We start from the raw sequence: 108,630 nt of genomic DNA, 5'->3' as shown, positions 1-108,630 counted from the left end.
GCGCGGCGGGCGGCTTCGATCTGACGGGCGGTGACGCGCTCAGGCTCCATCGCCTTCAGGCCGAACTGGCCGAACGCCAACGTCGCGCCAGAGGTCGCAACGCCGTGGATACGGCCCTTATGCGCCTTCCGGAACTTCGTTTTCTTAGGTTGCATCATGGCTTTAAGCCCTCAAATTCCTGCTTTGCCTCAAGCGGCGTCGCGGCGCGAACGCGGCGTGTTGTCGCCTTCGGCCATCTTCTTGTCCTGGGCCATCGGATCGTGCTCGAGGATCTCGCCCTTGAAGATCCAGACCTTGACGCCGCAGGTGCCGAAGGTCGTGAACGCGGTGGCAACGCCGTAGTCGACGTCGGCGCGCAGGGTGTGCAGCGGCACGCGACCTTCGCGATACCACTCCATGCGCGCGATTTCGGCGCCGCCGAGACGGCCCGAGCAGTTGATGCGGATGCCCTCGGCGCCGAGACGCATCGCCGACTGCACGGCACGCTTCATGGCGCGGCGGAACGCAACGCGGCGCTCGAGCTGCTGGGCGATCGATTCGGCGACCAGGGTCGCGTCGAGCTCCGGCTTGCGGATCTCGACGATGTTGATCACGACGTCCGACGAGGTGATGTCGGCAACCTTCTTGCGCAGCTTGTCGATGTCGGCGCCCTTCTTGCCGATCACGACGCCCGGACGGGCCGAGTGGATCGTCACGCGGCACTTCTTGTGCGGACGCTCGATCACGATGCGGGCGACAGCCGCCTGCTTGAGCTCCTTGTGCAGGATCTCGCGGATCTTGACGTCCTCGTGCAGGAGCTTGCCGTATTCCTGCTTGCCGGCGAACCAACGGGAGTCCCAGGTCCGGTTGATGCCGAGACGCAGCCCGATTGGATTGATCTTTTGACCCATCGTCTTCTCCTGCGCCCTTCTTAGGCGCTTGCCTCGGCCTCGACCTGACGAACCACGATGGTCAGGTGCGAGAACGGTTTGAACACACGGCCCGAACGGCCACGGCCGCGCGGAGCAAAACGCTTCATCACGATGCCGTTGCCGACATGCGCCTCGGCAACGACGAGATCGTCGACATCGAGGTCATGGTTGTTCTCGGCGTTGGCGATCGCCGATTCCAGGCACTTCTTGACGTCGACCGCGATCCGCTTGCGCGAGAACTGCAGGTCGGCGAGCGCAGCGGACGCCTTGCGGCCGCGGATCAGCTGCGCCACCAGGTTCAGCTTCTGCGGGCTGACGCGCAGCATGCGGGCGACGGCCTTGGCCTCATTGTCCGCGAGGCTACGTTCGCGCTTTGGTTTGCTCATCGTCTATTCCTCAAGCCTTCTTGGCTTTCTTGTCGCCCGAGTGGCCGTGGAAGGTCCGGGTCGGCGAGAACTCGCCGAACTTGTGACCCACCATTTCCTCGTTGATCGCCACCGGCACATGCTTCTGGCCGTTGTAGACACCGAAGGTCAGGCCGACGAACTGCGGCAGGATGGTGGAGCGGCGGCTCCAGATCTTGATGACGTCGTGACGGCCGGACGCGCGGGCGGCATCTGCCTTCTTGAGCAGAGAACCCTCGACGAACGGGCCTTTCCAGACTGAACGAACCATGTCCGGCGTTCCTTACTTCTTCCGCTTGTGGCGGCTGAGGAGAATGAATTTGTTGGTCGACTTGTTGGTGCGGGTCTTCTTGCCCTTGGTCGGCTTGCCCCACGGAGTAACCGGGTGACGACCGCCCGAGGTACGACCTTCACCACCGCCGTGCGGATGGTCGATCGGGTTCATGACGACGCCGCGGTTGTGCGGACGCCAGCCGAGCCAGCGGGTACGACCGGCCTTGCCGATCGAGATGTTCATGTGGTCCGGGTTCGAGACCGCGCCGATCGTGCCGCGGCAACGGCCGTGCACCAGACGCTGCTCGCCCGAGTTCAGGCGGACGATGACGTAGTCCTGGTCGCGGCCGACGATCTGGGCGTAGGTGCCGGCGGAACGCGCCAGCTGACCGCCCTTGCCGATCTTCAGCTCGATGTTGTGCACGATGGTGCCGACCGGCATGTTGCCGAGCGGCATGACGTTGCCCGGCTTGACGTCGACATAGTTGCCGGCGACGACGGTGTCGCCCGCCGCCAGACGCTGCGGCGCCAGGATGTAGGCCAGCTCGCCGTCCTGATACTTGATCAGCGCGATGAACGCGGTGCGGTTCGGATCGTATTCGAGCCGCTCCACGACCGCCGGCACGTCCACCTTGTCGCGGCGGAAGTCGACGGTGCGGTAGGCCTTCTTGTGGCCGCCGCCGCGGAAACGCACGGTGATGCGACCGGTGTTGTTGCGACCGCCATTACCGAGCTTGCCCTCGGTCAGGGTCTTCACCGGCTTGCCCTTGTAGAGCGCCGAACGATCGACCATGACCAGCTGGCGCTGGCCCGGCGTCGTGGGATTGTAGGTTTTCAATGCCATCGTCGTTGCGCCTTATAGTCCGGTAGTCACGTCGATGCGGTGGCCCTCTTCCAGGGTCACGATCGCGCGCTTGGTGTCCGACTGCGAGCCGAGATTGCCGCGGAACACCTTGGTCTTGCCCTTGCGAACGAGGGTGTTGACGCTCTTCACCTTGACGTCGAACAGCTTCTCGACCGCTTCCTTGATCTGCGGCTTGGTCGCCTTGCTGGCGACCTTGAACAGCACCTTGTTGTGCTCGGAGGCGAGCGTCGCCTTTTCGGTCACGACAGGAGCGACGATCACGTCGTAATGGCGCGGGTCGATGTTCTTCATTTGAAGCGCGCCTCCAGCGCATCAACCGCAGCCTTGGTCAGCACCAGCTTGTGGCGGCGGAGAATGTCGTAGACGTTGATGCCCTGGATCGGCAGCACGTCGATGTTCGGGATGTTGCGGGCCGCGGTCGCGAAACCGGCGTTGAGCTCGGCGCCGTCGATGATCAGCGCGTTGGTGAGCCCGAGGCCGGAGAAGTGACCGAGCAGCGCCTTGGTCTTGGCGGCCTCGAGCGCGGCGTTGTCGATCACGATCAACCCGCCGTCCTTGGCCTTGGCCGACAGCGCATGCTTGAGCGCCAGCGCGCGCACCTTCTTCGGCAGGTCGGTCGCATGGGAGCGAACCACCGGACCGAACGCACGGCCACCGCCGCGGAACTGCGGCACGCGGGCCGAGCCGTGACGGGCGCCGCCGGTGCCCTTCTGCTTGTACATCTTCTTGCCGGTGCGCCAGACGTCGGCGCGGCCCTGGGCCTTGTGGGTGCCGGCCTGACGCTTGTTCAGCTGCCACTGCACGCAGCGCTGGATGAGGTCGGCGCGCGGCTCCAGGCCGAAGATCGCGTCAGAGAGCTGAACGGATCCGGCGTCCTTGCCTTCAAGGGTCGTGACTTTCAGTTCCATCTCACGCGCCCTCCTTCTCGGCCGCAGCCTCGACAGCCTCGCCGCCGGCAACCTTGAACTTGCCGGGCTTCGGGGCTTCCTTCGGCAGCGGCTTCTTGACGGCGTCGCGCACCGAGATCCAGCCGCCCTTGGAGCCGGGAACGGCGCCTTCGACGAGGATCAGGCCGCGCTCGACGTCGGTCTGCACCACGCGCAGATTGAGCGTGGTGATGCGGTCGACGCCCATGTGGCCGGGCATCTTCTTGTTCTTCCAGGTCTTGCCGGGGTCCTGACGGCCACCGGTCGAACCGATCGAACGGTGCGAGATCGACACACCGTGGGTGGCGCGCAGACCGCCGAAATTCCAGCGCTTCATGCCGCCGGCGAAGCCCTTACCGATCGAGGTGCCGGTCACGTCGACGAACTGGCCGACCACGAAATGGTCCGCCTGGATTTCCGCGCCGACCGGGATCAGCGCGTCCTCGGACACGCGGAACTCGGCGACCTTGCGCTTCGGCTCGACCTTGGCGACCGCGAACTGGCCGCGTTCGGCCTTGGGCATGTACACGGTCTTGCGGGCGCCCGAGCCGAGCTGAAGCGCGACATAGCCGTTCTTCTCGGTCGTGCGGTGGCCCAGCACCTGGCAGTTGCCCAACTTCAGCACGGTCACAGGGATATGTTCGCCGGTCTCCGTAAAGACCCGCGTCATCCCGACCTTTTGTGCGATCACTCCGGAGCGCATCGGCGTGCTTCCTGTCTTTCTGTCCGCAAGCGGCGGACGTAAAAATCCAAAACCTTAGAGCTTGATCTCGACGTCGACACCGGCGGCCAGGTCGAGCTTCATCAGCGCATCGACGGTCTGCGGGGTCGGGTCGACAATGTCGAGGAGGCGCTTGTGGGTGCGCATCTCGAATTGCTCGCGGCTCTTCTTGTCAACGTGCGGCGAACGGTTGACGGTGAACTTCTCGATGCGGGTCGGCAGCGGAATCGGTCCGCGAACCTGCGCACCGGTGCGCTTCGCCGTGTTCACGATCTCGCGGGTCGACGTATCGAGGATTCGATGGTCGAACGCCTTGAGACGGATGCGAATATTTTGGCCGTTCATTGCCGTATTCTTTCTTTAGTGAGTGGCGAGTAGCGAATAGCGAATGGTGACCCACCCGCTACTCGCCATTCCCTATTCGCGTAGTTACTCGATGATCGCGGCGACGACGCCGGCGCCGACGGTGCGGCCGCCTTCGCGGATCGCGAAGCGCAGCTTCTCTTCCATCGCGATCGGCACGATCAGGTGCACTTCCATCGCGATGTTGTCGCCCGGCATCACCATCTCGGTGCCTTCCGGCAGATGCACGACACCGGTCACGTCGGTGGTGCGGAAGTAGAACTGCGGACGGTAGTTGGTGAAGAACGGGGTGTGACGACCGCCCTCTTCCTTGGTGAGGATGTAGGCCTCAGCCTTGAACTTGGTGTGCGGCTTGACCGAACCGGGCTTGCACAGCACCTGGCCACGCTCGACTTCCTCGCGCTTGGTGCCGCGGAGCAGCGCACCGATGTTGTCGCCGGCCTGGCCCTGATCGAGCAGCTTGCGGAACATTTCGACGCCGGTGACGATGGTCTTCTGGGTGTCGCGGATACCGACGATTTCGATTTCCTCGCCGACCTTGATCACGCCGCGCTCGACACGGCCGGTGACGACGGTGCCGCGGCCCGAGATCGAGAACACGTCTTCAACCGGCATCAGGAACGGCTGGTCGATCGGACGCTCCGGTTGCGGGATGTACTCGTCGACATTGCGCATCAGCTCGAGGATGGCGTCGTGGCCGAGCTTCTTGTCCTTGTCTTCGAGGGCGGCGAGCGCCGAGCCCTTGATGATCGGAATGTCGTCGCCCGGAAATTCGTACTTCGAGAGCAGCTCGCGGACTTCCATCTCGACGAGCTCGAGCAGCTCCGGATCGTCGACCATGTCGCACTTGTTGAGGAACACGACCAGCGCGGGCACGCCGACCTGGCGGGCGAGCAGGATGTGCTCGCGGGTCTGCGGCATCGGGCCGTCAGCAGCCGACACGACCAGGATCGCGCCGTCCATCTGGGCAGCGCCGGTGATCATGTTCTTCACGTAGTCGGCGTGGCCGGGGCAATCGACGTGAGCGTAGTGGCGGTTCTGCGTCTCGTACTCGACGTGAGCGGTCGAGATCGTGATGCCGCGCGCCTTCTCTTCCGGCGCCTTGTCGATCTGGTCGTAGGCGGTGAACGTCGCGCCGCCGGTTTCTGCGAGCACCTTGGTGATCGCTGCGGTCAGCGAGGTCTTGCCATGGTCGACGTGACCGATGGTGCCGATGTTGCAGTGGGGCTTGTTACGCTCGAATTTAGCTTTGGCCATTTGACTCTCCGTTCAATCGTTGACTGCCATCAACGACAATCAGGCAAACTTCTTCTGGACTTCAGCCGACACGTTCGCCGGAGCTTCGGCGTAGTGATCGAACTGCATGGTGAAGGTCGCGCGCCCCTGGCTCATCGAGCGCAGGTTGTTCACGTAACCGAACATGTTCATGAGCGGCACCATCGCATTGATGACGTTGGCGTTGCCGCGCATGTCTTGGCCCTGGATCTGGCCGCGCCGGGAATTCAGGTCGCCGATGACCGAACCGGTGTAGTCTTCCGGGGTCACGACCTCGACCTTCATGATCGGCTCGAGCAGAACGGACTTGCCCTTCGTCAGCGCCTCGCGGAACGCAGCCCGCGACGCGATTTCGAACGCCAGCGCCGAGGAGTCGACGTCGTGGTACTTGCCGTCGACCAGCTGCACCTTGACGTCCACCACCGGGAAGCCGGCGACCACGCCGGAGCCCATCACGCTGTTGAGGCCCTTTTCGACGCCGGGGATGTATTCCTTCGGCACCGCACCGCCGACGATCTTCGATTCGAACTCATAGCCCTTGCCGGGCTCGTTCGGCTCGACGACGATCGACACTTCGGCGAACTGACCGGTACCGCCGGTCTGCTTCTTGTGCGTGTACTTGACTTCGGCCTTCTTGGTGACGCGCTCACGGAACGCCACCTGCGGCGCGCCGATGTTGGCGTCGACCTTGTAGGTACGCTTGAGGATGTCGACCTTGATGTCGAGATGCAGTTCGCCCATGCCCTTGAGGATGGTCTGGCCGGACTCGGTGTCGGTCGACACGCGGAACGACGGATCCTCCGCCGCGAGCTTGGCCAGCGCCACGCCGAGCTTTTCCTGGTCGGCCTTCGACTTCGGCTCGATCGCGATCTCGATCACCGGCTCCGGGAATTCCATTTTCTCGAGGATGACCGGCTTGTCGGGATCGCACAGCGTGTCGCCGGTGCGCGCTTCCTTCAGGCCCGCCAGCGCGACGATGTCGCCGGCATAGGCTTCCTTGATGTCTTCGCGGTTGTTCGCATGCATCAGCAGCATGCGGCCGATACGTTCCTTCTTCTCGCGGGTCGAGTTCACCACGCCGGTGCCCGACTGCAGAACGCCGGAATAGATGCGGCAGAACGTGATGGTGCCGACGAACGGGTCGTCCATGATCTTGAACGCGAGCAGCGCCAGCGGCTCCTTGTCGTCCGCCTTGCGTACGACTTCGTTACCGTCCTCATCGGTGCCCTTGATCGCGGGCACGTCGATCGGCGACGGCAGATAGTCGACGACGGCGTCGAGCAGCGGCTGCACGCCCTTGTTCTTGAACGCGGAGCCGCACAGCACCGGGTAGAACGCGCCGGTCAGCACGGCCTTGCGGATCAGGCGCTTCAGGGTCGCCTCGTCCGGCTCCTTGCCGTCGAGATAGGCGGCCATGGCGTCGTCGTCGAGCTCGACGGCGGCTTCCACCATCTTCTCGCGGTATTCCTTGGCCTGCTCGACCAGATCTTCCGGAATGTCGACATAGTCGAACTTGGCGCCGAGCGATTCATCGTTCCAGATGACGCCCTTCATCTTCACGAGGTCGACGAGACCCTTGAAGTTGCTCTCGGCGCCGATCGGAAGCTGGATCGCGATCGGCTTGGCGCCGAGGCGGTCGACGATGTCGGACAGGCATTTGAAAAAGTCGGCGCCGGTCTTGTCCATCTTGTTGGCGAAGACGATGCGCGGAACCTTGTACTTGTCGCCCTGGCGCCAGACGGTCTCGGTCTGCGGCTCGACGCCCTGGTTGGAGTCGAGAACGCAAACGGCGCCGTCGAGCACGCGCAGCGAACGCTCGACTTCAATGGTGAAGTCGACGTGGCCGGGGGTGTCGATGATGTTCAGGCGCTTGCCGTTCCAGAACGCGGTGGTCGCAGCCGAGGTGATCGTGATGCCACGCTCCTGCTCCTGCTCCATCCAGTCCATCGTCGCGGCACCTTCGTGCACTTCGCCGATCTTGTGGCTCTTGCCGGTGTAATACAGGATGCGTTCGGTGGTCGTGGTCTTGCCGGCGTCGATATGCGCCATGATACCGAAGTTGCGGTAGTCCTCGATGGCATGTTGGCGGGGCATGAGACTGTTCCTTAAATTCCGTTATTCGCCTTACCAGCGATAGTGCGAGAACGCGCGGTTGGCTTCCGCCATCCGGTGCACGTCTTCGCGCTTCTTGACGGCGTTGCCGCGATTGTTCGAGGCGTCGAGCAGCTCCGCCGAGAGACGCTCCGTCATGGTCTTCTCGTTGCGCTCGCGGGCGGCCGAGATCAGCCAGCGGATGCCGAGCGCCTGACGGCGCACCGAACGCACTTCGACCGGAACCTGGTAGGTCGCGCCGCCGACGCGGCGGGAACGGACCTCGATGGTCGGCATGACGTTCTCGAGCGCCTGCTCGAACACGCCGAGCGGCGGCTGCTTGGTCTTGGCTTCGATCATGCCGAGCGCACCGTAGACGATGTTTTCGGCGACCGACTTCTTCCCGGCGTACATCACCGAGTTCATGAACTTCGTAATGATGACGTTCCCGAACTTCGGATCCGGAAGAACTTCACGCTTCTCAGCAGAGTGGCGACGCGACATCTGATCGTTTCCCGCTTACTTCGGACGCTTTGCGCCGTACTTCGAACGGCGCTGCTTACGGTTCTTGACGCCCTGGGTATCCAGCACGCCGCGGAGGATGTGGTAGCGCACGCCGGGCAAGTCCTTGACGCGACCGCCGCGGATCATGACCACCGAGTGCTCCTGCAGGTTATGGCCTTCACCCGGGATGTAGCCGATCACCTCGAAGCCGTTGGTCAGGCGCACCTTGGCGACCTTGCGAAGCGCCGAGTTCGGCTTCTTCGGGGTCGTGGTGTAGACGCGCGTGCACACGCCGCGCTTCTGCGGCGACTGCTGCAGCGCCGGCACCTTCTTACGCGACTTCTGCACTTCACGCGGTTTTGCGATCAGCTGGTTGATCGTCGGCATGTAGCCTTCACCCTTTAGTTCGCGAAGCCTTGAATGGCTGCGCCAATTCTTCTCGGGAAAAGCCGTCCCGTACGGCCCGCTCGACGCGAATCAAATACCCGCGCAAAGCGAAATCGCGCCAACCACTCATCGCTGAGCGGAAAGCGCTTCGACGCCACAGAGGACCGCGATCCCGAACCGATCAGCGTTCGCTGTTCAGTCCGCCACCGAGGTCATGCATCCGAAATCAATCTCAAGAGGACGAGCTCAAGAGAACCAATATCGTCCTGGCATTGCCTAGCTATCATCGACAGCGTTTGAGCGGCATTCGTCGAGGTTGGTGCCCGTCCGGCTCCTGAAAAAGGGCCTTCGGGGTGTTCCGTTCCGACGCTGGCGAGCTCACCGCCTGTCGTTAAGTGGGCGCCTTGTATAATCGAGAGATAGTGAAGTCAAGCAAAACGACAAGCAAAGAAATGCCTCTGGCACTTGCGGATTTCGCATTTCTCCGACGCTCGGGGCAAGGCGAAATGTGGCAGCCGCCACGCCTCCCCTCGCTCCAATCCGAATCTCCGGCCTATCAGCGGAATCATATTTCATCCGGGTAAAATAAGAATAGAAACAACTCTCCCCAACTTAGTCCCGAAGGCAAACTTCGAAACTAAGCCTTTATTTGCCATTCGCAGCGCAAAAATCGCGGTCACGGCCACGGAAAGCTCTCATGCGGTACACCGACATCGCGATCATCGGCGGAGGTCTTGCGGGCTCGACCGCAGCCGCCATGCTCGGCCGTGCCGGGATACCGAGCCTCCTGATCGACCCTCACCAGGTCTATCCATTCGATTTCCGCGTCGAAAAGATCGGCGGCGACCTCCAGCTTGCGCGGTTCGCCAGGACCGGGCTGGCCGAATCCGTGCTCCGTTCGGCGACGCTGGACGGCGAGAACTGGATCGCGCGATTCGGCCACCTGCTCGATCGGCAGCCGAGCCGGCAATACGGCATCATGTACGACGACCTGATCGCGGCGATCCGGGCCGAAATCGCGGGGTCGGCGGAATTCGTCTGCGACAAGGTGGTCGAGGTCGCGACCAGCTCCGAGCGGCAGAAGATCGTGCTCGCTGGTGGCGAGGAGATCTCGGCGCGCCTCATCGTGCTCGCCAACGGCCTGAATGTCGGGCTGCGCCGGATGCTCGGCATCGAACGGCTGGTCACCAGCCACTGCCACTCGATCTCGCTCGGGTTCGATTTCGTCCCCGTCGGCCGCCCCGCCTTCCCGTTCGCGGCCATGACCTATTTTTCGGAGCGGCCAAGCGACCTCATCCCGTACATCACGCTGTTTCCGGTCGGAAACCGGATGCGCGCCAACCTCTTCACCTACCGCCCGGCCGACGATCCCTGGCTGCGGGCGATGCGGCGCAATCCGGTCGAGACGCTGAACGCCGCGCTGCCGCGGCTGCGCCGATTGACCGGCGAATTCGGCATTGCCGGCGACATCAAGATCAGGCCCGCCGACGTCTATGTCAGCACCGGCTATCGGCAGGCCGGCGTCGTGCTGGTCGGCGACGCCTTCGCCAGCACCTGCCCGGTCACCGGCACCGGGACCGACAAGGTGTTCACCGACGTGGCCCAGCTCTGCAACGTCCACATCCCGACCTGGCTCGCCACCGACGGCATGGGCGAGGAGAAGATCACCGCGTTCTACGACGATTCGGTCAAGACCGAATGCGACGCCTGGTCGAATGCCAAGGCGTTCGATTTCCGGCAGGTGTCGATCGGCACCACGCCGTACTGGCAGGCCCAGCGCTGGGCGCGTTTCCTCGGCTATCTCGGCCGGGGCTGGTTGCGCCGGCTGCACGGCCCGCCGGCGCCGGCAGCGACCCGACCGGCCAATCAATTCCGGCAACGTCCGCACGCCGCGGACCGGGCGTAAGACGAGATCATCAGGCGCTGCGCATCCGCACCGCGGGCGTCACGCCTCCTCGTCTTCGTCCTCGTCTTCTTCATCATCATCGTCATCATCCGCGTCGGCGTCATCCTCGTCGTCCGCGTCATGATGCGAGAGGCCCTGGTCGTCCCACAGCTTGCGGTAGACGCCGTTGCGGGCCAGCAGTTCCTGGTGCGAGCCGCGCTCGATCGCCCGGCCGCCGGATATCACGATGATCTCGTCCATCTCGACCACCGAGGTCAGGCGGTGCGTCGACCAGATCATGGTGCGGCCTTCGGCGACCTTGAGCAGCGTGCGGTTGATCGCGGCTTCGGTGGTCTGGTCGAGCGCCGAGGTGGCCTCGTCGAGCAGCAGCACCGACGGGTTGCGGATGATCGCGCGCGCGATCGCGATGCGCTGCCGCTGCCCGCCCGACAGCGTATCGCCGCGCTCGCCGACCGGCGTGTCGTAGCGTTGCGGCAGGCTCATGATGTAGCGATGGATCTCGGCCTTCTTCGCGGCGTCCTCGACTTCCGCGTCGGTGGCGCCTTCCTTGCCGAGCCGGATGTTCTCGCGGATCGACATGTTGAACAGCATGTTCTCCTGGAACACCACCGCCATGTTGGCCCGCAGCGACTCGCGCGTCACCCGGCGGATGTCGACGCCGTCGATGGCGACGCGGCCTTCGTCCGGCACGTAGAGCCGCAGGATCAGGTTGATCAGCGTGCTCTTGCCGGAGCCGCTGGGGCCGACGATCGCAATGCTCTTGCCGGCCTTGAGCTTGAGGCTGAGATTGTCGAGCACCGGCGTCTGCGCTCCCTCATACTGGAAGGTGACGCGGTCGAACGAGATGTCGTTGGTGATCCGCGGCAAGTCCGGCGCCCCGGGACGGTCGGCGCCGCGGGTCGGCTCGTCGAGCAGTTCCTGGATGTGCCGCACCGCCGCCGCCGACGAGATCGACACCGGGATGAAGTGCATGAGATGGGCGATGTTATACGACACCTCCCAGAATGCGCTCTCGAAGGTCACGAAGGTGCCGACCGTGATCTGGCCCTTGGTGGCGAGATAGGCGCCGATCGCCAGCACCACGAGGTGCAGCAGCAGCACCGCGATGGTGACGGTGCGCTCCACCATGGTCGACAGGAACATCGCCGAGGCGGCCTTGGCGCGGACGTCGCGGTTGCGCAGCGTGAACCAGCCGAGCGCCCGGCGTTGCAGGTTGAACGCCTTCACCACCGCTTGCGCGGCGACGTTCTCCTGCACGGTGCCGAGCAGCGCGGCTTCGTTCAGCTTCTGCTCGTAATTGGCCTGCACCGCCTTCGGCGTCAGGATCCGCGGCCCGATCAGCGTGATCGGAAACACCAGCAGCGCGACCGCGGCGAGCTGCCAGTTCAGGAACAGCATCAGGATGATGCCGGCGATCAGTTCGAGGCCCGGCAGCGCCGCGCTGTTGGCGAAGGTCTTGACCGAGCCCTCGAAGGCAGAAAGGTCGATCGAGAAGCGCGACAGGATCTCGCCGCGCTTGGTGCGCGCGAAATAGGCCGACGGCAGGTTCTGGACGTGCTCGAAGATCCGGGTCCGGACGTCGGCGATGATGCCGGCGGCAAGCCGCGCATCCCAGCGCTCGTACCAGACCGCGATGATCGAGGTGACGATGCCGGCCACCGCAAGCACGCCGAGGATCTTGTAGAGGGCCCCGAAATCCTCCTCGCCGAGCGCATCGTCGATCAGGAATTTCAGGCTGAGCGGCATGATGACGTTGAACAACGTCTCGACCAGCACGCCGAAGGCGACGAAAGCGAACGGCTTCCGGTAATTCGCCAGGATCGGCCTGATGAAGCCGAAGATCGTGGAGAGCGCGCCGGCGGCTTCCTTGGCGGTGTAGACGACGAGATCCTCGTCGTCATCATCGTCATCGAGCTCGAACTCGTCGTCCTCGTCCTCGTCATCTTCGTCGTCGTCAGCCGGAGCCGCGGCCGGCTTCGCGGAGGCCGCCGCCGCGGGCGGACCGGCCACGGCTACGGGCTTCTTCTTCAGCTCGGGATCGTCAGCCGGTCGATTCGGATCGTCCGATGCAGGAGGCCTTGATGCAGGAGGTCTTGGCGCCATGAAACCAACCGATGCTCCACGGCCGGCATGACCGCAAATCGAAACCGCAGGCGGCGAGCGCCGCGGCGCGATCCTATGCGATCAGGATGAATTCGGCAAAGCGTTTGGAACGGCCGCACCGCCCCACGATCGCGAGGACGCGCTGTCGCAGCCTTACAGTTGGTTGACGCAAGGTCGATCGCTTGCGTCAGAGCCGTCGATCGTTGCCGCTAGTCGTCGAGGTCGGACTCGACCTTGTCGAAGAACGAATAGCGCAGGCTGTCGGAGTCGGCGTACCACTGCCCCGGCCCCTTGTTGGCGGCCAGCGTCAGCGTCCACAACGCGTCGGTGCAGTCGCGGCGGTGCATCGACAGGTCGAAGCCGTTGCCGAAGAACAGTTCCGACCACTCCCACCAGGTGCCGAGCTTCTTCACCCCGCGCAACAGGTCGTAGCGATCGATCACCGCCGGCGCCATGTCCGAGGTCACTGACGCGAACACGACGCCGGTCTTGACCACGCGGTTGAGCTCGCGGACGCCGCGCACCACCTGCTTCTCGCCGAGATGGCACAGCGAGGTCTCGAACACGAAGTCGAACTCGTTGTCCTTGAATGGCATGTCGGCGATCGAACCGAGCTTGTTGTACTTCCTCAGCGCCTTCGGCGTCTTGCCGTGGATGTAGCGGTTGTTCTCGATGCCCCAGGCATCGATGCCGCGCTCGCGCAGCGCGCCGATCAGCTCGCCGCTGGCCGAGCCGGCGATCAGCAGCTTGTAGCCCTTCGCCCTGCCCCACACGGTCTTGATCAGGTCGGTCAGATAGGCCGGGTCGGTGAAGTCGCGCCAGACTTCGCTGTAGGGGCCGGCGCCGCGATAGTTCTCGAAATAGCTGCGGTCGATCTTGTCGGACCGCGCGCCCTCGTCCTGCGCGCGGGCGCGGCGCAGCCGCATCATCTCGGTGACGACGATGTCGGTCGCGGCATCGGAAGAATCCAGCAGCCCGTTCAGCGTCGAATCGAACAGATAGTCGCCGACGACCACGATGCCGGGATGCTGTTTCGGCTCGGGGCGATGGTTGGTCATGACGTCGCGCACCGGCAGGCCGCCCGGCAGCGCGTTGACCGAGGACAGCCAGCGATGGATCTTGCCCTCGAGGAAGTGCTCGCGGGCATCGCCGAGCGAGGCCGGCAGCGACTTCAACGCGGCGTCGATCAGCTCCTGGTCGGAGAGATTTGCGAAGGCCAGCGCATCGGAGCCCGCGATCAGCCAGTTCAGCACGCCGTGCCTGCCGACGTCGTGGCGCGCGCCCTCGTTGTAGACGCAGCAGCCGCCGAACGCTTCCGACATGAACCAGGCGCCCGGGATCTTCTCGCCCCAGAACGGCTCGTCGAACAGGATCGAGACGCGCAGATAATGCGCCGGCCGGTCGAAATAGGCGACGTGCTTGACCATCGACTTGCGCAGCTCTTCGCCGTCCCAGCGCATGGTCGCGAGCCAGGAGTGCGGCAGGCACACCAGCACGAGGTCGAAGTCGCGCGTCTCCGGCCCCTTGCCGTTCATCATGTTGAGCTGGTAGCGGCCCTGCTCGGTCTTGCCGACCTTGAGCACGCGATGGTTGAGCTGGATGTCGGCATTGACTTCGGAGCGCAGGCAATCGATCAGCTGCTCGTTGCCGTTCTGGATCGAATACAGGCCGATATAACCGTCGACGTCCATCACGTAGTTCTTCAGCGCGTTGAGGCCGTTGGTGTTGTGGCTCTCGGTCGCGAGATCGGAGCGCGCCATCACCTTGAAGAACCGCTTGGCGGTCGCGTCCTCGACCTCCTCGTCGAGGACCTGCTCGGCGGTCTTGTAGGCCCACGGATGCTCGTTGTCGTGGGATCCGACGCCTTCGTAATATTCGATCGGCGACACCAGCTCGGTGCAGCGCTTGCGGAACGCCTCGATCGCGGCCGCGGTCTTCGCCCCGTATTTGCGGCGCATGCCGGGAACGTCGGCCAGCAGCTCGCCGTCGAGCTGCACCTGCTCGGCATCCATCGGGATCGTCTGCAGCCCGAAATGCTGGATCAGCTCGCGCAGCGGGTCCGGACCCGTCATCGAGTAGTCATAGATCTCGGCAACGCCGGCCTCATACATCGCAGGCGCGCTGTCGAATTTGCGCGTGACGATCTTGCCGCCGAGGCGGTTCGACGCCTCGAAGATGGTGATGCGGCAGAGGTCGCCGAGTTTGCGCTTCAAATACCAGGCGCTCATCAGCCCCCCGGGGCCGCCGCCTACAATAGCCAAGTCGAGCATATCGATTCCGTCGTCTCCGGCGCGAGCCAAACGGCCGGTCTAAGTCACCCTAGCAAAGGCACTTTTTTGCCTGAAGGAAAGATGAACAAACTGCGTCCCTGCACCGCAGCAGGGAAAGAAAGCAGCAAAAAGGCCGGCTAAGCGCCGGCCTTCTCGCCATATCCGTAGTCTTGCGGATGCCTATTCCGCGGGCGGCAGCGCCAGCGGCTCGGCTTCCGGAGCCGTCGGCACGATCGCCGCCTGCTGCTTCTCGCGCTCGTCGAGGATCAGCTTGTCGCGCTTGACCGCGACTTCGCGGATCCGCGCCATCGAGGCGCCGGTGCCGGCCGGGATCAGGCGGCCGACAATGACGTTCTCCTTGAGGCCTTCGAGCGGGTCGATCTTGCCGTTGACGGCAGCCTCGGTGAGCACGCGCGTGGTCTCCTGGAACGACGCCGCCGAGAAGAACGAGCGGGTCTGCAAGCTCGCCTTAGTGATGCCGAGCAGAACCGGCGTACCCGTGGCGGGCTTCTTGCCCTCCTCCTTGGCCTTGGTGTTGAGCGCGTCGAACTCGATCTTGTCGACCTGCTCGCCCGAGATCATGTCGGTGTCGCCCTGGTCGGTGACCTCGACCTTCTGCAGCATCTGACGGACAATCACCTCGATGTGCTTGTCGTTGATGAGCACGCCCTGCAACCGGTAGACCTCCTGGATTTCGTTGACCAGATAGGCAGCGAGCTCCTCGATGCCCTTGATCGCCAGGATGTCGTGCGGCGCCGGATTGCCTTCGACGATGAAATCGCCCTTTTCGACGATGTCGCCGTCCTGAAGGTGGATGTGCTTGCCCTTCGGGATCAGGTACTCGCGCGGCTCCTCGGTCTTGTCCATCGGCTCGATCGAGATGCGGCGCTTGTTCTTGTAGTCGCGGCCGAAGCGGATCGTTCCCGCGGTCTCCGCGATGATCGCCGCATCCTTCGGCTTGCGAGCCTCGAACAGTTCCGCCACCCGCGGCAGACCGCCGGTGATGTCACGCGTCTTGGCGCTCTCGGTCGAGATACGCGCCAGGATGTCGCCGGGCATCACCTTGCCGCCGATGTCGACCGACAGAATGGCGTCGACCGACAGCATGTAGCGGGCATCGCCGCCACGCGCGAGCTTCATCACCTTGCCGTCCTTGCCCTTGACCACGATGGCCGGGCGCAGGTCCGAACCGCCGCGCGTCGTGCGCCAGTCGATGACCACGCGCTTGGCGATACCGGTCGATTCGTCGAGCGTTTCCGAGATCGACTGGCCTTCCACCAGATCCTCGAAACCGATCGTACCCTCGACTTCGCTCAGCACCGGGCGGGTATAGGGATCCCACTCGGCGATGCGCTGGCCACGCTTGACCATGTCGCCTTCGTCGACATGCATCTTCGAACCGTACTGGATACGGTGGGTTGCACGCTCGGTGCCGTCGGCATCGACGATCGCAACGACCATGTTGCGGACCATCGCGACCAGGCTGCCTTCGCTGTTGCGGGCGATGGCCTTGTTCTTGATCACGATCTTGCCGTCGAAGTTCGATTCGACGAACGACTGCTCGTTGAGCTGGGCGGCGCCGCCGATGTGGAACGTGCGCATCGTCAGCTGCGTGCCGGGCTCACCGATCGACTGCGCCGCGATGACGCCGACGGCCTCACCGTGGTTGACCGGGGTGCCGCGGGCCAGGTCGCGGCCGTAGCACTTGGCGCAGATGCCGTTGATCAGCTCGCACGTCAGTGCCGAACGGATCTTCACTTCCTGGATGCCGGCCTGCTGGATCGCGTCGACGTGGCTCTCCTCCATCAACGTGTCGCGCTTGACGACGACCTCGTTGGTGGCGGGATCGCGCACGTCATCGCAGGCCACGCGGCCCAGGATGCGCGAGCCGAGCGAGGCGACCACGGTGCCGGCGTCGACGATGGCGCGCATCTTGATGCCGAGCGTGGTGCCGCAATCGGTCTGCGTGATGATGCAGTCCTGCGCGACGTCGACCAGACGGCGGGTCAGGTAGCCCGAGTTCGCGGTCTTCAACGCGGTGTCCGCGAGGCCCTTGCGGGCGCCGTGGGTCGAGTTGAAGTACTCGAGCACCGACAGACCTTCCTTGAAGTTGGAAATGATCGGCGTCTCGATGATCTCGCCCGACGGCTTGGCCATCAGGCCGCGCATGCCGGCGAGCTGGCGCATCTGGGCCGGCGAACCACGCGCACCGGAGTGCGCCATCATGTAGATCGAGTTGATGTCGGCATCCGCGCCCGCCGCCGTCTTCTTGGTGGACGAGATCTCCTTCATCATCGCCTTGGCGACTTCTTCACCGGCCTTCGACCAGGCGTCGACGACCTTGTTGTACTTCTCGCCATGGGTGATCAGGCCGTCATTGTACTGCTGCTCGAAATCCTTCGCCAGCGTACGGGTCTGGTCCACGATCTTCCACTTCGACGCCGGCACGACCATGTCGTCCTTGCCGAACGAGATGCCCGCCTTGAAGGCGTTGTAGAAGCCGAGCGCCATGATGCGGTCGCAGAAGATCACAGTCTCCTTCTGACCGCAGTGACGGTAGACCTGGTCGATCACGCCGGAGATCTCGCGCTTGGTCATCAGCTTGTTGATGATGTCGTACGAGATCTTGGTGCTCTTCGGCAGCAGATTGCCGAGCATGACGCGGCCGGCGGTGGTTTCGATCCACCGCTTCGACATCTTGCCTTCCTCGTCCATGCCTTCCCACCGGTACTTGATCTTGGTGTGGAGGTGGATGACCTTCGAATGCAGGGCGTGCTCGAGCTCGGCCATGTCGCCGAAGATCTTGCCTTCGCCGGGCAGGCCTTCGCGCATGATCGAGACGTAGTAGAGGCCGAGCACGATGTCCTGCGACGGCACGATGATCGGCTGGCCGTTCGCCGGATGCAGGATGTTGTTGGTCGACATCATCAGGACGCGCGCTTCCAGCTGCGCTTCGAGCGACAGCGGAACGTGCACGGCCATCTGGTCGCCGTCGAAGTCGGCGTTGAAGGCGGCGCAGACCAGCGGATGCAACTGGATCGCCTTGCCTTCGATCAGCACCGGCTCGAACGCCTGGATGCCCAGGCGATGCAGCGTCGGCGCGCGGTTGAGCAGCACCGGATGCTCGCGGATCACCTCGTCGAGGATATCCCAGACCTCCGGACGCTCCTTCTCGACCAGCTTCTTGGCCTGCTTCACCGTGGTGGACAGGCCCTTGGCGTCGAGCCGCGAGTAGATGAACGGCTTGAACAGCTCGAGCGCCATCTTCTTCGGCAGGCCGCACTGATGCAGGCGCAGCTCGGGACCGACCACGATCACCGAACGGCCCGAATAGTCGACGCGCTTGCCGAGCAGGTTCTGGCGGAACCGGCCCTGCTTGCCCTTCAGCATGTCGGCGAGCGACTTCAAGGGCCTCTTGTTGGCGCCGGTGATGACGCGGCCGCGGCGGCCGTTGTCGAACAGCGCGTCGACGGCCTCCTGCAGCATGCGCTTTTCGTTGCGGATGATGATGTCGGGCGCGCGCAGCTCCATCAGCCGCTTCAGGCGGTTGTTGCGGTTGATGACGCGGCGATACAGGTCGTTGAGGTCCGAGGTCGCGAACCGGCCGCCGTCGAGCGGCACCAGCGGACGCAGGTCCGGCGGAATCACCGGAACCACCGTCATGATCATCCATTCCGGCTTGTTGCCGGAGACGCGGAAGGCCTCGACGATCTTCAGACGCTTGGCGAGCTTCTTGTGCTTGATGTCGGAGTCGGTCTCCGCCATGTCGGCACGCAGCGTCGCCTCGAGCTTCTCGAGCTCGAGACCCTTCAGCAGCTCGCGGATCGCCTCGGCGCCGATCATGGCGGTGAAGCTGTCCTGGCCGTATTCGTCCTGGGCCTTCAGATACTCGTCTTCCGACAGCAGCTGACGGTCCTTCAGCGCAGTCAGACCCGGCTCGAGCACGACGTAGTATTCGAAGTACAGGATCCGCTCGAGATCCTTCAGCGTCATGTCGAGCAGAAGGCCGATGCGCGACGGCAGCGACTTCAGGAACCAGATGTGGGCAACGGGAGCTGCCAGCTCGATATGGCCCATGCGCTCGCGCCGGACGCGCGACAGCGTCACCTCGACCGAGCACTTCTCGCAGATGATGCCCTTGTACTTCATCCGCTTATACTTGCCGCACAAGCACTCGTAGTCCTTGATCGGCCCGAAGATGCGCGCGCAGAACAGGCCGTCGCGCTCCGGCTTGAAGGTACGGTAGTTGATGGTCTCCGGCTTCTTGATCTCGCCGTAGGACCAGGACAGAATCTTCTCCGGAGACGCGATCGAAATCCGGATCTGGTCGAAGACCTGGGCCGGCGTCGTCGGATTGAAAAGATTCATAATCTCTTGATTCATGGTCTTCTCCTCGCGTGCCGATCGTCACCGGCAGCAAATTCGAAAGTTTTATTCAGCGCGCACCCCACTCAACGTCCGGGCGGGGCGCGAAGGCCCGGCGCTTGCGCGCCGGGCGTCAATCACAAGCGTTACTCGGCGGCTTCCGACGTCGGCGCCGGTCCCACCTTGGAATTGTGCAGGTCGACGTTGAGGCCGAGCGAGCGCATTTCCTTGACCAGCACGTTGAACGATTCCGGAATGCCGGCCTCGAAGGTGTCGTCGCCGCGCACGATTGCCTCGTACACCTTGGTACGGCCCGCGACGTCGTCCGACTTCACGGTCAGCATCTCCTGCAGCGTGTAGGCGGCGCCGTAGGCTTCCAGCGCCCAGACCTCCATTTCGCCGAAGCGCTGGCCGCCGAACTGCGCCTTGCCGCCCAGCGGCTGCTGGGTCACGAGCGAGTACGGACCGATCGAACGCGCGTGGATCTTGTCGTCCACGAGATGGTGCAGCTTGAGCATGTAGATGTAGCCCATCGTCACCTTGCGATCGAACGCATCGCCGGTGCGGCCGTCATAGACGGTCGACTGGCCGGAGGCGTCGAAGCCCGCGAGCTTCAGCATCTCCTCGATGTCGGCTTCCTTGGCGCCGTCGAACACCGGCGTCGCGATCGGCACGCCGTGGCTCAGATTGCGGCCGAGTTCGACCAGCTCGTTGTCGTTCAGCGACTTGATGGTTTCATCCTCGCCGTAGATCTTCTTCAGGGTCTCGCGCAACGGCTTGAGATCCTGCTTCTGATAGTAGGCGTCGATGGTCTGGCCGATGCGCTTGCCGAGGCCGGCGCAGGCCCAACCGAGATGGGTCTCGAGGATCTGACCGACGTTCATGCGCGACGGCACGCCGAGCGGATTGAGCACGATGTCGGCATGGGTGCCGTCCTCGAGGAACGGCATGTCCTCGATCGGCACGATCTTCGACACCACGCCCTTGTTGCCGTGACGGCCGGCCATCTTGTCGCCGGGCTGGATCTTGCGCTTCACCGCGACGAAGACCTTGACCATCTTCATCACGCCGGGCGGCAGCTCGTCGCCACGCTGCAGCTTCTCGACCTTGTCGAGGAAGCGCTGCTCGAGGCCCTTCTTCGACTCGTCGTACTGCTTCCGCATGGCCTCGATCTCGGCCATCAGCTTGTCGTTCGGCGAGGCGAACAGCCACCACTGCGACTTCGGATACTCGTCGAGCACCGCACGGGTGATCTTGGTGTCCTTCTTGAAGCCCTTCGGGCCGGCGATGCCCTGGCGGTTCTCCAGGAGCTCGGCGAGACGGTTGTAGACGTTGCGGTCCAGGATCGCCTGCTCGTCGTCGCGGTCCTTGGCCAGACGCTCGATCTCTTCCCGCTCGATCGCCAGCGCACGCTCGTCCTTGTCGACGCCGTGGCGGTTGAACACGCGGACTTCCACGATGGTGCCCTGCACGCCCGGAGGCACCCGCAGCGAGGTGTCGCGGACGTCGGAGGCCTTCTCGCCGAAGATGGCGCGCAGCAGCTTCTCTTCCGGCGTCATCGGGCTCTCGCCCTTCGGCGTGATCTTGCCGACCAGGATGTCGCCGGCGCGGACTTCCGCACCGATGTAGACGATACCGGCTTCGTCGAGGTTCTTCAGCGCTTCTTCCGAGACGTTCGGAATGTCGCGGGTGATTTCCTCGGGCCCGAGCTTGGTGTCGCGGGCCATCACCTCGAACTCCTCGATATGGATCGAGGTGAAGACGTCGTCCTTCACGATCCGCTCGGAGAGCAGGATCGAGTCTTCGAAGTTGTAGCCGTTCCACGGCATGAACGCGACCAGCACGTTGCGGCCGAGCGCGAGTTCGCCGAGATCGGTCGACGGACCGTCAGCGATGATGTCGCCCTTCTTGACGATGTCGCCGACCTTCACCAGCGGACGCTGGTTGATGCAGGTCGACTGGTTGGAGCGCTGGTACTTCATCAGCCGGTAGATATCGACGCCCGACTTGGTCGGATCGAGATCCTCGGTGGCGCGGATCACGACGCGGGTGGCGTCGATCTGGTCGATCACGCCCGAGCGGCGCGCGGCAATCGCCGCGCCGGAGTCACGGGCGACCACGCCTTCCATGCCGGTGCCGACGAACGGCGCCTCGGCGCGAACCAGCGGCACCGCCTGGCGCTGCATGTTCGAGCCCATCAGCGCGCGGTTGGCGTCGTCGTTCTCGAGGAACGGGATCAGCGCCGCGGCGACCGAAACCAGCTGCTTCGGCGACACGTCCATGTAGTCGACCTTGTCCGGCGTCACCGGCAGCACTTCGCCGGCGTGACGGCAGACCACCAGATCGTCGGTGAAGCGACCCTTGGCGTCGAGCGGCACGTTGGCCTGCGCGACGCGATAGCGGCCCTCTTCCATCGCCGACAGATAGACCACCTCGTCGGTGACCCGGCCGTCCTTGATCTTGCGATAGGGCGTCTCGACGAAGCCGTACTTGTTGACGCGCGCGAACGTCGCCAGCGAGTTGATCAGGCCGATGTTCGGACCTTCCGGCGTCTCAATCGGGCAGATACGGCCGTAATGCGTCGGATGCACGTCGCGGACTTCGAAGCCGGCTCGCTCGCGGGTCAGACCGCCCGGGCCGAGCGCCGACAGCCGCCGCTTGTGGGTGATCTCCGACAGCGGGTTGGTCTGGTCCATGAACTGCGACAGCTGCGAGGAACCGAAGAACTCGCGCACCGCGGCGGCCGCGGGCTTGGCGTTGATCAGGTCCTGCGGCATCACGGTGTCGATATCGACGCTCGACATGCGCTCCTTGATCGCGCGCTCCATGCGGAGCAGGCCGATCCGGTACTGGTTCTCCATCAGCTCGCCGACCGAGCGCACCCGGCGGTTGCCGAGGTGGTCGATGTCGTCGATCTCGCCCTTGCCGTCGCGCAGGTCGACCAGCGTCTTGATCACCGCCAGGATGTCTTCCTTGCGCAGCGTGCGATGGGTGTCGGGCGCATCGAGCTCGAGGCGCATGTTCATCTTGACGCGGCCGACCGCGGAGAGGTCGTAGCGCTCGGCATCGAAGAACAGCGACTGGAACATCGCCTGCGCCGAATCCAGCGTCGGCGGCTCGCCCGGACGCATCACGCGGTAGATGTCGAACAGCGCGTCCTCGCGCGTCATGTTCTTGTCGGCCGACAGCGTGTTGCGGATGTAGGCGCCGACATTGACGTGGTCGATGTCGAGCAGCGGCAGGTCCTTGTAGCCCTGCTCGTTCAGCACCTTGAGCGACTTCTCGGTGATCTCCTCGCCGGCCTCGGCGTAGATCTCGCCGGTCTTCGGGTTGACGAGGTCCTCGGCAAGATAGTTGCCGACGAGTTCCTCGTCCGACATCCGCAGCGCCTTGAGGCCCTTCTCCTGCAACTGGCGCGCCTGGCGCACGGTCAGCTTCTTGCCGGCCTCGAGCACCACCTTGCCGGTGTCGGCGTCGATCAGGTCGTTGACGGTCGAATAGCCGCGGAAGCGGTTGGCATCGAACGGCACGCGCCATCCGTCCTTGGTCCGCTTGTAGGTGATCTTCTTGTAGAAGGTCGACAGGATCTGCTCGCCGTCGAGACCGAGCGCGTACATCAGCGAGGTCACGGGAATCTTGCGGCGGCGGTCGATGCGCGCGAACACGATGTCCTTGGCGTCGAACTCGATGTCGAGCCAGGAACCGCGATACGGAATCACGCGCGCGGCAAACAACAGCTTGCCGGACGAATGGGTCTTGCCCTTGTCGTGGTCGAAGAACACGCCGGGCGAACGGTGCATCTGCGAGACGATGACGCGTTCGGTGCCGTTGACGACGAAGGTGCCGTTCATCGTCATGAGCGGGATATCGCCCATGTAGACGTCCTGCTCCTTGATGTCCTTGACCGACTTGGCGCCGGTTTCCTCATCGATATCGAACACGATGAGGCGCAGCGTCACCTTGAGCGGCGCAGCGAAGGTCATGCCGCGCTGGCGGCACTCGTCGACGTCATATTTCGGCTGCTCGAACTCGTAGCGCACGAATTCCAGCATCGAGGTGCCGGAGAAGTCCGAGATCGGGAACACCGAGCGGAACACCGCCTGCAGGCCCTCATCGAGGCGACCGCCGGCCGGCTCGTCGACCATCAGGAACTGGTCATAGGACGCCTTCTGAACCTCGATGAGGTTCGGCATCTCGGCGACTTCCTTGATGTGACCGAAAAACTTGCGTACGCGTTTGCGACCGGTGAATGTCTGCTGCGCCATCGTGGCCTCTCATTTTCGTCGCCTTTGTGGGGCGAACCTTCCGGGAGCGACTGCCATCGGCCCCGGGTTGAATTTCGAATCGTCCCGAAGGAACGAAGCGCAAAGTCAGGAATTAAATCCCCGGCCCGGCCCCCATTGCCTCCAAAACGCAAAACGACGCGCGGGGCGCATCACTGCACCCGCTCGTCCAAACGCTCCGCTTTACGGACTGAAAAAGCCCGAAATCTGACTGTCTCCCAACGGCTTCCGCCAGGGACCCTGCCGCCCCCGCCGCCTACCGTGTTTTTCCGCTGCCAACCCGATATGGGATGGCAATAAAGGAGATTCGAGGGTTAAGTCCACGGATCCCCACACTTTTTTGTGTCCAACGCGCCACGCGACAACCTGTCGCACGGCGTTTGCATGGCCCGGGAGCGCCCAGAGGCGCTCCCGGATCGCGTATTACTTGAGCTCGACCTTGGCGCCAGCCTTCTCGAGCTGGGCCTTGATCTTGTCGGCTTCTTCCTTGTTGACGCCTTCCTTGACGGGCTTCGGAGCGCCTTCGACGAGGTCCTTGGCTTCCTTCAGGCCCAGGCCGGTGATGGCGCGGACTTCCTTGATGACTTCGATCTTCTTGTCGCCGGCCGAGGCCAGCACGACGGTGAAGTCGGTCTTCTCTTCAGCCGGAGCAGCGGCAGCGCCACCAGCAGCCGGGCCGGCAACCGCGACGGCGGCAGCGGCGGACACGCCCCACTTTTCTTCGAGGAGCTTGGCGAGTTCGGCCGCTTCGAGCACGGTGAGGCTCGAGAGGTCGTCGACGATTTTCTGCAGATCAGCCATTGTTCAGTTCCTTAAACGTTTGGTTCGAACCAGGTTTGAGATTAGCGAAGGGGTCAGGCCGCTTCGCCCTTTGAGGCATGAGCCTGAATGACGCGTGCGAGCTTGGCCGCGGGCGCGTTGGAGAGCTGAGCAAGCTTGGTCGCCGGCGCCACGATGAGGCCAACGATCTTGCCGCGCAGTTCGTCGAGCGACGGCAGTGAGGCAAGCGCCTTCACGCTGTCGACATTCAGGACGGTTTTACCCATCGAGCCGCCGAGGATGACGAACTTCTCGTTCGCCTTGGCGAATTCGATGGCAACCTTTGGCGCCGCAACCGGATCGTTCGAGGTAGCGATCACGGTCGGCCCCTTCAGCAGGGAGCCGATGGCAGCGACGTCAGTGCCTTCAAGAGCAATTTTGGCGAGACGGTTCTTCGAGACCTTCACCGACGCACCCGCCTGCTTCATCTGCATGCGCAGCTTCTGCATCTGGGCCACAGTGAGGCCGGAATAATGAGCAACGATCGCAACCGACGTGGTCTTGAAGACCTCGTTAAGTTGTTCGACCGACTCTTTTTTTGCCGCTCGTTCCACAGCAAGCTCTTTCCGGTTGGCGGCCTTTCCGCGAAGGTCGGGACCGCCGGGTTGCACCCATCGTCCCGCCCTAAACCTGATCCGCAGGGTACAAGACCCTTCGGACATGCCGGGCAAGACGACATCTAGAAGCCTGCCCTCCCAGAGCCTTGCGGCCATGGGCTGTCGAGGTTCGAACCAAACCAGCTTCCCAGCCGCGACGGGTCGCGACGTGGAGCGCAAAATCCGGTCTTCACCCGTCTATGCAGGCCATGCGATTAAGCCGTTGAAAACACGAAGTTCTCGCGGGCGCCTGCAGTCTTGGACAGGATCGAGGCGCTTCAGCATGCTGAAGGCCCCTGCTCCCATTCCGTTCAGAGGCGACGGGTCTCCTTCCTTTCGAGCATCCTTGCGGGCATGCGGAAAGGAATGATCTCCTATCATCTCAGGTTTTCGGAATGCGAGCACGGACATGCCAGCAAGTGCCAGCACGCCCGGAAGGCGCTATGTAGCCGGTCCTGCCCGGCTTGCCAAGAGCAAATATTGGACCAAATTCATAGGGCGCCCGGGAACCGGTTCCGAGGCCCTAACCGCCAGCGCTCAGGTGCCGCCCACCTTATATGGCAGCGGCTTGCCGGCAAAGAACGCGTCGAGATTGGCGAGCACGCAGTCCTGCATCGCGACGTGCGATTCCAGGGTGTGGCCGCCGAGATGCGGCGACAGCACGACATTCGGCAGCGCCGTCAGCGCGCCGGGCGGATGCGGCTCCTGGGCGAACACGTCGAGGCCGGCGCCGGCGATTGTCCCATCGGTCAGTGCCGCGACCAGCGCGGTCTCGTCGAAGACGGACCCGCGCGAGATGTTGACGATAAAGCCGTCGCTGCCGAGCCGGCGCAGGATATCGGCGTTGACCGCATGCTCGGTCTCGGCGCCGGCGCGCACGGCGACCATCAATACGCTGCACCAATCGGCGAGCGCCTCCAGCGTCGGCAGGTAGTGATAGGGCACGTCGTGCTTCGAGCGGCTGAAATAGCCGACCTCGGTCTCGAACGCCGCGACGCGGGCGGCGATCTTGCGGCCGATCTCCCCCATGCCGTAGACGCCGACCTTGCGGCCGCGCATGCCGGCCTGCGGCCGCATCATCGGCGAGGGCTTTGCCCCGGCCCAATCGCCGCTGCGGACATAATTGTCAGCCACCAAGAGCCGCCGCACCGACGCCAGCATCAAGGTGACCGCCGTGTCGGCGACGGAGGCCGCATTGGCACCCGGACTGTGGCCGACCACGATGCCACGGCGGGCGGCGGCGGCGAGGTCGACGCCGTCATAGCCGGTGCCGTAGCAGACGATCGCGCCGAGCTGCGGCAGCATATCCATGGCCTCGCCTCGGAGCGACGTGCCACCCGCGGTGATCATGGCCCTGACGTCGGCGAGCTCGGCCGCCGGGAAAGCTTCGTCCAGCCGCTTGCCGGCTGCGTTCAACAGCTCATAGCGCTCGCCGAAGCGGATCAGTTGGGCCTTGGGAAAGCGCGAATAGACCAGGACCTTATCGGGCATTGTTCTTATTCCCTGCGAGAGGCTTCAGACATTGTCTTGACACGCATCTTCACGCGAACCGGCAGCTGCTTCGCGCTTTGGCAAAAAAAAAGGGCGGAACCGGTTGCCCGATCCCGCCCCTCTTTATCTCGTCACGCTCGAAGGCCTCAGCCGAGGATGGTGCCCGGCTCGACCTTCACGCCCGGGCCCATGGTGGAGGACACCGCAACGCGCTGGATGTAGGTGCCCTTGGAACCCGCCGGCTTCGCCTTGGAGACGGCGTCGGCCAGCGCCTTGACGTTCTCGACCAGCTTGTCCTCGGAGAACGAGGCCTTGCCGATGCCGGCCTGCACGATGCCGGCCTTCTCGACGCGGAACTCGACCGAGCCGCCCTTGGCGCCCTTCACGGCGTTGGCGACGTCCATGGTCACGGTGCCGATCTTCGGGTTCGGCATCATGCCGCGCGGGCCGAGCACCTTACCGAGGCGGCCGACCAGCGGCATCATGTCGGGGGTGGCGATACAACGATCGAAATCGATCGCACCGCCCTGCACCTTCTCGACCAGGTCTTCGGCACCGACGACGTCGGCTCCGGCGGCCTTGGCTTCCTCAGCCTTGGCGCCGCGGGCGAACACGCCGACGCGCAGCGTGCGGCCGGTGCCGTTCGGCAGGTTGACGACGCCGCGGACCATCTGGTCGGCGTGGCGCGGGTCGACGCCGAGATTGATCGCGATCTCGATCGTCTCGTCGAACTTCGACTTGGCACGCTCCTTGACCATCTTGATGGCATCCGCGAGCGGATAGAGCTTCTCGCGATCGACGCCCTCGCGGGCCTTCTTCAAACGCTTTCCGATTGCCATGGCCCGTTACCCCGCAACTTCCAGACCCATCGAGCGGGCAGAGCCCTCGACCATCTTCATGGCCGATTCGATGGTGTCGCAATTCAAGTCCTTCATCTTCTTCTCGGCGATCTCGCGCACCTGCGCCTTGGTCACCTGGCCGGCCTTGTCGCGGCCCGGCGCCTTCGATCCGGACTGGATCTTGGCAGCCTGCTTGAGGAAGTAGGACATCGGAGGGGTCTTCATCTCGAAGGTGAAGGACCGGTCCGCATAGATGGTGATGATCACCGGGATCGGGGTGTTCTTCTCTTCCTTCTGGGTCTGCGCGTTGAACGCCTTGCAGAACTCCATGATGTTCAGACCGCGCTGACCAAGCGCGGGACCGATCGGGGGCGAAGGATTCGCCGCACCGGCCGGGACCTGAAGCTTCAGGTATCCGGTCACTTTCTTTGCCATTTATCACTCCTGTTGTGCCGGACGGGGCCGGCGGTTTCAGGTTCCGTGGTTCGGTTGAAGGGGCTGGCGACCGCCTCCTCCCTCCCACGGCCTCTCAATTGACGCGGGGCATATACCCCACGCCGTCCGGTCAGACCACCTTTTCGACCTGACCGAATTCCAGTTCCACCGGGGTCGCGCGGCCGAAGATCGACACCGCGACCTTCACGCGCGAGCGCGCCTCGTCGATTTCTTCCACCACGCCCGAGAACGAGGCGAACGGGCCGTCGGCCACGCGCACATTCTCGCCGATTTCGAACGACACCGACGCCTTCGGACGCTCCACACCCTCCTGCACCTGGTGCAGGATCCGCATCGCCTCGGATTCCGAGATCGGCATCGGCTTGTTTTCCGCGCCGAGGAAGCCGGTCACCTTCGGGGTGTTCTTGATCAGATGGAACGCCTCGTCGGTCAGCTTCATCTTCACCAGCACATAGCCCGGGAAGAACTTGCGCTCGGCGTCGATCTTGCGGCCGCGGCGCACCTCGGTGACCTTCTCGGTCGGCACCAGCACCTGCTCGAACAGCTCTTCCAGCCCGCGCTGCTTGGCCTGCTCGCGGATCGATTCCGCGACCTTCTTCTCGAAGTTCGAATAGGCGTGAACGATGTACCAGCGCTTGTCCATCAATTGAGTTCCCATGCTCATCAGTGGATGCCCAGTATCAGGGTGATGAGATAGCGGATGATCTGATCCGCGGCGAAGAAGAAGATCGAGGCCAGCGCCACCATCACGAACACCATGATGGTGGTGATGGTCGTCTCGCGGCGCGTCGGCCAGGTGACCTTGGCGGTCTCCGAGCGCACTTCCTGCAGGAATTTGAACGGGCTGAAAGCCATCGTGAGATCCGCGTCCGTCTCCGGACGATTGCAACGTTTCAAGGAATCCGAACAGCCGACCTTGCGGACCCAGCCCTCGTTTGGAAGGTTGAGCCGATAGACGAGCTCGAATGTTCGGGGAATTAGGCCGCGCCGGATATCCGCCATCAAAGCGGGCCGGCTGCGAGTGCCGGGTATCTACTGCGGGATCGGCCAAACGTCAAGGTCGCCGGGGTCGCGCCCGGCCCGGCCGGCTTTCGCTCGGACGGAACGGGCCACCTGAAATCAAGGACTTAGCCAGGGGCGCGCGCGAAGCTTGCCCCGCCTAGGCCAAGACGGGCTTCGGCGGCAGCAGCAGCGAGACCCGCAATCCGCTCGGCTCTCCCGGATTCAGTTCGATGCGGCCCCCGTGGCGCTTGGCGATATCCTGTGCAATCGACAGCCCGAGCCCGAAGCCGCTGCTGTCCTGCCGTGCGCTGTCTGCCTTGAAGAAGGGCTCGAACACCTTGTCGCGCAGCGCCGGCGGAATGCCGGGTCCGTCGTCAACCACCTCGATCTCGATGTGGTCGGATGCCGTGGGCCGCAGCGCCACCATGACCGTGCTGCCGTGCTTGACCGCGTTCTCCACGATATTGGTGACGGCGCGCGACAGCGCGCGGGGCCGGCAGGCATAAGGCAAGCGCGCCGGCCCCGCATAAGATACCGCGTGGCCGGTATCGGCGAACTCCGAACAGATGGTCTGCAGGAAACTCGGCAGGTCGATGCACGAGACCGCCTCCGAGCGCGCATCCTCGCGGAGATACTCCAGCGTCTCATTGATCATGCGCGTCATCTTGGCGACATCGCCCAGCATCGCCGGGCGCAGGTCATCGTCGCCGACGCGCTCGGCGCGCAGCCTGAGTCGGGTCAGCGGCGTCCGCAGGTCGTGACTGATTGCGGCCAGCATCCGGGTGCGGTCGTCGAGCAGCGCGCGGATCCGGGTGCGCATCTCGTTCAGGGCGTCGGCGACCAGGGCGATCTCGAGCGGACCACGCCGCCGCAGCACCTCGGGAGCCCGCGGCGAGCGGCCGAACGAGGTCGCGGCGCGCGCGACGTCCGCCAGCGGCGCGATCACCCAGCGCACCGCATAGATCGACAGCAGCAGCATGGAGATCAACACGATGATCGCCCCCGCGGCGACCGGGCGGACCAGAGTGGACCAGAGGCCGCCCTTGACCGCGACGTCGGCCATCAACGCGTTGCCGTCGTCGAGCCTCACGATCACCTGCGACGACGAGCCTGCCGGATGGCGCAGGTCTTCCAGCAACTCAATTCCGGGCTCGGCCGCCAGTTGCCGAAACGCTCTCATGGAAAACGGCCGCGTCTCTGCGGCGGTTCGAGGCACGAGTTCGCTCAAGGCGACGCGCCGGACGTCGAGACCGCCGCGCCTGGCTGCGGCGAGCAGGTCATCCGCATCGGCCGGCGTCTTCGAGGACCGCACAAGCTGCGTGAGCTCCGCGACCCGGCCCGCAAGAAACTTCTGCGTGTCGGTGATCGAGGGAGAATCGAACAGAAAAATGACGGTCACCGCAGCGAGCGTGATGCCGACCAATTCGGAGAGCGCGACGAGGCTCATGAGTTGCGCAGCGACGCTGCGCGGCATCAGCCGCTGCGCCCATCCCATCATATCTGCTCGACCGCCGGCGTGAACTGGTAGCCGCCGAGCCGCACCGTCTTGATCATGGAGCGGTCCTTCGGATCCGGTTCGATCTTCTGCCTGATGCGGCTGATATGAACGTCGACGCTGCGCTCGACCGATGCGATCAGGCCGCCGAAGGCCTGCTCGATCAGTTGCTCGCGTGACAGCACCCGTCCCGGGTTGCGGCAGAACGTCAGCAACAGGTCGAATTCGGCGCCGGTCAGCGTGATCCGGACGCCAGCGGGGTCATGCAGTTCGCGCGTGGTGGGATTGATGCGCCATCCGGCGAAGGTCATGGGACGCGGTCGGGAGCGCGACGCCGAGCCGCTCTCGACACGGCGTAGCAACGCACGGATGCGGGCCACCACCTCGCGCGAGTTGAAGGGCTTGGTGACATAGTCGTCGGCACCGAGCTCGAGGCCGAGGATGCGGTCGATGTCCTCGCTCCGCGCCGTCACCATGATGATCGGTATAGAGGACGAGGTGCGCAGGCGCCGGCAGATGCTCAATCCATCCTCACCCGGCAACATCACGTCGAGCAGGATGAGGTCAAAGCTCTGGCGCTTGAGTAGCCCGTCCATCTCCGCGCCGGAACCAACCAGCACCGGCTCGAAGCCGTTGTCCTCGAGCACCTCGGCCAGCATGCGCGCGATATCGCCGTCGTCCTCGACGCAGAGGATGCGTGCATTGGCGACGGGGAAGGTCACGAGATCGTCTTCCAGGATTTGCATCACGGGATTTTAGAGGCGTCTGCCGCGGCTGCGCAGCGCGCAAATATTGCGTTTTGTTAAGCGTGCGCGGCCAAATGTGGCCCAAATAGGTCGCGGGGTTTCGCGGCCTACATCTGACTTAATATCTCTTAATCCCGACCTCGGCGGCCCTGCTCTATCGTGCCTGCGATCGTTCGTGGGGTGCGCGATCGTTCGAGGGGTGATATGAAAGTGGAGTTTCCGCCGGGCGCTGCCGCTGCTGCGCAGAGCACGGGCCCGGCGCGACGCGATGGCAAGCCCGATCCATCGGTCTCACTTGCCGGTGCGGCGCTTGCGATGATCCTGTTGTCGGGCTGCGCCAGCGCACCGATGACACGGGGCGGATCATTGGCATCCTACGACAATCTTGCGCAGTCCGATGGTTTGCTGGCGAAATCGCTGGTTCGCGTCAACAAGGACGACGTGCTTGCCGCGAAGACCGTGCGGATCGTCCCGACGACGTTCGCGCAGTCAGCTTCGCCGACACTTTCGCCAGAGCAGCGGCACCTGGTCGCCAACGCGATCGACCGGACGCTCTGCGTCGGCCTCAGCGATCGGCTTCAGGTCGTTGGCCCCGATCAGCCCGCCGATCTGACCGCGCACGCGCTGGTCACGCAGGCGGCGCCCACGGACGAGGTCGCGGCGGGCGCCTCCAAGGTGGTGAGCTTCCTGCCGACCGCACTCGGCGCGGGCGTGCCGATACCGGTGCCGCGCTTGCCGGTCGGGCTTGGCAGCCTGACGGTCGAGGCCGAAGTGCGCGACCAGGCCAGCCGCCAGCAGGCGGCGATGATCTGGGCCCGCGGCGCCAATTCATTCACCAACTCGCCGATGGTCTCCAGCGCCGGCGACGCCTACGATCTCGCCTCCTCATTCAGCGAGGACTTCAGCAAACTCGTCGTCACCGGCGCGACGCCATTCGGCAAGGCGCCGGAGCTGCCGTCGTTCGACAAGCTCGGCGCCTCGCTCGGCGGCAAGCCGAAATACGCGGCCTGCGAGGCGTTCGGCCGCAATCCCGGCCTGGTCGGCATGGCAGCCGGGAAACTTGGCTTGCCGCCGGAATGGTCGGACAAGGCGCCCGCGACGGCCGGCCAATAGCAAGGCGTTATCCCGCGAAGCTCTTCTGCACCGCCTGATCCAGCGTGGCACCGCCGACATAGCGCTGCCGCAGCTCGCGCTTCAGCAGCTTGCCGCTCGGATTCTTCGGCAGGCTCTCCACGAAGATGATCCGCTTCGGCACCTTGAAGTGGGCCATCGACGCCGCGCAGTGCGTGATGACGGCCTCGGCATCGAGGTTGTGGCCGGCCTTCACCACGACGATCGCGGTCACCGCCTCGATCCAGCGCGGATCGGGCAGCCCGACCACCGCGACTTCCGACACTCCAGGCAGCCGATAGATCGTCTCCTCGACCTCGCGGCTTGCGACATTCTCGCCGCCGCTCTTGATCATGTCCTTCACGCGATCGACGACCGTGATGTAGCCGCCGGCATCGACGGTTGCGAGATCGCCGGAATGAAACCAGCCGCCGGCAAACGCCGCCGCCGTCTTGGCCGGATCGTTGTAGTAGCCGGACAACAGATGCGGCGAACGGTGCACGATCTCGCCGACCTCCCCGACCGCAACGTCGGTCATGTCTGGCCTGACCACCCGCGTCTCGACATTGATCGCAGGCTTGCCGGCGGAGCCAGCGTTCGGCAGCTGGTCATCAGGCGACAGCACGGTCGCGAGCGGCGCGATCTCGGTCTGGCCGTAGAAATTCCAGAACTTCACCTCGGGCAGCCGGCGCTGCAATTCGAGCAGCACCTCGACAGGCATGATCGAGGCGCCGTAATAGCCCTTGCGCAGCGTCGACAGATCGGTGCGGTCGAAAGCGGGCGAGCGCAGCATCGCGATCCAGATCGTCGGCGGCGCGAAGAACGAGTTGATCTTGTGCGCCGCGATCAGCGCCAGGACATTGTCCGGCACCGGCTTGCCGGTGATGAGACTGGTGGCGCCGAGATAGATCGCGGGCCCCAGGAACACGTCGAGCTGCGCGCAATGATAGAGCGGCAGCGCGTGCAGCACGATGTCGTCGGTCGCCATGCCGCCGTCGATGATGCAACTGACATACTGCCACATCACGGCTTCATGGGTGAGGATCGCGCCCTTCGGCAGCGACTCCGTGCCACTGGTGTAGATGATCTGCGCGGGATCGCGGCTGTCGACCGAGGCATCCGGCGCCGAGGCGTCGCCGTGCAGGAGGCTGTCGAAGGTCGTGATGCCTTCGGGTGCTGTGGCCGGATCCTCGCCCGGCAACCAGATCAGGGTTTCGACCGCCGAGCCCTTGGCGGCCGCAGCGTGCGCCGTCTCGACGAAATCGGGCCCGACCGCGAGCAGCTTGGCACCGGAATTGGCGAGGATGAAATTGATCTCGTCGGGATTGAGCATGAAGTTGATCGGAACCAGGATGGCGCCGATTCGCGCCACGGCGAAGCGCAGCGCGGCGAAGCCGTGCGAATTGCGCGACAGCACCGCGATGCGATCGCCCTTCGCGACGCCGAGCGCGAGCAAGCCGCGTCCCAGCCGGTTGCAGATCGCGTCCATCTCCGCAAAGGTCCATCTCACCTCGCCGCAGATCAGCGCGGTCTTGTCGGGATAGCGCTTGGCCGACCGGCGCAGCAGATCGCCGATACTGTGCTCGCGGGCGCGCTGGATGGTTGCTGCGATGTTGTCGCTCATTTGTCCCTCCCGAATGTGCTTTTTGTCGTTGTCTCGTTGTCGCCGCGCCGCCGCTACTGCCGCGCCGCGTAGGCGTGTTCCATGTAGGTGTGCTCGACCGAGCGATCGAGCGAGGCGATCTTCTCGAAGCCGCGCCGCCAGTCCTGCAAGTGCCGCCGCGTCCACAGCACGCCGGCCTCCCTGTCGCGCCGCCTGATCGCCTCGAGGATGTGGCGATGCGCCTCGACAAGCCGGGCGCCGCCCTCAGGCACGCCACCGACGATCATCTCGGTGGTCGGGAAGAACAGCTGCGCGGCCGGCTCGCGGGCGAGCTGCAACACGCGATTCTGCGAAGCCTTGGCCATCAGCACATGGAATTCCGCATCGAGCTCGGCGAGACCGGCGGGATCGCCGACCACATCCGCGCTGCGCGCGAGATTGCCGGCGAGCTCGGCGATGTTCTCGTCGGTCGCGCGCTCCACCGCGCCCTCAACGCTTGCGACCTCCAGCGTCATCGAGGTCTCGAACAACTCGCGGAACGTGACCTCGTGCAGGATCAGCGCGCGCGACAATCGCGTGGCGAGCTTGTTGTAGCGCGGCAGGCAGGCCTGCAATCGGCGGCTGGAATCGCGGCGGATCAGCCCGCCCTCCTCGAGCACGCGAATGCCTTCGCGCACCGTCGAGCGGTTGACGCCGAACTGTTCGACCAGCTGCTGCTCGGTGCCGATCGGCTCGCCCGGCTTGATCCGGCCGTTGATGATCTCGCGTTCGATCGCGTCGGCGACCTTTTGATAGGCCGGCGCGACATCGATCCGGCGGAACAGCGGCGTGGCGGCCACTTTGGGCTCCCGATTGTCGTTTGTCGGACAAAGTGTAGGCGAAGGCTGTTCGAGCGTCAAATGCGTCATTTTCGGCCGGATTGTCGCACCACGCTGGCCAGAATTGACACCGGAACCGGGCAAACCTAGCTTTGTCGGACAAACAGATAAGAACATCCGGGGAGGTCCATCGTCATGAGATCCATCGCAACGAGTCTGTCCGCGGCCGGGCTGCTCGCCGCCATGCTGGCGGGGCCCGCGCTTGCGCAGCAGACGCCGCTCAAGATCGGCGTGCTGACCGATTTCCAGTCGGTCTATTCCGACATCGGCGGCGCCGGGAACGTCGAGGCCACCAAGATGGCGATCGAGGAGTTCGGCGGCTCGATGTTCGGCAAGCCGATCGAGCTCGTCACCGCCGATCCCCTCAACAAGGCCGACGTCGCCGCCACCATCACCCGCAAATGGTACGAGGCCGAGGGCGTCGACATGATCATCGACATGCCGACCTCGGCGACCGCGCTCTCCGGCATGGAGATGTCGAAGCAGTTCGAGAAGATCATGATCGTGACGGATGCGGCGAGCTCCGACATCACCGGCAAATCGTGCTCGCCCTACACGCTGCACTGGACCTACGACACCTACGCCAACGCCCACACCGTCGGCAGCGCGATCGTGAAGAACGGCGGGGACACCTGGTTCTTCATCACCGCCGACTATCTGTTCGGCCACTCGATCGAGCGCGACACCGGCGACGTGGTCCGTGCCGCCGGCGGCAAGGTGGTCGGCAGCGCGCGGCATCCGCTCAACACGCCGGATTTTTCGTCTTTCCTGCTGCAGGCGCAGGCGTCGAAGGCCAAGATCATCGGCCTCGCCAATGGCGGCGGCGATACCATCAACGCGATCAAGCAGGCCGCCGAATTCGGCGTCGTCGCCGGCGGGCAGAACCTCGCCGGCGTCGTGATGTTCATCTCCGACATCCACAGCCTCGGGCTGAAGCTCGCGCAGGGCCTGATCATCACCGAGGCCTACTACTGGGACCTCAACGACCGCACCCGCGCCTTCGGCAAGCGCTTCTTCGAGCGCATGAAGCGGACGCCGACCATGAACCAGGCCGCGACCTACAGCGCCACCCTGCACTACCTCAATGCGGTGAAGGCCGCCGGCACCAGGGAGACCAAGCCGGTCTTGGCCAAGATGCGCGCGACCCCGGTGCGCGACGCCTTCACCGACAACGGCGTGGTGCGCGAGGACGGCCGCATGGTGCACTCGATGTTCCTGTTCGAGGTCAAGAAGCCCGAGGAATCGAAGGCGCCGTGGGATTACTACAAGGTGCTCGCCGAGGTGCCCGGCGATCAGGCGTTCCGGCCGATGAAGGACGGCGGCTGCCCGCTGATCAAATAGCTGAGAACGATCATGGCCGGGGTCCAAGACCTCGGCCAAGACATTCAAATTATTAGCTAAAAGCTGGCAGGAGTGGCAGGGCTCGAACCTGCGACCCCCGGTTTTGGAGACCGGTGCTCTACCAATTGAGCTACACTCCTGCAGGGAACCGGCGTCGCCGCCGGTTCGCGCCGTTTCAAGCACAGGGCATGGCCGGTTTGCAAGGGCGAAGCGGTGAAGCTTCTGTTCATTGCAAAACTTCTGCGCCAAAGTTCGGCGATCACCCCGCGTCGGCGCCACGCCGCAAGAATCAAGAACCAGGGAGAGACCATGAACGTCCAGACCGCCACCAAGCACGCCGCCAGCCCAACCACCCCGTCCCTTCCCCTCGCCAAGCCCGACTCGATCGGGCTGTCGAGCACGCGGCTGCAGGCGATGTCCGACACCTTCAAGCGCGAGGTCGACAAGGGAACCGCGCCCGGCTTCACCGTGCTGGTGGCCCGCCGCGGCCAGATCGGCTGGTTCGAGGCCATCGGCCGGCAAAGCCCGACCGCCGCGGCACCGATGACCCATGACTCGATCTTCCGCATCTTCTCGATGACCAAGCCGATCGTCTCGGTCGGCATCATGCAGCTCTTGGAGGACGGCCACTTCCTGCTCGACGATCCCGTCGCAAAGTTCATTCCGGAGTTCGCCGAGACCAAGGTCGGCGTCGAGCATAACGGCAAGCTCGAGCTCGTTCCCGTGCAGCGGCAGATGACGATCCAGGACCTGCTGCGCCACACCTCGGGTTTGACCTATGACCACACCGGCAGCGGCCCGGTGCAGGAGCTCTACAAGCAGTCGCGGCTGCGCAGCCGCAAGATCACCAATGCCGAGCACGCCACCATGCTCGCCGCCATGCCGCTGGTCTGCCAGCCTGGCGCCGAGTGGAACTACAGCCGCTCCACCGACATCCTCGGCCGCATCATCGAGGTCGTCAGCGGGAAGACGCTCGGCGCGTTCCTGACTGAGCGCATCCTCGCGCCGCTGCAAATGAACGAGACCGCCTTCCACACCGCCGAAGCCAATGCCGGCCGGCTCGCCGAGGCGTTTGCCAACGATCCCTGGACCAACGAGAAGGTGCAGCTGTTCAACATGCTGGAGAAGCCGGCGATGGAATCCGGCGGCGGCGGGCTGGTGTCGACCACGATGGACTATGCCCGCTTCGCGCAGATGCTGCTCAACGGCGGCACACTCGACGGCACCAGGATCATCGGCCGCAAGACGCTTGCCTTCATGGCCTCCGATCACCTTGGCGCCGGCGTCAAGGTCCAGGGCACCTTGGTGTCGCCCGGCCACAGCTTCGGTCTCGGATTCGCAGTGCGCACCCAGCAGGGCATCGCGCCGTTCTCCGGCTCGGTCGGCCAATATTTCTGGAGCGGCATGGCCGGCACGTTCTTCTGGATCGATCCGAGCGAAGACCTGATCGCGGTCTTCATGATGCAAGGCCCCGGCCAGCGCGAATACACCCGCTCGCTGGTGCGGAACGGGGTGTACGCCGCGGTGGAGTGAGGCGGATACGCCTCGCTCCACGTCCAACATTGTCATGCCCCGCGGATGCGGGGCATCCAGTACGCCGCGGCAGTCGTGATGAACCGAGAGGCCTCGGCGTACTGGATCACCCGCTTTCGCGGGTGATGACGAGTTGAAGGTATGGCGCGCTTTGCGCACCAACACGCGTCAGCTGATCGTCGCGCCACCGTCGATCACGACGGTCTGGCCGGTCATGAAGTCGCCGGCGCGCGAGCCCATGAGCACCGCGGCGCCGGCGATCTCGTCCGGCACGCCGATCCGCAGCAGCGGCGAGCGTGCGGTCGAGGCCTTCAGATTGTCGGGATTGTCCCACAGCGCCTTGGCGAAATCGGTCTTGATCAGGCCGGGCGCGATGCAGTTCACGCGGATGTTGTGCTTGCCGTATTCGCACGCGAGGTTGCGCGCGAGCTGCATGTCGGCGGCCTTGGAGATCGCGTAGGCGCCGAGGATGGTCGAGCCCTTCAATCCACCGATCGAGGAGACAATGATGATGGAGCCGTCCTTGCGCTCGATCATCTGCGGCACCACCATCGAAATCAGCCAGTTGTTGGCGACGATGTTGTTGTCGAGGATTTTCCGGAACTGATCGTCGGAGATGCCGGCGAGCGGGCCATAGTAGGGATTGGATGCCGCGTTGCAGACCAGCACGTCGATCTTGCCGAAGGCGCGGTTGCTCTCATCGACCAGGTTCTGCAGATTTTCCTTCGACGAGATGTTGGCCGCGATCGCAACCGCGGTGCCCTTGCCGTAAGTGTCGTTGATCTCGCTCGCGACCTGCTCGCAGACGTCGGCCTTGCGCGAGGAGATCACCACCTTGGCGCCGTGCTCGGCCATCCGCTCGGCGATCGCACGTCCGATGCCGCGCGTCGAGCCGGTGATGACGGCGACTTTTCCCTTCATGTCGAACAAGGTCATGGTTTTCTCCCTGATGTAAGGTGTTTGAATTCTATTTTGAGCTTAAGCAGCGTTGTCGTGTTGCGATAGCGTCATCACGCGAGCTTGCCCGCCGGCCGCACCTCGGGCCCGGACGGCTGATGCATCGCGGCGTGGCGGGGATCGGCGATCCAGGGCTGCTGGTTGACCATCGGCAGCCGCCAGGTCGACACGTTGGGCGCCGCGATGTGATCGAGCCGCGTCACCGAGACATTGTCGATGTCGAACGACAGGCCACGGTCCGGCTGGCCGCCCAGCGCAAGACCGACCGCGGCCCGGATCACGCCGCCATGGCCGACCGCGATGATGTCCTTGCCGGCCTCCGCAGCGGTGATCCGCACGATGGTGCGGCAGACGCGGGTGTAGAGATCCATGAAACTCTCGCCGCCGGGGGCCGGCTCGTTGACGTCGGCGAACCAGAGATTGCCCGGCGGACGACTGGCGAGGAAGGCGGCGCGGTTCATGCCCTGCCAGCGTCCGAGATGCAGCTCGGCGAAGTCGCGCTCCTGCGTCATGCTGCCGGGCTTCGGATAACCGGCGGCCCAGATCGCATCAGCGGTCTTGTGCGTGCGCTTCAGATTGCTCGAATACCACACGGCATTGCGCGGCAGCATCTTTGCGACCGCCTCGAACACTTCGACGTCACCGGTGTCGCAGTCGATATCCTCCTGCCCGTAGATGTTGCCGCCGTCGCTGCGCACCGGCGCGTGACGAACCCACCACCACCGCGTCACCGTCACGTCAGGCTTCTCTGGATTGGACATCGGATGAGCCCTTCAATAGTGTCCCGTCACGCTGTACGTCACGCCGCACCTCGTCTCAAGTGCATCGGACGTTTGAAATTTTGTTTGAATTCCGTCGCGCGGCAGACGCACGGAGGATCACGTGAACAGGGAGAAACCTATGGGCCGCCTCGAAGGCAAATCCGTCATCATCACCGGCGCCGGCAGCGGCATCGGCCGCGCGGCGTCGCTGCTGTTCACCAGGGAAGGTGCCAAGCTGATCGCGGTCGATCGCAGCGACGGCGTCAACGAAACCGCAAAACTGGTGCGCGACGCCGGCGGCACCATTGAGGCCGTCACCGCCGATGCCGGATCGGAGAGCGACGTGAAGGCCTTCATCGAGAAGGCGGTCTCGACTTACGGCAAGCTCGATGCGATCTGGGCCAATGCCGGCGTGAGCGGCGGCCTCGTGCCGCTCGCCGACCAGACGCCGGAACATTGGCAGGAAGTGCTGCGCGTCAATCTGATCGGCCCGTTCCTCGCGATCAAGCATTCGATCCCGCACATGACCAGGCAGGGCCATGGCTCGATCGTCTGCACGGCCTCGGTCGCGGGCCTGAAGTCCGGCGCCAGCGGACATCCCTATGGCGCGAGCAAGGCCGGCGTCATCAGCCTGGTGCAGACCACCGCCTACTCGCTCTCCGGCACCGGCGTGCGCATCAATGCGATCTGCCCCGGCCTGATCGAAACCGGCATGACCAAGCCGGTGTTCGACCGCGCCAAGGAGCGCGGCACCCAGGACAAGATCGGCCAGCTCAATCCGCTGAAGCGCCCCGGCCAGCCGCACGAGCTCGCCGCGATGGGATTGTTCCTGGCAAGCGACGAAGCATCCTACGTCAACGGCCAAGCGATTCCGGTCGACGGCGGCCTCACCGCCTCGATGCCGTATACGGGCAAGCCGATCTAGCAGGGGTGCTCTCCGTTCGCGGTGCCGATTCCGGATCACGCGACAGCGGCGCCTACCACCGTCGTCCCGGCCGAGTGCGCAATTGCGCACGGGGGCCGGGACCCATAACCACCGCATTCCGTTGTGAACGAGATTTGTGGCCCCGGCGTCGCCCAACAATGCGCATTTGGGGTAACGGGTCCCGGTCTTCGCCGGGACGACGATGAAGATCAGTCTCGATTCAATTGCCACGCTTTCGGTGTCATCACCCGGCTTGACCGGGTGATCCAGTATTCCAGAGACGGCGGTGCTTGAGCCGAGAAGCCGCGGCGTACTGGATCGCCCGGTCGAGTGTTTAGACCGGACAGATCACTGACAGGTGTTCGGAGACATAGCTGACACGTCAAAATTGGCTGGATTGGTCGATTCGGGAGCCGTCCATGCCGTGGAGCGAGGTGTCAGTGATGGATCAGCGACGAGAGTTTGTGCGGCTTGCTCTGCAGGAAGGCGCGAACCGGCGAGAGCTGTGCCGGCGCTTTGGGATCAGTCCTGATGTCGGCTACAAGTGGCTGAGGCGGTGGCATGCCGGCGATCGGGAACTGGCCAATCAGTCCCGTCGACCGAAGACGATGCCCAAGCGCAGTGCGATCGCGCTGGAGGCGCAGGTGGTGGCGGTCCGCGACAAGCATCCGGCCTGGGGAGCGCGCAAGATCGCCCATTGCCTGAAGCGGGACGGGCAAGCTGTGCCAGTGGCCTCTACGGTGCATCGGATCCTGTGCCGACATGAGCGGATCAAGCCGAGTGAGAAGGCACCGCCCGGTCCGCCAGGCCATCGCTTTGAGAAGGAGGCTCCCAATCAGCTGTGGCAGATGGACTTCAAGGGCCACATGCCTCTCGGCAACGGGACGCGGTGCCATCCGCTGACCATGGTGGACGATCACTCGCGCTATGCTCTGTGCCTGAAGGCATGTGCCAATGAGCAGCGCCCCAACGTGCAGAAGCATCTGACCGATACCTTTCGCCGCTATGGCCTACCGGACGCCTTTTACATCGACAACGGCTCGCCCTGGGGCGATACGTCCGGCGCTCGCTGGACCGCGCTGAAGGTCTGGCTGCTCAAGCTCGGCATCCATGTGGTGCATGCCAGGCCGTGTCACCCGCAGGGCCGCGGCAAGAACGAGCGCTTCCATCGCAGTTTGAAAGCGGAAGTGTTTGCCCTGCGCTCGTTCCGCACTTTGCCGGAAGTCCAGCGTGCCCTGGATAGCTGGCGCACACTCTACAATTTGGAGCGGCCTCACGAGGCGCTCGGCATGGCTGTCCCAGCCGACCGCTACCGGCCGAGTTCTCGCGCCATGCCGAACCGTGTTCCGAAGGTCGAATACGATACCGGAGAGATCGTTCGCATCGTCTCCTCGACACGGAGCTACGTCGCCTTCCGGGGGCAGATGTGGAAAGTCCCGCAAGCCTTCTGCGGCGAGCCTCTTGCGATCAGACCGCTCAACCGCGACGGCAACTACGGAATCTTCTTCGCCAGCTGGCAGGTCGCATCAATCGACTTGACCAATGGCAGACCTGTCAGTGATGTGTCGGAACAGGCGTCAGCCATGTCTCCGGTCTAAACATCGAGCCGGGCGATGACAGTAGTGGTGGGGATATAGCTTCGCGTTCTCGCGACATGAATTGCCCGAGCTTTGCATTTCGTTCCGCCCTCTTCTCGAAGAGGGCGCAGGGAAAGCCGGGTGCCGATCGCACCCATGGGCCCCGAGCAATGGGGTAGAAAGCACGGGGGTAGGACCACAGGTGTAACCGGAGCAATCCGGCTTTCCCTGCGCGATGGCTTACGGCTTATACGTGCTCTCCCCGGCGAGACTTGGCTTTGTTGTCACCGTCTTCACAACGCGCATTTGCGCAATCGGAAGAGACACCTACCGCTAGGGCGTCAGGCCTGCACGATTTCGCCGTCCGCCTTGCGTGCTCTCGTCAGGCCACGCGCAGCGTCCACCGCATCTCGACCCGCGTTCGTGACGACCGCGAAGCGCCCCTCGTGTCGGGTGAGACGGGTACACCATACACCGAGTTGTCATTACGATAAACCGAATTATTTTTGCTGGGCAGGATTGACAGGTTTTGCTGAGTTGCCCGTCGTGTCGAATGAGCAACACCGGTCCGGCTTCGCAGGTCTGTCGCTATCGCCGCGCAACGCCCCCGGTCCCGGCCCGGATATTGCTTGGACCCGGCAGGCAAACCAGCTGTTATACTTCGCTGGCAAGATCGCCGTCGCAATTCCCAACACACTCCCGGCAAACGAACAGGCAATGCAAAATCCACGTTCCGACCGTATCCGCAAGCTATTGGCCGACCTCGTCGCCTTCGACACCATCAGTGACCGCAGCAACCTGCCTCTGATCGACTACATCGAGCGCTATCTCGCCGCGCTTGGCGTCGGCAGCCAGCGCATTGTCGACGACACCGGACAGAAGTCCTCGCTGTGGGTGACGATCGGCCCCGATGACAAGGCCGGGCTTGCTCTATCGGGGCATACCGACGTCGTGCCGGTCGCGGGACAGGACTGGAGCCACGACCCGTTCGAACTGGTCGAGCGCGACGGCCGGCTGTACGGCCGCGGCACCACCGACATGAAGGGCTTTGTCGCGGTGTGTCTCGCGATGGTGCCGGAAATGCTCGCGACCGACCTGAAGACGCCGATCAATCTTGCGATCTCCTATGACGAGGAGATCGGCTGCGTCGGCGTGCGGCCGATGCTGCGCGAGGTCGCGCGCAAGCCGATCCGGCCGCTCGGCTGCTTCGTCGGCGAGCCGACCCAGATGCAGGTGATCATCGGGCACAAGGGCAAGCACGGCGTGCGCGCCACCTTCCGCGGGCTCGCGCGACACTCCTCGATCGCGCCCGACGGCGTCAACGCCATCGAGTACGCGGCCGACCTGATCGCCGAGATCCGCCGCCGCGCCGGGCAGCTTGCCGCGAAGCGCGAGCGCGACAGTCTCTACGACGTGCCGCACTCCACGCTGCTGACCAGCGTCGTGCATGGTGGCGCCGCGCTGAACATCGTGCCCGATCACTGCACGGTGGATTTCGAATGCCGCGGCATCGGGATCACCGAGTCGCGCGAGGTCACCGATGCGATCGTCGCCTGGGCGAAGGCCGAGATCGAACCAAAGATGCGCGCGCGGCATCCGGATTGCGGCATCGACTTCGAGGAGATCCTCGATTACCCCGCGCTCGACACCGCGGCCGACGCGCCGATCGTCACTCTCGCCAAGCAGTTTGCCGGCCGCAACGACCACGCCAAGGTCGCCTTCGGCACCGAGGCCAGCCTGTTCGTGAGCATGGCCGACGTGCCGTCGGTGGTGGTCGGCCCCGGCTCGATCGCGCAGGCGCATACGCCGGATGAGTTCGTCGAGATGTCGCAGCTCGAGGCCTGCGGAGATTTCGTCGCCAGGCTGATTGCGCATTGCGCGAAGTGAGGCTGGACGTGTAGGGCGGATTAGTCTTACTGCGTCATAATTCTGCCTCCGCCGTCATTGCGAGGAGCGAAAGCGACGAAGCAATCCATCCAACCGCGTTTGCGGACCGATGGATTGCTTCGCTTCGCTCGCAATGACGGCTAGATTCGTTCACGGCTTCTCAGAATCGGCCGAAAACAGCGCGTGTGACGCAGTATCCGCCCTACAAATTCCCTACAGCCCATCCGGCGGCAGGCCCGGTCCCGTTGCGGCGGGGCGGAGCTTGTCGCGCTTGCGCTCGCGGTAGAAGGCATAGAGGCCGGAGGCCACGATGATCGCGGCGCCGGCTAGCATCGCACCGTCGGGCTTATGGCCGAAGGCGAGATAGCCGGTCAGCATCGCCCATGGCAGCGCGGTGTAACGGAACGGCGCCACCGCCGAGATGTCGCCCGTGCGCAGCGACACGATGATGCACTGATAACCGATCAGGATCAGGACCGCGGCGAGTGTGAGCAGGCCGAGCGCCTGGCCGGACGGCGCCTTCCAGCCGCCGAGCGGCACCAGTACGGCGGCGCCGGCCGTCGTCACCGTGACAGTCGTGAGCAGCGTGATGAACACGGTCGGCAATTGCTTCGGGATGCGGCGGGTGGCGAGATCGCGCACCGCGCAGAAGCCGACCGAGGCCAGCGCCAGCAGCGACGCCTGGCTGAAGCCTTCTGCACCGGGACGGACGATCACCAGCACGCCGATGAAGCCGGCCGCGATCGCAAGCCAGCGCCGCCAGCCGACCGGCTCGCCGAACACCAGCGCCGCGCCGAGCGTGATCACGAGCGGCAGCGCCTGGAAGATCGCCGACGCATTGGCGAGCGGGATCTGCGCGATCGCCGAGAGATAGGTCAGCGTGCCGCCGATCTCGCCGAGCACGCGCAGGCCGACCGGCCAGATCAGTAGCGCGCTGAAGCTACGCAGCGCATCGCGGTACCACGCGAGCGCCGCGACCAGCACCATCGCGACCAGGCCGCGGACCAGCAGGATCTCCCCGATATTGAGCTCCGCCGCCACCGCCTTGGTGATGGTGTCGTTGACCGTGAAGCTGGCCATGGCCGCAGCCATGAACAGGCTGCCGCGTAGATTCGAAGAGAGGGGCAAAACGAAAATGTCCGATCAGGACCAGGCGGGAAATATCGATCGGACTGAATTGCCAAAGCGGCGCAGCGAACTCAAGTCACAGATGACTACAGTGTGGAAACATGCCGCAGCCCGCAACAGCGGCGCGACCCCTGTGGATCGCGCCGCTTTGTCGGATCAGACCGCGCCGGCCTTCTGCGCGTATTCCCATGACGCCTTCGACAGCGGCACGGTGCGCGCGGCCGATTCGAGGGCCTTGGCATTCGCGGCGGTGCCGTCGCGGACGCGGCCCGCGATGCCCTGCGTGATGCCGGCGAGGCGGAACAGATTGTAGGAGAAGTACCAGTTGAGATCCGGCACGGCCATGCCGGTGACGTTGCAATAGATCTGCGCGGCCTCGTCCTGGCTCGGGATGTTCAACGCCTTGAGATCGGCATTGGCGAGGCCCGGCATGGTCCACTGCATCAACAGATAGGTGAAGTCGGCCATGGGATCGCCGAGCGTCGACAATTCCCAGTCCAGCACCGCCTGCACCCGCGGCTCGGTGGCGTGGAAGATCATGTTGTCGAGGCGATAGTCGCCGTGCACGACCGAGACCCGCTTCTGCTCGGGCACCGTCTTCGGCAGCCACTCGGCGAGCTTCTCGAATTCCGGAATGTGCTGCGTCTCGGACGCGCGGTACTGCTTGGTCCAGCGATCGACCTGGCGCGCAAAATAATTGCCGGGCTTGCCGAAATCGCCGAGGCCGATCTTCTCGGGATCGAGGACGTGCAGCTTGGCCAGCGTCTCGATCTTGCTGGTGAAGATTTTCCGGCGCGCGTCCGGCTGCTGGCTCGGCAGCGTCGGATCCCAGAATACCCGCCCTTCCTCCATCGACATGATGTAGAAGGCCGAGCCGATCACCGCATCGTCGGTGCACAGCGCGTAGGCTTTGGCGACCGGGAAGTTCTGCTTGCCGAGCGCCGCGATGACGCGGAACTCGCGATCCACCGCATGAGCCGACGGCAACAGTTTACCGAACGGCCGGCGGCGCATCACATAGTTGCGGCCGGGGGTTTCGAGCTTGTAGGTCGGGTTGGACTGGCCACCCTTGAACTGCAGGACCTTGAGCGGACCCTGATAGCCCTCGACGTGCTGCTTCATCCAGGCATCGAGGTTCGCCTCGTTGACACGATGGCGCTCCTCGACTTCCCGTGTTCCGGAAAATTCCTCGTCTTTCCTGACGCCGTCCGCCACGATGACGCTCCCTCAACTCGATTTTTCAGGGAGCGCGTTGGGCGCTCCCGCGATCAGGCTGGCCAGCCAGCCTGATTTGTCTTTTTCATTCTGAGCACGATGTGCGCGCGAACGCCATGCGTTCCGCATCATGCTCAATGTGACGTGTTTGCATACTTCCGAACTTCGAGCCTGGCAATGGCGCGATTATGCACCTCGTCCGGACCGTCGGCGAGACGGAGCGTGCGGATGTGGGCATAGGCGCGCGCGAGCCCGGCGTCGTCGGAGACGCCGCCGCCGCCGAACGCCTGGATCGCCTGGTCGATGATCTTCAGCGCCATGTTGGGCGCTGCGACCTTGATCATCGCGATCTCGGCCTGCGCGGTCTTGTTGCCGACCTTGTCCATCATGTCGGCGGCCTTGAGGCAGAGCAGACGGTTCATCTCGATGTCGGTGCGGGCCTCGCCGATGCGCTGCTCCCAGACCGAATGCTCGATGATCTTCTTGCCGAACGCGGTGCGCGAGGCGAGCCGCTTCACCATTTTCTCCAGCGCCTCTTCGGCCTGGCCGATGGTGCGCATGCAGTGATGGATGCGGCCCGGGCCGAGACGGCCCTGCGCGATCTCGAAGCCGCGGCCCTCGCCGAGCAGGATGTTCTCCTTCGGCACGCGGACGTTCTCCAGCAGCACCTGGGCATGGCCGTGCGGCGCGTCGTCGAAGCCGAACACCGGCAGCATCTTCTCGACCTTGATGCCGGGGGTATCGAGCGGCACCAGGATCTGCGACTGCTGCTGATGCTTGGCGGCGTTGAAGTCGGTCTTGCCCATCAGGATCGCGATCTTGCAACGGGGATCGCCGACGCCCGACGACCACCATTTGCGGCCGTTGATGACGTAGTGATCGCCGTCCTTCTCGATCCGGGTCTCGATGTTGGTGGCATCGGAGGACGCCACCGCCGGCTCGGTCATCAGGAAGGCGGAGCGGATCTCGCCGTCCATCAGCGGGCGCAGCCATTTGCGCTTCTGCTCCTTGGTGCCGTAGCGGATGAACACTTCCATGTTGCCGGTATCGGGCGCGGAGCAGTTGAACACTTCCGAGGCCCAGGAGATGTGGCCCATCTCTTCCGACAGCAGCGCGTATTCGAGATTGGTCAGTCCCGCGCCGTGGAATTCGTCATCCTCATGCGAGGACGGCGGCATGAACATGTTCCAGAGCCCTTCGGCCTTCGCCTTCTTCTTCAGGTCCTCGAGGACCGGGATCACCTTCCAGCGCGGCCCTTCGGCGTCCTGCTTCTCATAGATCGGCACCGCCGGGCGGACGTGCGTTTTCATGAAAGCCTGAACGCGCTCCAGCCATTCCTTCTGCTTGGGCGACATCGTGAAATCCATGGGACGCTCCTCGTTTCCTAGACTTGGGCCGTTTGGGTCTTGGCCTTTTGAACAACATTGTCCGCCCCGCCCCCGCGGCTCGCAAGGGCGTTCGCGGACGGATGGCGCTGGTGTGCCAGAACGCCGCCCCGCGATCTGCGGATTGACATTTCCGGCTCTTCAAACGATAGTTTCATACAAATGTTTGAAATGCAACTCCCTGTCGTCTTCGTCGTTCCGGCGCATCGCGCCGCGGAATAACGGAAAGGCTCTCAGCCATGGCCAGCGATCACACCCGATCCGCCATTCTCGCCGCCGCCGAACGGCTCTATGCCGATCGCGGCTTCGGCGATGTCACGCTGCGCGACATCGTCGCGGAGGCGAACGTCAACCTTGCGGCGGTGAATTATCATTTCGGCTCCAAGGACGAATTGATCGCGGAGCTGTTCGTCACCCGCAGCATCCAGACCAACCGCGAACGCCTCAATGAATTGAAGGCGGCGGAAGAAGCAGGCGGCGGCCGCGCCGCGATCGAGGACATCATGCGCGCCCTCGTCGGCCCCACTCTGCGCGGCTGCCTCGGGCCGGACCGCGAGGGCTCGACCGCAGCACGCTTCATGATCCGCGCCTCGATCGAATCGGTGCCGCCGATCCGCCGCATCAAGAACCGCGAGGTCGATCATTTGCGCAAGTTCGCCGCCCGCGATGCGCCGCGCGATGCCGGGCCGCGACGATACCGAACTGTATTGGGGCCTGCACTTCGCGCTCGCGATGGCGCACCACACCATCCGCGAGAAGGAACGCCTGCTGCGGCTGTCGGAAGGCAAATGCGATCTCGACGACGTCCGCGCAATCGTCGATCGGGTGGTCACGGTATCGGTGATGGCGCTGACGATGGGCGACGCGCCGAGCAAGCCGGCCGCGCGGCCGGTGCTGGTGCACGGCCGGCTGACGCGGCAGGATTTGTAAGAGCCGCCTACACCATCGCGATGCAGTCGATCTCGATGTCGAACGGCCCGGTCCATTCCGGGATGCAGACGAAGATCCGCGCCGGCAGCTCGTCAGCGAAATATCTGCGGTAGATCGCGTTGAAGGTCGCGAAGTGTTTTGCCGAGGTGCAGAAGATGTTGCACTTCATCACATTGTCGAACGAGGCGCCGGCGACCGCGAGGCACTGTTTGAGCTGCTCCATGACGAGCTCGCTCTGCCGCTCGATCGATGCGCCGGCCGCGATCTCGCCGGTTGCCGGATCGAACGGCGGCAGGCCGGAGACGAACACCATGTTGCCGGCGCGGGTGACCGCGGACGCCGGCGCCTTCCAGCGCTCCAGCCAGCTCGAGATCGGTTCGACGCGGATCACTTCCCGTTTCATGATTGGCACCTGCGATGAGGGATCGATGGCGCCAATCTAGCAGGCTGGTGTCAATGATGCTTCGATACAGGTCGAAGTGTGCTGAACCCGATTGCTCTATCACCGTCATCCTGAGGAGGCCGCGCAGCGGCCGTCTCGAAGGATCGACCGCCACCAGCCGGGCCGCGCATCCTTCGAGACGCGCTACGCGCTCCTCAGGATGACGGTCTGAGAAATTGTAGTGAGCGGCCCCCCACGTCATCGTGCTGGCGAAAGCCAGGACGACACTGAATACATTCACACTCTCTCAGGATGACGGGAAAACTGCAGCGCGCGCGGTTTCGAATCCTACTCCTACAAAATCCCCTGCGCCTTCAGGCCTTCGACCTTGGCCTCATCATAGCCGATGGTCGCCAGCACGTCCTTGGTGTCGGCGCCGAGCAGCGGCGGGGCGCGGTAGTCGGTGATCGGGGTGCCCGAGAAGGTCAGCGCGTTGCGGATCAGCGACAGGTTCGGCTCGAAGGGATGGTCGACCTTCACCCGCATGCCGCGCGACTGCACGTGTGGATCGCTGAACACCTGCTCGAAGTTGTTGATCGGGCCGGACGGCACGCCGGCCTCCTCGAGCTTCTCCAGCCAATAGGCCACCGGCTGCTTCAGGAACAGGCCGGCGAAGATCGCCATGATCTCCTTGCCGTGCACGACGCGGTCGTTGTTCTTGACGAAGCGCTTGTCGTTGGCAAGCTCGGGTTCGCCGAGCACCGCGCAGGTGCGCTGGAACTGGCCGTCATTGCCGACCACCAGCATCAGCTCGCCGTCGGTGCAGCGGAACACGCCGGCCGGCATGCCGCCATTGCCCCAGGTGCCGCGGCGCGGCGGCATGTTGCCGTTGACAAGATAGATCTGGAGCCAGTGCGACAGCGAGGCGATCACGGTGTCGAACAGGCAGACGTCGACATGCTGCCCTTCGCCGTTGTTGGCGTCGCGATGGTAGAGCGCCGACAAAATGCCGATCGAGGTGTTCATGCCGGTCATGTAGTCGACGATCGAGGGGCCGACCTTCATCGGGCCCGCGCCGGGCTCGCCGTCGATATGGCCGGTGACGCTCATCAGCCCGCCCATCGCCTGCAGGATCGCGTCATAGCCGGCACGCGTGGCATAGGGGCCGGTCTGGCCGAAGCCGGTGACCGAACAATAGATGATGCCGGGGTTGATCTGCTTGATGGTGTCGTAGTCGAGGCCGTAGCGCTTGAGGTCGCCGACCTTGTAGTTCTCCATCATCACGTCGACCGACTTGGCCAGTTCGCGGATGATCGCCTGCCCTTCGGGCTTGGCGATGTTGACGGTGACGGACTTCTTGTTGCGGTTGGCGCAGAGGTAGAACGAGTTGTTGTTGTTCGCCTTGCCCTCGGGATCTTTGAGATAGGGCGGGCCAAAGGCGCGGGCGTCATCGCCGCCGCCGGGCCGCTCGATCTTGATCACCTCGGCGCCGAGATCCGCCAGCATCTGGGCCGACAGCGGGCCCGCGAGCACCCGCGTCAGGTCGAGAACTTTGATGCCCGAGAGTGGCAGAGCCGACATGAAGCATTCCTCCGATTTCTTGCTCAATCTTGATTGTCCGGCGCCGGACCGGGCCCTGCCCGTGTTCGCGGCCGCCAGCGCTTGCCGATACACCATTTTGCTGTCGCGAGCACTGCATTGTCGGCATGAAGCCATCTCCGGGCGGCCTATGTGCGGCGCACCGGCCGGAACCGGCCCTGCCCCGTCCTGCCGCCACGCGAAATTGTGAAGATCGCCGACACCGATTTGTCTCAGCGCCGGCGCTATCCTGCCGCGACGAGGAGGAGGACGCGATGCGGACGATCATGACGGTCGGACTGCTGACATTGGTTGCGGCCGCGATGCCGCCCGCCGAGGCGCGCGGCGGCCACGGCCATGGCGGCGGCCACAGCCACGGCATGCATGCCGGCGGCGGCAGTCGCGGCGGCGGATTTGCCGACGACAAGCGCCATGGCAACGATGCCTATACCAAGGCAGCCTCCGACGAGGAGGACCGCCTGCTCAACAGCAAGCTGAAGAGCATCTGCCGCGGCTGTTAGCGCGTGATCCGGAAAAGTGCGAAGCGGTTTCCGAAGAGATCATGCTCGCGTGCTTCGTACCGGCAGCGGAAATCAGGACGCGATCGCCTGCCGCGGTTGGGCGGTGGCCCCGATCAGCTTGCCGATCTCGGGCTTGCAGCCACCGCAATTGGTGCCGGCCTTCAGGCAGCGGCCGATCGCCTCGACGCTGGCGGCGCCCTTCTTGATCTCGGCTGTGATCTGGTGCCGCCCGACGCTGAAGCAGGAGCAGACGATCGGGCCGACATCCTCGCCCGCGCCGAACGGCCGTCCCGCCAGCAGCGACATCCGCGCGTTGGCCGAGAGCTGCTGTTCGGCAAACAGCCCGGTCAGCCAGGCCCGCGACGGCAGCGCGTGATCGGGCGCGATGAAGACGCAGCCCTCGAGCCGGCCGTCGCGCACTGCCGCGTAACGGAAGCGTCCCGCCGCGGGATCGCGATAGGCGATCCATTCGATCTCGACGCCGTCGAGGCCGAGCTGCGTCCTTGCCCAGTCGCGCCAGCTCTCCGGGCGGGCATCTAGCGCGAGCTCCAGCCGCGTGCCATCGCCGGCCTTGCCGTAAACCCAGTAGCCTGACGCCGGACGCTTGATCGCACCGCGGCTCAGGATGAAGGCGTGCCATTGCGGCGCGTAGGGATCGGCCTTGACCGGCGTGTGCTTGGATTCCGGCTGGCCGGACAAGGGATCAACCGCTGGGTTGACCAGCGCGTTGACGCGGCCCTCGCCGGCGAACTCCTCGTTCCAGTGCATCGGCACGAACACGCAGCCGCGGCGCTGGTCGGCGCTGACCACGACGCGCGCGATCATCTCGCCCCAGCTGCTGGTCAGCCGCACCAGCCCTTCGTTCTGCAGGCCGGCCTGGCGTGCATCCTCGGGATGGAATTCGGCATAAGGCTCGAAGATATGCGACAGCAGCCGTCCGGTTTTTCCAGTCCGGGTCATGGTGTGCCACTGATCTCTGATACGGCCGGTGTTGAGCACCAGCGGAAAGTCGCGGCTGGTGGCGTTGCGCGCCGCGCGCGGCGCGACCGGCACGAACCGCGCCTTGCGGTCGGGCGTGAAGAATTGCTGGCTCTCGAACATCCGCGGCGTGCCGGAAGGATGCTCCGACGTCACCGGCCACTGCATCGGCGCCAGCGCGTCATAGCCGTCGTCGTCGAGCCCAGCCAGCGCCGAGATGTCGAAATCGCGCTTGCCGTCATTCTCGAAGCCCGACAATTCGGCATGCTCGCGGAACACCTCGGCGGCCGACGCGTAGCCGAAGCCGGAATATCCCATGCGTTGCGCAACGTCGCAGATGATGCGCCAGTCGGCGCGCGCCTCGCCCGGCGCCGCCAGGAACGGCCGCTGCCGCGAGATCCGCCGCTCGGAATTGGTGACGGTGCCGTCCTTCTCGCCCCACGCCAGCGCCGGCAACAGCACGTCGGCAAGCCGCGTGGTGTCGGTATCGCGCATGCAGTCCGTCACCACGACGAGCTCGCAGGCCTCGAGCGCGGCGCGGGCGCGGTCGGCATCCGGCAGGCTCACCACCGGATTGGTCGAGATGATCCACACCGCCTTGATGCGGCCGTCGGCGATCGCGTCGAACATGTCGACCGCCTTCAGCCCGCCCTTCTCCGCAATCACGGGCGCGCGCCAGAACCGTTGCACCAGCTCGCGATGCGAGGGATTCTCGAGCTCCATATGCGCGGCGAGCTGGTTGGCGAGCCCGCCGACCTCGCGGCCGCCCATCGCATTGGGCTGCCCGGTCAGCGAGAACGGCCCCATGCCGGGACGGCCGATGCGCCCCGTCAGGAGATGGCAGTTGATGATGGCGTTGACCTTGTCGACGCCGCTCGATGACTGGTTGATGCCCTGCGAATACAGCGTGACGACGCGCTCGGTCTTGGTGAACCAGTCGAAAAACAATCCGACCGCGCCTTCGGTCAGGCCGCAGGTCGCAGCGGTCTGCGCCAGGCTCTGCCCGCCGACCTGCTTGAGCGCATCGACGATCCCGGTCGTGCAATTGCCGACAAAGGCGCGATCGACCGCATTGCTGCCGGCCAGAAAGGCGAACAGCCCGTTGAACAGCACGGAATCGCTGCCCGAGCGCAGCGGCAGATGCAGATCGGCGCCCTCGCAGGTCGCGGTGCGGCGCGGATCGATCACCACGATCTTGCACGCCGGGTTCTTCTCCTTGGCCGCCAGCATGCGCTGGTGCAGGATCGGATGGCACCAGGCGGCGTTGGAGCCGACCAGCACCAGAAGCTCGGCCTGCTCGAGGTCCTCGTAGCAGCCCGGCACGGTATCGCTGCCGAACGCGCGTTTGTGACCGGCGACGCTGGAGGCCATGCACAGCCGCGAATTGGTGTCGATATTGGCGGTGCCGACAAAACCCTTGGCGAGCTTGTTGATGACGTAATAGTCCTCGGTCAGGAGCTGGCCGGAGACATAGAACGCGACCGCGTCGGGCCCGTGCTCGCGGATGATCCGGCTATAGCCGTCGGCGACGCGATCGAGCGCGTCGTCCCACGCCGCCGGCGCGCCATCCACCATTGGTTCGAGCAAGCGCCCGTCGAGATCGATGGTCTCGGCGAGCGCCGAGCCCTTGCTGCAGAGCCGGCCGAAATTGGCCGGATGCTCCTTGTCGCCTTCGACCCGGACAGTGCCCGCCGCGTCCTTTGACGCGATGACGCCACAGCCGACACCGCAATAGGGACACGTGGTCTTGACCGGCATTGCCGCTTCGTTCCCTGACCGCTCAGCTCACCGCAGCCGCCTGCCGCACCGCCAGCCAGACCACGCCGTTCTCGACCTTGGCCGGATGGGTATGCGTGCAGCCCTCGTCGGGCGCGACCGCCTGGCCAGTGGCCAGCTCGATGACGAAATTATGCAGCGGACAGGTCACGCGCTTGTTGTGCACGATGCCCTGCGACAGCGGCCCGCCCTTGTGCGGGCAGCGGTCGTCGAGCGCGAACACCTCGTCGCTCTCGGTGCGGAACACCGCGATGTTGCCGCCAGGGGTGCGCACCACGCGCGAGCCGAGCCGCGGAATGTCGTCGAGCGCGCCGATTTCGATCCAGCTGGTCATGCGAGCTCCAATTCGGCGAGAGGCGCGAACTCGTTGCGGTCGACGCCGTGGCTGGCGCGCTCGGCCCACGGATCGGTCTGCGCGAACTGCTGCGAATAGGCGAAACGGGCGAACAGCGCCTTGCGGTTCGCGACGTCGTCGACCACCCGCTTCCGGATCTGCTCGAGACCGACGCGGTCGCACCATTTGTACATGCGCTCGAGATACCAGCCCTCCTCGCGATAAAGCTGGGTCAGCGCCACGATCACCTCGAGCGTCTCGTCCTCGGTCTCGACCTTGGTCAGAAACTCGGTGCCCTTGATGTGCAGGCCGGCGGCGCCGGCGAAATGGATCTCGTAGCCGGAATCGACGCAGACCACGCCGACGTCCTTGCAGGTCGCTTCCGCACAGTTGCGCGGGCAGCCGGAGACGCCGAGCTTGACCTTGGCCGGGGTCCAGGAGCCCCACATGAATTTCTCGAGTTTGACGCCGAGACCGGTGGAATCCTGGGTGCCGAAGCGGCACCATTCGGAGCCGACGCAGGTCTTCACCGTGCGCAGGCCCTTGGCGTAGGCGTGGCCCGACACCATGCCGGCGTCGTTGAGATCGGCCCACACCGCCGGCAGGTCCTCCTTCTTGACGCCGAGCAAATCGATGCGCTGGCCGCCGGTGACCTTCACGGTCGGGATGTTGAACTTCTCGGCGACATCGGCGATGGCGCGCAGCTCGCTCGGCGTGGTGACGCCGCCCCACATCCGCGGCACCACCGAATAGGTGCCGTCCTTCTGGATGTTGGCGTGGACGCGCTCGTTGATGAAGCGCGACTGCTGGTCGTCGCGATATTCGCCGGGCCAGGTCGCGAGCAGATAGTAGTTCAGCGCCGGACGGCAGGAATGGCAGCCGTTCAGGGTCTTCCACTCCATGAAGCGCATCACGGCCGGAATGGTCTTGAGCTGCTGCTCGACGATGACGCGGCGGACGTCGTCATGGCTGTGATCGGTGCATTTGCACAGCGGCTTGACCTTCGGCGCCGCCGAATAGTCGCCGCCGAGCGTGAACGCCAGCACCTGCTCGACCAGGCCGGTGCAGGAGCCGCAGGACGACGACGCCTTGGTATGGGCGCGGACGTCGTCGAGCGTGAACAGCTTCTTCTCCGAGATCGCCTTGACGATCGCGCCCTTGCAGACGCCGTTGCAGCCGCAGATCTCGGTCTCGTCGCTCATCGCGGCGACCGAGTTCTGGCCGCTGACGCCGCCGTCGCCGAGATTGGCGGCGCCGAACACCAGGCGCTCGCGCATATGCGAGACGTCGGTGCCGTCGCGCAGATGCTGGAAGTACCAGGGACCGTCGATGGTGTCGCCGTAGAGCACCGCGCCGACGATCTTCTTGTCCTTCAGGATGATGCGCTTGTAGACGCCGCGGTTGGCGTCCTGCAGCACGATCTCCTCCTTGTCCGGCCCCGGCGCGAAGTCGCCGGCCGAGAACAGGTCGATGCCGGTGACCTTCAGCTTGGTCGAGGTGACCGAGCCGTCATAGGTGGCAAAGCCCTTCATCGCGAGATGGTTGGCGCAGACCTTGGCCTGCTCGAACAGCGGCGCCACCAGGCCGTAGACCTGGCGGCGATGCTGCACGCACTCGCCGACCGCGTAGATGCGGCCGTCATAGGTCTGCATGGTGTCGGAGACGACGATGCCGCGCTCGCAATAGAGCCCGGCCTTCTTGGCGAGCTCGAAATTCGGGCGGATGCCGACCGCCATCACCACGAGATCGGCCGCTAGCTCGGTGCCGTCGCCGAAGCGCACGCCGGTGACGCGCTCCTCGCCCAGGATCGCCTGGGTCTGCGCCGGCATCTTGAACACCATGCCGCGCTCTTCCAGCGACTTGCGCAGGAGGCCGCCGGCGACCGGATCGAGCTGGCGCTCCATCAGGGTGTCGAGCAGATGCACGACCGTGACGTTCATGCCGCGCTTCATCAGCCCGTTGGCGGCTTCGAGGCCGAGCAGGCCGCCGCCGATCACGACCGCGTTGCGATAGTCGGTCGAGGCCTTGATCATGCGATCGACATCATAGATGTCGCGGAAGCCGATCACGCCCGGCAGGTCCTTGCCGGGCAGTGGCAGCATGATCGGATTCGAGCCGGTCGCGATCAGCAGCCGGTCATAGGGCACGCGATCGCCGGCGTCGGTGACGACTTCGCAGGTCCGGCGATCGATCATCGAGATCGTCTCGCCCTTGCGCAGCGTGATGTTGTTGTCCTCGTACCAGTCGACGGTATTGAGCATGATGTCGTCGACGGTCTTCTCGCCGGCGAGCACCGGCGACAGCAGGATGCGGTTGTAATTGCCGTAGGGCTCGGAGCCGAACACGGTGATGTCGTAGAGATCGGGCGCGCGTTCGAGCAGCGCCTCCACGGTGCGGATGCCGGCCATCCCGTTGCCGATCACCACGAGCTTCTGCTTGGTCACTTTGTCGAGCATGGTCTGCCTTTCAATTCCGACGACGGTGCTCAGCGACGCGGCGCGCGTCGTCGATCGACACCGATCAGGTTTGGAGTTGTTAGGAAGCCCAGCCGCGGGCGCAGACCGTCCTCAATGACGATCGATGTTCCGTTATTGACTGATATTCAAAACGCGTGCCAGTTCGCGGCGGACGAATCTCGCTGCAAAATCAATGGGTTTCTGGCGACCTCGAATCTGGCCGGCCGCGCGGCGCGACCGCAGCTGGCCGATTTTTTAGCCACGCCGATGATCTCTTGTGCAGCACAGCATCTGCGGCCGTGGTGACGATCGCGAACCCGCGATCGATGTGCCATCGCGCGCACATGGCGCATCGCACAAGAAAGCATCAGGGTGCGCGTTTGCGCGGCGGCCCTTGCTGCGAGCCACGCCAATCGCGCGCACCGAACGCGGTCCGCGATCTCTTTGCAACGTCTTGCGACTGCAAGGCAAAGCGACGCGATCGATTCGATGGCACGGTAATTGCTGACCTCTGTAGTTGACGGAGTGCGTCTCAACGACGAGCGCACTCATGCATTCACCCACATTCGATTTTATCTGCGCCCGGGATGGCCGCTGTTCAGCGGCTGCCTCTGCCGCATCACCGCGAGACGTGTGCGATGAAGCTAGCCGAGTTCAAGAAGGCAGGTCACTGGCCGACCCTGCTCGCTGCGTTCCTGTATTTCGACATCAGTTTCATGGCGTGGGTCGCGCTCGGGCCGCTGATCGTCTACATCGCACGCGATATGAATCTGGCGGTGAACGAGAAGTTCACTCTGGTCGCGATTCCCGTGCTCGCCGGCGCGCTGCTGCGCGTGCCGATGGGCATTCTCGCCGACATCATCGGCGCCAAGCGCACCGGCATCATCGCCCAGCTCATCGTGATCGCAGCGACCGCGTCGGTCTGGCATTTCGGATTGACCAGCAAGCTCGCGATCGAGCTGTTCGGGCTTGCGCTCGGCGTCGGCGGCGCCTCGTTCGCGGTCGCCCTGCCCCAGGCGAGCCGCTGGTATCCGCCGCAATATCAGGGCGTGGTGATGGGGATCGCCGGTGCCGGCAACATGGGCGTCGTGCTCGACACGCTGCTGGCCCCGAGCATCGCCGAACATTGGGGCTGGCAGGCCGTGTTCGGCTGCCTGTTGATCCCGATGCTGATGGTGCTCGCCTATTATGCGGTCGCGGCCAAGGACGCGCCGGGCGAGCGCAAGCCGATCTCGCTGAAGGCCTATGGCGCGCTCTTGAAGGATTCCGACAGCCGCTGGTTCATGTTCTTCTACTTCATCACCTTCGGCGGCTTCGTCGGCCTCGCCAACGCGTTGCCGCTGTATTTCACCGTGCAGTATCACGTCTCGGGCGTGGCGGCCGGCATGCTGGTCGCGCTGATCGTCGCGTTCGGTTCGGGCTTTCGCCCGGTCGGCGGCATGATCGCGGACCGCATCGGCGGCATTCGTTCACTGTCGATCCTGTTCGGCGTCGTGGTCGCCGCCTATCTGGTGATCGCCTTCATGCCGGAGGGCCCGACCGCGCCGACGCAGGCCGGCTGGGCGCTGACCGAGCTGCCGCGGATCGCCTGGGTCTCGGTGCTGCTGTTCTCGATCGGCGTGCTGGCGCTCGGCATGGGCAATGGCGCGGTGTTCCAGCTGATCCCGTTGCGCTTCCGCCACGAGATCGGCCTGATGACCGGGCTGGTCGGCTGCGCCGGCGGCGTCGGCGGCTTCTTCCTGGCGCAGACGCTCGGTTACGCCAATGGCATGACCGGCGGGTTCGGCGCCGGCTTCCTGTTCTTCGGCGCCCTGGCGTTGCTTGGCTTCATCGGACTTGCCATGGTCAAGGTCCGCTGGCGCACCACCTGGGGCGCGGTGTCGGGAGCGCGCGTCTGATCGCCCGCTCCGGAGAGGACGGGCCCGGACGTGGCATTGCAGCGCGATCTGCAAAGGGATCTCGGCGTTCGCTTCGGCTTTGCCAGCGAGACCGGCAAGCGCGCCGCCAATGAGGATTACGTCGCGGCCTGCCTCGGCCAGCCGGGCACACTGCATCGCGACGTGGTCGCCGCGGTCGCCGACGGCGTCGGCGGCCACAAGGGCGGACGCGAGGCTGCGGAGGTCGCGGTCCGCAGCTTCATCGACGCCTATTATTCGCTGCCGGAGACGCTCGGCGTCCGCCGCCGTGCCGCGCGGGCGCTGGAAGCCGCCAACAGCTGGATCTACGGCCAGGGCCGCGTCGATGTCGCGCGCAGCGGCATGGCCTGCGCGTTCTCCTCGATCATCCTGTCGCGGCGGCAATGCCATGTGATCCATATCGGCGACACCCGCGCCTATCGTCTGAGCGAGGGGCGGCTGGAACGCCTGACCCAGGATCACATCGCCGGCCGCGGCGACCTCGCCCACATGCTGAGCCGCGCCATCGGCTTCGAGGAATTCGCCCGCTTCGACACCACCTCGGTCGGACTTCGGCAACATGACCGTCTCCTGATCTGCAGCGACGGCGTTCATGGCGCGATCGGCGATCCCCGCCTCCAGCAGCTGCTCGAGGAGCGCACGCCGCCGGACGAATCGGCGCGCAGTATCGTCGATGCCGCGCTCGCGGCCGGCAGCAGCGACAACACGACGGCGCTGGTGCTCGACGTCGTCGACCTGCCGCCGGCGGATCGCGACGACCTCACCCACGCGATCGCGACGCTGCCGATCCTCGACCTGCCGGAGAGCGGCGAGGTGATCGACGATTTTGCGCTCGGCGACGTGCTGTCCGACGGGCGCTACAGCCGCCTGTTCAAGGCCGTCGACACGCGCGCCGGCCGCGAGGTGGTGCTGAAATTTCCGCATCCGCGGGTCGCAAGCGAAGGCTCCTATCGCCTCGCCTTCGTGCGCGAGGCCTGGGTTGCCGCGCGCGTGCGCAGCCTGTGGATCGGCGAGATCATCGAGGTGCCGGCGGAGCGCCAGACCAGGCTCTATTCGGCGATGCCGCTCTATGAGGGCGAGACGCTGGAGCAGCGGCTCAGCCGCGCGCCGCGGCTGTCGCTGACCGAGGGTATCGCGATCGCAACCAAGCTGGTGCGCGCCGTGACGGCGCTGCACCGCGCCGGCATCATCCATCGCGACATCAAGCCGGACAATGTGATCCTGCTGAAAGACGGCGGGCTGCGCCTGGTCGACCTCGGCGTCGCGCGCGTGCCGCTCTTGGAGGATTTTCCCGCCGAGGACATCCCGGGCACCGCAAGCTACATGGCGCCCGAGCTGTTCGGCGGCAACGCCGGCGACGAGGCGTCGGATCTGTTCGCGCTCGGCGTCACGGTGTATCGCATGTTCACCGCGAACTATCCGTTCGGCGAGATCGAGCCGTTCTCGCGGCCGCGGTTCGGCAAGCCGGCACCGCTGTCACGCTACCGGCCGGACCTGCCGGCCTGGCTCGATGCCGTGATCGGCAAGGCGCTCAGCGTCGAGCCCGCGCAACGCTTCGGCGACGCCATCGAGTTCGCGCATGAGCTGGAAAACGGCGCGACCTGGGCCGGCCCCGCCGTCGCCACCCGCAAATCGCTGCACGACCGCGATCCCGTGACGTTCTGGAAGGTGCTATGCGCGATCCTGGCGCTGATCGTCGTGGTGCTGCTGGCGCGGCATTAGGCTTCCGTCGTCATTGCGAGGAGCGATAGCGACGAAGCAATCCATCCAACCGCGTCTGCGGGCAGATGGATTGCTTCGCTTCGCTCGCAATGACGGCTGGATTGGTTCACAGTCGCTCAGGATCAGCGGAAAGGCGCTTGTGGCGCAGTAAGAATAACCTAAGACCCCGCGCGGCGGATGGTGATCCGGGTCTCGTCGGTCATGTCCTTGAGCTCCTTGTTCGGCTCGCGATAGAGATGCCGCTCGATCTCGACGGTCCGGCCGTCGGTGGTCTTGCTGCATGTCTCGTCGACGAAGACTCCGCCGACCTCCTGCTTGTCGGCGCCCGGCTTCGCCTCGACGCAGCTCCAGCCGTCCTCGCCGTAGCGCGACTTCGCTTGCAGGCCGAGCAGGAACGCCTTCTTGCGCAGATAGAGCCGCGCCTTCGGATCGGTCTCGATGGTCAGCGCGGCGATCTTGGCATCCTTGTCGATCATCACCGTCAGGATCGCGGGATGGCCGGCGACCATGGTGCCTTCGTGCGCGGTCTCGCGATCATACTCGAAGCGAATGCCGCGCAGCTGGTCCGGCCCTTCCGGGCAGTTCGACCATTGCGCCCATTCCGCCAGTCGGTGGGTGGTCTTCTCGCCGGCGCAGGTCAGGTTGATGTAGCCGGCGTCCGGAACGCTTGAAATCGCCATGCCGACATTGATGTCGCGCAGGTCTCCCGCGGTCGCCATCGCCGGCACCGCGGCCGTGACGGACGCAGCAAAAACCAAACCACGAATTGTCGATCTCTGCTTGCTCATGGCTTTGCCTTCTCGCTTGGGTCGGACGGCGCGGCGGCATGGCCGGCCTCCTTGTAGATGTTGCAGACGCGCGAGCCGTCGCCGAAGAAGGTGATGCATTCGTCGTAGTTCGGCTCGCCCTTGCCCTTGACGTGGGCGAGCACGTAGTCGGCGACCGCCTCGATCTCGTTCGGCCGCAGGAACACGTTCGCCTCCGGCGGCATGCGGTCGGCGACGTCCTGTCGGCTCATCTCGTAGCATTTCGTGGTGTCGTAGGAGCCGCGCACGAAGAACGGCATGCCGGTGCCCGGCCGCCCGCATGTCACGGTCTCGATGATCTGCTCGCGCGTCAGCTCGGTCTTGCGCAGCGACAGCGCGTCGCCGCCATAACCGCCGCCGCCGTTGCCGTGCCATTTGTGGCAACCCATGCAATTGCCGCGCTTGAACACCGCCTTGCCCGCATCGGTCGGATCGCTCGCCGACTGGGCCTGCGCCGTCGCCACGAATCCCATTACCAGCGCGCAGCCGAGCCACGCGCCAACCAGCCAGTTTTGCTTCATGTGTCTTGTTTCTTCTCTCGGCCAAATCGAACGCGGGAGACTCCGTTTCGGAGCCTCCCGCGCTTGCGACGTCAAAGGGCGAACACGTAGAGCATCGAGCCCGGCTGCATCCGCTTCAGCTCGGGGGTGGCATCGATGAACCACTTGTCCCAGGCTCCGCCGAGGCCGACCAGGATCGCGACATACTGCTTGCCGTCCACCGAGAACGTGATCGGGGGCGCGTTGACGCCACCGCCGGTGTTGAACTGCCAGAGCTGCTGCAGCGACTTCGCGTCGTAGGCGATCACCTCGCCGGACGGCTGTCCGGAGAACACCAGGTCAGGCGTCGCCAGGATGCCGCCGAGGTTCGGGAATTGCGTCTCCGCCTTCCCTGCCACCTTGCCGGTGGTGACGTCGATCGCGGTCACGCTGCCGGTGATCTTGACGTTCTGGCTCGGCCCGCCGCCGGTGAAGAACTCGCGCGCCTTCACCTTGTCCGGCGTCATCTCCTCGACCTTGATGTGGTTGCAGCTCTCGATCACCGGGATGTACCAGAGCTTCAGGTTCGGATTATACGCGGTCGGCGGCCAGTTCTTGCCGCCCATGTTGCCGGGGCAGATATCCGTTTCCTTGTTGGTGCGGCTCGGCGTGACCGACGCATTGTACTTCTGCACGCCCTGCTTCGGATCGTACTCCACCGGCTTGCCGGACTCGGGATCGAGCCCCTTGGTCCAGGTCACCTTCTTGACGAAGGGCAACCCCCAGACGAACTTGCCGCTGTTGCGATCGACCGCGTAGGCAAAGCCGTTGCGGTCGGCCTCGAGCGCGAGCTTCAGCGTCGTGTTGTTCGGACCGGGAACGTCGACCAGCACGTTCTCCGCCACGCTGTCATAGTCGTAGGGATCGTTCGGCGTGTGCTGGTAGTGCCACTTGATCTTGCCGGTGTCGGCGTCGAGACCAAGCGACGAGTCGGTATAGAGGTTGTCGCCGGGCCGGTATTCATTATCCCAGTCCGGTCCGGGATTGCCGACGCCCCAGACAATGGTGTTGGTCGAGGGGTCGTAGCTGCCGGTGACCCAGGTCGAGCCGCCGCCGCTCGCCTTGGCGTTCTTGTCGTCCTTCCAGGTCTCCGCCCCCGCCTCATCCTTGCCCGGGATGGTGTGGGTGCGCCAGACTTCCTTCTGGCTGTTCAGGTCGGTGGCGGCGATCCAGCCGCGAATGCCGTATTCCGCACCGGCCACGCCCGAAATCGCCTTGTCCTTGACGATCAGCGGAGCGCCGGTGATCACCTCGCCCTTGTCGGGATCGGCGACCTGACGCTGCCAGGCGACCTGCCCAGTCTCCTTGTTGGTCGCGATCAGGCGGCCGTCGAGCGTGTGCGAGATGACGAGGTTGTTCCACAACGCGACGCCGCGGTTGTCGACGCCGCAGCAGGCCACCGCGCCGGCCCAGTCGTGGTCGGTCTTGGGATCCATCTTCCAGACCAGCACGCCTTTGCCGCCATGCGCATCGATCTTGTAGACCGAGCCCCAGCCGTCGGTGACGTACATGAACCCGTTCTCGACGATCGGCGTTCCCTCCAGGCCGCCATGCGACCAGATTCCACCGCCCTCGACGCCGCCAAGCGCCATGGTCCAGGCGACCTTCAGGTTCTTGACGTTATCCTTGTTGATGTCGGTCAGCGACGAGAAGCGGGTCGCCGAATAGTTCTTGTGATGGTGCAGCCAGTTGCCTGCTTCCTTGTCAGCATTGAGCAGGCGATCCTGGTTGACGTCGTCGGCGAGCGCGAAAGAGCCCGCCAAGGTCGCTGCGGATGCTACGGCCGCCGCGAGCATATGAGATTTTACCCAATTCAACCTTGTCATGGATGTATTTCCTCCGGATCCAGCATTCTTCATTGATCGTATCGCCCGTCACATACGGGCGATCGCGCGAGAAGCCTTGAGTCCCGGCGATTGGCTGTGCCACCCGCCGCATTCCCAGTCACTTGTCTTGAGTTACTTGTCTTGAGTTACTTGTCTTGAGTTACTTGTCTTGGGTCACTTCTGGACCGTTACCTCCGTCTCGATGGTTCCTGCTTTCTGAAAAACGATCGCGCATTTGAACGTCTCGCCGGGAGCGAGCACCTGACGCAACTGCAGCAGCATGACGTGATAGCCGTCGCGCTTCAACTCGAGCGTAGCCTTTGCAGGCACCGGAATGTTCGGAATCGAACGCATGGCTGGTGTGCCTTCGCCGCGATCGACGGTGTGACGTTCGGAAAAATTCGCCACCGGACAACGGACACGGAGCAGCGCGTCGGCGCTGTCTGCCTCATTCTTGATCGTCATCGTCAAGGGAAGGTCCCCGCCCGCTTTGTCGACCGCCGGTACGCGCGCATCCACAATTGCCAGGGATTCGTTCGCGACGGCGTTGGGCATCACTCCGAACGTGCCGATCAGGCAGAATAATGGCAACGCGATCCATGAGCTGCACTTAACCGACCGGCACGCAACGACGCCATGCAACTCCCGCTCGAACGACATCAAGTTTTCTCCCATCGTGATTTTTGCGGCATTGTTTCATGCTTCGTCGCGCGCTGCCAGCGATTGAACGTCGGGAACTCGGCTTCCTGCGATTCGTGCTACATTTTTGCGCATGAGCGTTCTCGATACGCTAACGCAGGCAGAGCGCGATGCAGCACATACTGCACCGCGTGAGGTGATCGCATGTGCGCAACCAGCTCTGGTGGTTTGACGTCTTCGCATCGGATCACTGCGGCACCGGGTGCAGCCGCGCCAGCTGGTCGAGCGACAATCCGGCCTCGCGATCGCTCAACGGAAACCGGACAATAATGTCCTGACGCGCCACCTGCCCCCACAGCGCGTCCGACGACCATTTCTGCGGCTCAGGCCCGCGCGGGCCGTCGATCCAGATGAAATACCATTCCGCCATCGTGGCGCGCTCCCTTGCGGAAGATTGACCCTCCGCCGGCCAATCCGCAACGCCCGATTTCACAGCGTGGGAGCCAGCCGCGGTTCAGGATCTGTCGTAAGGCGTCCCGTCCTTGTGCAGGAAGCGGCCGTCGGAGCTCGGGCTCATCATGTCAATATCGGAGCAGGTGATGACATCGGCGCGCGAACGCGAGCCGACTTCGAGATAGGTCGCCGTCATCTGCGACCTGTTGATCATGTGATGCCCGTTGCCGGAGTTTTTCGGAAATGCCGCGCAATCGCCGGCGCGCAGCACCGTCTCGCCGCCGTCCTCCACCAGCACCAGCTCGCCCGCGAGCACATAGACGAACTCGTCCTCGTCCGAATGCCAGTGGCGCTGGCTCGACCAGTTGCCGGGCGGCAACCGCATCAGATTGACGCCGAAATCGGCGAGCCCGCCGGCATCGCCGAGCCGTTGCCGCACCCGCTCCGCGGACAACGCGGCGAACTCGGCCGGATAGCCGGTCCCCTTGCGTTCCGGCACGTTTGTCAGGTCGATCTTCGGCATGGCAGATCCTTCGCCATCAGGATATCGTCGTAGTAGCGGCCGTCGATCTTCAACGCGCGCTGCTCCAGCCCGTACGCGACGAAACCCATGCTCTCGTAGAGCCGAACCGCCGGCTCGTTGCCCTTCACGACGACGAGCTGCACCAGCTCGACCGTTTCAGCTGCAAGTTCGAGCGCGGCTTCGACCAGAAGCCGGCCGACACCGCCGCGCCGCGCCGCCGGCCGCACATACATGCTGACCAGCGCGCCCTTGTGCCGTTGCTTCGGCCCTTCCGCCGCCACGAAGCCGACGATCCCTGCGATTTCGTCGCCCCGGAACGCGCCGAGGATCACCGCGCCGCGCGTCAGCCGCTCCGCGAACCATTCGACGGGGTGCACGCTCTCCGTCTCATAGGCGCTGCCGAACGCCTCCGGACTCATGCGCAGCGCTTCGAGGCGGATGTCGCGATAGAGCGCCGCATCCGCGGGCAACAGGCGCCGGAGCTCGATGGATTGCATGTTCATTCGGTACCGCTACGCTCAGGCGTTATCGGCCGCAGGCCCATCGACGGGCCTGAGGCGATCATCGATATAGCGTCGCAGCGCCGCTGCGGCGTTCAGCATGTGCGCACGCATCCTGCGTGATGCGGTCTCGCCATCGCCTTCCGCGATCGCCTGCATGATGGCGTCGTGCTCATCCCGCGACTTGCGGATACGGTCGCCCTGCCGCAATTGCGTCCGGCGGAAGGCGCTGAGCCGCGCACGCACGTCCTGCGCCTGCTCCGCCATGAACGAGTTATGCGTCGCGCTGTAGATGCATTCATGGAATTGCCGGTTGAACGCATCATAGGCATCGACGTCATTCGCCTCGACCATCGCCCGCGAGGATTCGTGGAGCTCGATCAGATGGCTGCGCTCGAGCGGGGTCATGCGATAGGTCGCAAGCCTGACGCACATCGCCTCAACCTCGGCGCTGGTCTCGAACATGTCCATGATGCGCTCGGGCGTCATCCGCGCCACGACCAGGCCGCGGCGGCCGCGCACCTCGACCAGGCCGCTGACCACGAGCTGGCGAAGCGCCTCCCGCACCGGCGTGCGGGAGGCGCCAAAGCGATCGGCGAGCTGCTGCTCCTCCAGGGCCGAACCGGCAACCAGCGCGCCCGACGCGATCTCGTCGGTCAACGCGTTCCGGATCCGATCGGAGAGCAATCCCCCATCGTCTTCCGGATCGGTCGCGACCTTGAGCAAACCTGCCATTTAGCCTCCTGTGATCGCGCGCACCGCGAAGTAAAGGACAGACGGCGCGACCAGGCATCCCAATCCCGTATGGAACGTCGCCGTCAACGCCCCGTATGGCACCAGCCGCCGGTCGGTCGCGGCGAGCCCTCCGGAAACCCCGCTGACCGTCCCCATCAATCCGCCGAACACCATGGCGCTGCGCGGATTGTCGAGGCCGATCATCCTGGCGACGAACGGCGTGCCGATCATCACGATCACCGCCTTGAACACACCGGTCGCAATCGAAAGGGCGATAACCGGCGAGGATGCACCGATGGCCGCCCCGGTGACCGGTCCCACAATGTAGGTGACCGCGCCGGCACCGATCGTCGTCAATGATTCGGCATCAGTGTAGCCAAACGCCGCGGCGACGAGAACGCCGAGAATGAACGGGACCACGGTTCCCAGGCCGAGCGCGACCGCGCCGATCACGCCGGCCTTGCGCGCATGCACGACGTCGACCTCGAAGGCGGTGGCAACGATGGCAAAGTCGCGCAGCATCGCGCCGCCCATCAACCCGATCCCGGCCAGCGCCGGCAGGTCGGCGACGCCCTTCTCGCCGCCGGTGAAGAGGCCACCGAGAAAGGCCAGCGCGAGCCCCAGCATGATCGCGATCGCCGAGCCGTGAATGCGCCCGAAGGTGAAATATTTCGAGATCGCTCCGGAGATCCACATCAGGATCCCGACCGCGGCGAACGCGGTGATCAGCGAATTCGCGACGAGCACGTGAGACAGCATGGTCATGCGATCCTCCCGGACTTGAACTGAGGCACCGGCGCGGCAAGCGTCTCGGCCTCGCGCGCCTCGATCTCGTCCATCGTCTCGACCCGGCCGCTGAGCCGGCCGATCAGGGCGACCATCGCGAAGCACACCGCGACGGCACCGGCGCCGGCGATGATGACGATCGGACCGCCCTTCGCTGCGGCGACGACGTTCTGCTGCGCGGCCATGGCGACCACGATCGGAATGTAGAAGCTGCCCCAGAACTCGACGCCGGTCTTGAGCCCGTGGCTGAGCAGCTTGCGGCGCACCAGCCAGAGCCGGGCCGCGATCAGAAAAATCATCGCAATGCCGACGCCGCCGACATTGGCCTTCACGCCGAGGGCGACGCCGAGCAGGTCGCCCAGGAAGCCTCCCAGCAGGGTGCAGATCGCGAGCAGCGCGACACCGGAAATGGTCACGGGCGCCTCCCCGCGGTGAGCAGGGCGCCGGCAGCAGGACTTGGACGCTTCGTATGCATTCGCATCGTGAATTTCCTCCTGTGTATGCGAATATCCGTCGCTTATTGATTATCGTATACATTAATTGACAGAGCGACGCAATACGCATACATTGATCGGCATCGAAGCCCATCTCGCATGCCGAGGAGCCCGAAATGAGCGATTGGGGTATGCAAAAGGCCGCGCTGCGCGAGCGCCTCGCCGCCGGTCGGCGGCACGCCGACGGAAAGATCGTCCCGATCCCGCGGCTGCCTGCGTTCCTGAACGCAGTGATCCGGTCAGGTGATCGGGTGTGCCTCGAGGGTGACAACCAGAAGCAGGCCGACATCCTCGCCTCGGCGCTCGCAGACCTGGACCCTGCCGAGATCAGCGATCTCCACATGGTGCAGTCGGGCGTGGTGCTGCCGTCCCACCTCGACATCTTCGAGAAGGGCATCGCGCGGCGGCTCGACTTCTCCTATTCGGGCCCGCAATCGGCGCGCATGGCGCGGATGCTGTTCGGCGGCAAGATCGAGCTCGGCGCCGTCCATACCTATCTCGAGCTGTTCGCGCGCTACTTCATCGATCTGACGCCGAACGTCGCGCTGATCGCAGCCGTCAGCGCCGACAAGGACGGCAACCTCTATACCGGGCCGAACACCGAAGACACACCGACGGTGGTCGAGGCGACCAGCTACAAGAACGGCCTCGTCGTGGCCCAGGTCACCGAGATCGTCGACAAGGTGCCGCGGGTCGATATCCCCGGCGACCTCGTGCATTTCGTGGTCGAAGCCCGCCGGCCGTTCTATGTCGAGCCCCTGTTCACGCGCGATCCGGCGGCGATCACCGAGACCCAGATCCTGACCGCGATGCTCGCCATCAAGGGCATCTACGCGCCCTACGGCGTGCGCCGGCTCAATCACGGCATCGGCTTCAACACCGCCGCGATCGAATTGCTGCTGCCGACCTATGGCGAGAAGCTCGGCCTCAAGGGCAAGGTCTGCACCCACTTCGCGCTCAATCCGCATCCCACGATGATTCCGGCGATCGAAGCCGGATGGGTCGAGCAGATCCATTGCTTCGGATCGGAGGTCGGCATGGAGGATTATGTCGCGGCGCGCCCCGACGTGTTCTTCACCGGACCGGACGGCTCGCTGCGCTCCAATCGCGCGTTCTGCCAGACCGCAGGCCTCTATGCCTGCGACATGTTCATCGGATCGACCCTGCAGATCGACCTCGAGGGCCACAGCTCGACGGTGACGTCCAGCCGCATCGCGGGCTTCGGCGGTGCGCCGAACATGGGCTCCGACCCGCGCGGCCGCCGCCACCCCGAGCGAACCCTGGCTCAAGGCCGGCGCCGAGGCCGCGCCGGATTCCGATGCCGCGCTGCGCCGCGGCCGCAAGCTGGTGGTGCAGATCGGCGAGACCTTCGGCGAGCGCAACGCCCCGCTGTTCGTCGAGCGGCTCGACGCGTTGGAACTGGCAAGCGCGCTCAAGCTCGATCTCGCGCCCGTCATGGTCTACGCCGACGACGTCACCCACATCGTCACCGAGGAAGGCATCGCCAACCTCCTGATGTGCCGGGACAAGGACGAGCGCGAGCAGGCGATCCGCGGTGTTGCCGGCTACACCGACATCGGCCGCGCCCGCGATTCCAGGCTGGTCGAGAAGCTGCGCGCGCGCGGCGTGATCCGGCGCCCGGAAGATCTCGGCATCGATCCGCTCGACGCCGATCGCCGCCTGCTCGCCGCCCGCTCAATCAAGGATCTCATGCTGGCGTCCGGCGGACTCTATCGTCCGCCCAGCCGCTTTCGCAATTGGTGAGGAGTTTTGCATGGAAACGCTCAGCTTCCGACTATCCGCCCCGAAACGCGCCGGTGGCACCCGCATGCAGGCGATCGTCGGCGTCGTCGCCTCCGGCAATCTCGAGGTGCTGCTGGAACGCGCAGCACCCGCCGACAGCTGCATGATCGACATCACGACCGCAGCCCACGGCTTCGGCGCGGTCTGGGACGCCGTGGTTCGCGATTTCGCGGCCCGCCGCCCTGCCGGCGGCCTGCGCATCTCCATCAATGACGGCGGCGCCCGGCCCGACACGGTCGCGCTGCGCCTCGCCCAGGGCGTCCGCAAGATCGAGGAGCCGGAACGATGACCGCAGCCACTGCCAACACGGATTCGCTGAGCTGGTACGAGGCGAGCGCCCGGCAGCGCATTGATGCGCTGCTCGATCCCGGCAGCTTTGCCGAGTTTATCGGCCCCGAGCAGCGCGAGATCAGCCCGCATCTTTCGATCTTCGACCTGCCTGAGCAGTTCGACGACGGCATCGTCGTCGGGCGCGGCCGCCTCGACGGCTCGCCGGTGCTGGTCGCGGCACAGGAAGGACGCTTCATGGGCGGCGCCTTCGGCGAGGTGCATGGCGCCAAACTGACCGGTCTGTTGCGCGCCGCGCGTGCGCTTCAGCAGGACGTGCTGATCCTGTTCGACACCGGAGGCGTGCGGCTTCAGGAAGCCAATGCCGGCGAGCTCGCCATCGCGGAGATCATGCGCGCGATCATCGAGGCGCGGCGCGCCGGCGTCAGCGTGATCGGTGTGATCGGCGGCCGCGCCGGATGCTATGGCGGCGGCAGCCTGATCGCCGGCACCTGCTCGCGCCTGATCGTCTCCGAACAGGGCCGGATCAGCGTCAGCGGCCCCGAGGTGATCGAGACCAACAGGGGCATTGAGGAGTTCGACTCGCGCGACCGCGCGCTGGTCTGGCGCACCATGGGCGGCAAGCACCGCTACCTGATCGGCGGCGCCGACATATTCGTCGACGACGAGGCATTGGCGTTTCGCCGGGCTGTGATCGACGCGCTCGAGGTCACACGCGGTTGCAGTTTGGCTGTTCTCGACGCCGAGCAGACACGCCTGGAGCGACGGCTGCAACGCTTCGGCGCGGCCAAGGACGCGGTCGAGATCTGGCAGGTGCTCGGCATCGACCAGCCGGCCGACATCCCCGCGCTTCCGACCGACGCATTTCTTCGCGCGGCGACCAACAGGGAGAACGCCGATGACGCTCGATGACATCCTGGCCGGCCTGTTCCCGAACGGCAGCAACATCGACATCAGCGGCGCGATGATTGCGGGATCGGCGATCCTTCCCGGTGCAGGCCCGGTCCACGTGCTCGGCATGACCCAGGGACAGCCGCTCGGCGTCGACGAGGCGATTGTGCTGGCAAGGCGTGTGCTCGAGATCGTCAAATCAGGCGATCGCGCGCCGATTCTGCTCCTGGTGGATTCGTCGAGCCAACGCATGAGCCGGCGCGACGAACTGCTCGGCCTCAGCGAATATTTGGCGCATCTCGCCAAGGCCTTGATGCTGGCGGAAGCGGAAGGACACCGCACCGTCGCCCTGCTCTACGGCGGCAGCGCAGCCGGCGCGTTCATCGCCACCGCCCTCGCAGCCGGCACGCTGGTCGCGCTGCCCGCCGCGCATCCCGCGGTGATGGATCTGCCGTCGATGGCGCGGGTCACCAAGCTTCCGATCGACGTGCTCAAGGCCAAGGCGGAAGCGACCCCGGTGTTCGCTCCGGGCCTCGAGAACATGGTGCAGACCGGCGGCATTCAGGCGGTCCTGGACGAGCACGCGCCGTTGGCGCCGCAGCTCGCCGCGATCCTCGAGCGTCCGCAAGGACCGGACCCGCGCGGCCGGCTCGGTGCCGAGCGCGGCGGACGGCGAAAGGCTGCAGAAATCGCCGACCGCGTCGTGACGCTCGCAGCGTCCGCGCCGCAGGAGATGCAACATGGCTGACGCATTGGATCGCCACACCATGGTGAAGGTCTCGGCCGCGGGATGGAGCGCAGCGATGCGCCGCTATCCCGAACTCGCCGTTGAACCGATCATCGCAGAATGGGCGCGCGCGGATCGTCCGCTCATCGTCCGGCGGCCGGCTTGCAGCGATGGGGCGGGCATGATTCCGCTCGGCCTGCCGCTGCCACCGAGCCACGGCAAACGACGCCTTGCGCTGGCGCTCGCGCCCGGCGACATCGTCGCATCCGCCCCGCCGCCCCTGCTCGCCGATGCCGCCGCCACAGCGCCGACGCAGTGGCGCGAGACGATCGCACACCTCGTCCGGCTTGTGCCGGAGACCCGAACCTTCGGCAGCCTGGCGTGGCAGCATCTCACCGGGCTGCCCTATCTGTCGGACAATTCAGACCTCGATCTGCTCTGGCCGCTGGCGTCAGCGCGGCAGGCGCAGAGCCTGCCGTCCGACATCGCTGCGATTGCAGCGCAGGCGCCGATGCGGCTCGACGGCGAGATCGTCGGTTGCGCCGGCGGTGTGCAGTGGCGCGAACTGACCGGCAGCGACGAGGACGAAGTTGTCGTGAAGGGCCCTGACGGCGTCACCGGCGCGACGCGCGCAGCGTTTCTGTCGGGGCGGACGTCGTGAACGCCGCGCTGAAATGGCAATCACGGCCGCGACGGGAGGCTGATGCGGAGCAGATCGGTCGGCTTGCCGCGCTGTGCCTGAAGCTCGAGGTCGCGACCTATCCGAAGCCGGGGCTGGTCAGCCATGTCGACAACGGCGCGCACGGGGATATGGACGCCGCGCTGCTGTGCCTGAGCGCCGACACGCTGGCGCCCTTCTTCCGCGATCTGGCGGCCGCCGGCGCCGAGGGTGCCGGCATGAACCGGTTGCGCGCCATCGGAGTTGCCGCGGAACGCGCCATGATGGCTGCGACCTCCGGCGTCAACACCCACCGCGGCGCGATCTTCGGACTGGGCCTGCTGTGCGCCGCAGCCGGATATCGCGGCGCGCTCGGCATCCGCAAGTCGCTGGGCGAACTGGTATCGCAACGTTGGGGCGATGCGATCCTCTCCGGCCCGGTCTCGCTGCGCAGCCATGGCGCGGTGGCCGCACGCCGCCACGGTGCCGGCGGCGCCCGATCGGAAGCAGCAGGTGGCTTCCGCTCCGTCTATGACATCGCCCTTCCCGCCCTGCATGCGGCGCGGACGCTGGCACCACATGATGAGGAAGCGGCACGGGTTCAGACCTGCATGACGCTGATCGCCGACGTCGCCGATACCAATCTCCTGCATCGTGGCGGCGCGGAAGGATTGCATTTCGCGCAAGCCAGCGCATCGGCATTTCTGGCCAGCGGAGGCGTCGGATCCTGTGGCTGGCGCGCGCGCGCCACCAACATTCATCGCGCATTCGTGGCGCGTAATCTGAGCCCCGGCGGCTCGGCCGACCTGTTGGCCATGGCGCTGTTCATCGATCGGCTGGAACGCTGATGCTTGCATTGATCTGCGGCGGACAAGGCACCCTCTCCGACACGATCTTCGATCTGGTCGACGGTCAGCCTGCGGCGGAGCCGGTATTTGCCGCCGCAACGGCCTGTCTCGGCGAGGACCCGCGGACGCTGGTCAGGGCAGCAAGCGCCGACCAACTGTCCGCCAATCGCGTCAGCCAGATCCTGACCGTCACATCGGCGCTCGCGATCCATGCCTGCCTCGGCGACCTGCTCACGCGGGAGACCGCCGTCACCGGCTACAGCGTCGGCGAGATGGCGGCCTGGAGCATTGCCGGAATCTGGACCGCCGACGAGGCCTTGCGGCTGACCGAGATTCGCGCACGGCTGATGGACAGCGCCGCGGGACCGGACGGCCGCCTCGGCTATGTCCGCGGGCTCGACGGGGCCACGCTCGACCGGCTGCTCGAAAAACACCGCTGCGAGATCGCGATCAAAAATCCGGACCTCCTGTTCGTGGTCGGCGGCGCCGAGCCGGATGTGATCGCGCTCTGCGAAGAGGCCGCAACAGCGGGCGCGCGCAGCGGGCTTCTCGCCGTGAAAATCGCTTCGCACACGTCACGCCTTGAGCAGGCCAGCGAGCCGCTGCGCCAGGCGCTCGACGCCGGCAAGCGCTTTCCCATCTCGGGTCGGCGCATCCTGCTCGCGGGTGGCGATGGTGAGCGCATCTTCACGCCAAGCCGTGCGACAGCGATGCTCGCACGCCAGGTCGCGCAACCGATCGACTGGGCAGCGACGCTGACGGCGCTCTCCGAACTGGGGATCACGCGGGTGCTGGACCTCGGTCCGGGGCATGCGCTCGCCGAGATGACGCAGGCCTTCCTGCCCTCGATCCGCTGCTACGCGGCCGACGGGTTTCACAGCATCGACGGCTTGCGAAGCTGGACGGCTCTCGACTAGCCGGCGACGCCGCGATCGAGATCAGTGGTTCTCCGAAGCCCTGAGCCCAGCGCGCATCCTGCGCCGATTTTATCCGTGTCCTTACGGTATGGCGCCATACCAGATCACGAGCGCGAAGATCACCAACAAGGCGACGGTGATGATCGCTTCGCTCGTGGGCATGTGCCTTATGGCCGCCTCCGCACGCGGGAGCAGGATGCTGTGATGGGGCGGTGGTTCTCATCAGCACAACGGCGCTCGTTTGAAATATTTGCGGGCGGCGTTGGCTCTAGCCCCAGGAAGGAAATGCAAAATCCCGGTAGCCTTAGCTTGCACAAGACGTGCGGCTGGAACATGCCCCAAAAGGGCTATCACCTTGAAACAATCGGGGGCTTTACATTCCGGAAGATCGGGAGTTCGGCCGCCCCTTCGCTCGCGATGTCGGCCGGCGTCGCGAGATCGCCAAGCGCCATGCCGTAGGCAACGCGGCCCCTAGCGCCACGAGCCGTCCGGCCCAAGCGGCAACGTCGGAGGGTCGCGCTTGTCCTCGTCAGGCTTCACCTTGAAGCCCTGCCGAAACGCGAACCAGATGAAGCCGACCAACCCGACCACGCAGATCGGCGCGAGAAACCAGTCAGGCATGTCGCAATCCTCCAGCAGCCTACCGACGTAAGTCTCGGCGATCCCGCGCTTAGTTCAAAATGCGGGATGCCCCGTCCGAATGAACCGTAGCGCCATTGTCCGGACGAATCCGAGGCGTTGCCGCAAGTGATGTCCGGCCAAGGTCGAACTGAGCCTAAGATGCCGCGAAAAACGCCATCCTGACTAACTTTATGAGTCTATCCAGATAAGCCTGTGTCGAAAACACGTCTTTCCCGAGTAAGACTGAATCGCTTGCGGAAGAAGTCTTCGATTGCCTGATTCCGGGTTGGCGGCCGGCCAGCGCAGAACTGGCGGGTGGACCGACTATAGCCAACTGGTCCGTTTTGGATGAAGCCATTGGCCTGGAAGCTGACGCGCCTCGCATCCAGCCCACTTGCCACAACCCGGGACAGCCACCCTCGTCGCGCGAAGAGCGAGAGCTTCCCAAGCAACGGATACCGCACCGGACAAGGCCTAGGAACGTCCCTAGCCGGCGGAGATTACCTCCCGCAATTGCTACCCGAGCCAGGAGGTTTTCCGTGAGGGATTTTGGCAGTGTGCAGGAAAATCTGGGAGACCGCGGCTTTTTCATCGCCCCGCTCGACGATCTCGTGACCTGGGCTCGATCCGGCTCCCTGATGTGGATGACGTTTGGGCTCGCTTGTTGTGCCATCGAGCAAATGCAGGTCTCGATGCCAAGATATGACATTGAACGTTTCGGAGCCGCACCTCGCGCGTCCCCACGACAGTCGGATGTGATGATCGTGTCGGGAACGCTCTGCAACAAGATGGCGCCGGCCCTGCGCAAAGTCTACGATCAGATGCCGGAGCCGCGCTACGTCATCTCGATGGGGTCCTGCGCCAATGGCGGCGGATACTATCACTTTTCCTACTCTGTCGTTCGCGGCTGCGATCGAATCGTACCGGTAGACATCTACGTCCCGGGGTGTCCGCCGACCGCCGAAGCTTTGCTCTACGGCATCCTCCTCTTGCAAAACAAGATCAGACGAACCGGCTCGATCGAACGTTAGAGCAGCTGTCCAGGGCGACCGCTACGTTCCGGTACAGAACGAAATGGCGATCGTCGATCGGCACAGCGATCGCTTGTCGGCTCCGCAGCAAGGCATAGCCCTTTTACTTAAGTTAACGCGTGGCGACACAGTGCGCGCTAAAACGTCTACGATCGAAAATGGCGAGATGGACGATGATGGTGAAACGGCGACGCCGATTCAAACAGCCAACGTCGCTAGCTCATCGACTGGCGCAGGAAATGGGACGCCTGCGCGAATTGGCGCGCGGGTTGCCGCCCGGAACGGAGCAAAGCATGCTCCTGCGCAAGGCCCATCAGGCCGAAACGGCGTTGCGCATCGACACATGGCTGGCTTCCCCGGGCACCTCACATCCAGTCGGCAAAATGTCCTTGATGGGCCGCACTCAACCGAAGCGCCGCTGATGCCCCCGCATTGTGGCTCGGCTAGAGACCCGTCGAGCGCAGCGGCGTCTTGACGTCGACCGTGGGAGGCCGGTCGCGCCGATTCACATAAGTGAATGCGGAGCCACGAGGCCGAGCACATCGTGGGTTGCTTGCTCGGTTTCGACCCTTCTGCAGGCGGACGGCCCTGGCACTGGCCCCCACGGCCCCCAATGGTGCCGGGGCCGTTTCCATTTGGCCGCGCAGCAACATGCCGCTTCATCCAACCTGGCCAGACATCGCCATCCGCCTCGCTGTGACAGTTCTGGCTGGCGCGATCATCGGCTTTGACCGCGGTGTCCGTGGACATGCCGCTGGCTTGAGAACCACAATCCTGGTCGGGCTTGCCGCCTCACTGTCGATGATTCAAGCAAACCTCCTGCTCAGTGTCGACGGAAAAGGCTCAACCTCGTTTGTCGAGATGGATCTCATGCGCCTTCCGCTCGGCATCCTGACCGGCGTCGGATTCATCGGCGGGGGCACGATTCTCAAGAAAGGCGACCTTGTCACCGGCGTGACAACGATTCATCCGCTCTTCCCGGCGCTGTCGATGCTCTCGCGATGGATTTCGTGCGCTGCGCCATCGGTCACCGAGACGGAATACCCAGCACCCAGGCATTCCTGTCGTTCCGCGGCAAGATCGATGGCGAGACGTCTTGCGATCGCGATGGCCTGATCCCGATCGGCGACCGGCCGGCCCATTGAATCGATCACGCGCTCACCGTTCACGAGGTGGAAGTAATATCCGGGCATCCAGTATTCTCCGCGGATCAGTGCGTATTTGATTCCTGCCATTTCTCCAGATCAGGCCTATGCTCGCCGGAGCGCTGTTCTTTCTCCGGATGCCCCTTCCATGGCGTGTTGGTCTGTGCGTGCGAGCCCCAATCGCTGGAACGACCGGAATCCCGCGTTATCGGTATTCCCCTCATCGGCACCTCCTGACGAGCAGAAACGTCAACGTCTTTCCTGCCACGATGTGTTCAAGGCCCCCCTGCGACCGCGCCCGCGATTACCATCGCGAGCGCGTCCAGATCGATCTCACCGTTCACCGACAATTCCGGAGAGCTCTGCACGCGAAGACGATCCGGGTGGTTCGCGGCCTGCCGTTTCAGTTCGGCGACGATGGAGTCCTTCAGCTTCTCTTCGAGCATCGATGAATGCCTCCCTATGACTGGGCTTCGTCCCGACCATGGACCTGCTCGGGCGGTGCCGTGGCTTCGATCGCGGTGAAGGGCTCGATAATGCGGTAGCTGTGCTTCGAGCTTGCAGGGACGAGCCAGGAATCCCCCTTCTGCAAGCGGACGGTCTGCCCCTCGAGCATGAGTTCAGCCACGCCGGCCATGACATATCCGACCGTCTCGTAATCCCGTTGCTCGACGGCACTCTGTTGAGGCTGCTCATTGTCCCAAAGCCGCATCGCGACGCGCTTGCCGGATGCGAGATAAGTCTGTCCCATCGCGCCTTTCGGAGCGGTGGCTTGGGAGACTTTCTTGATCGTGCTGTCGTTCATGCCGTTCTCCAAATCGATGGTCCGCAGCGACCGGCCCGGTCCGGCGCCGGCCGTGTGCACCGTCAGAGCCGGCCGGAGGCCGACACGCGCCATACGGTGTTGCCGACGTCGTCCGCGATCAGCAATGCACCGGACTTGTCGATCGCCAGTCCTACGGGGCGACCGCGGGATTTCTCGTTCTCGTTCAGGAAACCGGTCACGACATCCTGCGCTGGCCCGTTCGGATGGCCGTCAGCGAACGGCACGAAAACGACCTTGTAGCCGTTGAGCTGCGGCCGGTTCCAGCTGCCGTGCTCGCCGACAAAGGCGCCACCACGATAGGACGCCGGCAGTCCATCGCCGGTGTAGAATGCGAGCCCCAATGGCGCCACGTGCGAGCTCAGCGCGTAATCCGGAACGACGGCCTTGGCGACCAGGTCGGGCCGTTGCGGCTGCACCCGCGGATCGACATTCTGGCCGAAATAGCTGTAGGGCCAGCCATAGAAGGCTCCATCCTTCACGGACGTCAGGTAATCGGGCACGAGGTTCGGGCCGAGCTCGTCCCGTTCGTTGACGACGGCCCACAGCGCATGGCTTTGCGGCTCGAAGGTCAGGCCGTTCGGGTTGCGCAGGCCGCTCGCAAAGATTCGCCAGCGCCCCGTGGCCCGATCGACTTCGAGGATCGCTGCCCGGTTCTTCTCCGCCTCGATTCCGTTCTCTGTGATGTTGCTGTTGGAGCCGATACCGACATAGAGCAGCGAGCCGTCGGGGCTCGCAACCAGACTTTTGGTCCAGTGATGATCGATCGGCCCGCCGGGCAGCGCCGTCAGCGTCTGCCCCGGCGCCGTGATCTTGGTGTCGCCCTCGTGATACGGATATCGAACGATCGCATCGGTGTTCGCCACGTAGAGGTCGTTGCCGACCAATGCGATGCCGAACGGCGAGTTGAGGTGATCCAGGAACACGCCCTGCACCTCCGGCTTGCCGTCACCGTTGGTGTCACGCAGCAGCGTGATCCGGTTGCTGGCGCCGGTATCACCGCCGGAGGTCGCCCACGACTCCACCCACTTCATGATGAAGTCCTTCGGACGCTTGATCGGCTCGGTCCCCGGTGCCTTGGATTCAACAACCAGAATATCGCCGTTGGGAAGAACGTAGAGCGACCGCGGATGCTGCAAACCCGTGGCAAGCGCGTTGATCTGCAGGGTATCCGGCACTTTCGGCTTTTCACCCTGCTGCCATCCGACCACGGACGCGATATGCATCGGCGGCAGCAGATATTGCTGCTGCGCCGGCAGATCGGGACGGGCACCGACCTGGGTTTTCGGATCGGGCGCCGTCTCCTTGCTACAACCCGCGACGCAGAGCGCCATGCCGAGCGTGACCGCAAGCCCGATATGGCTGCCGTTGATTGGTACGATCCGCATCAGTCGATAACTCCAATCCTGTAGCGATGGACCATCGCCCCGCCGAGCCAGCCCGTGAACAGCATGACGAGGACAGTCAGCGCAGACAGCACAAGCCCGGCCGGAACGACCGACGTCCAGGCATCGCGGCTGTGAACCAATGCGTTGAACAGCGCGAGCAGCATCACCACGACGTTGCCGGCCATGTGGTACCAGGAATACGCCAGGCGGCGGATCCGGCGATCGCCCAGGAAGTCGATCAGGCCGGCGATCGCCGCAAGGCCGCCGATGATCAGCCCGGCGAACAGCAGCCAGGCCGAAAAGTCGGCCCACATCATCTCGGCCGTGCTCCAATAGGCGATATCGGTGACCAGCGCGCCGGTGAAGCACACGATCGGAAACGGCACCAGCATCGGATGAATCGGATGCATCGCGATCCGGGCTGTCGACACTGGATTGGCTGCACGCGTCGTGGTCCCGGCGACCTCTTGCGTCTGTACTTCCTGCTGCATTGCGCGTCTCCGAAAAATCGTCAACGACGCCTGCGAAATCGAGTTCCTAGGGCCGCGAAGCGGCTCAGACGCGCGATTGCGGAACCAAAGTGCGCCACAAGTCTAACGGGCCGGAAGCAGATCGGAACGCGGCGGTATGGAGCTCGGAAACGGCTTGGCCACCATGATGGTCGCACGCTCGTTGGTTTCCAATGCGATCTTCTGGGCAAGCATCACATCGCCCGCCACCAGCGAACCGATGGGCCGAAAACACCACCCCACGGCGACACTGCCTGTGTTGTCTATTTCGTAGACATTGGTCGAGGTCCCATAGCAAATGCGGTACCGCTTGCCGGAGTCGGAGCCGATCACGTCGAAGCGCTTGTATCGTTCGAATTCTGACCGTTGCTCGGACGTGAGCCATCGCGAGAGTAGCGCAATCCCGCGGGCCTCCTTCCTCTCATAGGCCTGCCACCGATCTCGTACCGCTCGCAACGTCGCCCATAGCGTTCCGACGTTGCGCCGGAGTGCCCCAAGAACCGCCGCATTGCGCGAACGGACCGTCATGCGATCAGCCGCCCACAAGCCTTGGGTAGAACAAGGTTTCCTTTGCGGCCGGATCCAGCGATCGCACGAGCACGGTCTCCCCGTCCGCTCGCCTTGCCGCCGCCGTGTAGCCTTCCGATATCAGCTCACCGAAGCGCGTCTCGGCCCGGGTCAACTGCTCGCGATCGGCGGGATCAAATTCGTAGCGGGTGTCGCCTGTCTGATCCATGATGAAAAGCTCTGCCATCCGGGTCTCCCTGATTGCCGTCGTGACAATTTTGACGGGATGCCGAAGTTCCTAGTCCAGCGCATCGGCTCGTCGACACAGGCTCACGGCGGCGCGCTTACATGTCAGGTCGCCGTAACGCTGCCGTTTCAGGCTGCAATCCAACAGCAGGAAAAACGACCCCAGCTCAGGGGTGGGAGCTGGGGTCCTTTGCGGCGTTCTGAGTTGAGCCGACGCCGGTTAAGGCGACTGTCAACGAATGTCAGGCTGCACCTTCGCGCCGGTTCCGGCATTAGCCTTTGTAAATGCGCGACGCAAAATCAGCCGTCTTTCCGTGCGCGCTTGCTCGTTGGCGCCATATGCCGGAGCGGCATGAAGCGCATCCCTGGCCACGATCCTCAGCTCTTCGATCGACGGACTGCCTCGACGCACCGCCTCCAGCAGGCTCGAGGCAACGCATGTCCTCGTTGCGCTATCGAATCGGGACAATGCTGCGCAGGTTTCATCGAGCACCGCGCGAAGCACAGCGGCCGTCCGTTCGTCGATCATTCCCGCCTCTCCTGCCGCTCATGCCAGGTTACACGCTAGCCGCAAAGGGCGGTCCTCGACTTCACGTATGTTAAGGCTGTCGTCGAATTTGGGCTCGGCGACGCCGCTCGACCGATGGCACGTTCGTCCAGCCGCGATGAGGGTCCGGGATCGGCGTATGCCGGCCAGGCAAGAAGAGCTGCAGTTACACGACGGTTACGCAAGCAGGAGGCCGATCGGCTGCCTGCGCGATACGCTTAGTCGCGACGCTTGGTATGCAGGTAATCGGACGTGAAGAGAGCCATATCCTGCAAGGCCTTCAGGTCGTTTATCGTAAGTGTCCGGTCCCGCAACACGATCAGCCCCGAACTACGCAGCTCTTGCAGGGTTCGATTGACATGAACCACGGACAGGCCGGTCGCGTCGGCCAAGTCCATTTGCGTCACCGGGAATGCATAGGAATTGTCATCGACCATTCCGACCGGCAGCAGTCGTTCGTGGAGCTCGCACAGGACATGCGCAACCCGTTCCAGCGCAACACGCCGCCCGACATTGACCGTCCATTCGCGTTGGACCGCGCTGTTGACCATGGTTTCGCACCACATGGCCTCGGCGAGCGAACGGTTGCCCGCCAACAACCGCTCGAACGCATCGCGCTTGATCTCGGCATAGCTGACCGGCGTTAGTGTACCGATGGAATGATCCATCACCGACAAAAGGTAGACGCAGGCATCGCAGGTATCGCCCGGCAGGATGAAGCTCACGATCTGGCGGCGGCCGTCCGCGAGCGTCTTGTAGCGGCAGAGCCAGCCCGACAGGATGATCCTGACACCGTCAACGGCATCGCCCTCGCTGATCAGGTCCTCGCCGGCTCCGGCTCGCCGCAGCCCATCCCGGATCGCCTGCTGCAGCAATGCGATTCCCTGCTCCGACATTTGCCGCAAGGCGCTGAGCCGCCGGATCACCGGCTGCGCGAGATTCCCTTCGATGATCGGGGGATGCATCTAGCTCCCCATGTTCGGGGTATGGACGACCCGCGCGCTCATCGGAATGGCGATCGTGGCGTGAAGTCCCGACGAATTGAACGCCAGCGTGGTCTTGCCCTTGAACTCGAACGCCAGCGTGCGCTCCAGCAATTCCGATCCGAATCCCTTGCGACGAGGCGACGAGACCGCGGGCCCCCCTCGCTCGCGCCAATCGAACATGAGCTGTTGCGGATCCGAATCGCCGTCGAAGCGCCATGAAACATCGATGCGGCCCGTCGCCTGGCTCAATGCCCCGTACTTCAATGCATTGGTTGCAAGTTCATGGATCGCCAGCGCAAAGGTCTCGGCCGCCTTGGGTTGCAATCGCACCGGACGGCGGCCCGGAAACCTGGAGCTGTTCGCCTTCATGGGCATTGTAGGCGAGCAGTTCCTCGACCACGAGATATTCGAGATCGACGCCACTTTCCGGATCACGAGTCACCAGCGACTGGGTCCGCGCGAAAGCGTTGAGGCGGCCGTCGAGGTGCGATGAATATTCTTCGACGCTCGAGCTGGTCTCGGCCGATCGACGAGCGATCGAACGCACCACGCCGAGCGTGTTGCGGACCCTGTGCTGGAGCTCGGCGAGCAGCAGCCGTTGCCGCTCTTCCGCCCGGGTGATCGCAGTGACGTCGATGAAGGTGATCACGACGCCGGCGATGAAGTTATCGATGCTTCGGTACGGCAGGATACGCACGATATAGCGTGTCCCGCTGTCGGGCGCCGTCAGCTCGCGCTCGGCGCTGGCAAGCGTCCGCAGCACGCGCCGCACGTCCTCATAAAGCTCCTCGATCGGAATACGCGCCTTGATATGCGCGATCGGGCGGCCGACGTCGGTTTCGACGAGATGCAGCAACTGGGTGATCGCAGGCGTGAAATTCATCACCTTCAGATCGTTGTCCAGGAAGACCGTTGCGATCTGCGTGCTTTCGAGGAAGTTCTTCAGGTCGCTGGTGGCGCGGGTCAGTTCCTGCACGCGATGCGCCAGTTCGCCGTTGACCGTGGTCAGCTCCTCATTGACCGACTGCAATTCCTCACGCGAGGTTTCCAGCTCCTCGTTGGCGGATTGCAGCTCTTCATTGAGCGACTGATATTCCTCGTTGGAGGACTTCAGTTCCTCGTTGGTGCTTTCGAGCTCCTCGATCGTGGCCTGTAGCCGCTCGCGGATGGCACGCAGTTCGCTCTCGAGCCGCTCGACATGCTCGGTCCTGATTTGGACGTTGGGATTATTTTCGGCATGCTCCACGGCCCGGATCGGACCATCCTTGAACAGGACGACGAAATTGCGCTGGCTGGCGGGGCCGTCCTGGATCGGCTCGATCGTGATATCGACCAACACGCGATGCCCGTTGACACCGAGCTGCACATGCTCGGCATGCGCGGTTTCATTGGTTTCGGCTGCGCGTCCCAGCGCCGTGCGCAGTTCAAGCCTGAGATCACGATGCACAAGTTGAAGCAAATCAAGCGTCGCGGTACCTGCGGTCGGCTCGATATAGCGGCCGGTCCGTCCGGAAAAGTGCAGGATGTGGAAGCTGTCGTCGGTAATCACATAGGCCGGCGCATAGCGCTCGGCGATGCGTTGGGCGCGGCGCTCGAGGCCGACATCCGGACCCAGGGCGCGTACAGGCGGGATGTCGACGGTGGCCCGTCCGGCGGCCGTCGTGATGGGAAATTCCGGCGGAAGCCGGGTCCCGGTCTCGAGCTTCCTGAAAATGCGCGCGCGACGGTCGACCGGTGCAAACAACTTCGGATGCCGGGTGACATTCTCGGAATTGCCCAAGAACAGGAACCGGTCCGGCAGCAGGGCAAAGTGGAACAGCGGGATCACGCGGTTCTGAAGTTCTGCGTTAAGGTAGATGAGAAGGTTGCGGCACGAAATCAGGTCGAGCTTGGAGAACGGCGCGTCCTTGATCACGTTGTGCTGCGAGAAGATGCACATCTCGCGCAACTCCTTCACGACGCAATAGGTATCACCCTCCCGCACGAACCAGCGCGCCAGCCGCTCCGGAGACATGTCGTTTTCGATACTGGTGCGATAGCGCCCGACGCGCGCCGCGGCGAGCGCACGTCCGTCGATATCGGTCGCGAAGATCTGGACCTGGGGCACGGAGTCCAGACCGGCCATGTGCTCGCGCAGCAGAATGCCGATCGAATAGGCCTCCTCACCGGTGGCACAACCCAGCACCCAAAGGCGCACCTGCTGGCCTGCTCCCTTTCCTTCGAAAATTTTCGGGATGACCTGCGTTTCCAAGACATCGAATTCCTTCTTGTCGCGGAAGAATTCGGTCACGCCGATCAGAAGGTCGTTGAAGAGATGCTGCGCCTCGTCCTTGTCGTTCCTGAGGAAATCGACATAGGTTGAGATTTCGTCGATCTGCACCACCTGCATGCGGCGCTGGACGCGCCGCAGGAAGGTGTTCTGCTTGTAGCCGTGGAAGTCGTTGCCGGTCTTGTTGCGGAGAATATCTGCGATCCGCGCGAGCGAATTTGCCGCGGCCGCGAGGACTTCGTCGAAGCCCTGTTTCTCGTCAAGTCGGCGCAGATGGCGGGCGTAGACCTCGATGTGTTCCGGAATCTCGTCGGCGGGCAACACGAAATCGGCGATTGCCGCGGCCGAGTTGCCTTCCTCGTGCTGGTCGGACGGGGCGTTGGCGATGCGTTCAGCGATCGCCAGGCCGCCGTGGTCTTTCAACGTTGCCACGCCCAGGGTGCCGTCGCCGCCCGTGCCGGCCAGCACAACGCCGATCGATTGCTCGGCGCGCTCTTCCGCCAGCGATACCAGAAAGCTGTCGATGGTCGCCCGCTCGCCGTGGGCCTGCGCCGCCGGCCTCACGACGAAGCGGTCGCCGTGAAGTGTCGTGATCATGTCGGCCGGGCAAAGGTGGATCACGCCGCCTTGGGCGACCGTCCCATCCTTGATTTCGGACAGCTCTGCACTTTCCCGCTGCAAAACGGCACGCAACCGTGCGTCTTCCACGGCATCCCTGTACTGCATCACAAGCACGATGGCCTGGTCAGGATTGAGCCTCAGCTTGGAGAAAAACCGCTCGATGCTGTTGAGGGCGGCAGCCGAGGCGCCCACCCCCACGATCAGCGGCGCCTTGGACCGGCGCTCCCCGTCTTCGGTCTGCGTTTGCCCGACATCATCCATGATAGCAGCGGCTTCCGTTCTTCCGTGGGGCCTCGCCCCGCACCTACCTTTGATAGCAGAATTTGGCCCTATCCCAATGAGAATAAGCAGGAATCCATCGCTGGATCCTGGGAGCTCCGCCGGTCGCTGAATGGGGTCCGCGCCGGAACACGCCGGCTCGGCCGACCGGGTGTCGAACAGGCGTCCGAATCCGGAGCTGGGCGGTCACTTGCTTCCTCCACCCGGTGCTAAGGCGACGTAACCTTGCCCTCGAGATATGCCACCCGTTGCACGATCAGGGTGCGATGCCGCTCCCACTCGACCAGGGTTTGCTTGAGCAAAGAGACCAGACGCTCGGCCTGCTCGGTATTATGGCCGGCCATCCGCAGCCAATCCAGAAGATCCTGCTGATTTCGGACACGTGTCCAGCCGTCCTCAATGTCGAGGTCCGCCTTCACCAGGAGCGCTTGCTCGAGCCGCAACATTTCGACCCAGTTCGCGTGATCGGCGATCGCCATCACCGTTCCTTCCGCGTCGGCGGCTTGGGATCGAGCGATTGTAGCACGACCCGGCGGATCATATCGGCATATTCGCGGTATTCGGCGGCGCGGGCGTCATACATTTCGGCCACTGCCAGGCGTCCGCTTTGGCGGCCATCGTCCGCCATCCGCTGTACGAGTTCGGCGCGCTCCCCAATGATCCGCAGCGCGACTCGAAGGGCCTCATCGACCCGGCTTTCCTGCTCCTTGGCGAGCGCATCGGCGGTATAGGCATGGCCGACCTGGCAGCGAAAGCGCAGCGGATGGCCCGCCTTGAGTTCTGAGAGGACACCCCCGCAACCCGGACAGGTCAGCGGCGCGGGATCGGCGACGTTGGCCAGGGTATCGCTGCCGACGCGTTCCCCGGCAGCAATCTGGACCTCCAGCTCGATCTCCGGCGGGATCGGGAGGGATGCGCCCGCCTGCTCCCGAACCAGATCGGAAAGCACATCGCCAAGCCGCGCCCCCGGGACGCAGAGATCAACCGTGGTCGCTTCCAGAGCCCGCAACGGCATTTCATCGGAAATCGCGTCCTTCGGGTCCTGGACCAGGGCAAGCCCGCCGCAACGCTTGATTACGGACAGTCCGGACGCCCCGTCGGACAACAGCCCGCTCAACACCACGCCGATAACGCGCGCTCCATAATGCAACGCCGCAGAGCGGAACAAGGGATCGATCGCGGGCCGTACCAGATTCTCGCGGGGCCCACGTCCAAGCACAATGTGGCCGTCGTGGATCAAGAGATGATGGTCTGGCGCGGCCAGATAGACATGGCCGTTTTCGATCACCATGCCGCTTTCCGCCTGCCGGACCGGCAGCTTGCCGGCCGCGCTCGCAACCGTGGAAAGAATGCCGATACCATGCGCAGGTATGTGCAATACGACGAAGATCGCGGCCGGCAAATCAGCCGGCAGCCGGCCGAGAATATCTCGCAACGGCGCCGTCGCCCCGGCCGAACCACCGATGACGATGATGTCATGATTGTGCATGGAACCTGACCTTGTCGATCTCATTTGCAACAAGGTGGGCTTTCGCCCTATGTTCCAATTTTGCGGTCATTCCCGACGGATATGTTGGTTGATATGTCGGAATCTGTAGCGCAGTTGCGCGATTTGCCATTGCTGGCCGGGCGCCGCATCCTCGTCGTCGAGGACGAATATTTCCTCGCCGACGATATCGACCGCGCGTTCCAAGCGCTCGGGGCCGTCATCGCAGGTCCCGTCGGAGCGATCGATGATGCCAGCCGCATCTTGCATGCCGACGGCGTCATCGACGGTGCCGTCCTTGATGCGAACATTCGCGGTGAAATGATCTATCCGGTCGCACGCGAACTGCTGGCGCGGTCCGTGCCGATCGTATTCACATCCGGCTACGACAGGATTGTCGTTGGTGCCGAATTTGCGCACGTGCCGCTATTCGAAAAGCCAATCGATGTCCACGCCATGGCTGATGGACTGGCCCGTGCGATCCTGCGACGGTGAGCTTGCCCGCGATCGCGCATCCGGACGATGGCGGCGCGGAGCCAAGACCGGTGACAGTGCGACGCCACACCGGAAAGCGAGAACCGGACCGACCGGACGCCGGTCTATTCTTGGTGCCGGATTCCGGGTTTACGGCTGCTCCTCCTCGGGCAGGTCCCTCGCCCCCTCCCGGGGAACAGGAAGGCGCTGATCACCGAGAAATGTTCCCGGCTGACACGTCCTGAGGAGCCTCAGCGACCGCGCTATGATCGCTCTGGTTTGATCGATGATCGCAGCGTCGTGCGCGACCATCCTGTCGGACAGGTGGATGAGACGGGTTTGAAAGAGCAGTGTCATCGGCGCCCGCGGGAACCGGCTGTTATCAGGCATCCAAGTAAAACGGCGGAACCTGCGCCGCGGTTTCTCCGCTTCGCGAAGAAACCCGCAGGCTGTTTGCAAAGGCTACGTTCTGCGCGTCCGTTGCCGGCAAACCTACTCGCGCGCTCAGTTCATCTGCGTGCGGAGTGTCTCTATGGCTTCCGCACAATTGTGCGGCTTTGTGACCATGGGGACATCCGCATACTTCTCCGGCAGTGTGCGCCGATCATACCCGGTGTAGAGCGCGACCGGCTTCCCCATATCGAGGAGTTCGTCGATCAACCTGTAGGTCGACATACCATTGACGTTGATGTCAATCAGTGCCCCCGAAGCCGACGCCGTATGTTGTCGCGCTTCCTCAACCGAGTTGAAGGGGCCCACGACCAGGAAGCCCGCCTTGCGCGCGAGCGACGCACAGTCTTCAGCAATAAAATACTCGTCTTCCACGATCAGAATCGAACGCATGGCACTCGTCCTCGCCGAATGATGTTCGCGGATGATCCGAGTTAACTCCTCAGCGGCGCTGGGGTTGCGCGCGCTCTAGGGAACCCTGCTGCTCTGCGGAATATGGCTATCGCCCTTGCAGCCATCACTTTTGATGCTTTGGACATATTCCAGGTGCAGCAGGCACCAGTCCACACCGGATTCAACAGGACCGTTTTTAGTACGCAAACGTTGACTGCCATGTTGCACTCAGACGAGGTCCGCATGGCGGGTTACCGGCTCATAGCCCCGACCGCCCCTGACTCCGGTGATTACCGATGCCAAGAAGACGATCATGGAAAGGTAAGGCCCAAGTAGCGAGACAGTCGCAGAATGCGAAGAATGCCTATCAACGCTATCTCGATCTGGCCCGCACCACGGCATTGAGGGGCGACCTTGTGGCGGCTGAAAACTATCTTCAGCACGCCGAGCACTATCTTCGATCGATGCGGGAGCGGCAGTCCGCCGACAGCCCGCACAAGCAATAGGTCGAAGCACGTTGAACGCCCACGCCGCGCTTGGCGGCGCGTAGTGGTGAGCAAGTGATCTCCCGACCTCCGAACTGTCCACGAAGAGCTTGCCTTCTTGGGCGGCCTCTTTTCTTTCCAAGGCAGCTTGAGGCCTCGCTCACATGAGCTTCTTCAGTTGCTTGGCCGCGGCAACCGCCTCGGCTAGGGCGTCGCCGGCGTCAACCTCCTCGCGGCCCGTGAGATAGCCGACGGCGAACGCCTTGCGCGAAGCGGCATTGGCTCGCGCGAAATCATGCGCCCAGGACATATGCACGCGGATGTCATTGAGACTGCCCAGCGCCCCCTGCAACGCCTTGAGGCCGCGATCGATCTTGTGTCGTGCTTTGCGCCGGCGGTCGCCTGGATGGAGGCTTGCAAAGAATTCGTGCCCATAGCGCAGCTTTTTCACCGCGATCCTGAGCTTGTGGCGTTGCATCGCATCCAGCCGCCGGAGCCGTCGCGCCCGCTTGACGACCTTGCGCGTTCTCCTCTCGAGCTCTTGCTCCGCAAACGGTCGGACCGGCCGCTCTCGCAGCATGCGCCCAAGATCATCCTTGTCGTTGCGCCATTCGCCATCGATGAACCATAGCGCACAGTCAAGCAACAGGCGGCGAAACCGATCGCCCTCAACGGCGGCTCGCGCCTGGACGAAACCTGCACTGCGTGCCTTTTCGAGATCGTGTGCCAAGACCTCGAATTCGCCACTGTTCGGGTGGCGTTCGAGATATGGAGCAACCGTCTTGCTGACAAACACGTCCGTGTCGCGGCCCGGTCCGAGTTGCGCGGCCAGCCATTTCAGCTCCTTCTTGATGCCTCTGGTTTCGGCGCCTTGCAGCACGTCCTTGAACAACGAGAGCGCCGCACGCAAGCGGCGCACGCCGACGCGCATCCGGTGGATCCCTTCGCCGTCGCCTTGGCGCACCGCGAGCTCGTTGCCCGCGACCTCGCGAAGACAGGAAAAACCGATGACGGAGAAGGCATCGGCCACCGTCGCCTGCGGAGCAAGCGCGATCGCTTCGTCAAATACCGGAGCATTGACCGTCTCTTCCATCAGCGCGTAGCCCCGCTCGGCCTTGGCACGAGCACCGAAGGTAATAGAAGCCTCTCGTGCAAGCCTTCTCGCCAGCCGCGCGATATCGCGTCGTTCGCCCTGCTTCAGCTCGATCTCGATCTCGGCGATCTCGACACTGTCGTCCACGGTCGCGACGCGTCCCTCGTCGAGCGCGAGTTCGATATCGCTGTGGCCGACCTTCAACGCCATCGCAGTTCGTTCAACGGAGGTCTCGAAGATGGGCTGCAGATGGTGGGCGATCGCACTGGTGAAAATGGGTGCCAGGGCGGTGTCGCGTATCAGTTCAAGCCTTGGCTGGTCGCGATCGATCTCCGCCTCCCACTCCGATCGTGCCATCGGCTCGATCGCGTTCGCTTTGACGGTTTGCAGCCGTCGTTCGCCGATACGGCGAACACGCAAACTGGCGTCGTGCCGACGCAACGCAAGATCGGGCGTATCGAAATAGGTTGAGACGAGTTGTCGCCGCTCGACATTATCGCCCGCCATCTTCTTGAGCCACGGCAGCGCCCGCAGCCTTCGCAGACCCGTCTTCGATGTGGCAAGCTTGAGTTCAACTTCGGTAGCCACGAGTCACCACCAGTCCGAGCAAACGATCCGGACGGCGAATGCCGCCGGTCAGTGCCTCCATCGCGCCGTCCTGCCCTCGGCCGTGTCGACGTCAGCCGAACGGCCTCTCGCGCCATCGTCACGAACCGCCCGGCGGGCGCGAGACTCACTTCTGCGCCAGTCGATCAGGCTACCCGCGATGACGACGTCGATCTGCCTGTCCGTCAGTCCATGACGAACGGCGATCCGACCGTCGATCTCGAGATCGTCGCCGGCCCGAAGCCGGCGCTGCGGCCCATCCACGCCCGTCAATTCGCGATCTCGGCCCGGCTATCGCCAATGTGCCCTGTGGCCTGGACGGCACGCCGTTGGCCGCAATCATCTCACCATCATTCGGCAAGTATCTCGGTGACCTCGTACAGATGAGGATCGATGTCGTCGGCAAGTCGTTCGAACCGGCCCCACGCCTTGCGGAATTCCGGCGATTGGTGCGCGGCCCGCAGCAGGTCGCGGCTTTGCCACTGGACGTAATTCACGATCCGGCGTCCGTCGAGGCTGCGATGCAGGCTGATCGAGATGAAACCTGGCTGACGCTGCATGAAGCGAGCGCGCTCCGTCATCAGTGATAATGCTTCCGCCTGCTTTTCCGGTTCAGATTCGATGATCGTGATTTGCGTGACCGGCTGCTGGTCGAACGCGATCTGCGGCATGGCGATCTCCTTTCGCGCTTATCGATCAATCTCCCCAAAACGATGTCCAGCGAGCCGATGATCGCCGCGACGTCGGCCAGCAAATGGCCGCGGCAGAGCAAGTCCGTTGCCTGCAACTATGCGACGCGCAAGGCTAACAGCGCCTCCCACCCGTTCGAGGCCTGTTGCAAAGCTATCCAGCACGCGCCCATCGGCGTCGAAGCAAGAACAGCAAGATATCGAACGTGGTCCGAACCGCGATCGTTCCTAAGGCTATCCGGCCTCACCAGGCCGCTCGCGAGAGGTTGCACAGTCATCCCATCCCACGGCCAGCCCATGAACATGCGCATTTGCATTCCACGGGGATGAGGACGAAACGCTCAATGCGCATCTGGCCAACAGGACAGCGCATGCCTCGGTTTGGATTTGATCAAGGTGCCCCCCGGGGCTCCTATCAACGTCGCCTCGCGCTGCTTGCGACCATTGGGCGACCTGATCGAGAAAGCTCAAGCCTGAGTCGTTGTACGAGTTCGCAATCGGTCGTTGTACGCGCGTTGTATGATATTCTTCAAAACGACGACCTTTCGCGCGGGCAAGTTCGCGAAACGGCTTTTAAAATAGATACTTAATGGAATGGAGCGGGTGAAGGGAATCGAACCCTCGTATTCAGCTTGGAAGGCTGCTGCTCTACCATTGAGCTACACCCGCATCTCGCGTTCCCCTAACACGGCCGGGCGGCGGCCTCAACTGCCTCGACCTGGGTCCCTGCGCGCCGGTCAACGAGAATATTTCGGCGCAATCCTGCCGGTTCCTGGCGCAGATGGAGCGGACGCAGGCCTTAACAGCGGCGGATTCGCTGCCTATATTGATCGTCCCATCAACAAAGAAAGGAGGTGATCCAGTGTCTTGTCTCAAGCGCTGTCACCTCGCTGGGATCGCCCGCTAGGCGCTGAGTAATCAGCCTGGCATCGGGGCGCTCTCAGCCCTGGACCAGCGAGACATCAATATCGGGGGCGCGGCGGAAGCGATTCCGCCGCGCCTTTTTGCCGGTCGGTTCCGCGCGACCATAGCGGGATGAGATTTGATTGAATCGTCATTGCGCTTTAGCTCCCTCGTTTGGGCATGATCTCCGCGCAAACGCCTTTGGCGTTTGTCGCGAGGGAAAACCGCTTCGCACTTTTCCGGATCATGCCTTAGGCGCCCGCGGGATAGCTTGTCGCAGCACAAAACCATCCGATCGGCGACATATGAATGTCGGCGTGGGTGGCTTTGAGACGTCCTTCGGGCTGCCGCACCACAAATCAGGAGCTCACGCGATGCTTTATGCCATCCTGGCCTACCACGTCGAAGCCGAAGTCCAGGCGTGGAACGCCGAACAGGACGCAGCCGTAATGAGCGGCCTGCGCGAGGTCCACCAACGGCTGAAAGGCCGGCTCGGCCCGGCGGCCCGGCTCGGCGAGACCCGCAAGGCCAGCACGCTGCGCGGGCCCGGCCATGGCGTCGTGATCGACGGACCGTTCGCGGAAACCAAGGAGCAATTGCTCGGCTTCTATGTGATCGACTGCGCCGACGAAGCGGAGGCGATCGCGGCGGCGCGCGACCTGCGCAGCGTCAACCCCTCGGCCGTCTACGAAATCCGCGCGCTGAAGCTCTTTATCCCGGGCGCGGCGTTTCCCGAGACCGCAGGCCCGAGCGACGCGTAGAGCATGATCCGGAAAAGTGCGAAGCGGTTTTCCCTCGCGACAAACGCCAGCGGCGTTTGCGCGGAGATCATGCTTAAACAAAGTTGTTTCAGCGGCTGGAGCGTTTCGGCAGCTTCGGCAATTTGCTCGGGTCGAACTTCGGCAGCGGCAAATCCGGCGGCGGCTCCGGCGGCACGTCCTGGCTCGGCATCAGCGTCACCTCGAAAGCGAGATCGGGCACGGCATCGGCCCTGCCGGTGCAGGTCGCGATCGCGCCGCTGAAGACACCCTCGAGCCGCACCACGAGATCGTCGGTGCCGAACACGGTCGCATGCCCTTCGGAATGCCGCCTTGTGGTGAGAACCGCGGAGAAGCGTTCGCCGTCGACCTCATAGGTGCCGCTGTAAAGCATGATGGCATCGCTGCCCCACAGCCTGCCGTCGGCCACGTGGACGATGCCGGTGCCGTCAGCGAGCGACGTGCGAAACCACGCCGCATAGGTGCCGTTCTTGAGCATGGAGCCTGTCTCCACCTGCTCCGTTTCACCGCACGCGATTCTCGGCGCCGTTGCCTTAACAGGGGGTGAAGGAACCTGGAATGAACGCGTTTGCTGCGCTCATTGACCGTCGATCTGCCGTCCCATGATGGCGATCGCCTTCTGATAGACCCCTGCCGCGTTCCATGCCTCGATCGCCGCGAAATTGGGTTCCCCGGGCTGATAGCCGGCGCCGGCGCGCCAGCCGTTGGCACGCAGGAAGTTCGCCGTCGAGGCCAGCGCATTGGCGGCGACGTCGAGATTGCCGACCCCATAGGCCAGCACGTTCTTCGGCATGAACTGGGTCTGGCCGATCTCGCCATGCATCGAGCCGCGGGTGCTGCCGGACAGGCTGCCGCGGTCGATCAGCTTCAGCGCGGCATAGAGCTGCTCGGTGAAGAACTCCGGACGGCGGCAGTCATAGGCCAGGGTCGCGATCGACGACAGCATGTTCTGGTTGCCGCGCTGGCTGCCGAAGCCGCTCTCCATGCCCCAGATCGCGATCAGCGGTCCCGGCGGCACGCCGTAGCGCTGCTGGATCGAGGCGAACATCGCCGCCTGCGACTGCTTCAGCGAACGGCCGCGCGCCACGATGGTCGCAGATCCGCGCTTGGCCATGAACTGCTCGAGCGAGAGGCCGAAGCTGCGCTGGCCGCGATCCGCGGCGATCGTCGCGCTGGCGTAATGCGCCTGCATCAGCGCGTCGATCGCGGTGGCGCCGACGCCCTTGGCTCTCGCCTCGCCGGCGAATTGCTCCTTCCACGCTTCGAACCCGCCGGGCCCGTTGCCGCACTGCGCCGCTTTCGCCTCCGTGCCCAGCGTTGCAACCATCACGACGGTGGCGAGCGCCGACGCCGCAATCTGCCAGCCCCTGATCATCCGAAACCTCCTCCGAAAAAATGTGCCGCCGCCCCCGCGGGCGCGGCGCCGACGATGGCCGGATCGACATGACCCGGCGATGAACGATCCGCCTCAGATTCGGCCGCGAACCGTCACGATATGTCGGCCGCGGCGGATTGGCCATCCCGGCCAGACCACGCGAACCCCGGGCATTTCGGCCTGCCCCTGGAAGGCGACCGGCGCGGCCTGGCCGGGCCGCGCGCAACTGCCTTGGCAACACGGCGCTTGACATTAACGTTAATGACAAGGTGCTAGGCCGGGCTTCGACAGGAGATTGCGATGAGGATTCAGGAAGCGGCCCGTCATCTTGGCGTGAGTGCCCGGGCGCTTCGGCATTATGAAGCGGCGGGGCTCATCGTGCCGCGCCGGACGTCGAACGGCTATCGCAGCTATTCGGCGTCGGAGATCGAACGCGCCGGCTGGGTGCGAGACCTGATCGCCTCGGGCTTCTCGACGCGGGAGCTGCGCAATCTTCTGGCCGCACTTGATGGCGGCGGACGTGCGCGCGTCAGCTGCTCGGCGGTGATGCAGGACAAGCTCGACCAGATCGATCGTGCGATTGCGACGCTGCGCACGCGGCGCCGCGCCTTGTCGCGACGATTGACCGGATCGTGACCGCCGCAACAGATGAAGACGTGAGGGCTCCATAATGAAGGTACTCAACATCCTGGCGAGGCGCTACCTGCCGTTGGAGGAGCTGGATCAGGCCGTTACGTTCCACGAGAACTTGATCGGCCAGACGGCGCGGCTTCGCTTCGACTATCCGGAGTATAACCTGAGGCTCGCGCAGGTCGCCTCGATCCTGTTCATTGCCGGAACCGAACAGAGCCTGAACCCGTTCACGGCGACGCACCTGACATTCATGGTCGACGACATCGACGCCTTCGCCGCACATCTGCCCGGCGTCGGCGCAAAGATCCTGGACGGGCCCAAGCCGGTACCGACCGGCCGTAACATGCTGGTGGTGCATCCGGACCAGACGCGCGTCGAGTATGTCGAGCATCGCGACAAGCATCCGGCCGATGTGCTGCCGTGAGCCAGCAGCACAGAGGCGGTTATCGAGATGCCCGACCGCCCTGCCCGCTCGCAAGACGCCGCTAAGGCACGTCGCCTCGCCTGATCGGACCAACGGTCTGCGGGCGGTTGAGGAAGAACTCGCGGTTGCCGAGTGCGGCCTCGGCATATTGGTCGATCGCCACGATGATCGCCTGCACGTGGTGAAAGCACCAGCCTTCCCGCGTCGCCATGTGCCGGACCTCGGCCAGCGCCTTGATCCAGGGCGCGTGATCATCGCTGTCGTGGAAATACCGAAGCGGCTCTCTCATCTTTCCTCCGGCAGATCACGTCATCGAGCTCGGCGCGCTTGCGCGACAGCAACAGCTGCGCGGATGCGCTGTCGCGCCCGGCCCGCCTGAGCTGAATCACCGATGAGTCGAGTGCGCGCAGCTCGGCGCGCAGCTGTTGCATCCTGACCGCGTCGTCACGCACGCGCTTCGCCGGCGACCAGCTCTCGCTTCGCCGCGCGAACGAAGATCGGTGCCGCGGCGCGCCGGCGCGCGGCAACGCTTGCATGCACGACGATCGGCTCGCGGTCGCCGAGCCTGCCCCGCTCCTCGACCAGACGGCTCATCACCAGGCGCATCTTCAGCAGGTCGCCGGCGACGAAAGCGCAGTCCTCATCCCGGTCGATCTGCTGGCGCATGATGGCTTCGGCCTCGAGCATGCTGACGCGCAGCGCTCTGATCTGCCTGCGAATTTCGCTGATACGGTTGTCCATGACGACCTCCTATTCACGGTGGAGGGCAATTAGAACAAAACAAGAACATGGAGTCAAGCAGTCAAGTCAAGCGGAGACGTCACCGATCATCGTCATCCGAACGCGAGCAGACCAGTTCCTGCCGCAGGAACCGGCGTGCTGACCAATTCAGCGAGACGCTTCGGACATCGTGCCGGATCATTGTGAGCGCCCCACTGCGAGCAACACCGCGAAGCTGAGCAGGCATCGCGACAGAGCGTCACAGCTGGCGGCCTCATTCGTTGGCAACGCGGACAAACAGCCGACACATGGCTGTGGAACGATATGTCAGCGAACTTGTCTAGTCTGGTAGACAAGTTAGAATGGAGTCGATTCTGTTTCTATCATTGCGCTGTCCATGACCAAGTCCTCCAAGCTGGTTGCCGCGAAGCGCGGCAAGGTTCTTCTGGTTCGACGCCGATCTGACGGGCTGTGGATGTTCCCCGGCGGCCGCAGGCGCGCGCGCGAGACCGGCAAGGACTGTCTGAAGCGCGAGATCAAGGAAGAGCTGCCGAAGCTCAAACTCGGCCGGCTCAGCCTCTGGAAGGAAGTCACGGCCAAGAACAAGCGCTCCGGCCGCAGGATGAGCGATGCGATCTTCATCGCCAAGAACGCCAAGGGACGGCTGGCGATCGGCGACAAGAAGGAGATCGACCGCGCCGCCTGGCAGAAGCCGCGCGGCCTCCGCCTGACGGCAACCTCGCGCTACATCCGTGATCGGCTGTTTCCGAGAAAGCAGCAACGCCGACGATAGACGGCGGGTGCCTTGCCGCCGCGGGCTTTGGCAGCTGGCGGCTGCCTCGGCATTCCCTGCTGATTTCTTGAGCTTCGCACCCAGGCGACGCGTGCTAGGAATGACGTGATCGGTCCGTACCGGACCACGTCGTCAGCCAGAATACCGTTGGAATGATCTTCCCCTCCAACCGCCACAGGCGGCTATTCAAAATTGTCTCCGCGCGCTGGCAACGCCGCGCGATCTTCCTGCTGGGCGGCATCGCGGTCGGTGCGGCGGCGGTCGCGCTCGCGCAGCTCGCCGACCTCGCGCAGGCCGCCTTCTCCGCGCTGGTCTCGCATCTCCGTTATGCCGCGCTGGTGCTGACGCCCGCAGGCTTCGCCCTCTCGGTCTTCCTGACCAACCGCTTCTTTCAGAACGCGCAAGGCAGCGGCATCCCGCAGGCGATCGCCGCGCGCAACCTGACCGACCAGACCGCGCGCGAAAACCTGGTTTCGCTGCGCATTGCGATCGGCAAGATCCTGCTGACCCTGCTCGGCCTGCTCTGCGGCGCCTCGGTCGGACGCGAGGGACCGACGGTGCAGATCGGCGCGTCGATCATGTTCGCGCTCGGCCGCTTCTCGCCCCGCCGCCAGCCCGGCCTGATCCTGGCCGGCGCGGCCGCCGGTGTCGCGGCGGCCTTCAACACCCCGCTTGCCGGCATCGTGTTCGGCATCGAGGAGATGAGCCGCGCCTTCGAGACGCGAACCTCCAGCCTGATCATCGGCGCGGTGATCGCGGCTGGCCTGACCTCGCTCGCGCTGATGGGCAACTACACGTATTTCGGCACCAGCGCGACCATGTTGCGCAACGGCATCGACTGGCTCGCGGTGCCGCTCTGCGGCGTGGCCGGAGGTCTGGCCGGCGGCCTGTTCAGCCGCATCCTGATCGCAATGGCGCGCGGATTCGCCAATCCGGTCGGGCGCGCGGTCAAGCGCTACCCGGTCGGCTTTGCCGCGATCTGCGGATTGGCCGCGGCGATTTGCGGGATCGCGTCGGACGGTGCGATCTACGGCACCGGATATCAGCAGGTCAAAGCCGCACTCGAGGCCGGCTCGCAACTGCCGGCGAGCTTCAGCGTGTGGAAATTCCTCGCGACGATCTTTGCCTCGATCAGCGGCATGCCGGGCGGCATCTTCGCGCCCTCGCTCGCGGTCGGCGCCGGAATAGGCTCCAACATCGCGTCGCTGTTTCACGGTGCGCCGCTACCCGCCATCATGCTGCTCGGCATGGTCTCGTATTTCGCCGGCGTGGTTCAGGCCCCGATCACGGCCTTCGTGATCGTCACCGAGATGACCGACAATCACGCGATGGTCGTCCCTTTGATGGCCGCGGCCCTGATCGCCCATGCGAGTTCGAAGCTGATCTGCAAGGAAGGCGTCTATCACGCCCTCGCCAAGGGGTTCGTCGAGCGGGCTGCGCCGCCGACGAGCCCTCACCCCCGATAGGCAAACAGCTCGATCGGCTCGCTGAAGCCGCGCACCGCATGCTCGCCGACATGTTCAAGCGCGACATCGCGCGCGACGAGGTCGGCGAAGGCGCGCGACAGCAGCACGTTTCTTCCGAGCTGCTTGGTGAGGGCTTCGAGCCGCGAAGCCATGTTCACCGCAGGGCCGATCACGGTGAAGTCGAGCCGGCTGCGCGATCCGATATTGCCGTACATGACATCGCCGACATGGACGCCGATCCCGTAGTTCATCGGCGCCCGGCCCATCATGCTGTTCTTCTCGCTCAGCGCCGCCATCGCCTCGCGCGCCTCGGACACCGCGCGCAGCAGGTTGGCGCAGGCGTTGGGGTCGCTGAGCGGGAAGATCGCGAGCAGCCCGTCGCCGATGAATTTCAGGATCTCGCCGCCATGCCGCGCGATCGGCTCCGACATCGCGTCGAAATAGTCGTTCAAGAGATCGATTACGTCGTCGCGCGGCCAGCTATCCGAGATCCGGGTGAAATCCCTGAGGTCGCAGATCATGATCGCGGCGCGCACCGTGGTGCCGCTGCCGCGCCGCGTCGCGCCGGCCAGGATCATCTCGCCGGCATGGGTGCCGACATAGGTCTCGAGCAGCGTCCGCGCCAGGCGGTTCTTCATCCGGATCTCGCTGACCAGCGCCAGCACCGGCAGCACCTGCTTCAGGCGGGCGACGTGGGCATCATCGAAGCCGCCGGGACGGTCGGTCGCAAACGTCACGACATGGCGCTTGCCGAGCGTATGCAGCAGCGGCCACGCCACATAGTCGGTCAGGCCCTGCGCTCGCATCTCGTCGTAGAGCGCGTGCTGCCGGCCGGGCGCCTCGAGCCGCTCGCGGACTTCCGCGGCGCCCTCCTGGATTTCGTAGACGGAGCTGCCGATATATTCCGAGCGCTCCCTGACCTCGTAGTCGACCCGCGAGATCTCGGCCTCGCGCTTGCCGTCGGTCCAGATGATCCGGGCGCCGAGCCATTGCGGATGCTGGATCAGGAGATTCATCGTCGCCCGCTTGATGGGAACGCCCGTGTTCTGCAACCGGATGCACAGCTCGGCGAAGATGTTGTCGATGAAGCGCTGGTCGCGGGTCTCGTTGGTCAGCCAGGCCACAACGTCGCCGTCGGACTGCGGCGTGACGGAATCGATGTTGGGCGCGTTCATGGCTGGCTCCGGAGCGGCGGGTTGGCAGGCCGATATGTCGTGCTTCCCCGCGGCAACGTCAACGCTGCCAGCGGCATCGTGATCGTGTGAAATCGGCACAGCCGTGCGCCGCGTGACGCGCTGATGACGGGAGCGCTGGGCCGGCGAGCCTGCCCTACCCGACCAGCCGGTCGACCTCGGCTTTGCCGGCCTTCATGACCAGCGGGATGTGCTCGCCCTGGCCGAGCAGGCACGACACATCGCGCAGCGGATTGCCCTCCACCACCAGCAGATCGGCGAACGCCTCCGGCGCGATCCGGCCGAGCTTGCCTTCCATGCCGAGCACCTCGGCGCCGATCATGGTCGCGCTGGCGATCACCGCCTGCGGGCCGAGCAGTTCGGCGCGGATCCGGAACTCGTCGCTCTGCAAACGGTGCGACGGTCCGAGCAGATCAGAGCCGTAACCCATCTTGACGCCGGCCTCGCGGTAAATCGCGAGCGAGCGCAGGCCGGCATCGCGCACCTCGGCGATCTTGGCGACGCTCGCCGCAGGCAGGCCGTACTTCGCGCCCTCATTGGCCAACGCCTCGTAGGTGACAAGCGTCGGCACCGCATAGGCGCCCTGCTCGGCCATCAGCCGCGCGGTCGGCAGGTCGACCAGATTGCCGTGCTCGATGGTGCGCACGCCGCAGCGGATGGCGCGCTCGATCGCCTCCGCGGTGTAGGCGTGCGCCAGCACATAGGTGTGCCGCGCCTTCGCCTCCGCAACGATGGCGCGGATCTCGTCCTCCGAATAACCATAGGCACCGATCGGATCGGTCGGCGAGGCGACGCCGCCGGAGGCCATGATCTTGATCTGGTCGGCGCCCATCTGCAGCTCCTCGCGCACCGCCTTGCGCACCGCATCGACGCCGTCGACGACGCGCGCGATGGCGCCGACCCGCACGCAGCAGGAGCAGGTCGGATCGGCCAGATAATCCGAGCGGGCCCTCCCGTCGCCGTGCCCGCCGGTCTGGCTCAGCGCGCGGCCGGAGACGAAGAGCCGCGGCCCGTCAGTGAGACCGGTGTCGATCGCCTGCTTCAGCGCATAGCCGGCGCCGCCGGCATCGCGGACGGTGGTGAAGCCGCGCTTCAGCATGCCGCGCAACAGCATGGTCGAGCGCAATGTCACCAGCACGTTGGCCATCCGGGCCTGCTGCGACAGATCGAGCTCGACCGCCACCGCATGCACATGCAGGTCGATCAGGCCGGGCATCAGGGTCTTGCCCCTGAGGTCGATGACGCGATCGGCCGACGCATCGATCGGACGGTCGGAGACCTCCTTGATCAGGCGGTCCTCGACCAGCACGTGGTGGCCTTCGAGGAGGTCGGGCCGCAGCGGATCGAGCAGCGCGGCATTCTTGAAGAGGATACTTGTCATAAGGGTCTCCTGTCAGGACGCAGCCCGCGTGATCACACGGCTTCGCTTGCGATGTCTTCCAGCGATCGATTGCGGGTCGGCACGCCCATCAGCACGACGGTCAACGCGCCGATCAACAGCACGCTCGTGGTGACGCCGAACACGCCGGCAAAGCCGAAGTTCGGATAGAGGTAGCCGACCAGGATGGGGGCTGCGATCGCGCCGATGCGGCCGATCGCGGATGCGAGCCCGGCCCCGGTGGTCCGGATCGAGGTGGGAAACACCTCGGCCGTGTAGGCATAGACGCCGGCATAGGTGCCGTTCATGAAGAACGACAGCAGCAGCCCGGCCGTCATGATCTCGCCATCGCTCTTGGCAAAGGCGAGCCCGAGCGCGCTGACGCCGCCGAGCAGCATATAGGTCGCGATCGTCGCCTGCCGCCCGATCCGCTCATTGAAGAACGCGGCGGTGAAATAGCCCGGCACCTGCGCGCAATACATCGCCAGCGAATAGCCAAAGCTCTTGGTGATGCTCATGCCGTTCTGGACCAGCAGGCCGGGAATCCAGACGAAGAAGGAGTAGTAGCTGAAGGTGATCGACAGCCACATGATCCAGGTCATGGTGGTGATGCGGGCCTGGCGGCCGGCCAAGAGCGCGGCGAAATTGCTCACGAGCGTTCCCGACGAGACGGCAGGTGCGGCCGGCTCTGCGACCGGCGGCGCCAGCACGCGGCCCTCGCGCGCAAAGCTTGCCTCGACCTTGTCGAGTACCGCCTCGGCTTCCCGCACCCTGCCCCGGCTTTCCAGCCAGCGCGGCGATTCCGGCAGCGATCTCCGCCACCACAGCAACATCACGACCGGCACCGCCGTGATCACAAGCACGATGCGCCAGCCGTTCTCATAGGCCGGCACGATGAAATAGCCGAGCAGAGCGGCGGCGACGAAGCCGAACGAGAAGAAGCCCGCCAGCGCGCCGGTGAAGGCGCCGCGGTAACGCCGCGCCACGAACTCCGCGAGATATGGCGCGATGATCGCGCTCTCCGCCCCGGTGCCCATGCCGGCGACGACGCGCGCGGCAAAGAACGCCGGCCAGCTGTCCACTGCCGCACTGACCAGCGAGGCCGCGCTGTAGAGCGCCAGCGCCGACATCATCACCGCGCGGCGGCCGATCAGATCGCCCAGCGTCCCCGCCAGCAGCGCGCCAAAGAGATAGCCGACGAAGGTGCTGCTGCCGAGCACGCCGGTCTCGACATTGGTCAGCCCCCAGGCGGTGCGCAGCACCGGCAGGATGAACGCCAGCACCGCGGCATCCATCGCGTCGAACAGATAGCCGAGGCCACCCATCAGCAGCAGGTGCACATGGAAACGTGCGAACGGCAGGCGCTCGATGCGCGCCGAGATCATCGACATGAAAGCCCCCTCCGCCTCCGCGGTCGGCACGCGCCACGGGGTCGGCGAGCGGAATGATAGACAAATCAATATTATGGGAATAATTTATAATCGTTATCTAGTACATCACCACTGTGAATATTTGCCGTGTCCTTCCGCACCCTCGACCTCAACCTGCTGAAAGTCTTCGAGGCGCTGATGACCGAGGGCAGCGTGACGCGCGCCGCGAGCGCGCTGACGATGACCCAGCCCGCGGTCAGCAACGCGCTGGCGAGGCTGCGCGACGCGCTCGGCGATCCCCTGTTCGTGCGCACGGCGAGCGGCATCCGCCCGACGCAGCGCGCGGCGGCGCTGTGGCAACCGATCGGCGATGCGCTGGAGCATGTCCGCCACGCGCTCGACGAGGACGCCTTCGATCCGCGGCGCACCGAGGCCGAATTCAGCCTGTCAATGTCGGATTATGTGTCCTCGCTGGTGATGCCGCGGCTGCTCAATCGTTTTGGTGAGATGGCGCCCTCCGCGCGCATCCACACGCTGCCCAACACCATCCTGGAGATCGGCGACCGGCTCGAGGACAACCGGGTCGATTGCGTGCTGAGCGTCTATGTCAACGAGGCGCAGCAGCCTCCGGCCGCGATCCGCTCACGCTCGCTGTGGACCGTGGAGTATGCCTGCATGATGCGGCGGGACCATCCGCTCGCGAACAGGAAGCGGCTCAATGCCCGCAGCTTCCTCAACGCCAAGCATGTCGATGTCAGCCTCGCCGGCAAGACGCTGCCGACCTACGACCAGTTCCTCGCCTCGCGCGGGCTGTCGCGCAACCTGGTCACGACGGTCAATCACTACAACGCCGCCTACGAGATCGTGCGCCAGTCCGACCTGATCGCCGTGCTGCCACGCGATCTCAGCGCGCAGTCCCGCCACGCGCCGCATCTGCACGCGATGCCGGTGCCGCTGCCGGCGCCGCCGCGCATCGTCAGCCTGTTCTGGCACCAGCGCAACGACACGGTTCCCGCGCAGCGCTGGCTGCGCGAGACGCTGGTGGAGCTGTTTGCGCGGATGGAGTGAGCGGCGAAAACCAGCCGGGCTCGCGGCCATCCTTCATCCCCGTAACGACACGGGGATGCCGATTAACGCTCTTGCGGCCGGAATTCTTCTTGGGCCCGCTTTCCGATTGACGATATCCGGGGCCCGGGTGGTAGGCTGCCGCCATTTCAGGTGGCCATTTGAATGCACGAGTTATTGAAACAATATCAGCTTCTGTTGCTGGTACTTTTGATCTTCCTGCCGCTTGAGCGACTGTTCAGTGCGCGGCCTCAGAAGATCTTCAGGCGCGGTCTGCTGACCGATATGGGCTTCCTGTTTCTCAACGGGTGGCTGGTGCTGGTCGGCGTGATCGTCGTCGTCGCCGTGGCCACGCTGGTGAATCAATTGATCGTGCCTTCGGCTGTGAAGCAGGCGGTTGCCGACCTTCCCTATCTGGTTCAAGTGCTTCTTGCGCTCCTGATCGGGGATCTCGGCGTCTACTGGACCCACCGCATCCTGCATGCCGTGCCGGCGATGTGGCAGATTCATTCCGTGCATCACGCCGTCGAAGAACTGGACTGGCTCGCTGCGGTTCACCAGCACCCGCTCGATGTGATCTTCATGAAGGCCGGTTCGCTGTTTCCGCTGTTCGCGCTCGGTTTCTCCGTCGAAGCGATCGGGAGTTACGTTCTCATCTATTCCTGGCAGGCGTGGCTCGCGCACGCCAATGTGCGCCTGAGCTACGGACCTCTGCGCCACGTGCTGGTGTCGCCGGAATTCCACCACTGGCACCACAGCAGCGAACAGCAGGCCAGAGACAAGAATTTCGCCGGACTGTTCTCGTTCTACGATGTGCTGTTTGGAAGCATCCATCTCCCGAAAGGCCAGAAGCCGCAGACGTTCGGCGTCGATCATCCGATGCCTCCGGGTTATCTGGCTCTTCTGGCTTACCCGTTCATGGCATGGGCCGGAAAGCAAAAGCGCGACGATCCGGCGGGCACCTAGGCAAGGGAATGGGATCGGTTCACGCGCGCCGCTTCACGGCGTGATCCTGCCGTCGAGCACGGCAAGCCGGAATGGCCGTATCTCGACGGTGTGCCAGACGTTCTCCGTGACATAGGGCTCGCGGGCCAGCCACGCGTCGAGATCCGCACGAGACGGAAACTCTGCAAGAATAACCGATCCGATCATGTCGCCGGCGGCGTCGAGGATGGCACCGGCCGCGCGCAGCTCGCCGCACTCGACCATCGGCTTGATGCCCGCAAAGTGCGCCGGGCGCACCGCGAGGCGGCGGGCCTTGGCGTCCTTGTCGGTCCCGTCATGGGCCAGCACGAGAAATTGCACGATGAATCTCCTTTCCTCAGAGCCGTTCAGCCTTTGCCCGGCAAGGTCATTCACCGGTTGCCCGGCCAGGATCGCCGGCGCGATGGACGAGCTCATAATGCCGCGCAAAGGAATCGTAGTCAGACAAAAGCTCGTGCGCGCGCGGCTCGATCTTGGCGACATCGATATTGCTTCCGGCGAACTGCTTGATGTCGTCAGCTGATGCCCAGTAGGTCACGGCCAGAAACTCGACCTTGTCGCCGAGGGTCCGGTTCAATAGCTCGGCGCCGCGATATCCGCGTATCTGCTGCAGCTGTGGGAACACCGTTTCGGCGACGTGCCTGAGATAGTCAGGCGCATCTCGCGCATCGGCGCGGCCACACCACAATCGTGCGATCATTGCTAGCTCTCTCCTTCGAACCGCGCCCTGATCTCCGGCCTCACGCGCGAGACTAGGGTGCCGCCGCGCCGCGCGTATTGGCAAAAATTGCATTGAGCCGGATGGACAAGATAGTTGACTCCGGCAAGTATTTGCCGGAGCGTCGAAACAGCGCCCGATCCCGGGCTCAAAGCGAGCATCGGCCATGGCCCGCCCCGATCCCCACAATACCGCGCGCTACTGGAACGACCCGGCGATGCCCGGCCTGTCGCTGATGTGCGCCGATTTCACGACCCAGGAATTCGCACCTCACGTTCACGACGGCTTCGTGGTGGCCGCAACCGAATCCGGCGGCGCCGAGATCAAGAGCCGCGGCGTGGTCGGCCGCGCCCAGACCTCCAAATTGCTGGTCTTCAATCCCGGCGAACCTCATTCGGGCTGGATGGGCCGCAGCAGCGAATGGCGCTATCGCGCATTTTACGTGCCGAAGCGCGCGATCGACGATCTCACCCGCGGGCTCGGCACTGACCGGCCCGGCTATTTCTGCCGCAACGAGTTCGGCGACGCGGACCTGATCGGCCGCTTGCTGCGCCTGCACCGCGAACTCGAACGCGGCACCGACCGCCTCCGCACCCGCGCGCTGTTCCTGGAGGGGTTCGCGACGCTGTTCGAGCGCCACGCCGACGGCAATCCGCCGCCGCCTGCAGCCCCGAAGGATCGAAGCCTGCTCGCATCGGTCGATGCGATTATGCAGGATCGCTATGGCGAGCACCTGACGCTCGACGATCTGGCGGACCAGGTCGGGCTGACGCCGTTTCAGCTGATCGGCCTGTTCAAGCGGACGGTATCATTGACGCCGCACGCCTATCTGACTCAGATCCGCCTGGCGCGCGCCTGCGATCACCTCGCGAGGGGCGATGCCATCGCCCATACCGCGATCGTCTGCGGCTTCTACGACCAGGCGGCCTTCACCCATCATTTCAAGCGCTGCTACGGCATCACACCCCGGCAATATGCCCGCGCCGCGGGCCGACATGACGAACCCGCAATTTTTGCCAATACAACGGCGCGGCTGCATCCGAGATAGGCGTGATCGAATTCGAACAAGCTCAAGGTGCACATCGCATGTCGCGGTTCTTCTACCATGAACATCCGGACACGCTGACGCTCGAGACCTGCGTCATCAGGGCCGAGCCGGGCCGCGTCATGCTGGCGGAGTTGCCGTTTTTCACCGGCGGCGGCGGCCAATTGCCGGACAAGGGCTCCATCCGCTGGAACGGTGGAGAGGCCGCCGTCACCGGCTTCGAACCCTCCTCTGGTGGAGGAATCTGGATCCTGCTGGCCAATCCGGTTGAGCCCTCGGGCAGCGTCGAAGCCGTGGTCGATCCCGAGTTCCGCCAGATGATGCGCGAGCTCCACACCGGCACGCACCTGCTCAACGCCATCGTCTACCAGCAGTTCAACGGTGCATTGGTCACCGGCGTGCAGATGAATCCGGACGGCACGGCCCGCATGGACTTCGACCTGCCGGACGCCGACAATGAGCGCCTGCGCGCGCTCGACGGCCCGATCAACGATGCGATCCGCCAGGACCTGGCGGTTAGCGACAGCTACATGCCGATCGACGATGCCATCGATCAGCATGGGCTGATCAGGACCCGCAGCGTTGCGCCGCCGCCGACACTAGACGGCAAGATCCGCATCGTCGAGATCGCCGGCCTCGATCGGCAGGCCTGCGGCGGCACCCATCTGCCCTCCACCGGAGGATCGCGCCTCGTCCGGGTGCTGAAGATCGACAACAAGGGCCGCCATAACCGTCGCGTCAAGATCGGGCTGGTCGGACTGGCGCCCGGCATCTGATTGCAACCTGCGCGCCTCCGCGCTCGGCGCAGGCGGGCTACATCACCGGCCAGAATATCCGGATCGACGGCGGCGCCTCCCGGCGCGTTCTGATCAGACAATCTTGCTGGCTTGCCTAGCCGTAGCTCGCGAAGCGAGACAGAGTGGCAATGACGGGTACAGCCCGCCTTCGCTCACTTCGCTACGATGGAATCTTGCTGGCTTGCCTAGCCGTAGCTCGCGAAGCGAGCGAAGGCTGGTGGGGGAGGCAGGACTCGAACCTGCGAAGCCATGAGGCGGCTGATTTACAGTCAGCTCCCTTTGCCACTCGGGACACTCCCCCGTCCAACAGCATCAGACCGGCCGCGCGAGTGGCGGCGGACCGGGTCATCGAAATGACGCTGATAACCGCGTCAGCCCCGAAGCGGGTACGCGGTCGGGCGCGTTTATGGGCGAAGGCGGTCCCCAAAGTCAACCAAGCGGGCGCCCAATTTGCCGGTTAAATTGCCATTCCGCGATATCAATGACACAAGCCTCACATGAGCGAGCGCGACCGCAAACCCAATTTCCGAGGCAAGGGCGGTAAGCCCTTCCAAAAAGGGCCGAAATTCGGCCGCCCGCCCGGCCGCCGGGAGCGCGAATCCGGTTCCGACGGACCGGTGATTCTATATGGCTGGCACACGGTGGCGGCGGCGCTGGCCAACCCGGACCGCCAGATCCGCAAGCTTTACCTCACCGAGAACGCCGCCAAGCGCCTCGCCGACGAAAACATCGCCACCCGCGTCACGCCGGAGCTGGTCCGGCCCGGCGATATCGACCGCCGCCTCACTCCCGATGCCGTGCATCAGGGCCTGCTGGCGGAGGCCGATCCCCTGCCCTCGCCCGGCATCGACACGCTGGCGCTGGAGGGCATCGTGCTGGTGCTCGACCAGATCACCGACCCGCACAATGTCGGCGCCATCCTGCGCTCGGCCGCGGCCTTCGCGGTGAAGGCGATCGTCACCACTGCGCGCCACAGCCCGGAAGCGACCGGCGTGCTGGCGAAGTCCGCCTCCGGCGCGCTCGAGCTGGTGCCTGTTGTCACGGTGCAGAACCTGGCGCGCGCGCTGACCGAACTGAACGAGCGCGGCTTCCAGACCGTCGGCCTCGACAGCGAGGGCACCGAGGATCTCGGCAAGGTTCCGCTGCAAGCGCCGCTCGCGCTGGTGCTCGGCGCCGAGGGCAAGGGCCTGCGCCAATTGACCCGCGACACCTGCCGCGTCGTCGCCCGCCTCGACATGCCCGGCGAGATCAAGAGCTTGAACGTGTCGAACGCCTGCGTGCTCGCGCTCTATATCGGCGCGAGCCGGCTCGGGCTGATGTGAACGAAAGCGCCCGCTCGCGTGAGCGAACGGGCGCTGATCTCTCGAACCGATGATCGGATCAGTAGTAGCGGCGCAGCACCGGATGGCCGTAGCGATGCGGCGCGTAGCCGTAGCGATAGCCATAGTGCGGGCGGTAGCCGTAGTGATGGCGGTAGCCGTAATGACGGTAGCCATAGTGGCGATAGCCGTAATACGGGCGGCCGTAGCCTTCGCGGTAATACGGACGCGGGGCCCAATTGCCCGGGCCGGTATAGGTCGGGCCCTGGTTGACGTAATAGTACTGCTGCGGCGCGCTGGGATAGGCCGCATCCGGGTCGGGCAGACGCTCGACCGCGCCGTAACCATAACCGCCGTAACCGCTATAGCCACCGCAGCCGCCGCAGCCGTAATTCACGACGGGCGCGGAATAGCCGCACGGGTTGAAGCCGCACGCCATTGCGGGCGCGGTCACCATGACGGCCACGGCCGCAATCAGTCCCTTGATCATTTGACGCATTACTCTCTCCTGTAGATCTTGCCTGTAGGTCTCTCTGTTCGTCGCGTAGCTCTTGGTGGCTATGAAGGGCCCTCTGCCTGAGGGCTCGATTTAGGGGCCTCTCGGTCGCGGTGACCGCATCGGCGGCCCCGGCAACGGCCGCGGCCCATTGAACTCGGGCGCGTAGATCACCGGCGGCGGATCGACCGGCACGTTGGACTGCGCCGGCAGCGGCGCGGAGTGCGCCGACCATGATTCGTGATAGCTCTCGGCCGGCTTGGGCAGCTTGCGGTTGGCCGGCGGCTCGATCTCGAGCCGACCGTAGCCCGGCATGCGGCCGAGGCTCGGATAATAATGGCCGACATTCGGCTCGGGATCGATCGGGCGGCCGCCATAGACGGTCGGCACCATCGAGTCGTTGCGGGCGAGCCCCATCGCACTTTCGACCACCGCATAGGAGGCGTCGACGCCGTTGATGATGATGGGTACGCCGGGCCGCGAGGGCACGACGATGTCGAAGCCGCCGCCGGCCAGCGCCGTCGAGGTCATCGCAGCCAATATCGCCAGCGCAAGACTTGCGCGCATGTTCACCCAGCCGTCCCGAATTGTTCCATCCGCAGCCTAATCCAATGGCTTGGCGGAAGGGTTAAGGACGCGGGCCAAACTGGCGGTAAGCCTAACGCGTAAGCATCGGCATCCGGTCAATGCAGCCGGGTGGGATCAGAAATCGTTAACGGCCGCCCGGTAAGCACCTGTGCGTCAGGCGAAGGCGTTCTCGATGATCGAATGAATGCCGATCGCGATCGTGACCGCGCCGACCGCCACCTGCAGGCCGCGATTGGCCCAGGTCAGCCAGCGTGCCGAGGCCGCCAGAGGCACCGCAATCACGCTGGACAGCACGCCCATACCGATCATCGAGCCGATACCGAATAGCGCGACATAGCCGAGGCCAACAGCAGGATTCGGGGCTTGCGACACGGTCAGCACCAGCAAGGCCGCCGAGCCCGCCATGCCGTGCATCAGGCCGACCAGCAGCGTGCGCCAGCGGAAGCCGTGCGCATGGCTGTGCGCGGCGCGGACGTGCGGCAGGGTCTCGCCGGCATGGCTGTGGGCGTGGAAATGCGT

105 protein-coding genes, 3 tRNA genes and 6 pseudogenes (2 of these 114 only partly in view) are annotated in these 108,630 nt (G+C 64.5%); 34 read left to right on the top strand and 80 right to left on the bottom strand.

The window, feature by feature from the left end; genetic code table 11:
* From rplP to rpsL, 13 genes are all read right to left on the bottom strand, one after another.
* Positions 1-158 carry the start of a 50S ribosomal protein L16 gene (gene rplP / locus ACVINW_RS27590; RefSeq protein ID WP_016843752.1) on the bottom strand. The gene continues 256 nt to the left of window position 1, outside the view, so 158 of the gene's 414 nt are visible here — the first part of the coding sequence; the start codon lies at positions 156-158; the stop codon falls past the left edge of the window.
* Between the two features lie 30 nt (positions 159-188).
* On the bottom strand, positions 189-890 hold the full coding sequence (gene rpsC / locus ACVINW_RS27585) for a 30S ribosomal protein S3 (protein ID WP_018272135.1): 702 nt from the start codon (positions 888-890) through the stop codon (positions 189-191).
* A gap of 20 nt (positions 891-910) precedes the next feature.
* Positions 911-1,297 (bottom strand): 50S ribosomal protein L22, encoded by a 387-nt coding sequence (gene rplV / locus ACVINW_RS27580; protein ID WP_018272136.1) that lies wholly within the window; start codon positions 1,295-1,297, stop codon positions 911-913.
* 10 nt (positions 1,298-1,307) lie between these two features.
* Positions 1,308-1,586 carry a 30S ribosomal protein S19 gene (gene rpsS, locus ACVINW_RS27575; RefSeq protein ID WP_018272137.1) on the bottom strand — a complete coding sequence of 93 codons (279 nt, stop codon included), beginning with the start codon at positions 1,584-1,586 and terminating at the stop codon, positions 1,308-1,310.
* Between the two features lie 12 nt (positions 1,587-1,598).
* Positions 1,599-2,432 (bottom strand): 50S ribosomal protein L2, encoded by an 834-nt coding sequence (gene rplB, locus ACVINW_RS27570; RefSeq protein ID WP_050402252.1) that lies wholly within the window; start codon positions 2,430-2,432, stop codon positions 1,599-1,601.
* Between the two features lie 12 nt (positions 2,433-2,444).
* A complete protein-coding gene (locus tag ACVINW_RS27565) occupies positions 2,445-2,744 on the bottom strand; it encodes a 50S ribosomal protein L23 (protein WP_376964080.1) in 300 nt (99 codons plus the stop codon).
* The gene (gene rplD, locus ACVINW_RS27560) at positions 2,741-3,361 is read right to left on the bottom strand and encodes a 50S ribosomal protein L4 (RefSeq protein WP_456754197.1); all 621 of its coding nucleotides are present in this window, start codon (positions 3,359-3,361) and stop codon (positions 2,741-2,743) included. The genes ACVINW_RS27565 and rplD overlap by 4 nt, the downstream gene beginning before the upstream one ends.
* Position 3,362: 1 nt before the next feature.
* On the bottom strand, positions 3,363-4,082 hold the full coding sequence (gene rplC / locus ACVINW_RS27555; RefSeq protein ID WP_456754196.1) for a 50S ribosomal protein L3: 720 nt from the start codon (positions 4,080-4,082) through the stop codon (positions 3,363-3,365).
* 54 nt (positions 4,083-4,136) lie between these two features.
* Positions 4,137-4,445: a 30S ribosomal protein S10 gene (gene rpsJ, locus ACVINW_RS27550; protein ID WP_002712302.1), complete on the bottom strand. Its 309-nt coding sequence runs from the start codon at positions 4,443-4,445 to the stop codon at positions 4,137-4,139.
* A gap of 84 nt (positions 4,446-4,529) precedes the next feature.
* On the bottom strand, positions 4,530-5,720 hold the full coding sequence (tuf, locus tag ACVINW_RS27545; RefSeq protein WP_021081658.1) for an elongation factor Tu: 1,191 nt from the start codon (positions 5,718-5,720) through the stop codon (positions 4,530-4,532).
* Between the two features lie 39 nt (positions 5,721-5,759).
* Positions 5,760-7,832 (bottom strand): elongation factor G, encoded by a 2,073-nt coding sequence (fusA, locus tag ACVINW_RS27540; protein WP_456754195.1) that lies wholly within the window; start codon positions 7,830-7,832, stop codon positions 5,760-5,762.
* A gap of 30 nt (positions 7,833-7,862) precedes the next feature.
* Positions 7,863-8,333 (bottom strand): 30S ribosomal protein S7, encoded by a 471-nt coding sequence (rpsG, locus tag ACVINW_RS27535; protein ID WP_050402248.1) that lies wholly within the window; start codon positions 8,331-8,333, stop codon positions 7,863-7,865.
* Positions 8,334-8,348: 15 nt separating this feature from the next.
* A complete protein-coding gene (rpsL, locus tag ACVINW_RS27530) occupies positions 8,349-8,720 on the bottom strand; it encodes a 30S ribosomal protein S12 (RefSeq protein ID WP_028168167.1) in 372 nt (123 codons plus the stop codon).
* Between the two features lie 697 nt (positions 8,721-9,417).
* On the opposite strand from rpsL, the gene ACVINW_RS27525 reads away from it, so the two are divergent.
* Positions 9,418-10,626 (top strand): FAD-dependent oxidoreductase, encoded by a 1,209-nt coding sequence (locus ACVINW_RS27525; RefSeq protein ID WP_456754194.1) that lies wholly within the window; start codon positions 9,418-9,420, stop codon positions 10,624-10,626.
* Positions 10,627-10,665: 39 nt separating this feature from the next.
* Here ACVINW_RS27525 and ACVINW_RS27520 read toward each other — a convergent pair whose 3' ends face one another.
* The 13 genes from ACVINW_RS27520 to ACVINW_RS27460 all read right to left on the bottom strand — a co-directional run bounded on the left by ACVINW_RS27520 (position 10,666) and on the right by ACVINW_RS27460 (position 31,091).
* Complete coding sequence (locus tag ACVINW_RS27520) at positions 10,666-12,729, bottom strand: ABC transporter ATP-binding protein (protein ID WP_456754193.1); 2,064 nt, start codon at positions 12,727-12,729, stop codon at positions 10,666-10,668.
* A gap of 209 nt (positions 12,730-12,938) precedes the next feature.
* Positions 12,939-14,999, bottom strand: a complete 2,061-nt coding sequence (locus ACVINW_RS27515; RefSeq protein ID WP_456754192.1) for an FAD-dependent oxidoreductase — start codon at positions 14,997-14,999, stop codon at positions 12,939-12,941.
* 180 nt (positions 15,000-15,179) lie between these two features.
* Positions 15,180-19,382: a DNA-directed RNA polymerase subunit beta' gene (gene rpoC, locus ACVINW_RS27510; protein WP_456754191.1), complete on the bottom strand. Its 4,203-nt coding sequence runs from the start codon at positions 19,380-19,382 to the stop codon at positions 15,180-15,182.
* Positions 19,383-19,510: 128 nt separating this feature from the next.
* Positions 19,511-23,629: a DNA-directed RNA polymerase subunit beta gene (rpoB, locus tag ACVINW_RS27505; RefSeq protein ID WP_456754190.1), complete on the bottom strand. Its 4,119-nt coding sequence runs from the start codon at positions 23,627-23,629 to the stop codon at positions 19,511-19,513.
* 441 nt (positions 23,630-24,070) lie between these two features.
* Positions 24,071-24,448, bottom strand: a complete 378-nt coding sequence (rplL, locus tag ACVINW_RS27500; RefSeq protein ID WP_456754189.1) for a 50S ribosomal protein L7/L12 — start codon at positions 24,446-24,448, stop codon at positions 24,071-24,073.
* 53 nt (positions 24,449-24,501) lie between these two features.
* Positions 24,502-25,020, bottom strand: a complete 519-nt coding sequence (gene rplJ / locus ACVINW_RS27495; RefSeq protein ID WP_146991572.1) for a 50S ribosomal protein L10 — start codon at positions 25,018-25,020, stop codon at positions 24,502-24,504.
* Between the two features lie 579 nt (positions 25,021-25,599).
* Positions 25,600-26,553: a 2-hydroxyacid dehydrogenase gene (locus ACVINW_RS27490; RefSeq protein WP_456754188.1), complete on the bottom strand. Its 954-nt coding sequence runs from the start codon at positions 26,551-26,553 to the stop codon at positions 25,600-25,602.
* A gap of 146 nt (positions 26,554-26,699) precedes the next feature.
* Complete coding sequence (gene rplA, locus ACVINW_RS27485) at positions 26,700-27,392, bottom strand: 50S ribosomal protein L1 (protein WP_456754187.1); 693 nt, start codon at positions 27,390-27,392, stop codon at positions 26,700-26,702.
* Positions 27,393-27,398: 6 nt separating this feature from the next.
* Positions 27,399-27,827, bottom strand: a complete 429-nt coding sequence (rplK, locus tag ACVINW_RS27480; protein WP_016840552.1) for a 50S ribosomal protein L11 — start codon at positions 27,825-27,827, stop codon at positions 27,399-27,401.
* 130 nt (positions 27,828-27,957) lie between these two features.
* Positions 27,958-28,491, bottom strand: a complete 534-nt coding sequence (gene nusG / locus ACVINW_RS27475; protein WP_044538613.1) for a transcription termination/antitermination protein NusG — start codon at positions 28,489-28,491, stop codon at positions 27,958-27,960.
* A 20-nt stretch (positions 28,492-28,511) separates the two neighbouring features.
* Positions 28,512-28,703 (bottom strand): preprotein translocase subunit SecE, encoded by a 192-nt coding sequence (gene secE, locus ACVINW_RS27470; protein WP_016840554.1) that lies wholly within the window; start codon positions 28,701-28,703, stop codon positions 28,512-28,514.
* A 304-nt stretch (positions 28,704-29,007) separates the two neighbouring features.
* Positions 29,008-30,324: an ATP-binding protein gene (locus tag ACVINW_RS27465; RefSeq protein WP_456754186.1), complete on the bottom strand. Its 1,317-nt coding sequence runs from the start codon at positions 30,322-30,324 to the stop codon at positions 29,008-29,010.
* 20 nt (positions 30,325-30,344) lie between these two features.
* Positions 30,345-31,091 (bottom strand): response regulator, encoded by a 747-nt coding sequence (locus tag ACVINW_RS27460; RefSeq protein WP_456754185.1) that lies wholly within the window; start codon positions 31,089-31,091, stop codon positions 30,345-30,347.
* A 204-nt stretch (positions 31,092-31,295) separates the two neighbouring features.
* Between ACVINW_RS27460 and ACVINW_RS27455 the strand changes: the two genes are divergently transcribed.
* Positions 31,296-32,204: a DUF3313 domain-containing protein gene (locus tag ACVINW_RS27455; protein ID WP_456754184.1), complete on the top strand. Its 909-nt coding sequence runs from the start codon at positions 31,296-31,298 to the stop codon at positions 32,202-32,204.
* 7 nt (positions 32,205-32,211) lie between these two features.
* Here ACVINW_RS27455 and ACVINW_RS27450 read toward each other — a convergent pair whose 3' ends face one another.
* On the bottom strand, positions 32,212-33,825 hold the full coding sequence (locus ACVINW_RS27450; RefSeq protein ID WP_456754183.1) for an acyl-CoA synthetase: 1,614 nt from the start codon (positions 33,823-33,825) through the stop codon (positions 32,212-32,214).
* Between the two features lie 53 nt (positions 33,826-33,878).
* Entirely contained in the window at positions 33,879-34,643 is a 765-nt protein-coding gene (locus ACVINW_RS27445; RefSeq protein WP_456754182.1) for a FadR/GntR family transcriptional regulator, read from the bottom strand.
* 174 nt (positions 34,644-34,817) lie between these two features.
* Here ACVINW_RS27445 and ACVINW_RS27440 point away from each other — a divergent pair, with 174 nt between their 5' ends.
* Positions 34,818-36,023 carry an ABC transporter substrate-binding protein gene (locus tag ACVINW_RS27440; protein ID WP_456754181.1) on the top strand — a complete coding sequence of 402 codons (1,206 nt, stop codon included), beginning with the start codon at positions 34,818-34,820 and terminating at the stop codon, positions 36,021-36,023.
* Between the two features lie 64 nt (positions 36,024-36,087).
* On the opposite strand, the gene ACVINW_RS27435 is transcribed toward ACVINW_RS27440, so the two are convergent.
* A tRNA-Trp gene (locus ACVINW_RS27435) sits at positions 36,088-36,163 on the bottom strand.
* A gap of 169 nt (positions 36,164-36,332) precedes the next feature.
* On the opposite strand from ACVINW_RS27435, the gene ACVINW_RS27430 reads away from it, so the two are divergent.
* Positions 36,333-37,556: a serine hydrolase domain-containing protein gene (locus tag ACVINW_RS27430; protein WP_456754180.1), complete on the top strand. Its 1,224-nt coding sequence runs from the start codon at positions 36,333-36,335 to the stop codon at positions 37,554-37,556.
* A 168-nt stretch (positions 37,557-37,724) separates the two neighbouring features.
* Here ACVINW_RS27430 and ACVINW_RS27425 read toward each other — a convergent pair whose 3' ends face one another.
* Together ACVINW_RS27425 and ACVINW_RS27420 are read right to left on the bottom strand one after the other, a co-directional pair.
* Complete coding sequence (locus ACVINW_RS27425; protein ID WP_456754179.1) at positions 37,725-38,492, bottom strand: SDR family NAD(P)-dependent oxidoreductase; 768 nt, start codon at positions 38,490-38,492, stop codon at positions 37,725-37,727.
* Between the two features lie 74 nt (positions 38,493-38,566).
* The gene (locus ACVINW_RS27420) at positions 38,567-39,274 is read right to left on the bottom strand and encodes a histidine phosphatase family protein (RefSeq protein WP_456754178.1); all 708 of its coding nucleotides are present in this window, start codon (positions 39,272-39,274) and stop codon (positions 38,567-38,569) included.
* A 139-nt stretch (positions 39,275-39,413) separates the two neighbouring features.
* Here ACVINW_RS27420 and ACVINW_RS27415 point away from each other — a divergent pair, with 139 nt between their 5' ends.
* The 3 genes from ACVINW_RS27415 (at position 39,414) to argE (ending at position 43,663) form a co-directional block, all read left to right on the top strand.
* Entirely contained in the window at positions 39,414-40,199 is a 786-nt protein-coding gene (locus tag ACVINW_RS27415; RefSeq protein WP_456754177.1) for an SDR family NAD(P)-dependent oxidoreductase, read from the top strand.
* A 419-nt stretch (positions 40,200-40,618) separates the two neighbouring features.
* Positions 40,619-41,797, top strand: a complete 1,179-nt coding sequence (locus ACVINW_RS27410; RefSeq protein WP_456749619.1) for an IS481 family transposase — start codon at positions 40,619-40,621, stop codon at positions 41,795-41,797.
* Between the two features lie 696 nt (positions 41,798-42,493).
* On the top strand, positions 42,494-43,663 hold the full coding sequence (argE, locus tag ACVINW_RS27405) for an acetylornithine deacetylase (RefSeq protein WP_456754176.1): 1,170 nt from the start codon (positions 42,494-42,496) through the stop codon (positions 43,661-43,663).
* A 213-nt stretch (positions 43,664-43,876) separates the two neighbouring features.
* On the opposite strand, the gene ACVINW_RS27400 is transcribed toward argE, so the two are convergent.
* The 3 genes from ACVINW_RS27400 to ACVINW_RS27390 form a co-directional block, all read right to left on the bottom strand.
* Positions 43,877-44,791, bottom strand: coding sequence for a DMT family transporter (locus ACVINW_RS27400; protein ID WP_456754175.1), 915 nt, complete (start codon positions 44,789-44,791; stop codon positions 43,877-43,879).
* A 156-nt stretch (positions 44,792-44,947) separates the two neighbouring features.
* A complete protein-coding gene (locus ACVINW_RS27395) occupies positions 44,948-46,006 on the bottom strand; it encodes a phosphotransferase family protein (protein ID WP_456754174.1) in 1,059 nt (352 codons plus the stop codon).
* Positions 46,007-46,140: 134 nt separating this feature from the next.
* Positions 46,141-47,373, bottom strand: coding sequence for an acyl-CoA dehydrogenase family protein (locus tag ACVINW_RS27390; RefSeq protein ID WP_456754173.1), 1,233 nt, complete (start codon positions 47,371-47,373; stop codon positions 46,141-46,143).
* Between the two features lie 257 nt (positions 47,374-47,630).
* Between ACVINW_RS27390 and ACVINW_RS27385 the strand changes: the two are divergent.
* Positions 47,631-48,321 (top strand): annotated as a pseudogene (locus tag ACVINW_RS27385) (TetR/AcrR family transcriptional regulator).
* A gap of 7 nt (positions 48,322-48,328) precedes the next feature.
* Here ACVINW_RS27385 and ACVINW_RS27380 read toward each other — a convergent pair.
* Complete coding sequence (locus tag ACVINW_RS27380) at positions 48,329-48,724, bottom strand: Rid family hydrolase (RefSeq protein ID WP_456754172.1); 396 nt, start codon at positions 48,722-48,724, stop codon at positions 48,329-48,331.
* A gap of 333 nt (positions 48,725-49,057) precedes the next feature.
* Positions 49,058-50,284, bottom strand: coding sequence for a CaiB/BaiF CoA transferase family protein (locus ACVINW_RS27375; protein ID WP_456754171.1), 1,227 nt, complete (start codon positions 50,282-50,284; stop codon positions 49,058-49,060).
* A gap of 272 nt (positions 50,285-50,556) precedes the next feature.
* On the opposite strand from ACVINW_RS27375, the gene ACVINW_RS27370 reads away from it, so the two are divergent.
* Positions 50,557-50,802 (top strand): hypothetical protein, encoded by a 246-nt coding sequence (locus tag ACVINW_RS27370; RefSeq protein WP_456754170.1) that lies wholly within the window; start codon positions 50,557-50,559, stop codon positions 50,800-50,802.
* A gap of 72 nt (positions 50,803-50,874) precedes the next feature.
* On the opposite strand, the gene ACVINW_RS27365 is transcribed toward ACVINW_RS27370, so the two are convergent.
* From ACVINW_RS27365 to nirB, 3 genes are read right to left on the bottom strand one after another with little or no spacing between them, the layout of a single operon-like run.
* Positions 50,875-53,538 carry a nitrate reductase gene (locus ACVINW_RS27365; protein ID WP_456754169.1) on the bottom strand — a complete coding sequence of 888 codons (2,664 nt, stop codon included), beginning with the start codon at positions 53,536-53,538 and terminating at the stop codon, positions 50,875-50,877.
* A 22-nt stretch (positions 53,539-53,560) separates the two neighbouring features.
* Positions 53,561-53,890: a nitrite reductase small subunit NirD gene (nirD, locus tag ACVINW_RS27360; protein ID WP_456754168.1), complete on the bottom strand. Its 330-nt coding sequence runs from the start codon at positions 53,888-53,890 to the stop codon at positions 53,561-53,563.
* The gene (gene nirB, locus ACVINW_RS27355; RefSeq protein ID WP_456754167.1) at positions 53,887-56,346 is read right to left on the bottom strand and encodes a nitrite reductase large subunit NirB; all 2,460 of its coding nucleotides are present in this window, start codon (positions 56,344-56,346) and stop codon (positions 53,887-53,889) included. The genes nirD and nirB overlap by 4 nt, the downstream gene beginning before the upstream one ends.
* 114 nt (positions 56,347-56,460) lie before the next feature.
* On the opposite strand from nirB, the gene ACVINW_RS27350 reads away from it, so the two are divergent.
* From ACVINW_RS27350 to ACVINW_RS27340, 3 genes are all read left to right on the top strand, one after another.
* Entirely contained in the window at positions 56,461-56,652 is a 192-nt protein-coding gene (locus ACVINW_RS27350; RefSeq protein WP_456754166.1) for a hypothetical protein, read from the top strand.
* Between the two features lie 332 nt (positions 56,653-56,984).
* A complete protein-coding gene (locus tag ACVINW_RS27345; RefSeq protein ID WP_456754165.1) occupies positions 56,985-58,244 on the top strand; it encodes an MFS transporter in 1,260 nt (419 codons plus the stop codon).
* 30 nt (positions 58,245-58,274) lie between these two features.
* The gene (locus tag ACVINW_RS27340) at positions 58,275-59,984 is read left to right on the top strand and encodes a protein kinase domain-containing protein (protein WP_456754164.1); all 1,710 of its coding nucleotides are present in this window, start codon (positions 58,275-58,277) and stop codon (positions 59,982-59,984) included.
* Positions 59,985-60,142: 158 nt separating this feature from the next.
* On the opposite strand, the gene ACVINW_RS27335 is transcribed toward ACVINW_RS27340, so the two are convergent.
* The 10 genes from ACVINW_RS27335 to madL form a co-directional block, all read right to left on the bottom strand.
* Positions 60,143-60,772: a hypothetical protein gene (locus tag ACVINW_RS27335; protein ID WP_456754163.1), complete on the bottom strand. Its 630-nt coding sequence runs from the start codon at positions 60,770-60,772 to the stop codon at positions 60,143-60,145.
* The gene (locus ACVINW_RS27330) at positions 60,769-61,311 is read right to left on the bottom strand and encodes a c-type cytochrome (protein WP_456754162.1); all 543 of its coding nucleotides are present in this window, start codon (positions 61,309-61,311) and stop codon (positions 60,769-60,771) included. Before ACVINW_RS27330 ends, ACVINW_RS27335 begins: the two co-directional genes overlap by 4 nt.
* A gap of 71 nt (positions 61,312-61,382) precedes the next feature.
* On the bottom strand, positions 61,383-63,155 hold the full coding sequence (locus ACVINW_RS27325; RefSeq protein ID WP_456754161.1) for a PQQ-dependent dehydrogenase, methanol/ethanol family: 1,773 nt from the start codon (positions 63,153-63,155) through the stop codon (positions 61,383-61,385).
* 174 nt (positions 63,156-63,329) lie between these two features.
* Positions 63,330-63,815, bottom strand: coding sequence for a copper chaperone PCu(A)C (locus ACVINW_RS27320; protein WP_456754160.1), 486 nt, complete (start codon positions 63,813-63,815; stop codon positions 63,330-63,332).
* Positions 63,816-64,041: 226 nt separating this feature from the next.
* Complete coding sequence (locus ACVINW_RS27315) at positions 64,042-64,224, bottom strand: hypothetical protein (RefSeq protein ID WP_212014982.1); 183 nt, start codon at positions 64,222-64,224, stop codon at positions 64,042-64,044.
* Positions 64,225-64,308: 84 nt separating this feature from the next.
* Positions 64,309-64,770 carry a cupin domain-containing protein gene (locus ACVINW_RS27310; RefSeq protein WP_456754159.1) on the bottom strand — a complete coding sequence of 154 codons (462 nt, stop codon included), beginning with the start codon at positions 64,768-64,770 and terminating at the stop codon, positions 64,309-64,311.
* Entirely contained in the window at positions 64,752-65,273 is a 522-nt protein-coding gene (locus ACVINW_RS27305; RefSeq protein WP_456754158.1) for an N-acetyltransferase family protein, read from the bottom strand. Before ACVINW_RS27305 ends, ACVINW_RS27310 begins: the two co-directional genes overlap by 19 nt.
* Positions 65,274-65,288: 15 nt before the next feature.
* The gene (locus ACVINW_RS27300) at positions 65,289-66,005 is read right to left on the bottom strand and encodes a GntR family transcriptional regulator (protein ID WP_456754157.1); all 717 of its coding nucleotides are present in this window, start codon (positions 66,003-66,005) and stop codon (positions 65,289-65,291) included.
* Positions 66,006-66,770 (bottom strand): malonate transporter subunit MadM, encoded by a 765-nt coding sequence (madM, locus tag ACVINW_RS27295; RefSeq protein WP_456754156.1) that lies wholly within the window; start codon positions 66,768-66,770, stop codon positions 66,006-66,008. It lies immediately after the preceding gene.
* Entirely contained in the window at positions 66,767-67,207 is a 441-nt protein-coding gene (gene madL / locus ACVINW_RS27290; protein ID WP_456754155.1) for a malonate transporter subunit MadL, read from the bottom strand. Before madL ends, madM begins: the two co-directional genes overlap by 4 nt.
* Positions 67,208-67,401: 194 nt before the next feature.
* Between madL and mdcA the strand changes: the two are divergent.
* The 7 genes and pseudogenes from mdcA to ACVINW_RS27255 all read left to right on the top strand — a co-directional run bounded on the left by mdcA (position 67,402) and on the right by ACVINW_RS27255 (position 73,417).
* A pseudogene (gene mdcA / locus ACVINW_RS27285) lies at positions 67,402-69,049 on the top strand (malonate decarboxylase subunit alpha).
* A gap of 10 nt (positions 69,050-69,059) precedes the next feature.
* On the top strand, positions 69,060-69,377 hold the full coding sequence (gene mdcC, locus ACVINW_RS27280; RefSeq protein WP_456754154.1) for a malonate decarboxylase acyl carrier protein: 318 nt from the start codon (positions 69,060-69,062) through the stop codon (positions 69,375-69,377).
* Positions 69,374-70,288, top strand: a complete 915-nt coding sequence (locus ACVINW_RS27275; protein WP_456754153.1) for a biotin-independent malonate decarboxylase subunit beta — start codon at positions 69,374-69,376, stop codon at positions 70,286-70,288. Before mdcC ends, ACVINW_RS27275 begins: the two co-directional genes overlap by 4 nt.
* A complete protein-coding gene (gene mdcE / locus ACVINW_RS27270; RefSeq protein WP_456754152.1) occupies positions 70,275-71,015 on the top strand; it encodes a biotin-independent malonate decarboxylase subunit gamma in 741 nt (246 codons plus the stop codon). Before ACVINW_RS27275 ends, mdcE begins: the two co-directional genes overlap by 14 nt.
* Positions 71,008-71,655 carry a malonate decarboxylase holo-[acyl-carrier-protein] synthase gene (gene mdcG / locus ACVINW_RS27265; RefSeq protein ID WP_456754151.1) on the top strand — a complete coding sequence of 216 codons (648 nt, stop codon included), beginning with the start codon at positions 71,008-71,010 and terminating at the stop codon, positions 71,653-71,655. Before mdcE ends, mdcG begins: the two co-directional genes overlap by 8 nt.
* Positions 71,652-72,500, top strand: coding sequence for a triphosphoribosyl-dephospho-CoA synthase MdcB (mdcB, locus tag ACVINW_RS27260; RefSeq protein ID WP_456754150.1), 849 nt, complete (start codon positions 71,652-71,654; stop codon positions 72,498-72,500). The genes mdcG and mdcB overlap by 4 nt, the downstream gene beginning before the upstream one ends.
* Positions 72,500-73,417 carry an acyltransferase domain-containing protein gene (locus tag ACVINW_RS27255; RefSeq protein WP_456754149.1) on the top strand — a complete coding sequence of 306 codons (918 nt, stop codon included), beginning with the start codon at positions 72,500-72,502 and terminating at the stop codon, positions 73,415-73,417. The genes mdcB and ACVINW_RS27255 overlap by 1 nt, the downstream gene beginning before the upstream one ends.
* A 471-nt stretch (positions 73,418-73,888) precedes the next feature.
* On the opposite strand, the gene ACVINW_RS27250 is transcribed toward ACVINW_RS27255, so the two are convergent.
* Positions 73,889-74,038, bottom strand: a complete 150-nt coding sequence (locus ACVINW_RS27250) for a hypothetical protein (protein ID WP_456754148.1) — start codon at positions 74,036-74,038, stop codon at positions 73,889-73,891.
* 569 nt (positions 74,039-74,607) lie between these two features.
* Here ACVINW_RS27250 and ACVINW_RS27245 point away from each other — a divergent pair.
* From ACVINW_RS27245 to ACVINW_RS27235, 3 genes and pseudogenes are all read left to right on the top strand, one after another.
* A pseudogene (locus ACVINW_RS27245) lies at positions 74,608-75,069 on the top strand (NuoB/complex I 20 kDa subunit family protein); the annotation flags it as partial.
* 173 nt (positions 75,070-75,242) lie between these two features.
* Positions 75,243-75,491 carry a hypothetical protein gene (locus ACVINW_RS27240; RefSeq protein ID WP_456754147.1) on the top strand — a complete coding sequence of 83 codons (249 nt, stop codon included), beginning with the start codon at positions 75,243-75,245 and terminating at the stop codon, positions 75,489-75,491.
* A gap of 229 nt (positions 75,492-75,720) precedes the next feature.
* Positions 75,721-76,047: pseudogene (locus tag ACVINW_RS27235) on the top strand (MgtC/SapB family protein); the annotation flags it as partial.
* On the opposite strand, the gene ACVINW_RS27230 reads toward ACVINW_RS27235, so the two are convergent.
* From ACVINW_RS27230 to ACVINW_RS27175, 12 genes and pseudogenes are all read right to left on the bottom strand, one after another.
* Entirely contained in the window at positions 76,035-76,211 is a 177-nt protein-coding gene (locus tag ACVINW_RS27230) for a hypothetical protein (protein ID WP_456756516.1), read from the bottom strand. The pseudogene ACVINW_RS27235 and the gene ACVINW_RS27230 overlap by 13 nt on opposite strands.
* Before the next feature lie 278 nt (positions 76,212-76,489).
* A complete protein-coding gene (locus tag ACVINW_RS27225) occupies positions 76,490-76,660 on the bottom strand; it encodes a hypothetical protein (RefSeq protein ID WP_456754146.1) in 171 nt (56 codons plus the stop codon).
* A gap of 14 nt (positions 76,661-76,674) precedes the next feature.
* Positions 76,675-77,019: a cupin domain-containing protein gene (locus ACVINW_RS27220; RefSeq protein WP_456754145.1), complete on the bottom strand. Its 345-nt coding sequence runs from the start codon at positions 77,017-77,019 to the stop codon at positions 76,675-76,677.
* A 62-nt stretch (positions 77,020-77,081) separates the two neighbouring features.
* Complete coding sequence (locus ACVINW_RS27215; RefSeq protein WP_456756515.1) at positions 77,082-78,371, bottom strand: PQQ-dependent sugar dehydrogenase; 1,290 nt, start codon at positions 78,369-78,371, stop codon at positions 77,082-77,084.
* 53 nt (positions 78,372-78,424) lie between these two features.
* Positions 78,425-78,835, bottom strand: coding sequence for a DUF2231 domain-containing protein (locus ACVINW_RS27210; RefSeq protein ID WP_456756514.1), 411 nt, complete (start codon positions 78,833-78,835; stop codon positions 78,425-78,427).
* Between the two features lie 183 nt (positions 78,836-79,018).
* Positions 79,019-79,462, bottom strand: coding sequence for a hypothetical protein (locus tag ACVINW_RS27205; RefSeq protein WP_456754144.1), 444 nt, complete (start codon positions 79,460-79,462; stop codon positions 79,019-79,021).
* A 4-nt stretch (positions 79,463-79,466) separates the two neighbouring features.
* Positions 79,467-79,688: a hypothetical protein gene (locus ACVINW_RS27200; protein WP_456754143.1), complete on the bottom strand. Its 222-nt coding sequence runs from the start codon at positions 79,686-79,688 to the stop codon at positions 79,467-79,469.
* A gap of 231 nt (positions 79,689-79,919) precedes the next feature.
* Entirely contained in the window at positions 79,920-80,216 is a 297-nt protein-coding gene (locus ACVINW_RS27195) for a hypothetical protein (RefSeq protein ID WP_456754142.1), read from the bottom strand.
* A 236-nt stretch (positions 80,217-80,452) separates the two neighbouring features.
* Positions 80,453-81,199, bottom strand: a complete 747-nt coding sequence (locus tag ACVINW_RS27190) for a Crp/Fnr family transcriptional regulator (RefSeq protein WP_456754141.1) — start codon at positions 81,197-81,199, stop codon at positions 80,453-80,455.
* A pseudogene (locus tag ACVINW_RS27185) lies at positions 81,200-84,371 on the bottom strand (CheR family methyltransferase). It abuts the gene before it with no gap.
* A gap of 227 nt (positions 84,372-84,598) precedes the next feature.
* Positions 84,599-84,868 carry a hypothetical protein gene (locus ACVINW_RS27180; protein ID WP_456754140.1) on the bottom strand — a complete coding sequence of 90 codons (270 nt, stop codon included), beginning with the start codon at positions 84,866-84,868 and terminating at the stop codon, positions 84,599-84,601.
* A complete protein-coding gene (locus ACVINW_RS27175) occupies positions 84,868-85,878 on the bottom strand; it encodes a chemotaxis protein CheB (RefSeq protein WP_456754139.1) in 1,011 nt (336 codons plus the stop codon). The genes ACVINW_RS27180 and ACVINW_RS27175 overlap by 1 nt, the downstream gene beginning before the upstream one ends.
* 93 nt (positions 85,879-85,971) lie before the next feature.
* Here ACVINW_RS27175 and ACVINW_RS27170 point away from each other — a divergent pair, with 93 nt between their 5' ends.
* Complete coding sequence (locus ACVINW_RS27170) at positions 85,972-86,370, top strand: response regulator (protein WP_456754138.1); 399 nt, start codon at positions 85,972-85,974, stop codon at positions 86,368-86,370.
* Positions 86,371-86,853: 483 nt separating this feature from the next.
* Here ACVINW_RS27170 and ACVINW_RS27165 read toward each other — a convergent pair whose 3' ends face one another.
* Positions 86,854-87,192, bottom strand: coding sequence for a response regulator (locus ACVINW_RS27165; protein WP_456754137.1), 339 nt, complete (start codon positions 87,190-87,192; stop codon positions 86,854-86,856).
* A 296-nt stretch (positions 87,193-87,488) separates the two neighbouring features.
* Between ACVINW_RS27165 and ACVINW_RS27160 the strand changes: the two genes are divergently transcribed.
* Positions 87,489-87,698 carry a DUF4167 domain-containing protein gene (locus ACVINW_RS27160; RefSeq protein ID WP_456754136.1) on the top strand — a complete coding sequence of 70 codons (210 nt, stop codon included), beginning with the start codon at positions 87,489-87,491 and terminating at the stop codon, positions 87,696-87,698.
* Between the two features lie 139 nt (positions 87,699-87,837).
* Here the strand turns inward: ACVINW_RS27160 and ACVINW_RS27155 are convergent, their stop codons facing one another.
* The 4 genes and pseudogenes from ACVINW_RS27155 to ACVINW_RS27140 form a co-directional block, all read right to left on the bottom strand.
* Complete coding sequence (locus tag ACVINW_RS27155; RefSeq protein ID WP_456754135.1) at positions 87,838-89,358, bottom strand: CYTH and CHAD domain-containing protein; 1,521 nt, start codon at positions 89,356-89,358, stop codon at positions 87,838-87,840.
* A gap of 368 nt (positions 89,359-89,726) precedes the next feature.
* Positions 89,727-90,047, bottom strand: coding sequence for an antibiotic biosynthesis monooxygenase family protein (locus ACVINW_RS27150; protein WP_456754134.1), 321 nt, complete (start codon positions 90,045-90,047; stop codon positions 89,727-89,729).
* 26 nt (positions 90,048-90,073) lie between these two features.
* Positions 90,074-90,163 (bottom strand): annotated as a pseudogene (locus ACVINW_RS27145) (NADH-quinone oxidoreductase subunit D-related protein); the annotation flags it as partial.
* 497 nt (positions 90,164-90,660) lie between these two features.
* Positions 90,661-90,734, bottom strand: a tRNA-Gly gene (locus ACVINW_RS27140).
* A 608-nt stretch (positions 90,735-91,342) separates the two neighbouring features.
* Between ACVINW_RS27140 and ACVINW_RS27135 the strand changes: the two genes are divergently transcribed.
* A complete protein-coding gene (locus ACVINW_RS27135) occupies positions 91,343-91,729 on the top strand; it encodes a YciI family protein (protein WP_456754133.1) in 387 nt (128 codons plus the stop codon).
* 88 nt (positions 91,730-91,817) lie between these two features.
* Here ACVINW_RS27135 and ACVINW_RS27130 read toward each other — a convergent pair whose 3' ends face one another.
* Positions 91,818-92,225 (bottom strand): hypothetical protein, encoded by a 408-nt coding sequence (locus tag ACVINW_RS27130; protein WP_456754132.1) that lies wholly within the window; start codon positions 92,223-92,225, stop codon positions 91,818-91,820.
* Between the two features lie 99 nt (positions 92,226-92,324).
* Complete coding sequence (locus ACVINW_RS27125) at positions 92,325-93,074, bottom strand: lytic murein transglycosylase (protein WP_456756513.1); 750 nt, start codon at positions 93,072-93,074, stop codon at positions 92,325-92,327.
* Positions 93,075-93,422: 348 nt separating this feature from the next.
* Here ACVINW_RS27125 and ACVINW_RS27120 point away from each other — a divergent pair, with 348 nt between their 5' ends.
* Entirely contained in the window at positions 93,423-93,758 is a 336-nt protein-coding gene (locus ACVINW_RS27120) for a MerR family transcriptional regulator (RefSeq protein ID WP_456754131.1), read from the top strand.
* Positions 93,759-93,792: 34 nt separating this feature from the next.
* Positions 93,793-94,179 carry a VOC family protein gene (locus ACVINW_RS27115; RefSeq protein ID WP_456754130.1) on the top strand — a complete coding sequence of 129 codons (387 nt, stop codon included), beginning with the start codon at positions 93,793-93,795 and terminating at the stop codon, positions 94,177-94,179.
* A gap of 61 nt (positions 94,180-94,240) precedes the next feature.
* Here the strand turns inward: ACVINW_RS27115 and ACVINW_RS27110 are convergent, their stop codons facing one another.
* Both ACVINW_RS27110 and ACVINW_RS27105 read right to left on the bottom strand, forming a co-directional pair.
* Positions 94,241-94,468: a hypothetical protein gene (locus ACVINW_RS27110; protein ID WP_456754129.1), complete on the bottom strand. Its 228-nt coding sequence runs from the start codon at positions 94,466-94,468 to the stop codon at positions 94,241-94,243.
* A gap of 155 nt (positions 94,469-94,623) precedes the next feature.
* Positions 94,624-94,920: a hypothetical protein gene (locus ACVINW_RS27105; RefSeq protein WP_456754128.1), complete on the bottom strand. Its 297-nt coding sequence runs from the start codon at positions 94,918-94,920 to the stop codon at positions 94,624-94,626.
* Between the two features lie 376 nt (positions 94,921-95,296).
* On the opposite strand from ACVINW_RS27105, the gene ACVINW_RS27100 reads away from it, so the two are divergent.
* Positions 95,297-95,692: an NUDIX hydrolase gene (locus tag ACVINW_RS27100; RefSeq protein ID WP_456754127.1), complete on the top strand. Its 396-nt coding sequence runs from the start codon at positions 95,297-95,299 to the stop codon at positions 95,690-95,692.
* A 152-nt stretch (positions 95,693-95,844) separates the two neighbouring features.
* Positions 95,845-97,158 carry a chloride channel protein gene (locus ACVINW_RS27095; RefSeq protein ID WP_456754126.1) on the top strand — a complete coding sequence of 438 codons (1,314 nt, stop codon included), beginning with the start codon at positions 95,845-95,847 and terminating at the stop codon, positions 97,156-97,158.
* Here the strand turns inward: ACVINW_RS27095 and ACVINW_RS27090 are convergent.
* The 3 genes from ACVINW_RS27090 to ACVINW_RS27080 all read right to left on the bottom strand — a co-directional run bounded on the left by ACVINW_RS27090 (position 97,146) and on the right by ACVINW_RS27080 (position 101,120).
* Positions 97,146-98,333: an adenylate/guanylate cyclase domain-containing protein gene (locus ACVINW_RS27090; protein ID WP_456754125.1), complete on the bottom strand. Its 1,188-nt coding sequence runs from the start codon at positions 98,331-98,333 to the stop codon at positions 97,146-97,148. The two genes, ACVINW_RS27095 and ACVINW_RS27090, sit on opposite strands and share 13 nt — an antisense overlap.
* 154 nt (positions 98,334-98,487) lie before the next feature.
* Positions 98,488-99,732: an amidohydrolase family protein gene (locus ACVINW_RS27085; protein WP_456754124.1), complete on the bottom strand. Its 1,245-nt coding sequence runs from the start codon at positions 99,730-99,732 to the stop codon at positions 98,488-98,490.
* Between the two features lie 32 nt (positions 99,733-99,764).
* Complete coding sequence (locus ACVINW_RS27080; RefSeq protein ID WP_456754123.1) at positions 99,765-101,120, bottom strand: MFS transporter; 1,356 nt, start codon at positions 101,118-101,120, stop codon at positions 99,765-99,767.
* Between the two features lie 117 nt (positions 101,121-101,237).
* Here ACVINW_RS27080 and ACVINW_RS27075 point away from each other — a divergent pair, with 117 nt between their 5' ends.
* Together ACVINW_RS27075 and ACVINW_RS27070 are read left to right on the top strand one after the other, a co-directional pair.
* The gene (locus ACVINW_RS27075; protein WP_456756512.1) at positions 101,238-102,167 is read left to right on the top strand and encodes a LysR family transcriptional regulator; all 930 of its coding nucleotides are present in this window, start codon (positions 101,238-101,240) and stop codon (positions 102,165-102,167) included.
* 162 nt (positions 102,168-102,329) lie between these two features.
* Complete coding sequence (locus ACVINW_RS27070) at positions 102,330-103,130, top strand: sterol desaturase family protein (RefSeq protein WP_456754122.1); 801 nt, start codon at positions 102,330-102,332, stop codon at positions 103,128-103,130.
* Between the two features lie 33 nt (positions 103,131-103,163).
* On the opposite strand, the gene ACVINW_RS27065 is transcribed toward ACVINW_RS27070, so the two are convergent.
* Both ACVINW_RS27065 and ACVINW_RS27060 read right to left on the bottom strand, forming a co-directional pair.
* Positions 103,164-103,565, bottom strand: a complete 402-nt coding sequence (locus ACVINW_RS27065; RefSeq protein ID WP_456754121.1) for a YciI family protein — start codon at positions 103,563-103,565, stop codon at positions 103,164-103,166.
* Positions 103,516-103,848, bottom strand: a complete 333-nt coding sequence (locus ACVINW_RS27060) for an antibiotic biosynthesis monooxygenase family protein (RefSeq protein WP_456754120.1) — start codon at positions 103,846-103,848, stop codon at positions 103,516-103,518. Before ACVINW_RS27060 ends, ACVINW_RS27065 begins: the two co-directional genes overlap by 50 nt.
* Before the next feature lie 184 nt (positions 103,849-104,032).
* On the opposite strand from ACVINW_RS27060, the gene ACVINW_RS27055 reads away from it, so the two are divergent.
* Both ACVINW_RS27055 and ACVINW_RS27050 read left to right on the top strand, forming a co-directional pair.
* Positions 104,033-104,914 carry an AraC family transcriptional regulator gene (locus tag ACVINW_RS27055; RefSeq protein WP_456754119.1) on the top strand — a complete coding sequence of 294 codons (882 nt, stop codon included), beginning with the start codon at positions 104,033-104,035 and terminating at the stop codon, positions 104,912-104,914.
* A 38-nt stretch (positions 104,915-104,952) separates the two neighbouring features.
* Positions 104,953-105,687: an alanyl-tRNA editing protein gene (locus ACVINW_RS27050; protein WP_456754118.1), complete on the top strand. Its 735-nt coding sequence runs from the start codon at positions 104,953-104,955 to the stop codon at positions 105,685-105,687.
* 236 nt (positions 105,688-105,923) lie between these two features.
* Here ACVINW_RS27050 and ACVINW_RS27045 read toward each other — a convergent pair.
* Positions 105,924-106,009 (bottom strand) — tRNA-Tyr (locus ACVINW_RS27045).
* Positions 106,010-106,205: 196 nt separating this feature from the next.
* On the opposite strand from ACVINW_RS27045, the gene ACVINW_RS27040 reads away from it, so the two are divergent.
* Entirely contained in the window at positions 106,206-107,030 is an 825-nt protein-coding gene (locus tag ACVINW_RS27040; protein ID WP_456754117.1) for a TrmH family RNA methyltransferase, read from the top strand.
* A gap of 58 nt (positions 107,031-107,088) precedes the next feature.
* Here ACVINW_RS27040 and ACVINW_RS27035 read toward each other — a convergent pair whose 3' ends face one another.
* The 3 genes from ACVINW_RS27035 to ACVINW_RS27025 form a co-directional block, all read right to left on the bottom strand.
* On the bottom strand, positions 107,089-107,526 hold the full coding sequence (locus ACVINW_RS27035) for a hypothetical protein (protein WP_456754116.1): 438 nt from the start codon (positions 107,524-107,526) through the stop codon (positions 107,089-107,091).
* A 90-nt stretch (positions 107,527-107,616) separates the two neighbouring features.
* Entirely contained in the window at positions 107,617-108,090 is a 474-nt protein-coding gene (locus ACVINW_RS27030; protein ID WP_456756511.1) for a hypothetical protein, read from the bottom strand.
* Between the two features lie 174 nt (positions 108,091-108,264).
* Positions 108,265-108,630, bottom strand: the 3' portion of a protein-coding gene (locus ACVINW_RS27025) for a HoxN/HupN/NixA family nickel/cobalt transporter (protein ID WP_456754115.1). 330 nt of this gene lie beyond the right edge of the window; the window shows 366 of its 696 coding nt (coding positions 331-696); its start codon lies off the right edge, out of view; the stop codon is at positions 108,265-108,267.

Source organism: Bradyrhizobium sp. USDA 4461 (genome assembly GCF_054055655.1).
The sequence above is the reverse complement of the archived record's forward strand: the minus strand, read 5'-3'. Positions and strand labels throughout refer to the sequence as shown.

What these genes read in the sequence shown, in the direction of transcription:
- rpsC (WP_018272135.1), bottom strand. Translation starts at nt 890, where the DNA reads ATGGGTCAAAAGATCAATCCAATCGGGCTGCGTCTCGGCATCAACCGG.
- rplV (WP_018272136.1), bottom strand. Translation starts at nt 1,297, where the DNA reads ATGAGCAAACCAAAGCGCGAACGTAGCCTCGCGGACAATGAGGCCAAG.
- rpsS (WP_018272137.1), bottom strand. Translation starts at nt 1,586, where the DNA reads ATGGTTCGTTCAGTCTGGAAAGGCCCGTTCGTCGAGGGTTCTCTGCTC.
- rplB (WP_050402252.1), bottom strand. Translation starts at nt 2,432, where the DNA reads ATGGCATTGAAAACCTACAATCCCACGACGCCGGGCCAGCGCCAGCTG.
- ACVINW_RS27565 (WP_376964080.1), bottom strand. Translation starts at nt 2,744, where the DNA reads ATGAAGAACATCGACCCGCGCCATTACGACGTGATCGTCGCTCCTGTC.
- rplD (WP_456754197.1), bottom strand. Translation starts at nt 3,361, where the DNA reads ATGGAACTGAAAGTCACGACCCTTGAAGGCAAGGACGCCGGATCCGTT.
- rplC (WP_456754196.1), bottom strand. Translation starts at nt 4,082, where the DNA reads ATGCGCTCCGGAGTGATCGCACAAAAGGTCGGGATGACGCGGGTCTTT.
- rpsJ (WP_002712302.1), bottom strand. Translation starts at nt 4,445, where the DNA reads ATGAACGGCCAAAATATTCGCATCCGTCTCAAGGCGTTCGACCATCGA.
- tuf (WP_021081658.1), bottom strand. Translation starts at nt 5,720, where the DNA reads ATGGCCAAAGCTAAATTCGAGCGTAACAAGCCCCACTGCAACATCGGC.
- fusA (WP_456754195.1), bottom strand. Translation starts at nt 7,832, where the DNA reads ATGCCCCGCCAACATGCCATCGAGGACTACCGCAACTTCGGTATCATG.
- rpsG (WP_050402248.1), bottom strand. Translation starts at nt 8,333, where the DNA reads ATGTCGCGTCGCCACTCTGCTGAGAAGCGTGAAGTTCTTCCGGATCCG.
- rpsL (WP_028168167.1), bottom strand. Translation starts at nt 8,720, where the DNA reads ATGCCGACGATCAACCAGCTGATCGCAAAACCGCGTGAAGTGCAGAAG.
- ACVINW_RS27525 (WP_456754194.1), top strand. Translation starts at nt 9,418, where the DNA reads ATGCGGTACACCGACATCGCGATCATCGGCGGAGGTCTTGCGGGCTCG.
- ACVINW_RS27520 (WP_456754193.1), bottom strand. Translation starts at nt 12,729, where the DNA reads ATGGCGCCAAGACCTCCTGCATCAAGGCCTCCTGCATCGGACGATCCG.
- ACVINW_RS27515 (WP_456754192.1), bottom strand. Translation starts at nt 14,999, where the DNA reads ATGCTCGACTTGGCTATTGTAGGCGGCGGCCCCGGGGGGCTGATGAGC.
- rpoC (WP_456754191.1), bottom strand. Translation starts at nt 19,382, where the DNA reads ATGAATCAAGAGATTATGAATCTTTTCAATCCGACGACGCCGGCCCAG.
- rpoB (WP_456754190.1), bottom strand. Translation starts at nt 23,629, where the DNA reads ATGGCGCAGCAGACATTCACCGGTCGCAAACGCGTACGCAAGTTTTTC.
- rplL (WP_456754189.1), bottom strand. Translation starts at nt 24,448, where the DNA reads ATGGCTGATCTGCAGAAAATCGTCGACGACCTCTCGAGCCTCACCGTG.
- ACVINW_RS27490 (WP_456754188.1), bottom strand. Translation starts at nt 26,553, where the DNA reads ATGCCCGATAAGGTCCTGGTCTATTCGCGCTTTCCCAAGGCCCAACTG.
- rplA (WP_456754187.1), bottom strand. Translation starts at nt 27,392, where the DNA reads ATGGCAATCGGAAAGCGTTTGAAGAAGGCCCGCGAGGGCGTCGATCGC.
- rplK (WP_016840552.1), bottom strand. Translation starts at nt 27,827, where the DNA reads ATGGCAAAGAAAGTGACCGGATACCTGAAGCTTCAGGTCCCGGCCGGT.
- nusG (WP_044538613.1), bottom strand. Translation starts at nt 28,491, where the DNA reads ATGGACAAGCGCTGGTACATCGTTCACGCCTATTCGAACTTCGAGAAG.
- secE (WP_016840554.1), bottom strand. Translation starts at nt 28,703, where the DNA reads ATGGCTTTCAGCCCGTTCAAATTCCTGCAGGAAGTGCGCTCGGAGACC.
- ACVINW_RS27465 (WP_456754186.1), bottom strand. Translation starts at nt 30,324, where the DNA reads ATGCCGCGCAGCGTCGCTGCGCAACTCATGAGCCTCGTCGCGCTCTCC.
- ACVINW_RS27460 (WP_456754185.1), bottom strand. Translation starts at nt 31,091, where the DNA reads ATGCAAATCCTGGAAGACGATCTCGTGACCTTCCCCGTCGCCAATGCA.
- ACVINW_RS27455 (WP_456754184.1), top strand. Translation starts at nt 31,296, where the DNA reads ATGAAAGTGGAGTTTCCGCCGGGCGCTGCCGCTGCTGCGCAGAGCACG.
- ACVINW_RS27450 (WP_456754183.1), bottom strand. Translation starts at nt 33,825, where the DNA reads ATGAGCGACAACATCGCAGCAACCATCCAGCGCGCCCGCGAGCACAGT.
- ACVINW_RS27440 (WP_456754181.1), top strand. Translation starts at nt 34,818, where the DNA reads ATGAGATCCATCGCAACGAGTCTGTCCGCGGCCGGGCTGCTCGCCGCC.
- ACVINW_RS27430 (WP_456754180.1), top strand. Translation starts at nt 36,333, where the DNA reads ATGAACGTCCAGACCGCCACCAAGCACGCCGCCAGCCCAACCACCCCG.
- ACVINW_RS27425 (WP_456754179.1), bottom strand. Translation starts at nt 38,492, where the DNA reads ATGACCTTGTTCGACATGAAGGGAAAAGTCGCCGTCATCACCGGCTCG.
- ACVINW_RS27420 (WP_456754178.1), bottom strand. Translation starts at nt 39,274, where the DNA reads ATGTCCAATCCAGAGAAGCCTGACGTGACGGTGACGCGGTGGTGGTGG.
- ACVINW_RS27415 (WP_456754177.1), top strand. Translation starts at nt 39,414, where the DNA reads ATGGGCCGCCTCGAAGGCAAATCCGTCATCATCACCGGCGCCGGCAGC.
- ACVINW_RS27410 (WP_456749619.1), top strand. Translation starts at nt 40,619, where the DNA reads ATGCCGTGGAGCGAGGTGTCAGTGATGGATCAGCGACGAGAGTTTGTG.
- argE (WP_456754176.1), top strand. Translation starts at nt 42,494, where the DNA reads ATGCAAAATCCACGTTCCGACCGTATCCGCAAGCTATTGGCCGACCTC.
- ACVINW_RS27390 (WP_456754173.1), bottom strand. Translation starts at nt 47,373, where the DNA reads ATGGATTTCACGATGTCGCCCAAGCAGAAGGAATGGCTGGAGCGCGTT.
- ACVINW_RS27380 (WP_456754172.1), bottom strand. Translation starts at nt 48,724, where the DNA reads ATGAAACGGGAAGTGATCCGCGTCGAACCGATCTCGAGCTGGCTGGAG.
- ACVINW_RS27375 (WP_456754171.1), bottom strand. Translation starts at nt 50,284, where the DNA reads ATGTCGGCTCTGCCACTCTCGGGCATCAAAGTTCTCGACCTGACGCGG.
- ACVINW_RS27370 (WP_456754170.1), top strand. Translation starts at nt 50,557, where the DNA reads ATGCGGACGATCATGACGGTCGGACTGCTGACATTGGTTGCGGCCGCG.
- ACVINW_RS27365 (WP_456754169.1), bottom strand. Translation starts at nt 53,538, where the DNA reads ATGCCGGTCAAGACCACGTGTCCCTATTGCGGTGTCGGCTGTGGCGTC.
- nirD (WP_456754168.1), bottom strand. Translation starts at nt 53,890, where the DNA reads ATGACCAGCTGGATCGAAATCGGCGCGCTCGACGACATTCCGCGGCTC.
- nirB (WP_456754167.1), bottom strand. Translation starts at nt 56,346, where the DNA reads ATGCTCGACAAAGTGACCAAGCAGAAGCTCGTGGTGATCGGCAACGGG.
- ACVINW_RS27350 (WP_456754166.1), top strand. Translation starts at nt 56,461, where the DNA reads ATGACGATCGATGTTCCGTTATTGACTGATATTCAAAACGCGTGCCAG.
- ACVINW_RS27345 (WP_456754165.1), top strand. Translation starts at nt 56,985, where the DNA reads ATGAAGCTAGCCGAGTTCAAGAAGGCAGGTCACTGGCCGACCCTGCTC.
- ACVINW_RS27335 (WP_456754163.1), bottom strand. Translation starts at nt 60,772, where the DNA reads ATGAGCAAGCAGAGATCGACAATTCGTGGTTTGGTTTTTGCTGCGTCC.
- ACVINW_RS27330 (WP_456754162.1), bottom strand. Translation starts at nt 61,311, where the DNA reads ATGAAGCAAAACTGGCTGGTTGGCGCGTGGCTCGGCTGCGCGCTGGTA.
- ACVINW_RS27325 (WP_456754161.1), bottom strand. Translation starts at nt 63,155, where the DNA reads ATGACAAGGTTGAATTGGGTAAAATCTCATATGCTCGCGGCGGCCGTA.
- ACVINW_RS27320 (WP_456754160.1), bottom strand. Translation starts at nt 63,815, where the DNA reads ATGTCGTTCGAGCGGGAGTTGCATGGCGTCGTTGCGTGCCGGTCGGTT.
- ACVINW_RS27315 (WP_212014982.1), bottom strand. Translation starts at nt 64,224, where the DNA reads ATGGCGGAATGGTATTTCATCTGGATCGACGGCCCGCGCGGGCCTGAG.
- ACVINW_RS27310 (WP_456754159.1), bottom strand. Translation starts at nt 64,770, where the DNA reads ATGCCGAAGATCGACCTGACAAACGTGCCGGAACGCAAGGGGACCGGC.
- ACVINW_RS27305 (WP_456754158.1), bottom strand. Translation starts at nt 65,273, where the DNA reads ATGAACATGCAATCCATCGAGCTCCGGCGCCTGTTGCCCGCGGATGCG.
- ACVINW_RS27300 (WP_456754157.1), bottom strand. Translation starts at nt 66,005, where the DNA reads ATGGCAGGTTTGCTCAAGGTCGCGACCGATCCGGAAGACGATGGGGGA.
- madM (WP_456754156.1), bottom strand. Translation starts at nt 66,770, where the DNA reads ATGACCATGCTGTCTCACGTGCTCGTCGCGAATTCGCTGATCACCGCG.
- mdcC (WP_456754154.1), top strand. Translation starts at nt 69,060, where the DNA reads ATGGAAACGCTCAGCTTCCGACTATCCGCCCCGAAACGCGCCGGTGGC.
- ACVINW_RS27275 (WP_456754153.1), top strand. Translation starts at nt 69,374, where the DNA reads ATGACCGCAGCCACTGCCAACACGGATTCGCTGAGCTGGTACGAGGCG.
- mdcE (WP_456754152.1), top strand. Translation starts at nt 70,275, where the DNA reads ATGACGCTCGATGACATCCTGGCCGGCCTGTTCCCGAACGGCAGCAAC.
- mdcG (WP_456754151.1), top strand. Translation starts at nt 71,008, where the DNA reads ATGGCTGACGCATTGGATCGCCACACCATGGTGAAGGTCTCGGCCGCG.
- ACVINW_RS27255 (WP_456754149.1), top strand. Translation starts at nt 72,500, where the DNA reads ATGCTTGCATTGATCTGCGGCGGACAAGGCACCCTCTCCGACACGATC.
- ACVINW_RS27250 (WP_456754148.1), bottom strand. Translation starts at nt 74,038, where the DNA reads ATGCCTGACTGGTTTCTCGCGCCGATCTGCGTGGTCGGGTTGGTCGGC.
- ACVINW_RS27240 (WP_456754147.1), top strand. Translation starts at nt 75,243, where the DNA reads ATGATGGTGAAACGGCGACGCCGATTCAAACAGCCAACGTCGCTAGCT.
- ACVINW_RS27230 (WP_456756516.1), bottom strand. Translation starts at nt 76,211, where the DNA reads ATGGGCCGGCCGGTCGCCGATCGGGATCAGGCCATCGCGATCGCAAGA.
- ACVINW_RS27225 (WP_456754146.1), bottom strand. Translation starts at nt 76,660, where the DNA reads ATGCTCGAAGAGAAGCTGAAGGACTCCATCGTCGCCGAACTGAAACGG.
- ACVINW_RS27220 (WP_456754145.1), bottom strand. Translation starts at nt 77,019, where the DNA reads ATGAACGACAGCACGATCAAGAAAGTCTCCCAAGCCACCGCTCCGAAA.
- ACVINW_RS27215 (WP_456756515.1), bottom strand. Translation starts at nt 78,371, where the DNA reads ATGGCGCTCTGCGTCGCGGGTTGTAGCAAGGAGACGGCGCCCGATCCG.
- ACVINW_RS27210 (WP_456756514.1), bottom strand. Translation starts at nt 78,835, where the DNA reads ATGCATCCGATTCATCCGATGCTGGTGCCGTTTCCGATCGTGTGCTTC.
- ACVINW_RS27205 (WP_456754144.1), bottom strand. Translation starts at nt 79,462, where the DNA reads ATGACGGTCCGTTCGCGCAATGCGGCGGTTCTTGGGGCACTCCGGCGC.
- ACVINW_RS27200 (WP_456754143.1), bottom strand. Translation starts at nt 79,688, where the DNA reads ATGGCAGAGCTTTTCATCATGGATCAGACAGGCGACACCCGCTACGAA.
- ACVINW_RS27195 (WP_456754142.1), bottom strand. Translation starts at nt 80,216, where the DNA reads ATGATCGACGAACGGACGGCCGCTGTGCTTCGCGCGGTGCTCGATGAA.
- ACVINW_RS27190 (WP_456754141.1), bottom strand. Translation starts at nt 81,199, where the DNA reads ATGCATCCCCCGATCATCGAAGGGAATCTCGCGCAGCCGGTGATCCGG.
- ACVINW_RS27180 (WP_456754140.1), bottom strand. Translation starts at nt 84,868, where the DNA reads ATGGCGATCGCCGATCACGCGAACTGGGTCGAAATGTTGCGGCTCGAG.
- ACVINW_RS27175 (WP_456754139.1), bottom strand. Translation starts at nt 85,878, where the DNA reads ATGCACAATCATGACATCATCGTCATCGGTGGTTCGGCCGGGGCGACG.
- ACVINW_RS27170 (WP_456754138.1), top strand. Translation starts at nt 85,972, where the DNA reads ATGTCGGAATCTGTAGCGCAGTTGCGCGATTTGCCATTGCTGGCCGGG.
- ACVINW_RS27165 (WP_456754137.1), bottom strand. Translation starts at nt 87,192, where the DNA reads ATGCGTTCGATTCTGATCGTGGAAGACGAGTATTTTATTGCTGAAGAC.
- ACVINW_RS27160 (WP_456754136.1), top strand. Translation starts at nt 87,489, where the DNA reads ATGCCAAGAAGACGATCATGGAAAGGTAAGGCCCAAGTAGCGAGACAG.
- ACVINW_RS27150 (WP_456754134.1), bottom strand. Translation starts at nt 90,047, where the DNA reads ATGCCGCAGATCGCGTTCGACCAGCAGCCGGTCACGCAAATCACGATC.
- ACVINW_RS27135 (WP_456754133.1), top strand. Translation starts at nt 91,343, where the DNA reads ATGCTTTATGCCATCCTGGCCTACCACGTCGAAGCCGAAGTCCAGGCG.
- ACVINW_RS27130 (WP_456754132.1), bottom strand. Translation starts at nt 92,225, where the DNA reads ATGCTCAAGAACGGCACCTATGCGGCGTGGTTTCGCACGTCGCTCGCT.
- ACVINW_RS27125 (WP_456756513.1), bottom strand. Translation starts at nt 93,074, where the DNA reads ATGGTTGCAACGCTGGGCACGGAGGCGAAAGCGGCGCAGTGCGGCAAC.
- ACVINW_RS27120 (WP_456754131.1), top strand. Translation starts at nt 93,423, where the DNA reads ATGAGGATTCAGGAAGCGGCCCGTCATCTTGGCGTGAGTGCCCGGGCG.
- ACVINW_RS27115 (WP_456754130.1), top strand. Translation starts at nt 93,793, where the DNA reads ATGAAGGTACTCAACATCCTGGCGAGGCGCTACCTGCCGTTGGAGGAG.
- ACVINW_RS27110 (WP_456754129.1), bottom strand. Translation starts at nt 94,468, where the DNA reads ATGAGAGAGCCGCTTCGGTATTTCCACGACAGCGATGATCACGCGCCC.
- ACVINW_RS27105 (WP_456754128.1), bottom strand. Translation starts at nt 94,920, where the DNA reads ATGGACAACCGTATCAGCGAAATTCGCAGGCAGATCAGAGCGCTGCGC.
- ACVINW_RS27100 (WP_456754127.1), top strand. Translation starts at nt 95,297, where the DNA reads ATGACCAAGTCCTCCAAGCTGGTTGCCGCGAAGCGCGGCAAGGTTCTT.
- ACVINW_RS27095 (WP_456754126.1), top strand. Translation starts at nt 95,845, where the DNA reads ATGATCTTCCCCTCCAACCGCCACAGGCGGCTATTCAAAATTGTCTCC.
- ACVINW_RS27090 (WP_456754125.1), bottom strand. Translation starts at nt 98,333, where the DNA reads ATGAACGCGCCCAACATCGATTCCGTCACGCCGCAGTCCGACGGCGAC.
- ACVINW_RS27085 (WP_456754124.1), bottom strand. Translation starts at nt 99,732, where the DNA reads ATGACAAGTATCCTCTTCAAGAATGCCGCGCTGCTCGATCCGCTGCGG.
- ACVINW_RS27080 (WP_456754123.1), bottom strand. Translation starts at nt 101,120, where the DNA reads ATGTCGATGATCTCGGCGCGCATCGAGCGCCTGCCGTTCGCACGTTTC.
- ACVINW_RS27070 (WP_456754122.1), top strand. Translation starts at nt 102,330, where the DNA reads ATGCACGAGTTATTGAAACAATATCAGCTTCTGTTGCTGGTACTTTTG.
- ACVINW_RS27065 (WP_456754121.1), bottom strand. Translation starts at nt 103,565, where the DNA reads ATGAGCTCGTCCATCGCGCCGGCGATCCTGGCCGGGCAACCGGTGAAT.
- ACVINW_RS27060 (WP_456754120.1), bottom strand. Translation starts at nt 103,848, where the DNA reads ATGATCGCACGATTGTGGTGTGGCCGCGCCGATGCGCGAGATGCGCCT.
- ACVINW_RS27055 (WP_456754119.1), top strand. Translation starts at nt 104,033, where the DNA reads ATGGCCCGCCCCGATCCCCACAATACCGCGCGCTACTGGAACGACCCG.
- ACVINW_RS27050 (WP_456754118.1), top strand. Translation starts at nt 104,953, where the DNA reads ATGTCGCGGTTCTTCTACCATGAACATCCGGACACGCTGACGCTCGAG.
- ACVINW_RS27040 (WP_456754117.1), top strand. Translation starts at nt 106,206, where the DNA reads ATGAGCGAGCGCGACCGCAAACCCAATTTCCGAGGCAAGGGCGGTAAG.
- ACVINW_RS27035 (WP_456754116.1), bottom strand. Translation starts at nt 107,526, where the DNA reads ATGCGTCAAATGATCAAGGGACTGATTGCGGCCGTGGCCGTCATGGTG.
- ACVINW_RS27030 (WP_456756511.1), bottom strand. Translation starts at nt 108,090, where the DNA reads ATGCGCGCAAGTCTTGCGCTGGCGATATTGGCTGCGATGACCTCGACG.